General features: G+C 61.4%; 96 protein-coding genes and 2 pseudogenes (2 of these 98 only partly in view). 53 read left to right on the top strand and 45 right to left on the bottom strand.

The window, feature by feature from the left end:
• The 3 genes from ubiG to ACR52_RS03250 form a co-directional block, all read left to right on the top strand.
• On the top strand, window positions 1-255 hold the end of the coding sequence (gene ubiG, locus ACR52_RS03260) for a bifunctional 2-polyprenyl-6-hydroxyphenol methylase/3-demethylubiquinol 3-O-methyltransferase UbiG (protein WP_048720428.1). Its footprint begins 444 nt before the window's first position; 255 of the gene's 699 nt are visible here — the last part of the coding sequence; the start codon falls outside the window, past its left edge; the stop codon is at window positions 253-255.
• Between the two features lie 4 nt (window positions 256-259).
• The gene (mupP, locus tag ACR52_RS03255) at window positions 260-931 is read left to right on the top strand and encodes an N-acetylmuramic acid 6-phosphate phosphatase MupP (protein WP_048720426.1); all 672 of its coding nucleotides are present in this window, start codon (window positions 260-262) and stop codon (window positions 929-931) included.
• A 124-nt stretch (window positions 932-1,055) separates the two neighbouring features.
• Window positions 1,056-1,796 (top strand): YciK family oxidoreductase, encoded by a 741-nt coding sequence (locus ACR52_RS03250; RefSeq protein ID WP_048720423.1) that lies wholly within the window; start codon window positions 1,056-1,058, stop codon window positions 1,794-1,796.
• Between the two features lie 204 nt (window positions 1,797-2,000).
• On the opposite strand, the gene ACR52_RS03245 is transcribed toward ACR52_RS03250, so the two are convergent.
• The 6 genes from ACR52_RS03245 to ACR52_RS03220 are packed head-to-tail and all read right to left on the bottom strand — an operon-like array spanning window position 2,001 to window position 8,175.
• Window positions 2,001-3,515, bottom strand: a complete 1,515-nt coding sequence (locus ACR52_RS03245; protein ID WP_048720421.1) for an ABC transporter substrate-binding protein — start codon at window positions 3,513-3,515, stop codon at window positions 2,001-2,003.
• Window position 3,516: 1 nt separating this feature from the next.
• The gene (locus ACR52_RS03240) at window positions 3,517-4,533 is read right to left on the bottom strand and encodes an ABC transporter ATP-binding protein (protein WP_048720419.1); all 1,017 of its coding nucleotides are present in this window, start codon (window positions 4,531-4,533) and stop codon (window positions 3,517-3,519) included.
• The gene (locus tag ACR52_RS03235; protein ID WP_048720417.1) at window positions 4,530-5,486 is read right to left on the bottom strand and encodes an ABC transporter ATP-binding protein; all 957 of its coding nucleotides are present in this window, start codon (window positions 5,484-5,486) and stop codon (window positions 4,530-4,532) included. Before ACR52_RS03235 ends, ACR52_RS03240 begins: the two co-directional genes overlap by 4 nt.
• Window positions 5,483-6,340 carry an ABC transporter permease gene (locus ACR52_RS03230; protein ID WP_048720414.1) on the bottom strand — a complete coding sequence of 286 codons (858 nt, stop codon included), beginning with the start codon at window positions 6,338-6,340 and terminating at the stop codon, window positions 5,483-5,485. The genes ACR52_RS03235 and ACR52_RS03230 overlap by 4 nt, the downstream gene beginning before the upstream one ends.
• Window positions 6,337-7,284, bottom strand: coding sequence for an ABC transporter permease (locus tag ACR52_RS03225; protein ID WP_048720412.1), 948 nt, complete (start codon window positions 7,282-7,284; stop codon window positions 6,337-6,339). The genes ACR52_RS03230 and ACR52_RS03225 overlap by 4 nt, the downstream gene beginning before the upstream one ends.
• Window positions 7,285-7,287: 3 nt before the next feature.
• On the bottom strand, window positions 7,288-8,175 hold the full coding sequence (locus ACR52_RS03220) for a proline iminopeptidase-family hydrolase (RefSeq protein ID WP_048720410.1): 888 nt from the start codon (window positions 8,173-8,175) through the stop codon (window positions 7,288-7,290).
• 183 nt (window positions 8,176-8,358) lie between these two features.
• On the opposite strand from ACR52_RS03220, the gene ACR52_RS03215 reads away from it, so the two are divergent.
• On the top strand, window positions 8,359-9,123 hold the full coding sequence (locus tag ACR52_RS03215) for a LuxR family transcriptional regulator (protein ID WP_048720408.1): 765 nt from the start codon (window positions 8,359-8,361) through the stop codon (window positions 9,121-9,123).
• A gap of 94 nt (window positions 9,124-9,217) precedes the next feature.
• The gene (locus tag ACR52_RS03210; RefSeq protein WP_048720406.1) at window positions 9,218-10,150 is read left to right on the top strand and encodes a proline iminopeptidase-family hydrolase; all 933 of its coding nucleotides are present in this window, start codon (window positions 9,218-9,220) and stop codon (window positions 10,148-10,150) included.
• 121 nt (window positions 10,151-10,271) lie between these two features.
• On the opposite strand, the gene ACR52_RS03205 is transcribed toward ACR52_RS03210, so the two are convergent.
• The gene (locus ACR52_RS03205) at window positions 10,272-11,774 is read right to left on the bottom strand and encodes a nucleobase:cation symporter-2 family protein (protein WP_048720404.1); all 1,503 of its coding nucleotides are present in this window, start codon (window positions 11,772-11,774) and stop codon (window positions 10,272-10,274) included.
• Between the two features lie 158 nt (window positions 11,775-11,932).
• Here ACR52_RS03205 and ACR52_RS03200 point away from each other — a divergent pair, with 158 nt between their 5' ends.
• Window positions 11,933-12,766, top strand: a complete 834-nt coding sequence (locus tag ACR52_RS03200; protein WP_048720402.1) for a hypothetical protein — start codon at window positions 11,933-11,935, stop codon at window positions 12,764-12,766.
• A 30-nt stretch (window positions 12,767-12,796) separates the two neighbouring features.
• Here the strand turns inward: ACR52_RS03200 and punC are convergent, their stop codons facing one another.
• Complete coding sequence (punC, locus tag ACR52_RS03195; protein ID WP_048720401.1) at window positions 12,797-13,981, bottom strand: purine nucleoside transporter PunC; 1,185 nt, start codon at window positions 13,979-13,981, stop codon at window positions 12,797-12,799.
• A 122-nt stretch (window positions 13,982-14,103) separates the two neighbouring features.
• Here punC and punR point away from each other — a divergent pair, with 122 nt between their 5' ends.
• Window positions 14,104-15,018, top strand: a complete 915-nt coding sequence (gene punR / locus ACR52_RS03190; RefSeq protein ID WP_048720399.1) for a DNA-binding transcriptional activator PunR — start codon at window positions 14,104-14,106, stop codon at window positions 15,016-15,018.
• 131 nt (window positions 15,019-15,149) lie between these two features.
• Here the strand turns inward: punR and ACR52_RS03185 are convergent, their stop codons facing one another.
• The gene (locus ACR52_RS03185) at window positions 15,150-16,319 is read right to left on the bottom strand and encodes an aspartate aminotransferase family protein (RefSeq protein WP_048720398.1); all 1,170 of its coding nucleotides are present in this window, start codon (window positions 16,317-16,319) and stop codon (window positions 15,150-15,152) included.
• Window positions 16,320-16,422: 103 nt separating this feature from the next.
• On the opposite strand from ACR52_RS03185, the gene ACR52_RS03180 reads away from it, so the two are divergent.
• Entirely contained in the window at window positions 16,423-17,328 is a 906-nt protein-coding gene (locus ACR52_RS03180; RefSeq protein WP_048720396.1) for a LysR family transcriptional regulator, read from the top strand.
• Here ACR52_RS03180 and ACR52_RS03175 read toward each other — a convergent pair.
• Entirely contained in the window at window positions 17,325-17,948 is a 624-nt protein-coding gene (locus ACR52_RS03175) for an HAD family hydrolase (RefSeq protein ID WP_048720395.1), read from the bottom strand. The two genes, ACR52_RS03180 and ACR52_RS03175, sit on opposite strands and share 4 nt — an antisense overlap.
• A gap of 175 nt (window positions 17,949-18,123) precedes the next feature.
• Window positions 18,124-19,317 (bottom strand): enoyl-ACP reductase FabV, encoded by a 1,194-nt coding sequence (gene fabV / locus ACR52_RS03170; RefSeq protein ID WP_048720394.1) that lies wholly within the window; start codon window positions 19,315-19,317, stop codon window positions 18,124-18,126.
• 322 nt (window positions 19,318-19,639) lie between these two features.
• Between fabV and ACR52_RS03165 the strand changes: the two genes are divergently transcribed.
• The 4 genes from ACR52_RS03165 to ACR52_RS03150 all read left to right on the top strand — a co-directional run bounded on the left by ACR52_RS03165 (window position 19,640) and on the right by ACR52_RS03150 (window position 22,826).
• Window positions 19,640-20,464: an aspartyl/asparaginyl beta-hydroxylase domain-containing protein gene (locus ACR52_RS03165; protein WP_048720490.1), complete on the top strand. Its 825-nt coding sequence runs from the start codon at window positions 19,640-19,642 to the stop codon at window positions 20,462-20,464.
• Between the two features lie 148 nt (window positions 20,465-20,612).
• Window positions 20,613-21,986: a nucleotide 5'-monophosphate nucleosidase PpnN gene (gene ppnN, locus ACR52_RS03160; protein WP_048720392.1), complete on the top strand. Its 1,374-nt coding sequence runs from the start codon at window positions 20,613-20,615 to the stop codon at window positions 21,984-21,986.
• 190 nt (window positions 21,987-22,176) lie between these two features.
• Window positions 22,177-22,434, top strand: a complete 258-nt coding sequence (locus ACR52_RS03155) for an AbrB/MazE/SpoVT family DNA-binding domain-containing protein (protein ID WP_048720390.1) — start codon at window positions 22,177-22,179, stop codon at window positions 22,432-22,434.
• Window positions 22,431-22,826 (top strand): PIN domain-containing protein, encoded by a 396-nt coding sequence (locus ACR52_RS03150; protein ID WP_048720388.1) that lies wholly within the window; start codon window positions 22,431-22,433, stop codon window positions 22,824-22,826. Before ACR52_RS03155 ends, ACR52_RS03150 begins: the two co-directional genes overlap by 4 nt.
• A gap of 141 nt (window positions 22,827-22,967) precedes the next feature.
• Here the strand turns inward: ACR52_RS03150 and ACR52_RS03145 are convergent, their stop codons facing one another.
• Window positions 22,968-23,297: a YXWGXW repeat-containing protein gene (locus tag ACR52_RS03145; protein ID WP_048720386.1), complete on the bottom strand. Its 330-nt coding sequence runs from the start codon at window positions 23,295-23,297 to the stop codon at window positions 22,968-22,970.
• A gap of 133 nt (window positions 23,298-23,430) precedes the next feature.
• A complete protein-coding gene (locus tag ACR52_RS03140; RefSeq protein WP_048720384.1) occupies window positions 23,431-24,330 on the bottom strand; it encodes a DMT family transporter in 900 nt (299 codons plus the stop codon).
• Window positions 24,331-24,428: 98 nt separating this feature from the next.
• Here ACR52_RS03140 and ACR52_RS03135 point away from each other — a divergent pair, with 98 nt between their 5' ends.
• Entirely contained in the window at window positions 24,429-25,265 is an 837-nt protein-coding gene (locus ACR52_RS03135; RefSeq protein WP_048720382.1) for a LysR substrate-binding domain-containing protein, read from the top strand.
• 71 nt (window positions 25,266-25,336) lie between these two features.
• Here the strand turns inward: ACR52_RS03135 and mqo are convergent, their stop codons facing one another.
• The gene (gene mqo / locus ACR52_RS03130) at window positions 25,337-26,983 is read right to left on the bottom strand and encodes a malate dehydrogenase (quinone) (RefSeq protein WP_048720380.1); all 1,647 of its coding nucleotides are present in this window, start codon (window positions 26,981-26,983) and stop codon (window positions 25,337-25,339) included.
• A gap of 480 nt (window positions 26,984-27,463) precedes the next feature.
• Here mqo and ACR52_RS03125 point away from each other — a divergent pair, with 480 nt between their 5' ends.
• A complete protein-coding gene (locus tag ACR52_RS03125) occupies window positions 27,464-28,651 on the top strand; it encodes an MFS transporter (protein WP_048720378.1) in 1,188 nt (395 codons plus the stop codon).
• Window positions 28,652-28,948: 297 nt separating this feature from the next.
• A complete protein-coding gene (locus ACR52_RS03120) occupies window positions 28,949-30,319 on the top strand; it encodes an MFS transporter (protein WP_048720376.1) in 1,371 nt (456 codons plus the stop codon).
• Window positions 30,320-30,612: 293 nt separating this feature from the next.
• Here ACR52_RS03120 and ACR52_RS03115 read toward each other — a convergent pair whose 3' ends face one another.
• On the bottom strand, window positions 30,613-31,416 hold the full coding sequence (locus ACR52_RS03115; RefSeq protein ID WP_048720374.1) for a SirB1 family protein: 804 nt from the start codon (window positions 31,414-31,416) through the stop codon (window positions 30,613-30,615).
• Window positions 31,417-31,603: 187 nt separating this feature from the next.
• Between ACR52_RS03115 and ACR52_RS03110 the strand changes: the two genes are divergently transcribed.
• Window positions 31,604-32,623 (top strand): Leu/Phe/Val dehydrogenase, encoded by a 1,020-nt coding sequence (locus tag ACR52_RS03110; protein WP_048720372.1) that lies wholly within the window; start codon window positions 31,604-31,606, stop codon window positions 32,621-32,623.
• Window positions 32,624-32,677: 54 nt separating this feature from the next.
• On the opposite strand, the gene ACR52_RS03105 is transcribed toward ACR52_RS03110, so the two are convergent.
• Window positions 32,678-32,938 (bottom strand): YebG family protein, encoded by a 261-nt coding sequence (locus ACR52_RS03105; protein WP_003171979.1) that lies wholly within the window; start codon window positions 32,936-32,938, stop codon window positions 32,678-32,680.
• Window positions 32,939-33,243: 305 nt separating this feature from the next.
• Here ACR52_RS03105 and ACR52_RS03100 point away from each other — a divergent pair, with 305 nt between their 5' ends.
• On the top strand, window positions 33,244-33,732 hold the full coding sequence (locus tag ACR52_RS03100) for a phosphate-starvation-inducible protein PsiE (protein ID WP_048720365.1): 489 nt from the start codon (window positions 33,244-33,246) through the stop codon (window positions 33,730-33,732).
• Here the strand turns inward: ACR52_RS03100 and ACR52_RS03095 are convergent.
• Both ACR52_RS03095 and ACR52_RS29050 read right to left on the bottom strand, forming a co-directional pair.
• Window positions 33,729-34,046, bottom strand: a complete 318-nt coding sequence (locus tag ACR52_RS03095) for a DUF3509 domain-containing protein (protein WP_048720363.1) — start codon at window positions 34,044-34,046, stop codon at window positions 33,729-33,731. The two genes, ACR52_RS03100 and ACR52_RS03095, sit on opposite strands and share 4 nt — an antisense overlap.
• A 255-nt stretch (window positions 34,047-34,301) precedes the next feature.
• Window positions 34,302-34,544 (bottom strand): annotated as a pseudogene (locus ACR52_RS29050) (HAAAP family serine/threonine permease); the annotation flags it as partial.
• Between ACR52_RS29050 and ACR52_RS03085 the strand changes: the two are divergent.
• Window positions 34,532-34,738, top strand: a pseudogene (locus ACR52_RS03085) (LysR substrate-binding domain-containing protein); the annotation flags it as partial. The pseudogenes ACR52_RS29050 and ACR52_RS03085 overlap by 13 nt on opposite strands.
• Before the next feature lie 213 nt (window positions 34,739-34,951).
• On the top strand, window positions 34,952-35,362 hold the full coding sequence (locus tag ACR52_RS03080) for an HPF/RaiA family ribosome-associated protein (protein WP_048720354.1): 411 nt from the start codon (window positions 34,952-34,954) through the stop codon (window positions 35,360-35,362).
• Window positions 35,363-35,416: 54 nt separating this feature from the next.
• Here the strand turns inward: ACR52_RS03080 and ACR52_RS03075 are convergent, their stop codons facing one another.
• The gene (locus tag ACR52_RS03075; RefSeq protein ID WP_048720352.1) at window positions 35,417-36,919 is read right to left on the bottom strand and encodes an MFS transporter; all 1,503 of its coding nucleotides are present in this window, start codon (window positions 36,917-36,919) and stop codon (window positions 35,417-35,419) included.
• Between the two features lie 105 nt (window positions 36,920-37,024).
• On the opposite strand from ACR52_RS03075, the gene ACR52_RS03070 reads away from it, so the two are divergent.
• On the top strand, window positions 37,025-37,936 hold the full coding sequence (locus ACR52_RS03070) for a LysR family transcriptional regulator (protein ID WP_048720350.1): 912 nt from the start codon (window positions 37,025-37,027) through the stop codon (window positions 37,934-37,936).
• 163 nt (window positions 37,937-38,099) lie between these two features.
• Here ACR52_RS03070 and fecA read toward each other — a convergent pair whose 3' ends face one another.
• The 3 genes from fecA to ACR52_RS03055 form a co-directional block, all read right to left on the bottom strand.
• The gene (gene fecA / locus ACR52_RS03065) at window positions 38,100-40,436 is read right to left on the bottom strand and encodes a TonB-dependent Fe(3+) dicitrate receptor FecA (protein ID WP_048720349.1); all 2,337 of its coding nucleotides are present in this window, start codon (window positions 40,434-40,436) and stop codon (window positions 38,100-38,102) included.
• A gap of 102 nt (window positions 40,437-40,538) precedes the next feature.
• Entirely contained in the window at window positions 40,539-41,480 is a 942-nt protein-coding gene (locus tag ACR52_RS03060; protein WP_048720348.1) for a FecR domain-containing protein, read from the bottom strand.
• Window positions 41,477-41,965 carry a sigma-70 family RNA polymerase sigma factor gene (locus ACR52_RS03055; protein ID WP_048720346.1) on the bottom strand — a complete coding sequence of 163 codons (489 nt, stop codon included), beginning with the start codon at window positions 41,963-41,965 and terminating at the stop codon, window positions 41,477-41,479. The genes ACR52_RS03060 and ACR52_RS03055 overlap by 4 nt, the downstream gene beginning before the upstream one ends.
• A 183-nt stretch (window positions 41,966-42,148) precedes the next feature.
• On the opposite strand from ACR52_RS03055, the gene ACR52_RS03050 reads away from it, so the two are divergent.
• The 5 genes from ACR52_RS03050 to ACR52_RS03030 are packed head-to-tail and all read left to right on the top strand — an operon-like array spanning window position 42,149 to window position 45,909.
• Window positions 42,149-42,451 (top strand): DUF3649 domain-containing protein, encoded by a 303-nt coding sequence (locus tag ACR52_RS03050; protein WP_048720344.1) that lies wholly within the window; start codon window positions 42,149-42,151, stop codon window positions 42,449-42,451.
• Window positions 42,448-44,022 carry a PepSY-associated TM helix domain-containing protein gene (locus ACR52_RS03045; protein ID WP_048720342.1) on the top strand — a complete coding sequence of 525 codons (1,575 nt, stop codon included), beginning with the start codon at window positions 42,448-42,450 and terminating at the stop codon, window positions 44,020-44,022. The genes ACR52_RS03050 and ACR52_RS03045 overlap by 4 nt, the downstream gene beginning before the upstream one ends.
• Window positions 44,023-44,349: a DUF3325 domain-containing protein gene (locus ACR52_RS03040; RefSeq protein ID WP_048720340.1), complete on the top strand. Its 327-nt coding sequence runs from the start codon at window positions 44,023-44,025 to the stop codon at window positions 44,347-44,349.
• Between the two features lie 7 nt (window positions 44,350-44,356).
• Window positions 44,357-44,935: an RNA polymerase sigma factor gene (locus ACR52_RS03035; protein ID WP_048720338.1), complete on the top strand. Its 579-nt coding sequence runs from the start codon at window positions 44,357-44,359 to the stop codon at window positions 44,933-44,935.
• Window positions 44,932-45,909 carry a FecR family protein gene (locus ACR52_RS03030; protein ID WP_048720336.1) on the top strand — a complete coding sequence of 326 codons (978 nt, stop codon included), beginning with the start codon at window positions 44,932-44,934 and terminating at the stop codon, window positions 45,907-45,909. The genes ACR52_RS03035 and ACR52_RS03030 overlap by 4 nt, the downstream gene beginning before the upstream one ends.
• Here ACR52_RS03030 and ACR52_RS03025 read toward each other — a convergent pair whose 3' ends face one another.
• Window positions 45,910-46,260 carry a glutaredoxin family protein gene (locus ACR52_RS03025; protein WP_048720334.1) on the bottom strand — a complete coding sequence of 117 codons (351 nt, stop codon included), beginning with the start codon at window positions 46,258-46,260 and terminating at the stop codon, window positions 45,910-45,912. It abuts the gene before it with no gap.
• Window positions 46,260-47,264, bottom strand: coding sequence for a nucleoid-associated protein YejK (gene yejK, locus ACR52_RS03020; protein WP_048720332.1), 1,005 nt, complete (start codon window positions 47,262-47,264; stop codon window positions 46,260-46,262). Before yejK ends, ACR52_RS03025 begins: the two co-directional genes overlap by 1 nt.
• A gap of 396 nt (window positions 47,265-47,660) precedes the next feature.
• Here yejK and ACR52_RS03015 point away from each other — a divergent pair, with 396 nt between their 5' ends.
• Window positions 47,661-47,942 carry an HU family DNA-binding protein gene (locus ACR52_RS03015; RefSeq protein ID WP_003188840.1) on the top strand — a complete coding sequence of 94 codons (282 nt, stop codon included), beginning with the start codon at window positions 47,661-47,663 and terminating at the stop codon, window positions 47,940-47,942.
• Window positions 47,943-48,050: 108 nt separating this feature from the next.
• On the opposite strand, the gene rlmF is transcribed toward ACR52_RS03015, so the two are convergent.
• From rlmF to ACR52_RS02990, 5 genes are all read right to left on the bottom strand, one after another.
• Window positions 48,051-49,073, bottom strand: a complete 1,023-nt coding sequence (rlmF, locus tag ACR52_RS03010) for a 23S rRNA (adenine(1618)-N(6))-methyltransferase RlmF (protein ID WP_048720331.1) — start codon at window positions 49,071-49,073, stop codon at window positions 48,051-48,053.
• 238 nt (window positions 49,074-49,311) lie between these two features.
• Window positions 49,312-52,158, bottom strand: a complete 2,847-nt coding sequence (locus tag ACR52_RS03005; RefSeq protein ID WP_048720330.1) for a valine--tRNA ligase — start codon at window positions 52,156-52,158, stop codon at window positions 49,312-49,314.
• Window positions 52,159-52,370: 212 nt separating this feature from the next.
• Window positions 52,371-52,751: a hypothetical protein gene (locus ACR52_RS03000; protein WP_048720328.1), complete on the bottom strand. Its 381-nt coding sequence runs from the start codon at window positions 52,749-52,751 to the stop codon at window positions 52,371-52,373.
• Window positions 52,752-52,758: 7 nt separating this feature from the next.
• Window positions 52,759-53,187: a DNA polymerase III subunit chi gene (locus ACR52_RS02995; RefSeq protein WP_048720326.1), complete on the bottom strand. Its 429-nt coding sequence runs from the start codon at window positions 53,185-53,187 to the stop codon at window positions 52,759-52,761.
• A 124-nt stretch (window positions 53,188-53,311) separates the two neighbouring features.
• Window positions 53,312-54,802 (bottom strand): leucyl aminopeptidase, encoded by a 1,491-nt coding sequence (locus tag ACR52_RS02990; RefSeq protein WP_048720324.1) that lies wholly within the window; start codon window positions 54,800-54,802, stop codon window positions 53,312-53,314.
• A 283-nt stretch (window positions 54,803-55,085) separates the two neighbouring features.
• Here ACR52_RS02990 and lptF point away from each other — a divergent pair, with 283 nt between their 5' ends.
• The 10 genes from lptF to tadA all read left to right on the top strand — a co-directional run bounded on the left by lptF (window position 55,086) and on the right by tadA (window position 65,477).
• Window positions 55,086-56,204 carry an LPS export ABC transporter permease LptF gene (lptF, locus tag ACR52_RS02985; protein WP_048720322.1) on the top strand — a complete coding sequence of 373 codons (1,119 nt, stop codon included), beginning with the start codon at window positions 55,086-55,088 and terminating at the stop codon, window positions 56,202-56,204.
• Window positions 56,197-57,276 (top strand): LPS export ABC transporter permease LptG, encoded by a 1,080-nt coding sequence (gene lptG / locus ACR52_RS02980; RefSeq protein ID WP_048720320.1) that lies wholly within the window; start codon window positions 56,197-56,199, stop codon window positions 57,274-57,276. Before lptF ends, lptG begins: the two co-directional genes overlap by 8 nt.
• 149 nt (window positions 57,277-57,425) lie before the next feature.
• Window positions 57,426-59,225, top strand: a complete 1,800-nt coding sequence (gene lepA, locus ACR52_RS02975) for a translation elongation factor 4 (RefSeq protein ID WP_048720319.1) — start codon at window positions 57,426-57,428, stop codon at window positions 59,223-59,225.
• Between the two features lie 5 nt (window positions 59,226-59,230).
• Entirely contained in the window at window positions 59,231-60,085 is an 855-nt protein-coding gene (lepB, locus tag ACR52_RS02970; RefSeq protein ID WP_048720317.1) for a signal peptidase I, read from the top strand.
• Window positions 60,086-60,247: 162 nt separating this feature from the next.
• Window positions 60,248-60,937, top strand: coding sequence for a ribonuclease III (rnc, locus tag ACR52_RS02965; RefSeq protein WP_048720315.1), 690 nt, complete (start codon window positions 60,248-60,250; stop codon window positions 60,935-60,937).
• Window positions 60,930-61,832, top strand: a complete 903-nt coding sequence (era, locus tag ACR52_RS02960; RefSeq protein ID WP_048720313.1) for a GTPase Era — start codon at window positions 60,930-60,932, stop codon at window positions 61,830-61,832. Before rnc ends, era begins: the two co-directional genes overlap by 8 nt.
• Before the next feature lie 192 nt (window positions 61,833-62,024).
• Window positions 62,025-62,714 (top strand): DNA repair protein RecO, encoded by a 690-nt coding sequence (gene recO, locus ACR52_RS02955; protein WP_048720312.1) that lies wholly within the window; start codon window positions 62,025-62,027, stop codon window positions 62,712-62,714.
• 51 nt (window positions 62,715-62,765) lie between these two features.
• On the top strand, window positions 62,766-63,509 hold the full coding sequence (pdxJ, locus tag ACR52_RS02950; protein WP_048720311.1) for a pyridoxine 5'-phosphate synthase: 744 nt from the start codon (window positions 62,766-62,768) through the stop codon (window positions 63,507-63,509).
• A 103-nt stretch (window positions 63,510-63,612) separates the two neighbouring features.
• A complete protein-coding gene (locus ACR52_RS02945; protein ID WP_048720310.1) occupies window positions 63,613-64,989 on the top strand; it encodes a multicopper oxidase family protein in 1,377 nt (458 codons plus the stop codon).
• Window positions 64,989-65,477 (top strand): tRNA adenosine(34) deaminase TadA, encoded by a 489-nt coding sequence (gene tadA / locus ACR52_RS02940; RefSeq protein ID WP_048720308.1) that lies wholly within the window; start codon window positions 64,989-64,991, stop codon window positions 65,475-65,477. The genes ACR52_RS02945 and tadA overlap by 1 nt, the downstream gene beginning before the upstream one ends.
• 118 nt (window positions 65,478-65,595) lie before the next feature.
• Here the strand turns inward: tadA and cmoB are convergent, their stop codons facing one another.
• The 6 genes from cmoB to ACR52_RS02910 all read right to left on the bottom strand — a co-directional run bounded on the left by cmoB (window position 65,596) and on the right by ACR52_RS02910 (window position 72,211).
• Entirely contained in the window at window positions 65,596-66,552 is a 957-nt protein-coding gene (gene cmoB, locus ACR52_RS02935; RefSeq protein WP_048720307.1) for a tRNA 5-methoxyuridine(34)/uridine 5-oxyacetic acid(34) synthase CmoB, read from the bottom strand.
• The gene (cmoA, locus tag ACR52_RS02930; RefSeq protein ID WP_048720305.1) at window positions 66,549-67,292 is read right to left on the bottom strand and encodes a carboxy-S-adenosyl-L-methionine synthase CmoA; all 744 of its coding nucleotides are present in this window, start codon (window positions 67,290-67,292) and stop codon (window positions 66,549-66,551) included. The genes cmoB and cmoA overlap by 4 nt, the downstream gene beginning before the upstream one ends.
• Before the next feature lie 35 nt (window positions 67,293-67,327).
• Window positions 67,328-67,984, bottom strand: coding sequence for a lysoplasmalogenase (locus ACR52_RS02925; protein ID WP_048720301.1), 657 nt, complete (start codon window positions 67,982-67,984; stop codon window positions 67,328-67,330).
• A 1-nt stretch (window position 67,985) separates the two neighbouring features.
• A complete protein-coding gene (locus tag ACR52_RS02920; protein ID WP_048720298.1) occupies window positions 67,986-68,375 on the bottom strand; it encodes a protease inhibitor I42 family protein in 390 nt (129 codons plus the stop codon).
• 260 nt (window positions 68,376-68,635) lie between these two features.
• The gene (gene lon / locus ACR52_RS02915) at window positions 68,636-71,059 is read right to left on the bottom strand and encodes an endopeptidase La (RefSeq protein ID WP_048720296.1); all 2,424 of its coding nucleotides are present in this window, start codon (window positions 71,057-71,059) and stop codon (window positions 68,636-68,638) included.
• Between the two features lie 162 nt (window positions 71,060-71,221).
• Entirely contained in the window at window positions 71,222-72,211 is a 990-nt protein-coding gene (locus ACR52_RS02910; protein ID WP_048720294.1) for a GntR family transcriptional regulator, read from the bottom strand.
• Window positions 72,212-72,562: 351 nt separating this feature from the next.
• On the opposite strand from ACR52_RS02910, the gene ACR52_RS02905 reads away from it, so the two are divergent.
• The 9 genes from ACR52_RS02905 (at window position 72,563) to ACR52_RS02865 (ending at window position 83,146) form a co-directional block, all read left to right on the top strand.
• A complete protein-coding gene (locus ACR52_RS02905) occupies window positions 72,563-73,894 on the top strand; it encodes an amidase (protein ID WP_048720292.1) in 1,332 nt (443 codons plus the stop codon).
• A gap of 11 nt (window positions 73,895-73,905) precedes the next feature.
• Window positions 73,906-74,784, top strand: a complete 879-nt coding sequence (locus tag ACR52_RS02900; RefSeq protein ID WP_048720291.1) for a polysaccharide deacetylase family protein — start codon at window positions 73,906-73,908, stop codon at window positions 74,782-74,784.
• A 204-nt stretch (window positions 74,785-74,988) separates the two neighbouring features.
• A complete protein-coding gene (locus tag ACR52_RS02895) occupies window positions 74,989-76,329 on the top strand; it encodes an MFS transporter (protein ID WP_048720289.1) in 1,341 nt (446 codons plus the stop codon).
• Window positions 76,330-76,340: 11 nt separating this feature from the next.
• Window positions 76,341-77,102 (top strand): SDR family NAD(P)-dependent oxidoreductase, encoded by a 762-nt coding sequence (locus ACR52_RS02890; protein WP_048720288.1) that lies wholly within the window; start codon window positions 76,341-76,343, stop codon window positions 77,100-77,102.
• Between the two features lie 122 nt (window positions 77,103-77,224).
• Window positions 77,225-77,974, top strand: a complete 750-nt coding sequence (locus ACR52_RS02885) for an SDR family NAD(P)-dependent oxidoreductase (protein ID WP_048720286.1) — start codon at window positions 77,225-77,227, stop codon at window positions 77,972-77,974.
• 13 nt (window positions 77,975-77,987) lie between these two features.
• Complete coding sequence (locus tag ACR52_RS02880) at window positions 77,988-78,287, top strand: hypothetical protein (RefSeq protein WP_048720284.1); 300 nt, start codon at window positions 77,988-77,990, stop codon at window positions 78,285-78,287.
• A gap of 167 nt (window positions 78,288-78,454) precedes the next feature.
• Window positions 78,455-79,429: a CobW family GTP-binding protein gene (locus ACR52_RS02875; protein WP_048720282.1), complete on the top strand. Its 975-nt coding sequence runs from the start codon at window positions 78,455-78,457 to the stop codon at window positions 79,427-79,429.
• Complete coding sequence (locus ACR52_RS02870; RefSeq protein ID WP_048720280.1) at window positions 79,426-80,601, top strand: ABC transporter substrate-binding protein; 1,176 nt, start codon at window positions 79,426-79,428, stop codon at window positions 80,599-80,601. The genes ACR52_RS02875 and ACR52_RS02870 overlap by 4 nt, the downstream gene beginning before the upstream one ends.
• A gap of 208 nt (window positions 80,602-80,809) precedes the next feature.
• Window positions 80,810-83,146: a putative bifunctional diguanylate cyclase/phosphodiesterase gene (locus tag ACR52_RS02865; RefSeq protein WP_048720278.1), complete on the top strand. Its 2,337-nt coding sequence runs from the start codon at window positions 80,810-80,812 to the stop codon at window positions 83,144-83,146.
• Between the two features lie 191 nt (window positions 83,147-83,337).
• On the opposite strand, the gene ACR52_RS02860 is transcribed toward ACR52_RS02865, so the two are convergent.
• A complete protein-coding gene (locus ACR52_RS02860) occupies window positions 83,338-85,749 on the bottom strand; it encodes a glucose/quinate/shikimate family membrane-bound PQQ-dependent dehydrogenase (RefSeq protein WP_048720277.1) in 2,412 nt (803 codons plus the stop codon).
• Between the two features lie 588 nt (window positions 85,750-86,337).
• Window positions 86,338-88,356 (bottom strand): TonB-dependent receptor, encoded by a 2,019-nt coding sequence (locus ACR52_RS02855; protein WP_048720275.1) that lies wholly within the window; start codon window positions 88,354-88,356, stop codon window positions 86,338-86,340.
• A 308-nt stretch (window positions 88,357-88,664) separates the two neighbouring features.
• Between ACR52_RS02855 and ACR52_RS02850 the strand changes: the two genes are divergently transcribed.
• The gene (locus ACR52_RS02850) at window positions 88,665-88,898 is read left to right on the top strand and encodes a VF530 family protein (protein ID WP_048720273.1); all 234 of its coding nucleotides are present in this window, start codon (window positions 88,665-88,667) and stop codon (window positions 88,896-88,898) included.
• Between the two features lie 4 nt (window positions 88,899-88,902).
• Entirely contained in the window at window positions 88,903-89,526 is a 624-nt protein-coding gene (locus tag ACR52_RS02845) for a Pr6Pr family membrane protein (RefSeq protein WP_048720271.1), read from the top strand.
• Between the two features lie 29 nt (window positions 89,527-89,555).
• On the opposite strand, the gene ACR52_RS02840 is transcribed toward ACR52_RS02845, so the two are convergent.
• Together ACR52_RS02840 and ACR52_RS02835 are read right to left on the bottom strand one after the other, a co-directional pair.
• Entirely contained in the window at window positions 89,556-90,305 is a 750-nt protein-coding gene (locus tag ACR52_RS02840) for a siderophore-interacting protein (RefSeq protein WP_048720270.1), read from the bottom strand.
• Entirely contained in the window at window positions 90,302-90,883 is a 582-nt protein-coding gene (locus tag ACR52_RS02835) for a PadR family transcriptional regulator (protein ID WP_048720268.1), read from the bottom strand. Before ACR52_RS02835 ends, ACR52_RS02840 begins: the two co-directional genes overlap by 4 nt.
• 446 nt (window positions 90,884-91,329) lie before the next feature.
• On the opposite strand from ACR52_RS02835, the gene ACR52_RS02830 reads away from it, so the two are divergent.
• The 5 genes from ACR52_RS02830 (at window position 91,330) to ACR52_RS02810 (ending at window position 97,060) form a co-directional block, all read left to right on the top strand.
• Complete coding sequence (locus ACR52_RS02830) at window positions 91,330-91,812, top strand: CS1 type fimbrial major subunit (RefSeq protein ID WP_048720266.1); 483 nt, start codon at window positions 91,330-91,332, stop codon at window positions 91,810-91,812.
• A gap of 120 nt (window positions 91,813-91,932) precedes the next feature.
• Window positions 91,933-94,458 carry a CS1-pili formation C-terminal domain-containing protein gene (locus ACR52_RS02825; RefSeq protein WP_048720264.1) on the top strand — a complete coding sequence of 842 codons (2,526 nt, stop codon included), beginning with the start codon at window positions 91,933-91,935 and terminating at the stop codon, window positions 94,456-94,458.
• Window positions 94,459-94,552: 94 nt separating this feature from the next.
• Window positions 94,553-95,290: a pilus assembly protein gene (locus ACR52_RS02820; RefSeq protein WP_048720262.1), complete on the top strand. Its 738-nt coding sequence runs from the start codon at window positions 94,553-94,555 to the stop codon at window positions 95,288-95,290.
• Window positions 95,290-95,790 carry a CS1 type fimbrial major subunit gene (locus tag ACR52_RS02815; protein WP_082143086.1) on the top strand — a complete coding sequence of 167 codons (501 nt, stop codon included), beginning with the start codon at window positions 95,290-95,292 and terminating at the stop codon, window positions 95,788-95,790. Before ACR52_RS02820 ends, ACR52_RS02815 begins: the two co-directional genes overlap by 1 nt.
• A gap of 40 nt (window positions 95,791-95,830) precedes the next feature.
• On the top strand, window positions 95,831-97,060 hold the full coding sequence (locus ACR52_RS02810; protein ID WP_048720260.1) for a hypothetical protein: 1,230 nt from the start codon (window positions 95,831-95,833) through the stop codon (window positions 97,058-97,060).
• Here ACR52_RS02810 and ACR52_RS02805 read toward each other — a convergent pair.
• The gene (locus ACR52_RS02805) at window positions 97,032-101,975 is read right to left on the bottom strand and encodes a dermonecrotic toxin domain-containing protein (RefSeq protein ID WP_048720258.1); all 4,944 of its coding nucleotides are present in this window, start codon (window positions 101,973-101,975) and stop codon (window positions 97,032-97,034) included. The genes ACR52_RS02810 and ACR52_RS02805 overlap by 29 nt on opposite strands.
• A gap of 76 nt (window positions 101,976-102,051) precedes the next feature.
• Window positions 102,052-105,153, bottom strand: coding sequence for a transglycosylase domain-containing protein (locus ACR52_RS02800; protein WP_048720256.1), 3,102 nt, complete (start codon window positions 105,151-105,153; stop codon window positions 102,052-102,054).
• 500 nt (window positions 105,154-105,653) lie between these two features.
• Between ACR52_RS02800 and ACR52_RS02795 the strand changes: the two genes are divergently transcribed.
• Window positions 105,654-107,072, top strand: coding sequence for an amino acid permease (locus ACR52_RS02795; protein ID WP_048720254.1), 1,419 nt, complete (start codon window positions 105,654-105,656; stop codon window positions 107,070-107,072).
• 39 nt (window positions 107,073-107,111) lie between these two features.
• On the opposite strand, the gene ACR52_RS02790 is transcribed toward ACR52_RS02795, so the two are convergent.
• The 4 genes from ACR52_RS02790 to ACR52_RS02775 form a co-directional block, all read right to left on the bottom strand.
• Window positions 107,112-113,594 carry an NEL-type E3 ubiquitin ligase domain-containing protein gene (locus tag ACR52_RS02790; RefSeq protein ID WP_236692110.1) on the bottom strand — a complete coding sequence of 2,161 codons (6,483 nt, stop codon included), beginning with the start codon at window positions 113,592-113,594 and terminating at the stop codon, window positions 107,112-107,114.
• A 57-nt stretch (window positions 113,595-113,651) separates the two neighbouring features.
• On the bottom strand, window positions 113,652-114,788 hold the full coding sequence (locus tag ACR52_RS02785) for an OpgC family protein (protein ID WP_048720251.1): 1,137 nt from the start codon (window positions 114,786-114,788) through the stop codon (window positions 113,652-113,654).
• A 132-nt stretch (window positions 114,789-114,920) separates the two neighbouring features.
• Complete coding sequence (locus ACR52_RS02780; RefSeq protein ID WP_048720249.1) at window positions 114,921-115,217, bottom strand: cupin domain-containing protein; 297 nt, start codon at window positions 115,215-115,217, stop codon at window positions 114,921-114,923.
• Between the two features lie 59 nt (window positions 115,218-115,276).
• Window positions 115,277-115,343: the end of a putative quinol monooxygenase gene (locus ACR52_RS02775; protein ID WP_048720247.1), read on the bottom strand. Its footprint extends 218 nt past the window's final position; 67 of the gene's 285 nt are visible here — the last part of the coding sequence; the start codon falls outside the window, past its right edge — the gene reads right to left on this strand; the stop codon is at window positions 115,277-115,279.

Raw genomic sequence — 115,343 nt, 5'->3', positions numbered from 1 at the left:
TCCACCATCAACCGTAATCCGAAGGCCTACCTGTTCGCGATCATCGGCGCCGAATACATCATGAAGCTGCTGCCGCGCGGCACCCATGACTTCAAGAAATTCATCCGCCCGTCCGAGCTGGGCGCCTGGAGCCGTCAGGCCGGGCTGACCGTCAAGGACATCATCGGCCTGACCTACAACCCGCTGACCAAGCACTACAAGCTGGCCAGCGACGTGGACGTCAACTACATGATCCAGACACTGCGCGAGGAGTAAGCCTGTGAAGTTGCGAGCGGTTCTCTTCGATATGGACGGTACCCTGCTGGACACCGCGCCGGACTTTATCGCCATCTGTCAGGCCATGCGTGCCGACCGTGGCTTGGCGCCGATCAACGACCAGCACATTCGCGATGAAATCTCCGGTGGCGCGCGGGCGATGGTCGCCGTGACCTTTTCAATGGACCCGGAATCGCCAGGCTTTGAAGAACTGCGCCAGGAATTCCTGGAGCGTTACCTCAAGGGCTGCGCGATCCACAGCAAGTTATTCGACGGCATGGAAGAACTGCTGGCAGACATCGAGAAGTCCAAACTGATCTGGGGCGTGGTCACCAACAAGCCGCTGCGCTTTGCCGAGCCGATCATGCAGCAGTTGGGTTTGGCCGAGCGTTCGGCATTGCTGATTTGCCCGGACCACGTGAAGAACAGCAAGCCAGACCCGGAGCCGTTGATCCTCGCGTGCAAGATGCTCGACCTGGACCCGGCCAGCGTGCTGTTCGTCGGTGATGACCTGCGCGACATCGAGTCCGGCCGCGACGCCGGCACCCGCACGGCGGCGGTCACCTACGGCTACATCCACCCGGACGACAACCCACGCCATTGGGGCGCGGATGTGGTGGTGGATCACCCGCTGGAATTGCGCAAGGTGCTGGATAACGCACTGTGCAGTTGCTGATTGCTCAGCGATTTTGCTGACCTATGAAGATCCCCTGTGGGAGGGGGCTTGCTCCCTCCCACAGGGGATCCTCGGTGTTTTCAAGTTCGGTGTTGGCAACCTGTTGAATTTTTCGAGGCTATTTATGTTTGATTACTCCGCACGTCCAGAACTGCTCAAAGGCCGGGTCATCCTGGTGACCGGTGCCGGTCGCGGGATTGGCGCGGCAGCGGCGAAAACCTATGCCGCCCATGGCGCTACTGTGCTGTTGCTGGGCAAGACCGAAGCCAACCTGGCTCAGGTCTATGACGAAATCGAAGCCGCCGGCCAGCCACAGCCAGTGGTGATCCCGTTCAACCTGGAGACCGCCCTGCCCCATCAATACGATGAGCTGGCAGCGATGATCGAAAAGGAATTCGGCCACCTCGACGGCCTGCTGCACAACGCGTCGATCATCGGCCCACGCACGCCGATCGAACAATTGTCCGGTGAGAATTTCATGCGGGTGATGCATGTGAACGTCAACGCGATGTTCATGCTGACCAGCACCTTGCTGCCACTGCTCAAGCTGTCCCAGGATGCGTCGGTGGTGTTCACCTCCAGCAGTGTCGGGCGCAAGGGCCGGGCGTATTGGGGGGCTTACGGTGTGTCGAAGTTTGCCACTGAGGGCTTGATGCAGACCCTGGCTGATGAGCTCGAAGACGTGGCAGCGGTTCGCTCAAACAGTATCAACCCGGGCGGCACGCGCACCAGCATGCGAGCCCAGGCGTATCCGGGGGAAAACCCGATGGAAAGGCCTGCGCCGGAAGAGATCATGCCGGTGTACCTGTACCTGATGGGCCCGGACAGTACGGGCATCAGTGGGCAGGCGTTTGATGCGCAGTAAGCCTAAAAGCAAACTGCGCCCTTTTGTGGCGAGCGGGCTTGCCCCGCGTTGGGCTGCGAAGCAGCCCCAAAACCAGCCACCTCGGCCTGCCTGACACACCGCGCAGGCCTTGATGGGGCTGCTGCGCAGCCCAACGCGGGGCAAGCCCGCTCGCCACAGGAAGCCCGCCCGCAAGGCGAGTCCCGTGTTGTTGGGTTAGCGGGTTTAGTTTTTGACCACTTCCTCAAGCGTGAAACGCCCCAACGGGTTTTGCAGGAAGTTGCTCACGTTCTTGCGTGAGATGTTGATGTACGGGCTGTAGTACAGGTCGATCCAGTTCACATCCTGTTTCGCCAGTTTCTGCAGTTCGACGTACATCTGCTCACGCTTGGCCGGGTCGGCCTCGATGCGCGCCGCTGCCACCAGGTCTTTGACCTTGTCGTTCTTGTAGCGGGTCATGTAGTTCTGGTTAGTGTCGTGGCCCAGCACGAAGGTGGTCTTCTGGTCCGGGTCGAGGATGTCGTTGGTCCAGTACATCACCGAAATATCGTACTCACCGTCCACCAGCATCTGCCAGCTTTGAGTCGGGTCGACTTTCTGCAGGTTGGCGGTCACGCCGACCTTGGCCAACTGGTCCTTGATGATCACCGCAATCTGCTCGTCGGCTTCGTTGCCGGCGTTGACCACGTAGTTGAGCTTCAAGTCCTTGGCACCGGCGTCGGCCAGTAGTTTCCTGGCGGCGGTCGGGTCATACGGGCGTTGCAGGTTGTTGGCGTAGTGGAACAACGAGCCTTTCGGGATGTAGGAATAGGCCACAGTGCCTTGACCGTAAGTGGCCGTTTTCACCAGCGACTGTTTGTCGATGGCCATGTCCAGCGCCTCACGCACTTCCTGCTTGGCCAGCAGACCGTGGGCGTGGTTGATCAGCAGGTGATCTTCACGGGTGGACGGGTCGGAGTGGATGACCACGTTCTTGTCTTTTTTCAGCTCTTCAACGCGGGAAAACGGTACGAAGATCGCCGTGTCCAGCTCGTTGTTCTGCACCATGCGCATGCGCGTGTTGTCGTCGGTGACCGACACCCATTCCACGCCATCCAGGCTCACGTTTTTGGCCTGCCAGAAGTTCGGGTTCTTCTTCAGGATCACCCGATCCCCCTTGCGCCACTCGTCTACCGTAAACGCGCCGGACGTCACCGGGTTTTCCGAGTAGGCGTCTTCGCCCATCTTGGTCATGGCCTTTTCCGACAGGATCGACACCGTCGGTGAAGCCAGTTGCGAGAGGAAGGCGACCGCCGGGGTTTTCAGGGTGACGACGAGGGTTCGCGGATCCGCTGCCTTGGCCGTATTGATCAGGCTGAACGGGTCGCTCCACAGCGAAGCCTTGTTGTCGCGAATGCGCAACAGGCTGAACGCCGCGTCCTCAGCGGTGATCGGCGAGCCATCAGAGAACTTCGCATCACGCAGCTTGAAGGTGTAGGTCAGGCCGTCCTTGGAAATCTCCCAGCTTTCTGCCAGCCCCGGCTCCATCTTGGTGCCTAGGTTGTTCACGCGAACCAGGGTGTCGTAGACGTTGGCGAATACCCAGGTGTCGCGGTTTTGCGCGCTTTTGATCGGGTCGAACGTGGTGCTGTCTTCACGGCAACCGATGGTCAGGACGCCGGCGGCCTGGGCGAACCCGGCAGTCAGCGACCAGGCGGTCAACGTAGCAGCGGCGAGCAACTTCAAGTGACTGGATTGCATGTCATAACTCCTTGTTTATGGACGGCAGTTGTTTATAGACGGCAGAAAGGGTCAAAGGCTCTTCAAGCACGCAACTGTATCGATGCTCGTGCAGGAAATGGGTAGGCGGCAACACCATGGAACACATCGTCCGGGCATACCGGCAACGCGGGTGGAAGGCACAGCCTGTGGGCAAATTCAGCGGGCTCGGTGGCTCACCGGGCAAAGGCTCCGCAGGTAACGGCCGATGCGGATCAATCTCGGGGATCGCCTCGATCAGCGCCGCCGTATACGGATGACGCGGCGAGGTAAACACCGCCTCCACCGGCCCCTCCTCGACGATCTTGCCCAGGTACATCACCGCCACGCGGTCGCACAGGCGCCGCACGATGGCCAGGTCATGGGCGATAAACAGGATCGCCAGGTTCATACGTTGCTGCAGCTCCAGCAACAGGTTGATGATCTGCCCCTGGATCGATACATCCAGCGCCGCCACGCATTCATCGGCGATGATCAAGCGCGGCTCCACCGCCAGCGCGCGGGCGATGCCGACACGCTGACACTGGCCGCCGCTGAGGGAGCCGGGCTTGCGGCTGGCCAACTCGGGGCGCAGGCCGACCAGGTCGAGCAGTTCGTTGACGCGGCTGAGGATCTGGTCCGGCGCGACTTTACGCTGCACCCGCAGCACTTCGGCGATGGTTTCACCGATGGTGTGGCGCGGGTTCAGCGCAGCGTACGGGTCCTGGAAAATCATCGCGGTTTCGTGGCGCAGGCGTGCGATGTCGATGGCGCTGCCGTGGGCCATGTCGATGCCGTCGAACAGTACCTGCCCGGCGCTGATGGGGTTGAGGTGCAGAATCGCCCGGCCCAGGGTGCTTTTGCCGCTGCCGGACTCGCCCACCAACCCCAGGGTTTCGCCCGCTGCGAGGTTCAGCGAAACACCGTTCACCGCTCTCACCCACTGCTTGTTCAGGCCCAAAAAACCACTGCCGGACGCGGCGAAGCGCACCTCCAGGTCCTTGATCTGCAACAGGCTCATGGGCGTGCCTCCAAAGGATAGTGACACGCCACCCGCGCGCCTTCCGGCAGCAACTCGGTGCACAACGTGCCGACCTGCGGGCAACGCGGGTTGAAGCGGCAACCGGCGGGCAATGCATCCAGCAACGGCGGCTGGCCGGGAATGGTGCGCAGCAGGGCATGCCCGCTGCTGTGGGCAGGCTGGCAATCAATCAGGCCAGCCGTGTACGGATGCTGCGGGTGAGCCAGCAAGTCGTACTTGCTGCCGTGCTCGCACAGGCGCCCGGCGTACATCACCGCAATCGAATCGCAGGTCTGCGCGACCACGCCGAGGTCGTGGGTGATCATGATGATCGACAGGCCCCGCTGGTCACGCAGGTCCAGCAGCAACCGCAGGATTTGCGCCTGCACGGTCACATCGAGGGCGGTGGTGGGCTCGTCGGCGATCAACACTTTCGGGTTGCAGCCGAGGGCCACGGCGATCATCGCGCGCTGGCGCATGCCGCCGGAAAATTCGTGGGGGTAGTTGTCGACCCGCGCCTGCGGATCAGGGATACCCACCTGGCGCAGCACGTCGATGGCTTGCCAGCGTGCGTCTTTTTTCGACGCGCCTTGATGCAGGCGGATGCCCTCGGCGATCTGCTCGCCGATGCGCATCAACGGGTCGAGGTGGCTGCTGGGGTTCTGGAAAATCATGCCCAGTTGCCCGCCACGCACCGCGCGCATGCCGGCGTCATCCAATGACAACAGGTCGCGACCGGCCAAGCGCACGGCACCGCCCTGCACCCGCAGGTTGGGCGACGGCAACAGGCGCATCAGCCCGCGGCAGGCCATGGTCTTGCCCGAGCCGCTTTCGCCGACCAGACCGAGGATTTCACCTTCGGCCAAGTCGAAGGACACGCGGTCGACCAGGGTCACATCACGCCCGGCGTTGTTGGCGATCACGCTGAGGTCCTGCACCTGCAACAGGCTCATGAGCGATCCCCCAGCACTTGCGCCACGCCATCGGCCAGCAGGCTGAAGCCCATCGCCAAGGTCACGATGGCCAGGCCCGGAAAGGTGCAGATCCACCACGCGGTAGTGATAAAGGCCTGCCCTTCGGCCACCATGGTGCCCCACTCGGCGGTCGGCGGTTGCACGCCCAGGCCCAGGTAGCTCACGGCCGCACCGTTGAGCAGCACGAGCACCGCGTCAGACATCGAAAACACGATCGAGCCAAACATCGCATTGGGCAGCAAATGCCGGAACAGAATGCGCCCATGCCCAAAGCCCAGGCTCTTGGCGGCCAGGGCAAACTCGCTTTCCTTGAGCACCAGGATCTGCGAGCGGATCAGCCGCGCATACGACACCCAGCCCACCAGTGCCATGGCGATATAGAAACTCTTCAAGCCTGGGCCGAGGATGGCCATGATCGCCAGCATCAACACCAGGAACGGGAACGCCAGGATCACATCGATCACGCGCATGCAGAAACTGTCGAAACGCCCGCCGATATACCCGGAAATCGCGCCGACAAAGGTGCCGATCATGAACGGGAAGATCACCCCGACAATCGCCAGTTGCAGGTCGATACGCGCTCCCCAGATCACCCGGGAAAGGATGTCGCGACCGTAGTTATCCGTGCCGAATGGATGGGCAAGGCTCGGTCCCAGCAAACTGATATCGGTGTTTTGCGCGATCGGGTCAAACGGTGCGACCCACGGCGCAAACAGCGCAAGGGCGAACCACACCAGCAGAATCGCCAGCCCCCACGCGGCGGTCAGCCGGCCATTGCGAAAACCAAACCGCAGCCGCAAGCGCCATGGGGCAATCAACGGGCGGCAGCTCATTGCATCTTCACCCGTGGGTCGAGGGCGACAGTCGCCACATCCGCCACAAAGTTGACCACTACCGTCGCGCACGCCAGCACCATCGCCACGCCCTGCACCACCATGTAGTCGCGGGTAAAGATGCCGCGTACCAGCAGTTGGCCGATGCCGGGAATGGCGAACAGGCTTTCGATCACCACTGTGCCGCTGATCAGCCAGCCAATGTTCACCGCCAGCAGGTTGACCGCCGGCACCAGCGAGTTGGGCAACACATGCCGGCGAAACACCGCCGCTTCCGACAAGCCGCGCGCGCGGGCAGCGGTGACATGGTCCGCCTGTAGCTCCATCAACATGCTCGCCCGCAGGTTGCGCACCAGCACCGCCGACAGCGCCAGGGCGATGGTCAGGCACGGCAGGACCATGTGGTGCGCCTTGTCCAGCCAGGTACGGCCGTAGCCCGACACCGGAAACAACCCCCACTGCACACTGAGCAGCAGGATCAGCATCAAGCCCAGCCAGAACGCCGGCATGCCCAGGCCGACCGTAGTGAACACGCGGATCAGGTTGTCCACCCAGCCGCCTTTATTGCGCGCCGCCAACGTCGCCAGCGGCACCGCGATCAGCAGCGCCAGCACCACGCTGCCGAGCACCAGCACCAGGGTCGGTTCGATACGGGTCACGATCAGCTTCAAGGCGTCGACCTTGTACAGCAGCGATTGGCCGAGGTCGCCCTTGAGCAGGTTTTTCAGGAAGTAGAAGTATTGCAGCCACAAGGGCTGGTCGAGGCCGAACTGGGCGCGAATTTTCAGCAAGGCGTCCGGCGTACTGCGCGAGCCCAGCAGCGCCCGCGCGGGGTCGCCGGGAATCGAGCGCACCAGCACAAAGGTGATCAGGCTGATGCCAAACAGCACCGGCAGCAATTGCAGCGGCCGGGACAGTACAAAGCGGTAGCGCGCCAGGTTCATCCGTCAGCCTCGATGGCGAGCGAGGAAGTCCAGCAGCACCGGGAAATACGCTTGGGGCTCTTCATAAAATGGCATATGGCTGCTGTTGGGGAACACGTGCAATTCAGCGTGTCTGGCGGCCAGCTTCATACGCAGGGCGCAGGCCGGGGTGAGTTCGTCGTGCTGGCCAGTGGTGATCAGGATCGGCATCTTGAAATCGGCCATCTCGGGCAGGCGATTCCAGTCCTTGAGGTTGCCGATGTAGAGGAATTCGTTGGGGCCCTGCATGGTTTCGTAGGGGCCCATGTTCCAGTCATCCAGGGAACGTTTGACCGGCGCCGGCCATTCGTCCAGGCGGCACACGTGGCGGTAATTGAGCAGGGTGATTGCGGCCTGGTACTGCGGGTGGTCGAGGGTGCCCATGGCTTCATGGCGCTGCATCATGGCCACGGTTTCGCTGCCGAGGGCGCCGCGCAGGCGTCCCAGCTCTTGAGACAGGTGCGGAATGTCGCCGACGGTGTTTTCGAGGATCAGGCTTTTCAGCGCATCGGGGTAATGAATGGCGTATTCGATACCCAGCCAGCCGCCCCAGGAATGCCCCAGCAAATGCACACGGCCCAGGCCCAAGGTTTGGCGTACGGTCTCGACTTCTTCGACATAACGGCGGATTTCCCACAACGAAACATCGGTCGGTCTGGCTGATGCGCCGGTGCCAAGCTGGTCGAATGCAACCACTCGTAGATTGTGCTCCTTGAGCCAGCCATGGACGTCGCGCAAGTAGTCACACGGCAGGCCCGGGCCGCCGTTGAGGCACAACAGCACCTCATCGCCTTCGCCAAAGCTGTAGGCCACGAGGTTGTGGCCGTCGACTTGCACGGTGTACTGCTGGTCGGGTGCAATTTCACGCCACATGCCTACATTCCTTGTCGTGTTTTGGCCTGGCAGGTAGCGGCCGTTTATCAGGCCAACACTACCGAGGATGCCGTGCGTCCATAACCTAGCATTTCTTATAGGTTTGGCCTGGCAGTCCTTCGCCGGGGCGTGGCATTCTACTTGCCGCATGTCGAGATTCAAATGAATTCGGGAGCAGAACGGATGCTGGCCAAGCTAACTGCCTTCAACAACCGTCTGATGCCGGGCAGGAGCCTGGACGAGCAGATGGACAATACGTTTATTCTCGCCCAGCAGTTGGGCTTCGATGCGTTGGTGTACGACTACACCCCGGTGCCTATCGATCACGACGGCGCCCTTATCACCCCCTCGGTGCTGGAGCTGCGCAACACCCCGCCCGACTGGCACGCACTGTGGTGCAGCGAAGGGTTCTACCAGATAGACCCGGTGCAGCATCTGGCGCTGAGCACGGTATCGCCATTTGTCTGGTCGTATGAGGCCAAAGCCGAGACGGCGCTGCAACAGATCATCGACCCTTGCCACGCCCCCGTGTCCTCTTACCTGCATGAACGGCAACTGACCTGCGGCGTCAGCGTGCCGATCCACCTGCCCCGTGGCGGCTTTGCCTCGCTGACCGGCCTGCGCACCGGCAAAGCCCACACGGTACTGCGGGATGCGCAGCAGACGTTGTCGGATTTCAGCCTGATTACCCATGCCCTGCAGGAAGCGGTCTACCCGCTATTCAGCAAAGAGCTACGCACCTACCCGCATATTCATCTGACCAAACGCGAGCGCGAGTGCCTGAAATGGGCCGCCGACGGCCTGACCGCCGCCGAAATCGCCACGCAACTGAGCCGATCCCTGGCGGTGGTCACCCTGCACCTAGCCTCGGCGATGCATAAACTCGGCGCCAAGAACCGCGTACAAGCGGTGGTCCGCGCTACCCATTACCGCTTGCTCGAAGATTGACCTTTGGGCAAAACCTAGCTGTTTTGCTAGTTACTTAAACATTGCGTGCCGATTATCGTGTCCCTGATCATTTTTTTTCAGAGCAGGGTACGAAATGGAATTCATCGAGAAAATCCGCGAAGGGTATGCGGCCTTTGGCGCCTACCAGACCTGGTACCGCGTTACCGGCGACCTGACCACCGGCCGCACGCCATTGGTCATCATCCACGGCGGCCCCGGCTGCACCCATGACTATGTCGACGCCTTCAAGGACGTCGCCGCCAGCGGTCACGCCGTGATCCACTACGATCAATTGGGCAACGGCCGCTCCACGCACCTGCCCGATAAAGACCCGTCCTTCTGGACCATCAGCCTGTTCCTCGCAGAGCTGGACAACCTGCTGGACCACCTGCAGATCGCCGATAACTACGCGATTCTCGGGCAGTCCTGGGGCGGCATGCTCGGCAGCGAACACGCGATCCTGCAACCCGAGGGCCTGCGCGCGTTTATCCCGGCCAACTCGCCAACATGCATGCGCACCTGGGTCAGCGAAGCCAACCGCCTGCGCAAATTGTTGCCCGAAGGTGTGCATGAAACCCTGCTCAAGCATGAAGCCGCCGGCACCTACCAGGACCCGGAATACCTCGCCGCCTCACGGATTTTCTATGACCAGCACGTGTGCCGGGTCAATCCGTGGCCGGAAGAGGTGGCGCGTACTTTCGCCCAGGTCGATGCAGACCCGACGGTGTACCACGCCATGAGCGGCCCGACCGAGTTTCATGTCATTGGCAGTTTGAAGGACTGGAACGTGATCGGCCGCCTGTCGGCGATCAAGGTGCCGACCCTGGTGATATCCGGCCGGCATGACGAGGCCACGCCGCTGGTGGTCAAGCCGTTCCTGGATGAGATCGCGGATGTGCGCTGGGCGCTGTTTGAAGACTCCAGCCACATGCCCCATGTGGAAGAGCGCCAGGCGTGCATGGGGACGGTGGTGAAGTTTCTGGATGAGGCGTGCTCTCTACCGCACAAAGCCCTCAAGGCTGGCTGAATTCAATGATCGTTCCCACGCTCCGCGTGGGAATGCATCCTGTGACGCTCCGCGTCACGACCTTAGGAGCAGACGCAGAGCGTCCATGGCGGCATTCCCACGCGGAGCGTGGGAACGATCCTTAGACCGCGGTGGTTTCAGGCTTGGCGCTCTTCCTTGGCACCTCCGCCACCAACGGAATCTCCTTGCCCTCGGCATCAAACAGCTTGCCCCCGCGGAAGTAATCACCCTCACGCAATACCGCCACATCGTGGAAGCACAAGCTGCGCTCAGTCCCCGCCACAAACACTGACTGCTGGTCCGAGTTGCCGGCGGTGAAATGGTTGAACGCCAGGTTCAGCAGGATCGCCATGATCGCCGACGAGCTGATGCCCGAGTGGAATATGGTCGCGAACCAGCTGGGGAAATGATCGTAGAAGCTCGGCGCGGCGATGGGGATCATGCCGAAGCCGATGGACGTGGCGACGATGATCAAGTTCATGTTGTTGCGGTAATCCACCTTGGACAGCGTGCGAATACCACTGGCCGCTACCGTACCGAACAGCACGATGCCTGCGCCGCCCAGCACCGAGGTCGGCACCGCCGCGATCACCCGCCCCATGAACGGCAACAGCCCGAGAATCACCAGGAATAACCCGCCCGTCGCCACCACAAAACGACTTTTCACGCCCGTCACCGCGACCAGGCCGACGTTCTGGGCGAACGCACTCTGGGTGAACGAACCGAAGATCGGCGCAAACATGCTCGACAGCATGTCGGCCCGCAAGCCGTTACCGAGACGTTTGGAGTCGACCTTGGTGTCGATGATCTCGCCCACCGCGAGGATGTCCGCCGAGGTTTCCACCAGGGTCACCATCACCACGATGCACATGGAAATAATCGCGGCCACGTGGAAGGTCGGCATGCCGAAATGGAAAGGCGTGGGAAAACCGAACATCGGGCCTTGGGTGACGCTGGAAAAATCGGCCATGCCGAGGAACACCGCGATCACGGTGCCGATCACCATCGCCAGCAGGATCGACAAGCGCGAGATCGTCGCACTGCCGATTTTGCTCAGCAGCAACACCAGCATCAGGGTCAGCGCCGCCAGGCCGATGTTCGGCATGCTGCCGAAATCCGCCGCGCGGCTATTGCCACCCATGGCCCAACGCGCCGCGACGGGCATCAGGGTCAGGCCGATAGTGGTGATCACGATACCGGTCACCAGTGGCGGGAAAAACTTAGTGATCCGCGAGAATATGGGCGTGATCAATAGCCCGATAAACGACGCGGCCATTACCGCCCCGAGAATCGCCGGCACCCCGCCGGCGCCGTCACTGCCGACAATCGCCACCATGGTTGCCACACCGGCAAACGACACACCCTGTACCAGCGGCAACTGGCAGCCGAAGAACGGCAGACCAAGGGTTTGCAACAGGGTGGCCAGGCCGCCGGCAAACAGTGACGCGGCGATCAAGAGCCCGATATCCGCCGGCGACAACCCGGCCGCCTGACCGACGATCAGCGGTACGGCAACAATGCCGCCGTACATGGTGAGCACATGCTGCAGGCCGTAAGCCATGTTGGCGGCGACGCCGAGATTCTCATCTTCTGGCCGCTGCGGTGACGCCTTCGGGATAGTCATGGTGAGGGGTTCTCTGTTTTTGTTGTGCGGCCACTGTATGCAATCTTATGACTGGATGTCCATAGAGTTGTATACAATCAATCGAACAAGATACCCTCCATCGGCGTTACAAAAATAATCCGGCCGTCATGAGCCAGAACGCCAAAGGACCTAGAACAATGAAAAAGGCATTACAGGGCGCAACCGTTGCACTGACCCTTCTCGGCGGCGGGGAGGCTGTGGCGGTGGAATGGATGAACAACAGCGTAGGATTTCGCTACGGCCAGCAGTTCACCAATCCGAATAACCCCGACGAATTCAGCAAACGCATCTACAGCTTTACCCACGCCAGCGGCTACCGGTACGGCAGTAACTTCCTGAACCTGGATGTGTTCCTGTCCGACAGCCGCGACCCGCGCAAAGGCACCGATAACGGTGGCAGTGAGGTGTACGCCGTGTACCGGCATCAACTGTACGCGTCACGGGTGTTCGACACGCCGCTGGGCACCGGGCTGGTCAAGGATTACGCGCTGACCCTGGGCTTCGATGCCAACCGCAACAACAACGTTGCCTCGGCCAAAAAGCGCGCCCTGGTGATTGGCCCGACCTTGAAGTTCAACACCGTCGGCGTGCTGGACCTGAGCCTGATGTACTACAAGGAAAGGAACCACACCGGTATCCCCGGCGCGAAAGAGACCCACCACACGTTCGACGATACCTACCTGCTCAACCTGGCCTGGATGCGCCCGTTCGAGGTCGGTAACCATGCGGCGAAGTTTCAGGGGTTTATCAACCATGTCGGCGACAAGGGCGAGGATTTCCATGGCCGCGACACCGCGCCGGAAACCCTGATGCGCACCGCGCTGATGGTGGCGGTGCGACCGGGTAAAAGCGTGAAACCGAACCTGTATCTCGGCGTCGGCTACGAGTACTGGCATAACAAGTTCGGTGTAGACGGCGGCCGAGGCAGCCGCACGTCGACACCGACGGTGAACATGGAAATCACCTTCTAGAACTGGAGCCCCCAATCCGGCATCTACAGTTCAGGTTCGCGCCAGTTCTGAGCTGTCTGCCTTTGGCCGCGCCAGCCAGTAACCCAACACCGCCAAGGGCGCAGTCGCCAGCATCACGATCACGGTGATCAGCAGCGGTTGGTCGAGCATCGACGACACCAGCAGGCTGCTGAGAAAGCATAGGCCCAGTTGCAGGGTGTTTTGCAGCGCAGCCGCCTTGCCGGAATTTTCCGCAAATGGCATCAGCGCATTCGCGACTACGATGGGGTAGCTGGCGCCGTTAACCAAGGCCATCAGGCAGAAGGGAATCAGCAAGGTGGTCAGCGTCGGCACGGTCAGGGTGGCAACCAGGTACAACGCCACCATGCTGATGCAATAAGCCACCAGCAACCAGGGCAGCAGCGTTTTGCCCTGAAAGCGCTGCAACGCGCTGCGGCAACTGTAGCCACCAACCAAGAAGGCCAGGGTCGGCAGCACGTAACTCAGGCCGATGTCATTCGGGCTGTAGCCCATGTCGCCAAGAATGAACGGCGAAGCGGTCAACCACGCGAAGAAACTGGCGGAGCATGCGGCGAAGATCATCACATTGCCGGTGAACACGCGGGAGCCGAGCAACTGTGCGTAACCGAGGCGCGTCGGTTCGCCTTCTGACGTAGGGCGCTTCGGCACCGCGCGCAGGAATAACGTCGGCAGCAGCAACAACAGCGACACGCCCAGCAACACCCCGAAAATCGCCTGCCAGCCAAAGTGATTCAATACCAAGGCGCCCAACAGCGGCGCCAGGGCGGGTGATAGCGACATCAGCGGCATGATGCTGGCGAACACACGGTGGGCCTTGTCGGCCGGGTAGCGGTCGATCACCAGCGCTTGCCAGCTCACGGCGGCGGAACACACGCCAATCGCCTGCAGAAAGCGCAAGGCCAGTAACTGCGGCGCAGTCTCGACCCAGAACATGCCCACGCAGCCCAGTACAAACAGGCTCAAGCCCGCGAGCAGGATTGGCTTGCGCCCCAGGCGATCGGACAACGGCCCCCACAACAACTGCCCCACCGCAAAACCTGCGAGGAAAATACTCAAGCTCGCGCCAACCGCGCCGGCACCAATGTGCAACTGCTCGCCCATCGCGCCGAACGCGGGCAAGTACATGTCCATGGCGAGGTAACCGAGCATGCTCAGCCCCGCCAGATACCAGGTGAAACCAAAAGAATTTTTCATTGAAGCCTTGTAAGTCCTGCCATCAAACAATTTGCTGACTGGCGCCCATTATGAAGCTGACAAATCGCCTGTGAAGCGATAATAATTGGAAACACCTATCAATAATTTTGAAGGCAACGGCAATGTGGTCCGAATACTCACTGGATGTCGTGGATGCGGTCGCGCGCCATGGCAGCTTCAGCGCAGCGGCCCAGGAACTGCACCGCGTGCCGTCGGCCATCAGCTACACGGTACGTCAGCTTGAAGAATGGCTGGCGGTACCCCTGTTTGTGCGGCGCCATCGTGATGTGGAACTGACGCCCGCCGGCCGTCTATTTATAGACGAAGCCCGGGGCGTGATGAAAAAAATGCTCGGCACCCGGCGTTTGTGCCAGCAGGTCGCCAACGGCTGGAGTGGCCAATTAAAGGTTGCGGTGGATTCCATCGTCAAACCTCAACGCTGCCAGCAGTTGGTGCTGGATTTTTATCGCCGGTTTCCCGAGGTGGAGTTGCTGCTGGAATACGAGGTGTACAACGGCGTGTGGGATGCGCTGGCCGATGAGCGCACCGACATTGTGATCGGCGCCACCAGCGCGGTGCCGGTGGCCAGCCATTTCACCTTTCGCGACATGGGCCTGTTGAACTGGCTGTGCGTGGTCAGCGCCAGGCACCCGCTGGCGGCCGTCGAAGGGTTGCTCAGCGACGACCAACTGCGCCCCTTCGCCTCGCTGTGCATGACCGACACCTCGCGCAACCTGCCCAAGCGCGACACCTGGACCCTGGATAACCAGCGCCGTCTGGTGGTGCCCAACTGGGCCTCGGCGATTGACTGCCTGCGCGACGGCCTGTGCGTCGGCATGGCGCCAGCGCATCAGGTGTTGCCGTGGATCGAACGCGGCGAACTGGTAGCCCTGCAACTGACCCGGCCCTTCCCCGCCAGCCCGTCGTGCGTGGCCTGGGCACAGAACAAACTGTCCCCGGCCATGGCGTGGTTGCTGGAATACCTGGGGGATAAGGAGACCCTGAACCAGGAGTGGTTGAATGGTCCAGACCGCTGAAGACGACGCGTGATCGTTCCCACGCGCAGCAAAGGAATGCCGCCCTGGACGCTCTGCGTCAGCTCTTAAAAGCGTGACGCAGAGCGTCACAGGATGCATTCCCACGCAGAGCGTGGGAACGAGCGTATGAGTTAATCCAGTAACCGGATAATGGCCCGCACGATCATCTCGACCTCCTTGCCATCCAGCGTCAACGGCGGCAGCAGTCGAATGATCTTGCCCCGCGTCACGTTGATCAGCAGCCCGTGCTCCTGGGCTGCGCGCTGGGCCAGGTCGCGATAAGGCCGGGCCAACTCGATCCCGACCATCAAGCCCTGCCCACGAATCGCGAGCACCTGCGAATGCTCGCTCAACTCCACCCGCAGCCGTGCCAGCAAGTGTTCACCCTGTTGCGCGGCATTCTGCAACAGGCCTTGCTCCTCGATAATGTCCAGCACCGTGCACCCCACCCGGCAGGCCAGCGGATTGCCGCCAAACGTGCTGCCGTGACTGCCCGGCGTGAACAACTGGGCGACGCTGTCCCGGGCCAGGCAGGCACCGATGGGCACGCCATTGCCGAGGCCTTTGGCCAGGGTCATCACGTCCGGCACAATGCCTTCGTGCTGGAAGGCAAACCAGGTGCCGGTGCGGCCGATGCCGGTCTGGATCTCGTCGAGCATCATCAGCCAGCCATGGCGCGTGCAATGATCACGCAAGGCTTTGAGATAACCGGGCGGCGCCACCAGCACACCGCTTTCGCCCTGGATCGGTTCCAGCAGAACCGCAGCGATGCGAGCACCGAACTGTTGAGTCATCGCCTCCAGCGCTGCCAAATCACCAAAACCCACCTTGAGAAAATCCCCCGGCAAGCGCTGGAAGCCCAGGCGCACCGACGGCCCATCGCTAGCGGCCATGGTGCCGAGGGTGCGGCCGTGAAAGGCGTTTTCCATCACCACCACCAGCGGCTCTTCGATGCCCTTTTTCCAGCCATGCAGACGGGCCAGTTTCAACGCTGTTTCGTTGGCCTCCGCGCCGGAGTTGTTGAAGAAAGCGCGGTCCAGGCCTGACAACTGCGTCAGGCGCCCGGCCAGGCGTTGCTGCCAATCGATGCTGTAGAGGTTGGAGGTGTGCAACAGCAAGCCGGCCTGTTCACTGATGGCCGTCACCAGTTTCGGGTGGGAATGCCCGACATTGGTCACCGCCACACCCGCCACCGCGTCGAGGTATTCGCGCCCCTGTTGGTCCCACAGGCGCGTGCCCAGGCCGCGTGTGAAGCTCAGGGCCAAGGGTTGGTAAGTGGTCATCAGGCAGGCGGCGGTCATGGTGGCAAGCTCCAGTGCATCGTGGGGATGAGTGAAGTATCGTTAGCCACTCAAGCTGGATAAACTGCGCGTTCCTGCAATAACTTTAAATCAGGGATTGATAATGGATCTGTTCCAGGCGATGTCGGTGTACGTGAAAGTGGTCGAGACCGGCAGCATGACCGCCGCCGCCCAGGCCTGCGGGATGTCGACCACCATGGTCGGCAACCACCTGCGCGCGCTCGAGCAACGGCTGGGCGTCAGCCTGCTCAAGCGCACCACGCGTAAACAAAGCCTCACAGAGTTCGGCGGGCAGTATTACCAACGCTGCCTCGAAGTACTGGGGCTGGTGGCTGACTCCGAGCAATTGGCCGAGCAGGCTAACAGCGACGTGCCCAAAGGCACGCTGCGCATCACCGCCCCACCCGCCTTCGGCACCGAGCGCCTGGCGCCAGCCTTGAGCGAATTCTCCCGACGCTACCCGCTGATCAAGCTGTACGTGGTGCTCAGCAACCAACGCGTGGACATGATCGACAGCGGTTTCGACGCGGCCATCCGCCTGGGCGAACTGGAACCCTCAAGCCTGATCGCCCGGCCGATGCAGGACTACACGATCACCCTCTGCGCATCAAAGGACTACCTGGCGCGACGCGGCACGCCGCAAACGCCCGAAGACCTGCAACAGCATGATTGCCTGGCGTTCGCCTACCCCTCCACTGATGACTGGCGCAACGCCGACAAGCTCTGGCGCATGACCGGGGCAGAGGGCGAAGTAGAGATTCCCGTGTCGGGTTCGCTGACCATCAACAGCTCGCAAGCCTTGCGCCAGGCGGCCGTGCAAGGCATGGGCATCGTCATGTTGCCCGATGCCCTGGTGCAACCCGACCTGCAGACCGGCAAGCTGGTGGCGTTGCTGACTGCCTATCAACTGCCCAGCCGGCCGATGCACTTGATGTACGGCCAGGATCGCTATCGTCTGCCCAAGTTGCGGGCCTTCGTTGATTTCGTCATGGAAAAGTGGGCCCGCTAGAACCCCACCCTCATCTCACGCAAACAAGCGGCAGTGCGCTCGGCAGACACATGGTGGATGCCCTGCCAACCCAGGGCGATGGCGGCCTCGATATTGCCGGCGACATCATCGATAAACACCACTTCGCTTGGCTGGATATCCGGCAGGTGGGCGCGTACCTGGGCGAGGCTGGCATGGTAGATCGCCGGATCGGGCTTGATCAGCTTCATCTTGCCTGAGACCGCGATGTCTTGGAAATGCTTCAGGAACGGGTAGTGGGCGAGCGCATAGGGGAACGTCTCGGCCGACCAGTTGGTGAGCCCGAACAACGGCATATTGGCCTGATGCAGCGCCTTGAGAATCTGCACGCCTTCCGGCAGCGGGCCACGCAGCATTTCATGCCAGCGGTCGTAGTACGCCTGGATCAAGGCTTTGTGATGCGGGTACTCATCGATCAGGCTGCGCGTACCCTCGGCCAGGGAGCGGCCGGCGTCCTGCTCGGTGTTCCAGGCCTGGGTGCAGATGTTGTCGAGAAACCATTGCCGCTCGTGTTCATCAACAATCAGCTTGCGGTACAGGTGGTGCGGGTTCCAGTCGAACAGGACACCGCCGAAATCAAAAACTACTGCACGAATCGTCATCAGATCCTCCGTTAGCGTGGCTTGATAGCCGAAGGAGTCTGGCAGATTGAGCGCGGGGGAGGGAGCGCGATGGCTTGTAGGAGAGTTCCCAAAAGGGAGGATTTACGCAGATTGAATGTGGGAGGGAGCACGTCGAGTCGTCGCACCACCCCTCCCACACTTTTTTCAACCGCGTTTAGGCTTGAACCAAGCCTTTGATCTTCACGGTCGGATTCACATCAGCCTCGTAGTCCACGCCGTCGATCTCAAAGCCGAACAAGCGCAGGAACTCAGCCTTGTAGCCGGTGAAATCACTGATCTCGTTGACGTTGTCATCGGTGACCTGATCCCACAGTGCGGCGACGGCGTCCTGGACTTTCGGCTCCAGCTCGGCGAGGTCGGCACGCAGGCGACCGTCGGCGTCGAGCTTCGGCTCTTTACCGTACAGGCTGTCCTTGAACAGGCCGTAGACCTGCTCGATGCAACCTTCGTGGGTGCCCTGCTCTTTCATCACTTTGAACAGCAGCGACAGGTACAGCGGCATGATCGGGATCGCCGAGCTGGCCTGGGTGACCACGGCCTTGAGCACCGATACACGGGCGTCGCCTTTCAGCGCGGCGAGGTTGTCGCGCAGGGTCAGGACTTTTTTGTCGAGGTCTTTCTTGGCTTCGCCGATGGAACCGTTCCAATAGATGTCCTGGGTCAGCTTTTCACCGAGGTAGGTGAATGCGGTGGTCTTGGCACCTTCGGCCAGCACGTCGGCGTCACGCAGGGCGTCGATCCACAGCTGCCAGTCTTCGCCACCCATGACTTTCACGGTGCCGTCGATTTCTTCCTGGGTTGCAGGCTCAAGCGTGGTGTCGACCACAACGCCCTTGTCGGTGTTGATACCGCGCAGGGTCACGGCTTTGCCGATCGGCTTGAGGGTGGAGGTGTGCACCACGCCTTGCGGGTCGGTACGGCGTGGCGCGGCCAGGCTGTAGACCACCAGGTCGATCTTGCCCAGGTCTTTCTTAATGGTTTCGATGGTCAGGCGCTTGATCTCGTCGGAGAACGCGTCGCCGTTGATGCTCTTGGCGTACAGGCCTTTTTCGACGGCAAACTTCTCGAACGCGGCGCTGTTGTACCAGCCGGCGGAGCTCAGCTTGCCTTCTTCGCCTTCTTTCTCAAAAAACACGCCCAGGGTGTCGGCGTTGCTGCCAAACGCGGCACTGATGCGCGCGGCCAGGCCGTAACCGGTGGAAGCGCCGAGGACCAGCACCTTCTTCGGGCCGCCTTCAATGGCGCCGTGCTCAGTCACGTAGTCGATCTGCTGCTTGACGTTCGCTTCACAGCCAACAGGGTGAGCGGTCACACAGATAAAGCCACGGACCCGCGGTTTGATGATCATAAAATTTCTGCCTCTTCCAAGGTGCCGAAGGCCAATGGTGGCCATTCAACTTCAATCGTACCGGTCTATGACGTCCAAAAAACCGAAGCGTCACGATAGTCGCAAATCTTCTGTTTACAAAATCCAATCGCCAATTCGCCGGATGCGCCAGGCGACCCTTAAAAAATATGTAATTCCTTCACAAAATCGCACTATTTAAAACGCCTATCTGTCGCTGAACGTCTTATCATGACGCAGTTGTTTCAATATGTTTCAAAACCTTTTTCCACTCGCGGCCACGGATCCGGACCTGTCGAATGGCGTCCAGCTGGAGCTGAGTTTCATGAGCAAGTCTGCGTTACGCAAAAAAGCCGTGTCGGTCGCCTGGGTAGTCGGCGTGCTGCTGATTATTTGCCTGTTCCCCCTGACCACTGAAGTGTTCCTCGGGCTGGTGCTGGTCTGCGGTGTCTACGATTTCCTGCGCAATGGCCTTTACGACAGCGACACCTTCAAAAAATATTTCATCGGCAGTGGCCGTAATACCTGGCTACTGGCGCCGTTCAACACCCTGTTCGACCTGCTCAGCAGCCGCAACCGCCACGTCTATACGATGCGCGAACTGCCGCCCGCCTGGCGTGAAGACCTGCAACAGGTGATCGATGACGCCATGGCCCACAAGGACGAAATCATCGGTTACCTGGACGAGCGCATGGCCGAGAAAAAGCGTGGCATGCTGTTTTTCCAGTGGTACGGACGGCCGATTGAAACCACCCTGGATATCCCGGAACTGCGCAAAAAACTGCCGTTCGTGAAGACGATTGGCGTGTCGGTGTTCAACGAAAATCGCTCGACGTCCTTTCATTTCGGCCCGCTGCGCATGATGTTTCGCGTGCTCTACAACATGGCGCCGGCGCCTCACCACGACGGCGTGTACATCCAGGTCGGCAAGCACAAACACTACTGGCACGACGATCCGCTGTTTATTTTCGATGACACGCTGATGCATGCGTCCTTCAACAAAAACGACGCAAAACGTTACTGCCTGTTCATTGATATCGTGCGGCCGACCTTGCTGCCCTCGGTGCTCAACGGCGTGATCGCGGGTTTTGCCGGCCTGGTGTTCACCCTGCGTCGGGTTTTCTACAAAAACTGGAAGCTGATTCAGTAGGTTCTGCGGCATGATGGTACTGGACGGTGTTTGCACTCGGCGTTGCGCCTGAGGAAAATAACCGTCTCGTGCGGCCGGTTTTGGCGCCCATCATTCTCAAGCCATCGCCTCCAAACGGGCGCGGTGGCTGCGCTTTCAAGGAATCAGAATGCCCCAACGTCAAGTCATCAATGCCTCCGTCAGCCCCAAGGGCAGCCTCGAAACCCTCTCCCAGCGTGAAGTCCAGCAACTGAGCGAAGCCGGTACCGGCAGCATCTATACGCTGTTCCGCCAGTGCGCCCTGGCCATCCTCAACACCGGCGCGCACATCGACAACGCCAAGACCATCCTCGACGCCTACAAAGACTTTGAAGTGCGCATCCACCAGCAGGACCGTGGCGTGCGCCTCGAACTGTTGAACGCCCCGGCCGACGCCTTCGTCGATGGCGAAATGATCGCCAGCACCCGCGAAATGCTCTTCAGCGCCCTGCGCGACATCGTCTACACAGAGAACGAACTCGACAGCCAGCGCATCGACCTGAGCAACTCCCAGGGCATTACCGACTACGTGTTCCACCTGTTGCGCAACGCCCGTACGCTGCGCCCGGGTGTCGAGCCGAAGATCGTGGTGTGCTGGGGCGGGCACTCGATCAATACCGAAGAATACAAATACACCAAAAAAGTCGGCCACGAACTGGGCCTGCGCAGCCTCGACGTGTGCACCGGCTGCGGCCCCGGCGTGATGAAAGGCCCGATGAAGGGCGCGACCATTTCCCACGCCAAGCAACGCATTACCGGCGGGCGCTACCTGGGCCTGACCGAGCCGGGCATCATCGCCGCCGAAGCGCCTAACCCGATCGTCAACGAGCTGGTGATTCTGCCGGACATCGAAAAACGCCTGGAAGCCTTCGTGCGTGTCGGCCACGGCATCATCATCTTCCCGGGCGGCGCCGGCACGGCCGAAGAGTTCCTGTACCTGCTCGGTATCCTGATGCACCCGGACAACCGCGAACTGCCGTTCCCGGTCATCCTCACCGGGCCGAAACACACCGCACCGTACCTGCAACAACTGCACGCATTCGTCGGCGCCACCCTCGGCGAAGCGGCGCAGGCGCACTACCAGATCATCATTGACGACCCGGCCGAAGTGGCCCGCCAGATGACCGCCGGCCTCAAGGCGGTGAAACAGTTCCGCCGCGAGCGCAACGACGCGTTCCACTTCAACTGGCTGCTGAAGATCGACGAAGGCTTCCAGCGCCCATTCGACCCGACCCACGAAAACATGGCCAGCCTGCAACTGAGCCACACATTGCCGCCCCATGAACTGGCGGCCAACTTGCGTCGCGCGTTCTCGGGGATCGTGGCGGGCAACGTCAAGGACAAGGGCATTCGCCTGATTGAAGAGCATGGCCCGTACGAAATCCACGGCGACCCGGCCATCATGAAACCGCTGGACGAGCTGTTACAGGCGTTCGTCGCCCAGCACCGCATGAAGCTGCCGGGCGGCGCGGCGTATGTGCCGTGCTATCGCGTCGTGCAATGAATGGCGCGGTGAGTTAGCGCTGCATTGCCACACACATGCGGTATCTCTTTACACGCGTTTTCAGGCGTGTGGATTGGAGAAGTCGGGCTATCTTTTTTGGTGTCCCGACTAACCCACACGAGATGAGCAACCTATGGACCAACGGATCTTGTCCTCCACGATTCCTTACCCTAAGGTAAGGAGTATCACGATGGAAATTTATACTATGGCAACCGCCACACTTACCTCAAAAGGGCAAATCACCATTCCCGTCCAGGTCAGGACTGCCCTGGGCCTGGAAACCGGCGACCGGGTTGAATTTGTCGAAATGGAAGACGGCAAGTTTTCCATTATTGCCGCGAGCAAAACCGTTCACGACCTCAAGGGGTTGATCCAGAAGCCTGCCCTGGCGGTCTCCATTGACGACATGAACCGCGCCATCGCCGCACAGGGAGTGAAAGCGGGATGATCGGACTGGATACCAATGTGCTGGTGCGCTATGTCACCCAGGATGATCCCGTTCAATCCCCCAAGGCTAATGCGCTGATCGAATCCCTCACTACATTTTCGCCAGGTTTTGTCAGCCTGGTGTCCGTGGTGGAGTTGGTATGGGTTTTACAAAGCTGCTACCAGTCCGCCAAGAGCGACGTGGTGACGGTGCTGGAAACACTGCTGCGTACCCGAGAATTGACCATCGAGCATGCCGAGGTCATCTGGCGGGCGCTCCGACGGTTCTCGGCAAACAACGCTGATTTTGCTGACTGCCTGATCGAGCGCTGCGCCCACGCAGCCGGATGCGAGTACACCGCTACCTTCGACCTCAACGCCGTCAAGGCCAGCGGTATGAAGCGACTGGCCTGAGTCGAAGCATTAAGTCCAAGGGCAGGCTTTGGTAAAAACCGCATCTACCCTTGATCCAGAGAAAGCCCCACGTGCGCACGCTTCTCGCATCGTTGCGGCAAGTTCGGCTCCTGGGTACGAAGAAGCCGACCTGGCCAGGGCTCAGCGAACCCAGCCACCCCCCTGCCAGTGGTAACCGTCGTTACGCTGCACCCAGTGCGGATGCACATAGCGATAGCCCTGGCGCACCGGTTCCCAATGGCCGTGAACCGCGACATACCGCCCGCCTTCCCAACGCCAGTAGCCGCGTGACCATACATAACCTTCGCGTATTGCGGGCTCGACTTCGATCACCTGAACCGGCGGCGGTTGTGGTGCGACCACCTCGACATACTCACGTTGCACCGGTCGGCGCTCATGCACCACGCGCTCTTGCACACACCCGGACGCCGCGACGACCATGGCCGCCAATGCTGCATAACGTAGCAACATACAAATACCCTCGGGCGCTATCGCCCAACACGTACACCTATAAAAAAAATCCCCCTTTTTTCAGCCGCACTCCTGTGTGGCTATAGGTACTTTTTAACAGGTGATGTCTGTCAGCTTGCTGAACCTGCGGGCCTCAGGAAGCACACGCGACAGTCGGTCGCTTCAGCCGCACCAGCAGCAGCCCCGCCAACACCACGGCAATGCCGACGTAGGTCGACGGGTAAATCACATCGCCAAACATCCAGGCTGCCCACACCAGCGTGACTGGCGGTTCGAGATAAACCAGCGCCGCCACATGGGTCGCGGTCATGACCCGCAGCAGCATCCACAGGCTCAAGTAGGCGATGAAGGTGGAGAACACCGTCAGCCACACAATTGAGATCAGCACGTCGGGTTCAGTGGGGATACTCAGCGTATCGGTATAAAGCACAGCGCCAGTGAAGCCGATCAAGGTCAGCAGCGATTGAATGAACAGTGGCAGAACCAGGCCGCTGTCTTGGGTTTTCACCGAGCGGCGCTCATACAAGGTCGCCAGCGTGAGCCCCAACGCCGCCGCCAAAGGCAATAGATACATGACCAGGCCGACACCTTGCCCGCTGTTGCCGTACTGCCCGGCGATCACAATCGACACCCCGGCAAAACTGATCATCAGCCCTGCCCACTGCCAGCCACCACTGCGCTCGGCGACGTTGCCCATGGACAGCGCCGCCGTCATCAATGGTTGCAACGCTGCGATGATCGCGGCAATGCCTGGTGGCAAGCCATTCTGGATCGCGATGTAGAGGCAGCTCAGGTACAGGAACTGCGACAGAAAGCCGATGACGGCGTGATGGCGAATCTGCGCCCATGAAACCTTCAACAACCTCACGTTTAAAAACAGCCCCAGGCACACCGACACCAACAGGAATCGCCAGAACAGCAGGTTGAACGCACCACCGCCCTGCGTCCCCAACTTGGCGCCGATGTAGCCGGAGCTCCACGACAGCACAAACGCCGCTTGCAGCAGCAACAGCCCCAGGCTTGAGCGATTCATAAAACCTCCAGTCGACGCGAGTTGACTCAAAGGCTAAGGGCCGCGCATTCTTCTGTATATCGTAATAACCTGCATAACTGATCCGTAAAAATGGAATCATGAGCAAACAACTGAACATCGACCTGTTGCGCACCTTCCACGCCGTGGCGCGCTTTCGCCGCTTCAACGAGGCCGCCGATCACGTGCACCGCAGCGCGTCGACCGTGACCACGCAGATCCAGAAGCTGGAAGATCAAGTCGGCCAACGCCTGTTCAGCCGCAGCAACCAAGGCGTCGAGCTGACCCTCTACGGCCAGAAACTCCTGGGTGAAACCACCGAATTCCTCAAGAGCCACGACCGCCTGCTGATCTCACTGATGCCCCAGCGCATGCAGGGCAAGATCCGCCTCGGCATCCCCGACACGTACGCCCCCACCTTCATGCAGGCATTCCTGCCCCGATTGATCGCCGACAATCCGCTGCTGGAGCTGGAAGTCGAAGCACGCACGAGCGGCGAATTGCTCAACCTGTTCATGGCCAACCAGCTGGACCTGACGATCACGGTCAGCGCACAACCGCTGGCACAGGGCGAACGCCTGGGCGCCGTGCAGCCGCTGTGGGTGGCGGCAAAGCACTTCAACTGCCCGCAGAACGCGCCGCTGCCCATCACCCTACCCATCGACGGCTGCCCGTATCGCGCGGCGGCGTTGCAGACGCTGAAGGACCACGGGATTTACCATCGAGTGCTGCTCGAAAGCCCCAACTCATCCGCCGTTGAAGCCTGTGTTCGCAGCGGCGTAGCGGTGGGCCTGATGGAAGAAAGCCGAATGGGCGAAGGGCTGACGCACATGACAGAACTGCCACCGCTGCCGGTGCAGCATCTGTACCTGTTGTGCGATACCGGTAATGCGCTGGCCTTGCATGTGCATGAGCAGGTCCGGCACTTCACGCTCTGAACACCGGCTACAAAAAAGCCCGCTGACCGTTACCGGTTCAGCGGACTTTTTACATTGGCTTGATCCTTGGCTTACAGCGCTAGGTCAGACGCCGGCTTGCTTGGCGCAGCCGCAGGCTTGGCAGCCTCGGTGGCCGCTGGAGCAGCCCGCTGCGGAATCACAGGCGGGGTAGGCAGTTGCAGGACACCGGCGGTGTAGGCCCATTCCTTGGCAACAGCCTCAGGGCTGTCGTTCAGCTTGGTGCCGTAGCTTGGCACGATCTGGTGCAGTTTTGCCTGCCACTCAGGGGTCGCGACCTTGTCCTTGAACACTTTCTGCAGCACGGTCAGCATGATCGGAGCCGCGGTGGACGCGCCTGGCGATGCACCCAACAGGCCTGCGATGGTGTTGTCGGCGGAGCTCACCACTTCGGTACCGAGTTTCAGCACGCCGCCAAGCTCTTCGTCACGCTTGATGATCTGCACGCGCTGACCGGCTTGCCACAGGCGCCAGTCTTCTTTCTTGGCGTTCGGGAAGTACTCTTTCAGGGCGTTGTAGCGGTCGTCATCCGACAGCATCAGTTGGCCGGCAAGGTACTCGACCAGTGGGTATTCACGAATACCGACTTTGGTCATTGGCCAGATGTTGTGGGTGGTGGTGCTGGTCAGCAGGTCCAGGTACGAGCCTTCTTTGAGGAACTTGGTGGAGAAGGTCGCGAATGGGCCAAACAGGATCACGCGCTTGCCATCCAGCACGCGGGTGTCCAGGTGCGGAACCGACATCGGCGGCGCGCCAACCGAGGCTTTACCGTAGGCCTTGGCCAGGTGTTGCTCGGCGATGGTTGCGTTATCGGTCACCAGGAACGAACCCCCTACCGGGAAGGCAGCGTAGTCCTTGGCTTCAGGAATGCCCGACTTTTGCAGCAGGTGCAGTGCACCGCCGCCCGCGCCGATGAACACGAACTTGGCGTCGGTTTCAGTCTTGGTGCCGTCTTTCAGGTTTTTGTAGCTGACACGCCACGAACCGTCGGCGTTGCGGGTGATGTCCTGCACTTCGCTCGACAGTTTCAGGTCGAACTTGGGCGTGGTTTGCAGGTGAGCGACGAACTGGCGGGTGATCTCGCCGAAGTTCATGTCGGTACCCAGCGGGCTCCAGGTGGCCGCGATTTTCTGGTTCGGGTCACGCCCTTCCATCATCAGCGGAACCCATTTGGCGATCTGCGCCGGGTCTTCGGAGTACTGCATGCCGGCGAACAGCGGGCTCGCTTGCAGGGCTTCGTAGCGCTTCTTGAGGAACTTGATGTTGTCATCGCCCCACACAAAGCTCATGTGCGGAGTGGAGTTGATGAACGAACGTGGGTTCTTCAGCACGCCCTGCTGGACCTGCCAGGACCAGAACTGACGGGAGATCTGGAACGCTTCGTTGATTTCGACCGCTTTCGGGATCTCAACGTTGCCGTTCTTGTCTTCCGGGGTGTAGTTCAGCTCAGCCAGGGCCGAGTGACCGGTACCGGCGTTGTTCCAGCCGTTGGAGCTTTCTTCGGCGACGCCGTCAAGGCGCTCGACCATTTCCATCGACCAGCCCGGCTCCAGCTCATTGAGCCATACACCCAGGGTCGCACTCATGATGCCGCCGCCGATCAGCAGCACATCGACTTTCTTTGCCTCTTCCGCGTGAACGGACGTGATCCCCATCGACAAAGCCAGCCCCAGCAGGGCAGTGTTTAGTTTTTTAAACATCAGTAGCACCTATGATAAAACGCCATCCGCCCCACCGCCCTTGATCATGGGCAACCCTCAATCACGCTGCGCCAGGCAACGCACCGCAGGGTGTGCACATTCACTCAAGGCCGCAGGGTGGGCACACAAGGCCGACGTGTCGACCTCACTTTTATGTCCCTTCTGCGCTGACTTCTTATCATTATTGGCTTCAGCTACCTGGGCGACAGCCAACCACCGGGACGTATACGGGTGTACGTACCGGAGAAAGACTAGACCAAGATGGCGCGCAGAATATCACGGCAAACCGCCGATATGCGCTGTTTGGCCAACTGACAACTCTAAAACACGGGTTTTAGCGCAACCCTGTCAAGCTTGGCTGGCGCGACGTGAGGTCACAGGCTTGGAACTCTCGCGCCACAGGCTGTTCTAGACACCTTCGCCGCTGCTTGCGTAGCATCGGCGGCTCTCCCCGTATCACCCTTCAATACAGAGCGATCCATGTCTATCCACCAAACACCCGGGCACGTACTGCCCGCGCGCAGCGCCGCCAAAATGGAAGCTGCCATGGCCGTGGGCGCTTTCGCTATCGGTACCGGCGAATTCGCCATCATGGGCTTGATGCCCGACATCGCCCAGAACCTGGGTTTAAGCGAACCCCAGGTCGGCCATGCCATCAGCGCCTACGCGCTGGGCGTGATGGTCGGCGCACCACTGCTGGCCATCCTCGGCGCCAAGTTGCTGCGCAAACACATGCTCCTGCTACTGATGGGCCTGTATGCCCTGGGCAACCTCGCCACCGCGTTCACCCCCACCTTCGGCTCGCTGGTAGCGTTCCGCTTTATCAGCGGCCTGCCCCACGGCGCCTACTTCGGCATCGCCGCCGTGGTCGCCTCCAGCATGGTGCCCACCGACAAACGCGCCGGCGCCGTCGCGCGGGTCATGATGGGCCTGACCCTGGCCATGCTGCTCGGCAACCCCATCGCCACCTTCCTCGGCCAACACCTGGGCTGGCGCTCGGCCTTTGCCCTCGTCAGCATGCTCGCCCTGTGCACCATTGCGCTGGTCTGGCAGTTCGTCCCCGACCGCCGCGACGAACCGCGCAGCGACCCGCGCAAAGAACTGCGCGCCTTCACCAAACCCCAGGTGTGGATGGCCCTCGCCATTGGCGCCATCGGCTTTGCCGGCATGTTCTGCGTGTTCAGCTACCTCGCCCCGACCATGCTCGAAGTGACCAAAGTCTCGCCCCAATGGATCCCGTTTGGCCTCGCCGCGTTTGGCGTGGGCGGGATCATCGGCAACATCGCCGGCGGCAAACTGTTTGACCGCATGCAGTTCCGCGCAGTGGGCGTGATATTGGTGTGGTCGATGGCCGTGCTGCTGTTCTTCCCGGTTGCGGCGGGTTCGCTGTGGGGCGTACTGCTGAGCATGGGCCTGGTCGGCACCATGGTCTCGCTGGCCGCACCGTTGCAGATTCGTTTGATGGACATCGCCCACGAAGCGCCGAGCTTGGCGGCGGCGTCGAACCATGCGGCGTTTAACCTGGCGAACGCGCTGGGGCCGTGGTTTGGCGGGATGGCGATTACGTCTGGGTTGGGCTGGACCAGCACCGGCTACATCGGCGCCGCTACAGCACTCGTTGGCCTTGGTGTGTACCTGATCGCCCGCCGCATGAAAGGCGGGAATTAACCACCAATATCAAAGCAAGCCCCCTGTGGCGAGCGGGCTTGCTCCGCGTTGGGCTGCGCAGCGGCCCCAAAGAGGGGACTGCTACGCAGTCCAACGGGAGCAAGCTCCCTCGCCACAGGTTACTTTTTGCGCTTTCTATTTCTTAACTGAACAGGATTGCCCCTGTGGGAGGGGGCTTGCTCCCGATAGCGGTGGGTCAGTCAACTGATTCATGACTGACCCACCGCTATCGGGAGCAAGCCCCCTCCCACAGTTTTATCTGCGTCACCCCAATAAAAACAATACAGGTACCTTGCGATGCACAATCAGATTGCCAGCTTTCGTGCGGCACTCGACGCGCGACCGGTGTCGCGTTATCAGTGGTTGATTCTCGTGTTGCTGGCGCTGCTACTGGTGACCGATGGTTATGACGCCCAGGTGCTGGGCTATGTGGTGCCGGCACTGGCCAAGGACTGGGGCCTGGAAAAGGCCGCGTTCGGGCCGGTGTTCAGCGCCAACCTGCTGGGCCTGACGTTGGGCTCGCTGCTCGTGACGCCGCTGGCGGACCGGTTTGGCGTGCGGCGCATCCTGCTGGGCTGCGTGCTGATCTACGCCAGCCTTACCGTACTGATGGTGTTCGCCAACTCGCTGACCAGCCTGATGGCCGCGCGGTTTATCTGTGGCATCGGCATGGGCGGCGCGATGCCCAGCGCCATGGCGTTGATGTCGGACTATTCTGCGCCACGCCTGCGCACGTTGATGGTGACCTTGGCGGCGTGTGGTTTCTCGTTCGGTGGTGCCGCAGGCGGGTTTGTAGCGGCCGGGTTTATCGACGGTTTCGGTTGGCAGGCGGTGTTTCTCGCCGGTGGCGTAACGCCGTTGCTGCTGTTCCCGTTCCTGGTGTGGCTGCTGCCTGAATCCCTGCCACGCCTGCTGCGTGATGCCCCGCCGTATACGCGGTTGCACACGGTCACCGCGCGCATGCTGCCCAACTGGCAGGCACCCCAGGCGAGCGAGCAGGAAAACCGGCAAGAGCAGGGCAGCAAACTGACGGTGGTGGAGCTGTTTCGAAATGGCTATGCGCGTCCGACCCTGCTGATCTGGGCGACCTTTTTTGTCAGCTTGATTCTGCTGTATTTCATGATCAGCTGGCTGCCGTCGCTGTTGCTCGAAAGCGGCCTGGCGTTGAACGAAGCCAACCTCGTCACGTCGATGTTCCTGTTTGCCGGCACCTTGGGCGCTATCGGCATGGCCTGGTTCGCCGACCGCTTGAAAAGCAAGGTACGACTGTTGTCCTGCGTGCTGATGGCCGCAGCGGTGTGCACCATTTTGCTGGGGTTGAACCACGACGACCCGCGCTACCTGGTGGCCTGCGTGTTTGCCGCCGGGTTCTGCATCATCGGTGGCCAACTGACCCTGAATGCCTTCGCCAGCAACTTCTACCCGGCGCATGTGCGTGCCACCGGTACAGGCTGGGCGCTGGGCGTGGGGCGATTCGGGTCAATCCTGGGGCCGCTGTTTGGCAGCATGCTGCTGGCGATGCATATTCCGGTGGAGCAGATTTTCTTCTTCTGCGCGATACCGGCGGTGATCGCGGCGCTGCTGATTATCCAAGTGCGCTCGCCCGGGGCAGACGTGCCGAAAAGCCCGCTGCATGGGGATATCCTCAAGACGCCGGTCAATCACTGAACAAGGCGTTGCGCAGTCTTTGTAGCGAACAAGACGCCTGTGGCGAGCGGGCTGTTGTGGCGAGTGGGCTTACTGTGGCGAGCGGGCTTGCCCCGCGTTGGGTGGCGAAGCCGCCCTAAAACATGCAGCCGCGGTATGCCTGACACACTGCGGTGGTCTTATTGGGGCGGCTTCGCCACCCAACGCGGGGCAAGCCCGCTCGCCACAACAGCCCCGCTCGCCACAATAAGAAGCCCGTTCATCACAACAAGTCCGCTTGCCACAACAAGCAATGCGCCAAAAATCAGTGGTTTTCAGTGCACCACTGAATTGGGCGGCAGGTGCCCCAGCCTTTCGGTCAGGCGCAGACGCTGGATCGGGTCTTCGCTGAGCATCAGCGCGTGTTCCAGGTCAAACCGCTCGGCGCTTGGGCAATCCAGGCGTTGATACAAACTCGCCCGCGCCAGGTAATCGGCGGCGCTGGCGTTGCCCAGTTCCAGCACGCGTTCGGCGTCGACCAGCGCGGCCAACGGGTTGTCATTGGAGAGGTGCAGCTGACGCAGGTTGCGTGACAGCCGCTGCAGGATCGAACGGGGCTCGGCGGTGTGTAACTGGTCGGCCTGCAACTTGAGGTTGGGGCCGTATTGGCGTTGCAGCAGTTCGCGGCAATCGTTGGGGTACAGGCGTCGACCGCCGCACGGGTCCAGCAGGTGATCAGCGCCGGGCACCCGCAGCAGGAAGTGCCCCGGAAAATTAACGCCGACCATCGGGATATTCAGGCGCCGCGCAAGCTCCAGCGCAATCAGCCCCAGGGCCAAGGGTTGCCCGCGCTTGCGCTGGAGCACCTTGTCCAGCAGGGCGGCGGCGGGGCGCAGCGGGGTGAAGTCGTCCTGTGCAAACCCCAGGTCATTCATGCGCCGCAGCAGTGGCTGGCCGAGTTCATCCGCCGGCAGCATGGGCATGCCCAGGCTGACCTGTTGTTGCAGCAACGTGAAGTCCTGCAGCACCAGCAGCGGTTGCATGGCCGGGTCGTGCTCGGCAGCAATCCACAGCGCAGCTTCAAACAGCGCAGGGGGTGAACGGTCCAGGCAGGCGAAAAAGGCTTTGCGGGGATTCATTGCGTTCTCCGGCGGATGCCCCCGTTTTAGCCTTGCTGTGAATTTTCGTCCAGTGCCTTTGGAAATATCCTGCCTGCTTATGTCGCGACGCCCACGAAACAGCGCGCCTTATTCCAGCTCGCTTCGGCAGTTTTCTACCACAGGCCTATACTTGGGCCACCACCAGAAGTGATTCGGGAGCTCAACGATGTTTGCTCTCATGCACAGCACCCGCCTGGAATCGCTGCACCTGAGCGTCGACCCCGTGACCGGGTTGAAGGCGGTCATCGCCATTCACAACAGCCGCCTTGGCCCTGCCCTGGGCGGCTGTCGTTACCTCTCATACCCCGACGACGAAAGCGCCGTGGCAGATGCCGCGCGGCTGGCCCAAGGCATGAGCTACAAGGCAGCCCTGGCCGGTTTACCAGTGGGTGGCGGCACAGCCGTGATCCTGCGTCCCGCCCATGTGGAAAATCGCGCGGCACTGTTTGAAGCCTTCGGGCGGTGTATCGAGCAGCTCGACGGTCGCTACATCACCGCCACCGACAGCGGCACCTCGGTGGCCGATATGGATTGCATCGCCCAACACACGCGCTTCGTTACCAGCACCACGGCTGCCGGCGACCCCTCGCCCCATGCCGCCATGGGCGTGTTCGCCGGTATCCGCACCACCGCCATGGCCCGTTTGGGCAGCGACAACCTCGAAGGCCTGCGCGTAGCCATCCAGGGCCTGGGCAACGTCGGTTACGCCCTGGCCGAGCAACTGCACGCGGCCGGCGCTGAACTGCTGGTCAGCGACATTGATCACGGCAAGGTGCAACTGGCCATGGAGCAGCTGGGCGCGCACCCCATCGCCAACGATGCCTTGCTCAGCACCCCCTGCGACATCCTCGCGCCCTGCGGCCTCGGCGCGGTGTTCAATCGCACCAGCGTCGGCCAACTGCGCTGCGCTGCCGTGGCCGGTTCCGCCAGTGCGCAACTGACCAACCTGCAAGTGGCCGACCAATTGGAAGGGCGCGGCATCCTCTACGCCCCCGACTACGTGATCAACTCCGGCGGCCTGATCTACGTCGCCCTCAAACACAGCGGCGCCGAACTGCCCACCATCACCGCGCACCTGTCGAACATCGGCACGCGCCTCACGGAAATCTTTGCCCACGCCCAAGCCGAAAAACGCTCACCCGCGCGCGTAGCGGACGAACTGGCCGAGCGCCTGCTCTACAAGTAGCCACCTATTAAAAAGGCCCTGAATCAATGATTCAGGGCCTGTTCAATTCTGGCTTTATTCCGCCGCTGCGTTCAGCAACTCGGACAACGCGTCCGGCTGGCTCTTGAACGCCTTGGCAAATACATCGCGGTTCTTCGCCATGTAGATCCCGGCTTCTTCCACCTGCTGCTCGCTCAACGACGGCACGGCTTTTTGCAACACTTCTGCCAGCAACTCAGCGAGTTCAAGCATCTTGTCATGACGGTCAGCTTCGGCTTTATCCATGAACAAACGCTCCAGATCTCGGCTGCTGCGGTATACCACTTCGACGGCCATTCACCACCTCACATGCCTTCACGATAGTTGTCTTTTGCGACTACTGTATTTATATACAGCGAAAAGGGTAAGCCAAACCACGGGGTTTGGGTAGCAGTTTTTTAATGTAGCCGGAAAATGGACGATTTGTTGGTCGACGGAGGGCTGGAATATCTCGCCACAGGTCAGGCGCACGCCTTGAGCAATCTGTGCCTCATGTCACCCCGCCATCATCTCATGCCTGTGCTGGCCTTTTTTCTGCATGCAGAACAACCGTCACGTCCAACCCGCATTATCCGGTCGAACCGACCTAAGGAAGCATCATCGTGAAAATCAACTGGGCCGAAAAGCTGCGCCAGAATGTGCATGAACTGGCTGAGTCCCTGGGCAATCTGTTTGTCGAAACGTTCCACTACCTGGCGCTGTTCGCCATTGGTGCGGTGACCGCCTGGGCAGCGGTGATGGAGTTTCTGGGGATGCTGGAGAACGGGCACATCAAGATCGATGACATCTTGCTGTTGTTCATCTACCTGGAATTGGGCGCAATGGTCGGGATTTATTTCAAGACCAACCACATGCCGGTACGCTTCCTGATCTACGTGGCAATCACTGCGCTGACGCGTTTGCTGATCTCCAACGTGTCCCACCACAACCCGCCCGACATCGGCATCATCTACCTGTGCGGCGGGATTCTGCTGTTGGCATTCTCGATTCTGGTGGTGCGTTACGCCTCGTCGGCGTTCCCTTCGGTGAAGGTGGACGGCCCGCGTCGCAAGGGCGAGGCGAGCCTGGAAACCGAGAAGGGTGAGCTTTAAAGCCCGGCGTTGAAGGGCAGGGTGCTGGCGGGCGGTCGTTGCAACAGTTTGTGATTGTCGCCGTCCGTCATCACCGCCAGGATCTCCATGGCGCTGTGGCCCTGCTCGATGGCGATGCCGAACTGGATGCTTTGCACCAGGCGTTTGAGCCGTTGTGGATCGTTGCGTTGTTCGGCGCTGATCATGCGTTTGGCGACCACGCCATCTTCATTCGAGAGGGTGAGCATGATGCTGCCGTCCAGCCGCTGAATGCTCAGGTTGACACGGTATTTGGGCGTGAATGTGTCGGTGATGATCTGAAAAGGATTGTCCATGGTGCGTTACCGCCTGATAAGAACATGCATTCATTGACGACCGGTGTCTGAATTAGTTCGCGTTGCCTGACCACCGGCCACTCCGTCGCTGAGGTTTTTACAAAATCCGTTTGCCTCACAGGTTCCACAGCAAGCGCCGTGCCGTGTAGGAGCAAGCTTGCTCGCGAAGGTCGTTAACGCTAACGCAGGAAGGCTGATTTACCGCGGCGCGCTTGAGTTCTTCGCGAGCAAGCTCGCGCCTACAGGTGATCTATTTCAGGGCAGCACGGAAAAAACGATCGCAGACAGCGCAATCAGCCCGATCAACACCACAAACACATTGGACACCTGCCGCGAATACTGGCGCAGAGATGGCACCCTCCGGATCGCTTACATCGGCATCAGGAACAGCAGGCACGCGATGATCGGCCCGCCCATGGTTTCGATCATGCCCAGCATGCTCGGGTTAAAAGTGGCCACGGCCCAGCAGGTCAGCACCACGAACAGCGCGGCGCACCTTGCTCTACGATGAGTTGGAGCGTGGCACCTTGATCGTGCCGTTCGGCCTCGCCGTACCCAACCACAAACGCTACGTGCTGCTGTATGCGCCAGGCGCGCTGAGCCATCCGGGCGTGCGGGCGGTGCATGATTGGCTGGTGGAGGAGGCAGGAATATTTCGCACATTGCACCCGTTGGGAGAGGGGCAATTATGAGGATCGCGGGGCGTAAGAAGATGTAACCAACTCCCCACCCTACCAGCGTTTTTGCTCATAGTCAGAGTTAATTTGTAATGTGGGATTTATCTTTGCAAAGGGCTTGAAATGTTCTTCTGACTGCTCAATTGTGTAATCAAGAGGTCATGGTTTCACCACCCCGGTGTTGCAGTTTGTGACCTCTCGCGAGCTAGCTGAAATAAGGGAAGAACTATGCAAATCCAAGTCAATAGCGACAACCATATTAAAAGCAGCATCCGACTGGAGGAGTGGGTACGTACCACCATTGAGAGCACGCTCGAACGTTATGAAGAAGACCTGACCCGAGTGGAGGTCTACCTGCGGGATGAGAACGGCGACAAGCCCGGTCCCCACGATTTAAGTTGCCGCCTGGAAGCACGGCCAAAAGGTCATCAACCGCTGTCGGTGTCCGACAAGGGCGATACGCTGGAACAGGCGATCGAGGGTGCAGCCGCCAAGCTGGATCACGCGTTGGAACATTTGTTCGGCAAACTGCAAGGCAAGCCCCGCGCTGCCGCGAAAAATGTGCCGGCCAACAAAGTGAATGATGACGCGCTTGAAGAGGAATTTCTGGAAAACGAAAATGCTGCACTTAACGGCTGACAGTTTTTTCACTCCCCACTAAAAACGGGCCTGCATCTGCAGGCCCGTTTTCGTTCAGGCGCCGCGCCGGAAGAAGTACCCGCTCAACAGCGCCAACCCGCCTGCACCCACGCCCGCATAAAGCATCGCCCAGCCGGTACCGTGGCGCAGCGCGGCCTGGGCGATTGCCGGCACTGCCAGCACGTCCAGTTTGCCTGCGGCGATATCCTGGCTGAGCGTGGCCAACGGTGCCGAGTCGGGCAGCCACTCGGCAAGGTGTTGACCGATCCCCAGCAGCAGTACCAGGCCCATCAACGCAATATTGAGCGCCAGGGTGATCAGCCGCGCACTGAGATCAATGCCCGAGGCCATGCCCGCCCGATCAGCCGAGACCGAGCCCGTGGTGGTGTTGGTGGTGGGCGAATTGGTCAGCGCCAATCCCACGCCCGCAATCACGCAACTGATGAGGACCAGCAGGATGCTCGGATGTCCGGCCCCATTGGCCGCAGCCATGGCCAAAAAGCCCGCGCCCATCAAGCCCAGGCCCAGCGGGATGATGCGTTCTGCGCCGTAGCGCAGGGCCAGGCGTTCGGCCAGCGGCGGCACCAGCAAGGTCGGCAGGGTGTAGGCGAGCAGGGCGCCGCCGGTGGTCAGCGTGTCGTAGCCCAGGCCGGCCTGGAAGTAGAGCGGCAGGTAGATCATGAAGGGCCAGAAGCTGAAGTTCATGCCGATTGAACCCATCAAGGCGCCGTTGAAGCGCTGGATGCGGAACACCGAAAAATCGAACATCGGGTGCGCACTGCGGCGCTCGACCACGATGAAGAGCAGCATCCCGGCCAGCGCCAATCCTGCCCAGCCAAGCATGGCCGGGGTGCCGAAGCCGTTCTCGGTGCCCTGAGTGATGAAATACACCAGCGCGAACACCGACAACGTCAACGTGACCATGCCCGCGATGTCGAGGCGATGAGCGGCCGGGTCGCGGGATTCCTGCACGCTGAGCCGCAGCAACACCAGGGTGAGCAGAGTGAGTGGCACATGTACGAGAAATACCCAGCGCCAGTCGGCTACCGCCAGAATCAGCGCCCCCACCATCGGCCCGAAACCCAGGCCCACGCCCGCGATCACGCCCCACACCGCAAATGCCCGCGCCCGCGCCGCCGGCTCGCGGAACTGGTGCGACAGAATCGCGAACTGGCAGATCATCATCGCCCCGGCGCCTACGCCCTGGACAAAACGAGCCGCTATCAGCAGCGACGCATCCTCGGCGAGCCCGCAGGCCAGCGACGCCAGGCCAAACACCCACAGGCACAGCACCAGCATGCGCCGGCGGCCAAATCGATCCGCCAGTGTACCCGCCGCCATCAGCACGCTGGTGCACGCCAGGGTGTAGGCATTCATGATCCATTGGGCATCCTGGAAACCCGTGCCCAGCTCTCGTTCAAGAGTTGGCAGGATGACCGGCACGCTGGAGATCTCCAGGCCAAACATCAGCGCAACGAGACACACGGCGGTGAGGGCCAGGCCGTTCCTGGCAACGCGAGGCGGGCTGACGGCCGATACAACGGCGGCGGGTGGCATGGGGTCTTCCTTTCGATTGGGTAGAACGTCATTCTCGCGGGAACAGGATTCTTTATTCGTGATAAGTTTTCCTTCAATACGGGATTAAAGGGCGACAATAGACTCATGGCCACTCCGCGTTTTGATGGCGTTGAACTCTTCCTGCAAATCGTCGAGAGCGGCAATCTGACGGAGGCCGCCGAACGCTTGAACCTCACACGCTCTGCCGTGGGCAAGGGATTGGCCCGACTGGAGGCGCGTCTTGGCACTTGCTTGTTGCAGCGCTCCACACGCCGTCAGCGTTTGACCGAGGACGGGCAGGCCTACTACGAACATTGCCTGCGGGCACTGGCGGAACTGGAGGCTGCCGAATCGGTGCTGGAAAGCGGCCGGCAACAACCGCGTGGACGCTTGAGGGCGAGCTTGCCGCTGGCGTTCGGTCACCACTATGCGGCGCCGGCGCTGTGGGGCTTGATGGACCGTTTTGCGGAACTGGAGATTGAAATTTCCTTCGCCGACCGACTGATAGACGTGGCCCAGGAAGGCTTCGACCTGGCCGTGCGCATCGGGCCGTTACCCGACACCGACCGCCTGAGCGCGCGCCGCCTCGGCGAACAAGCCATCGGCCTGGCCGCCTCATCGGCCTATTTGCAGCGCATCGGTCGAATAGAGCGTATCGAGGACTTGGCCGGGCACCGGGGCATAGCCTACCGCTGCACTCACCCTCGTCTGGACTGGGAACTGAACGACGCCCAAGGCCGCCCGCACCGCGCGCGGGTGGCCTCGCCCCTGATGATGGATGACCTCCAGGCCGTGGCCGATGCCGCCATCGCGGGTGTCGGCCTGGCCTGGTTGCCGAGTTGGCTGATTGCGCACTACGTGCTGCGCGGGCAACTGGAAGCGGTGTTGCCAAGCTTTCGCGTGCAGCCTTCACCGATCCATGTGATCTGGCCCACGGCTGCGCATATGCCGGCCAAGACCCGTTGCGCCATCGATGCGTTGGTTGCGGCGACTCCCAGTTGCCTGGCGGGCAGTTAGAACCGGAAAATTTGAGGCGCACATTGTCATTGTGGCGAGCGGGCTTGCCCTGCGTTGGGTTGCGAAGCGACCCCAAAAATGGGCCTGCTACGCAGTCCAACGCGGGGCAAGCCCGCTCGCCACGACAAGCCCCTTCGCCACAGTTTGTTTGTTGCTCGGGCAGTTAAAACGCGATGGACGTTTGCACGTACACCGTGCGTGGCTCGCCTACGTATTTACCCTTGTTGTTGTCGTCGAACGAGCGGGTGTAGTACTGCTTGTTGAAGATGTTTTTCACGCCGACCGCCACATTCAAATCCGACAGCTGCGGGCCGAAGTCATAGGCCGCGCGGCTGCTGAACAGCATGTAGCCAGGAATGCGCCCATTGGCGCCGTCGGCGGTTTCGGCCTGGGTGTTGGCGTTGTCGGCGAACTGGCTGCTCTGGTAGCTGCTGTCCACATTGAGTTTCCACGGGCCTTCGGTGTAACCCACGCCCACGGTGCCCTTGTGCTTGGACGAGAAGGGCACGCGGTTGCCTTTGTTCGGGCCGTCTTCGCGGATGGTGGCGTCGACATAGGCGTAAGTGGCGTACACATCAAAGCCGGCCAGCGCAGGGCTCAAACCGTCGAGGGCGTAGTTGATGCTCGACTCGATACCCTGATGGCGCGTTTCGCCACGGGCGATCACCGTGTCGTTGGTCTGGTTGCTGTCGTACTGGTTGTCGAAGTTGATCAGGAACGCACCGATTTCTGCGCGCAGGGTGCCGTTGTCATAGCGCGTACCGAGTTCCCAGGTGCGGGCTTTTTCCGGTTTCACTTCGCCGCTGGTCACGCGGTTGGGCATCTGGCTGTACTGCACGCTGCCGAACGAACCTTCGGTGTTGGCGTAGAGGTTCCAGTCGTCGGTCAGGTGGTAGAGCACGTTCAACGCCGGCAGCGCGGTGTTGTAGTCGCCCTTGTATTTGACGTTGGTCAGGTTGTTGGTCTGCTGGGACTCGATCATCTCGTAGCGGATGCCCGGGGTGATGGTCCACTTGCCGATATCGATCCGGTCGTCGACGAAGAAGGCATTGGCTTCGGTGCCACCGCGAGTGTCGCGGTCGTTGCGGCTGCTGGTGTTGGGGATTTGCTGGTTGGCGGCAATCGGCGTGCGGTAGCGCAGTTCGTGGCCGGCCTCGTTGATGTAGCGGTAGCCGACGCCGACTTCATGACTGGTCGGGCCGAGGTCGAAGCCTTGGGCGAAGCGCGTTTCGAGGCCGCGTACCCAATACTCGCGCGGGGACAGCGAGAGGAACGTGCCCTGGTCCAGGTAACCGCTGCGCAGGGTCTTGGTGAAGAAGCTGTTGACGGTGAATTCGCGGCGGTCCTGCTCATACCGATAGCCGACGTTGAACATCGTACGGCGGCCCCAGAATTTGTCGTAGGGGCGGGTGGACTGATACGGGTCGGCCTTGTAGTCCTTCACGTTCAAACCACCGGGCATATCGGCCTGGCCTTCGTAGTACTGCGCCATGGCGTTGAAGCTGTTGGCGTCGTCCAGCTGGTATTTGCCCTTGAGGATCAAATCGTCGATGCGCGTGTTGCTGTTTTCACGCCAGTCGCCGCCACGGGTGCCGGAGTACAGGAGCGCGCCACCCAGGCCGTTGTCGGCAGTGCCGCCGGCCAGCAGGTTGCCGGTGGTCTTGAAGCCGTCATGGCTGGAAGACGGGCTGGTCTCGGTCTGCAAGCCGCCCTTGACGGTCGGCGCATCCGGGATCGCGCGGGTCACGAAGTTGACGATGCCGCCGACGTTCTGCGGGCCGTAACGCACCGCGCCGCCGCCGCGTACCACGTCTACCGCGTCCATGTTGCCCATGCTGATCGGCGCGAAAGACAGCTGCGGCTGGCCATACGGCGCGAAAGGCACCGGGATGCCGTCCATCAGCACGGTGGAGCGCGATGCCAGGCGCGGGTTGAGGCCGCGAATGCCGAAGTTCAGCGCCATGTCGTGGCTGCCGGTGCCGTTGTTGTCCGGGGCGTTGACGCCGGGGATACGGTTGAGCACGTCCTTGGCCTGGGTGGCGCCCTGGCGTTCGAAGTCTTCGCGGCGGATCACGTCACGCGCGCCGGGGTGTTCGAACACATTGGTCTGCGCCGCGTCGCCGAGCCAGTCACCCACGACGGTGGATGTGCCCAACTCCAACGTGGCCGGCGCTTTGGCCGGCTGCAGGCTGTAGGCGTTGTCACCTTCGGCGCGGGCTTGCAGGCCGGTGCCTTCCAGCAGTTTCTGCAGGCCATCGGCGGCGCTGTAATTACCGGACAAACCACGGCTCTGCATACCGGCCGTCACTTCGGAACCGAACGAAATCAACACGCCGGCTTCACGGCCAAATTGATTCAATGCGGCTTCCAGCGACGCCGGGGCGATGTGATACGGCTTGGCGTCGGCCGCCATCACTTGCGGCAGTACGGCGAAGCTGAGGCTGGCGCCAAGCAGGAGTTGGCGCAGCGTGCGGGCGAGAAGGGTCGGTTGCTGGGGCATGAAGAGCGGTCCTGAGAAGGAAGGATCAAGGTGGCTTTCCTTCTCTGTCACGCGAGGTTTGGAAAACGGCTCACAGGCTTTTAAAAAAGAGCTGGAAATAATTTAAACACGCGCCTGCACGGTCACCCAGTAGCGGGTGAAACGCCGCACTTTCACCGGCAGGCTGACTTCCAGCAGGTCGAGAATCCGTTCGCTGTCGTCCAGCGGGTAGCTGCCGGACAGCAGCAGGTTGGCCACTTGCGGGTCGCAGTTCACCTGGCCACGACGATAGCGCCCCAGCTCGGCGAGGAAATCTTCCAGGCGCATGTGGGCGGCGACCAGCATGCCGTCGGCCCAGGCGCCGCTGTTGGCGTCGGTGGGGCGCGGCGTGTCCCAGCCCTTGCGGGTGAAATTGACCTGGCGCGCGGCCTCGACCGTCAACGGCAGGCCGCTGTAGGTGTTGGGCATTACGTCTACGCGCCCGTCGAAAACGGCCAGTTGGGTGTGGTCGTTGAACTGCCGCACATTCAGGCGCGCGCCTTGGCTGCTGAGCAGGCCCTGGCCGGTCAGCACCTGCAGCGGTGTATTGCCCGCGATGCCGGTCAGCAGGATTTCGCCTTCGAGCAAGCGGATCAGCCGCTGCTGTCCATCGAAATGCACATCCACCGCACTGCCGGTGTTGAGCTGCAATTGGCTGCCATCCGCCAGTTGCACCTTGCGCCGCTGACCGACCGGGCTGCGGTAGTCGGCGGTGAGAGGCGGCAAAATAGGTTGCTGGCGCAGGCTCCAGGCAGCGGCCGAGCCGGCGCCGAGGATCAACAGCAATTTCAGCGCCTGGCGCCGGCTGCTGGATTTCGGCGCGTTCAACGCCGCATGGGCCAGGGGCGAGGGCATGCCGCGCAGGCGTTGGTTGACGCGCTGGATATGGTCCCACGCGCGCTGATGTTCGCTGTGAGCCGTCAGCCATTGCTGCCAGGCCGCTTGCTGGCGCGGGTTGAGCGCGCCTTGCTGCATTTCCATCAGCCAGTGCACGGCTTGCTCGGCAACTTGCGTCGAGAAATTCATAGGGCGAAATAGCAGCGCATGGCCGCTTTATTCAGGTGACGTTTGACTGTGGCGATGGAGATGCCCAGTTCAGCGCCGATTTGCGCGTAGGTCAGGCCGTCGAGTTGGGCCAGCAGGAAGGCGCGTTTGACCAGGGGGGGCAAGCCGTCGAGCAGTTGGTCGAGTTCCAGCAGTGTTTGCAGGATGATCGCGCGTTCTTCTTCGGACGGCGCGACCTGTTCGGGCATCTGTGCCAACGCGTCGAGGTAGGCGCGTTCGAGGTCCTGGCGGCGGTAGAAGTTGAACAGCACGCGCTTGGCGATGGTGGTGAGGAACGCGCGGGGCTCGATCAGCGTCGGGGTTTCCCGTGCGGTGAGCACGCGGATGAAGGTGTCCTGTGCCAGGTCCGCTGCGCTTTCCGGGCAGCCGAGCTTGCGTCGCAACCAGCCGGTGAGCCAGTGGTGATGGTCGTGGTACAGGACTTCGACGGTGTTGGACGGGCTCAACGTGATCTCCCTTCACTACATGGCGGCAAGCATCGGCATGCTTTAGAGAACAAGAATTGTTCGCATTGTAGGGTGCGAGAAGCGCTTCGGCAATCCGGCAAGGCAGGTGATTCATCCGTTCTCTTTTGCTTATGAGAATATTTATCATTAATATTGCGCGCTGATGAACCTGGCGCCTCCCGCATGAAAAGCAAAACCTCACTGCCCGCCTCCTATCGTCTCGCCGTCACCTCGCGCGTGCTGGCTGCTGTCGTCGGCGGTTATCTGATGGCTTCCCTGGCCAGCATTTGCCTGGCGTTGTGGATGCCCTCCTCCCGCGCCGATGCGGTGATCACCGGGATGATGAGTTCGTTTGTGTTCTATCTGTTGGCGGTGCTGTGGTGTTTTGCCTGCCGCACGGCATGGCGTGCCTGGTTTGGCGTGATGCTGCCGAGTGCGCTGTTTGCCACCGTGGCGGGCTTGGGTTTCTGGATGGCACGCACATGAAAGAGGGATTTCGTCAGGCCATGGCCTGGTTGCATACCTGGGCCGGATTGATCTTTGGCTGGCTGCTGTTTGCGATTTTCCTGACGGGCACCTTGGCCTATTTCAAGGATGAGATTACCCACTGGATGCAGCCCGAGGTGCAGGCCCATCCATTGGACGATGCGCGCAGCCTCACGGTAGCCCAAGCCTATTTGCAGCAACAGGCGCCCACCGCTGCGCGCTGGTTTATCACCCTGCCAGACAGCCGCGACCCCGGCCTGTCGGTGATGTGGCAAGACAAGGTCGACCCCGGCAAGCGCGGCAACTTCATCCAGAAAGTCCTCGACCCGGTCAGCGGTCAAGCCGTGCAGGCCCGTGAAAGCATGGGCGGCGACTTCTTCTATCGCTTCCACTTTCAGCTGCAAATGCCCCACCCCTGGGGCCGCTGGCTGTCGACCATCGCTGCGATGGTGATGTTTGTCGCGTTGATCACCGGCATCATCACCCACAAGAAAATCTTCAAGGACTTCTTCACCTTCCGCCCCCGCAAAGGTCAGCGTTCCTGGCTCGACGGGCATAACGCGGTGGGCGTATTGGTGCTGCCCTTCCACTTGATGATCACCTACAGCAGCCTGGTGATTTTCATGAGCATGGTGATGCCGGCGCCGATCCTTGCCTCGTATGGCAACGACACGCGTGCATTCTTCAATGAAGTGTTCCCGGCCACCAACAATGCCCCGGCACTCGGTCAGCCCGGCAAGTTGCTGCCCCTGGTGCCGATGTACGAGCAGGCGCGCACGCAGTGGGACGGCGGGCATGTCGGCCGGTTGGCGGTGAATAACCCGAGTGATGTGAATGCGTCGGTCAACGTGTCGCGCGCCGGTTCCGACCGCGTCGTGCATGATTTTGGCAGCACCGTGTCGTTCAACGGCACCACCGGCGAGCTGTTGCGGGTCAGCGGCGAACAGTCGTTGCCAGCGGCGATCGGCGGCAGTTTCTACGGTTTGCACATGGGCCATTTCGCCGGCCCCGTGCTGCGCTGGTTGTACTTTATCTGCGGCTTGGCGGGCACGGCGATGATCGGCACCGGGCTGGTGATCTGGCTCGGCAAGCGCCAGCTCAAGCACGCTAAAACCTTGGTGATGCCGTTCGAGCTGCGGCTGGTGGAAGTGCTGAACATCGCGAGTATGTCCGGGCTGATGATCGCCATTGCGGCGTTTTTCTGGGCCAACCGTTTGCTGCCGGTGAGTTTCGCCGAGCGCTCCGATTGGGAAGTGCAGACCTTCTTCATTGCCTGGGGATTTAGCCTGTTGCACGCGGTGCTACGTCGAGGTCGGCAGGGCTGGGTCGAGCAATTGAGCGTTGGCGCGTTGCTGTTTATCGCCATTCCTTTGCTCAATGCGCTGACTACCTCGCAGCATTTGGGCGTTTCGCTTGCGACAGGCGACTGGGCGATGGCCGGCTTCGACCTGACGTGCCTGGGCAGCGGTGTGTTCCTGGCCTGGGCCGCCTGGAAGATGCAGCACCGCACGGCGCCCCTGCCCAAGACCGAGCGGGCGCGCCCGCTCAACCTAAAGCAGGAGGCGCACTGAATGCTCCTCGCATTGCTGATGTGCTACGTCGGGTTTACTGCGCTGTGCCTGTCTACCGACCGTCACCACGGCGAACTGCTGAACAGTAAGCCGTCGACCCGTCGACGCCTGGGGTTGCGCATGGTCGGTTGGTTGCTGCTGACGGTTTCGATCTGGCCGGCAGTGGCCGCCACGGGATGGGCCCAGGGCCTGGTGGAATGGTGCGCCGTGTTGATGCTCAGCGCATTGCTGCTGGTGTTGCTGTTGCCGTATCGGCCAAGGCTGGCCTTGATGCTGGCGGGTGTCGGCCTGCTGGCCAGCCCTGTTGCGGCGTTCGCGACCCTTTGAGCCTGCCATGATGATCAGCACGCCACCGGAATCCCAGGACAGCCAACACCGCGATGCGGCGGGTGGGCGTGCGCATTTTTTGCAGGTATTTCTGTCCCAGCGTTCGCAGATGGAAGCCCTGGTCAGCCGGCGCGTCGGCTGCCGCGCCACGGCCGCCGACCTGGTGCAGGACCTGTTCCTGCGCTTCTGGCGCCGACCCTTGGTGCAGGTCGAGGAACTCAGCACCTACCTGCTGCGCTGCGCCGGCAACATCGCCATCGACCACCTGCGCAGCGAAGGCGCCCGTGTGCGCAGCAGCGAAGGCTGGCTGCCGGAACAGCAGGATAATCAGGGCTCCGAACCCCAGGCCGCACTGGAGGCGGGCAACGACCTGCGCCATGTCGAAGCCGCCTTGCGCAGCCTGCCCGAGCGTACCCGGCAGATTTTCCTGCTCAATCGCATCCACGGGCGCAAATACGCAGAAATCGCCAAGGCTATGGGCCTGTCCCAAAGCGCCGTGGAAAAACATATGATGCGTGCCCTCGAAGCCTGCAAAGCCAGCCTTCGCGAACCATCGCCCCCACGCACGCCAGGGAAAGCACCGTGAACGTCACCCCTACGCCCGCCCAGGAACAAGCCGCACTGGCCTGGTTGAGCCTGTTGCACGACCAGCCCAGCAGCGGTGACCAGGCCACCTTCAGCCACTGGCTTCGCGCTGACCCCGCGCACGTCGAGGCCTATTCCCGGGCCCAGGTGCTGTGGGAGTTGAGCGAAGTGCCGGCGCGCGCACTGGCGAACGAGGAAGCGCTGGTGTTGCAGGGTTACCTCAACGCGATGAACACCTCGAAGCGCTCACGCGTGATGCGTTGGTCCGGTGCGCTGGCCATGGCCGCGTGCCTGCTGCTGATGGTGTCCATGGGCGCCGGCTGGCAGCCGTCGCGCTGGGTCGATGACGTTGGCGCGGACTACGTAACCGCGCCGGGGGAAGTCAAAACCGTCACCCTGGCCGATCAATCCCAAGTCACCCTCGACGCCGACAGCGCCATCGCCGTAGATTTCAGCCATGGCGAGCGGCACATCCAGTTGCGTCGCGGAGCGGGGTTTTTCAGCGTGACCCACACGGGCCAATCCTTTGTAGTGGAGGCCGGTAGCGGCGAAGCGCGGGTGCTGGGCACGCAGTTTGAAGTGCGCCTGCAACCGGCGGGGGGCCAAGTGACGGTGTTGTCGGGTCGGGTCGGCGTCACACCGTCGAAGCAGAGCCAGCAGCAAATTCTTACGGCAGGCCAGCAAGTGGCGTACGCCGAGGGTGTGGCCGAGCCGATGCACGCGGTCGACAGCGAATCACGCCTGGCCTGGCGCGATGGCTGGCTCAACTACTACAAGGCGCCGTTGGCTGACGTAGTGAAAGACCTGGGCCGTTACTACCCTGGCCGCATCCTGCTGCTTAATGACGAGATGGGTGCCAAGCGCGTCAGCGGCAGCTTCCCGAGCAAAGACCCGCAGGCGGTACTGAATGCGTTGCAGGCGGTGCTCGGGTTCAAGCAGCACAGCCTGCTGGGGCGGGTGATCGTGGTGCGCTGATTATTTCAGCGCGGCCATGATTTTCTCGGGGTCGTAATCGCGAATCAACGTCCCGTTTACGTCCACGAATGGAATCCCTCCACCGCCCAACGCCTCATACGCCTTGCGCGCCTGGGCGTCCTTCTCGATATCGAGCGCCTGGTACGCAATGCCTTTCTGGTCGAGGAAGCGGCGGATCTGCTTGCAGTACCCACACCACTCGGTGGCGTAGAGCACCACACGCGCTGAAGCCCGTACCTGCTCCGGCGCCACCTGTGAAGGGTTGAACAGCCGCTCGACCTTTCCCCAGTTCTGGATAGCAACGACGACCAGCAACACCAACAGGACTTTTTTAAGGACCCCGCCGAGCATCAGTTGCGGCGCTTGAGCTGGTCGGTCAGTTGGGTCGGCAGGCCCTTGATGATCAAGGTGCCAGCGGCTTCGTCGTACTCGATCTTGTCGCCCAGCAGGTGCGCTTCAAAGCTGATGGACAAGCCCTCGGCGCGCCCGGTGAAGCGACGGAACTGGTTGAGGGTGCGTTTGTCGGCCGGAATTTCCGGCGACAGACCGTAGTCCTTGTTGCGGATGTGGTCGTAGAACGCCTTAGGCCGATCTTCATCGATCAACCCCGACAACTCTTCCAGGCCCATGGGTTCGCCGAGCTTGGCCTGGCTGCTGGCGTAATCGACCAGGGTCTTGGTTTTTTCGCGCGCGGATTCATCCGGCAGGTCTTCGCTTTCAACGAAGTCGCTGAACGCCTTGAGCAGGGTGCGGGTCTCGCCCGGGCCGTCGACGCCTTCCTGGCAGCCGATAAAGTCGCGGAAGTATTCCGAGACCTTCTTGCCGTTCTTGCCTTTGATAAAGGAGATGTACTGCTTGGACTGCTTGTTGTTCTGCCACTCGGACACGTTGATGCGCGCCGCCAGGTGCAGCTGGCCCAGGTCCAGGTGACGGGACGCGGTCACGTCCAGGTCCTCGGTCACCGCCACGCCTTCGCTGTGGTGGAGCAGGGCGATGGCCAGGTAGTCGGTCATGCCTTGTTGGTAGTGGGCAAACAGCACGTGGCCGCCGGTGGAGAGGTTGGATTCTTCCATCAGCTTCTGCAGGTGCTCGACGGCGGTGCGGCTGAAGGTGGTGAAATCCTGGCCACCGTCGAAATACTCCTTCAACCAGCCGCTGAACGGGTGCGCGCCGGACTCGGCATGGAAGAAACCCCAAGCCTTGCCTTGTTTGGCGTTGTAGCTCTCGTTGAGGTCGGCAAGCATGTTCTCGATGGCCGCCGACTCGGCGAGCTCGGAGTCGCGGGCGTGGAGAACTGCAGGTGTGCCGTCGGGTTTTTTGTCGATCAGGTGGACGATGCAATGACGGATCGGCATGGGCTTCTCGGCTGGTTGAAGGGGAGCGTTTGGCCTCCCCGAAAAGTCGCCCAGTGTACCGCACCCATTGGTCAAGACACGCGTCGAAGGTCATTTTGGACGCTCTCCGACGGGGCATATGTCTTTTTTTCACGGTTTAGAGCGATAAAGCTGACCAAATGGGTAGGTAGAAGCGGATATTTCCCCGTCTCTGTGCTAGTTTTGCCCCGTCTTACGCCACGACTCGGCGTTAAGCGTGCATTCAGTATCTGTCAGGTCGAACCAATCCCCGTTTCAAGCATCTATAACCCCGATCTCCGTGGTTATAGCCGGGGGTGCCAGGCCATGACGGTCGGGCTCGATGGCTGACACTGCACTCTGCAATCCATATGAATTTGATAGGGAAGGAACACCACAATGGCTATTACTAAAGACCAACTGATCGCTGACCTGGCTGAAGCAGTAGACGCACCGAAAACCACCGTGCGCGCTCTGCTGGACCAACTGAGCCAAGTTGTTGCAGATCAGCTGGAAAACGGCGGCGAAATCACTCTGCCAGGCGTTGGCAAATTGAAAGTGACCGAGCGTCCAGCCCGTACTGGCCGTAACCCTTCGACTGGCGCTGCCATCGAAATCGCTGCCAAGAAAGTTATCAAGCTGGTTGTGGCCAAAGGCCTGACCGACGCTGTTAACAAGTAAGACGCAGCAAAAAAACCGTGCTCCGGAGCGATCCGGGCACGGTTTTTTGTTGCCTGCGATTTGGCGGGGGCTTTCTGTGGCGAGGGAGCTTGCTCCCTCGCCACAGGGTTAGTCCTTACGCACCCAACGCTGGCGCCACACCTGCTGCTCGGACGGGGTCTGGAAGGTCCAGGCGACGAAACGACTGGTCTTCTGGCCCTGGGACATTTCCACCACCTGGCTCTCCAGTACGCCGGCTTTTCTCAGCGCGGTCTGGATCGCGGGCAAGTTCGATGCTTTTGACACCAGGGTGCTGAACCACAGCACCTTGTGGGCAAAGTGCGCGCTCTCGGCGATCAATTGCGTCACAAACCGCGCTTCGCCGCCTTCACACCACAGCTCGGCCGATTGGCCACCGAAGTTCAGTACCGGCAACTTGCGTTTCGGATCGGCCTTGCCCAAGGCGCGCCACTTGCGCTCGCTGCCCTTGGTGGCTTCGTCCATGGACGCGTGGAACGGCGGGTTGCACATCGTCAGGTCAAAACGCTCGCCCGGCTCAAGCAGGCCCAGCAGGATCTGCTTGGGGTTGCTTTGCAGGCGCAGCTGGATGACCTTGTTCAGCCCGTTGGACTGCACAATCGCCTTGGCCGCGGCGACAGCGGTGGGGTCGACTTCCGAACCGAGGAAATTCCAGCGGTATTCGCTGTAGCCGATCAGCGGGTAGACGCAGTTGGCGCCCATGCCGATGTCCAGCACCTTGACCGGCGCGCCACGCGGAATCTCGCCTTCATTGACGCTGGCCAGCAGGTCGGCGAGGAAGTGCACATAGTCCGCACGCCCCGGCACCGGCGGGCACAGGTAATCCGCAGGGATGTCCCAGTGCTGGATGCCATAGAAGGCTTTCAGCAACGCCCGGTTAAACACCCGTACCGCGTCCGGGCTGGCGAAGTCGATGCTTTCCTTGCCGTAGGGGTTAATGATCACGAACTGCGCCAGTTCTGGCGTGGTTTTGATCAACGCAGGGAAGTCGTAACGGCCCTGGTGGCGGTTGCGCGGGTGCAAGGTGGCTTCTTTGCGCGGCACGACGGGCTTGGCCGGGGCTGCGGTTTTAGGCTTCTTGCGCGGAGGTTTGGGTGTGCTGGGGGCTGTCATGTTGATTCTGGTGTTGGCTCAAAGTGGTGGGCATTGTCACACATCCTGAGCCGAACTCGGGCAAATGTGGGAGGGGGCTTGCCCCCGATAGCGGTGTGGCAGTCAAAAATGTTGTGACTGATACACCGCTATCGGGGGCAAGCCCCCTCCCACATTGACCGTGTTGGCGGCAGTAGATGGGAATCCCCAGGCAAAAAAAAGAGACCCGAAGGTCTCTTTTTTTCACACGGTTTGCCCCTTACAGGCTGGAAATCCGCGCATGTTGCTCCGCCAGCTTGCCCAGTGCCTGTTCGGCCTCGGCCAGTTTGGCGCGTTCCTTGTCGATCACTTCAGCCGGGGCCTTGTCGACGAATGCCGCGTTGGACAGCTTGCCGCCCACCCGCTGCACTTCGCCTTGCAGGCGCAGGATTTCCTTGTCGAGGCGGGCCAGTTCAGCGCCCTTGTCGATCAAGCCGGCCATCGGCACCAGCACTTCCATGTCGCCGACCAGTGCGGTGGCAGACAGCGGTGCTTCGGCGCCAGCGGCCAATACGGTGATCGACTCCAGCTTCGCCAGCTTCTTGAGCAGTGCATCGTTCTCGGTGAGACGGCGCTGGTCCTCGCTACTGGCGTTCTTCACGAACACAGCCAGCGGCTTGCCCGGACCGATGTTCATTTCGGCGCGGATGTTGCGCGTGCCGAGCATCAGGGTCTTGAGCCATTCGATATCGCTTTCGGCGGCCTCATCAATGCGTGCTTCGTTGGCCACCGGCCAAGGTTGCAGCATGATGGTCTTGCCTTCGACACCGGCCAGCGGCGCAAGGCGCTGCCAGATTTCTTCGGTGATAAACGGCATGAACGGGTGCGCCAGGCGCAGCGCTACTTCCAGTACGCGTACCAGGGTGCGGCGGGTGCCGCGCTGGCGTTCGATCGGCGCATTTTCGTCCCACAGCACGGGCTTGGACAGTTCCAGGTACCAGTCGCAATACTGGTTCCAGATGAACTCGTACAAGGCCTGCGCGGCCAGGTCGAAACGGAACTGGTCGAGCTGGCGGGTCACTTCGGCTTCGGTGCGCTGCAGCTGCGAGATGATCCAGCGGTCGGCCAGGGACAGCTCATAGGCTTCGCCGTTCTGACCGCAGTCTTCGCCTTTATCCAGCACGTAGCGCGCCGCGTTCCAGATCTTGTTGCAGAAGTTGCGATAGCCTTCGACGCGGCCCATGTCGAACTTGATGTCGCGACCGGTGGACGCCAGCGAGCAGAAGGTGAAGCGCAGGGCGTCGGTGCCGTAGCTGGCGATGCCGTCGGCGAACTCGTCGCGGGTCTGCTTCTCGATCTTCTTCGCCAGTTTCGGCTGCATCAGGCCCGAGGTGCGTTTTTGCACCAGGGTTTCCAGGTCGATGCCGTCGATGATGTCCAGCGGGTCCAGGACGTTGCCCTTGGACTTGGACATCTTCTGACCCTGGCCATCACGCACCAGGCCGTGCACGTACACGGTCTTGAACGGTACCTGCGGGGTGCCGTCCTCGTTCTTCACCAAATGCATGGTCAGCATGATCATCCGGGCAACCCAGAAGAAAATGATGTCGAAACCGGTGACCAGCACGTCGGTGGAGTGGAATTTCTTCAGGAATTCGGTCTGCTGCGGCCAGCCCAACGTGGAGAAAGTCCACAGGCCCGAGCTGAACCAGGTGTCCAGTACGTCGTTGTCCTGTTGCAGTGCCACGTCCGGGCCGAGGTTGTGCTTTGCACGTACTTCGGCTTCATCGCGGCCCACATAGACCTTGCCCGACTCGTCGTACCAGGCCGGAATGCGGTGGCCCCACCATAGCTGACGGCTGATGCACCAATCCTGGATGTCGCGCATCCACGAGAAGTACATGTTTTCGTACTGCTTGGGCACGAACTGGATACGGCCATCTTCAACGGCAGCAATCGCAGGCTCGGCCAACGGCTTGGTGGACACGTACCACTGGTCGGTCAGCCACGGCTCAATAATGGTACCGGAGCGGTCGCCCTTCGGTACTTTCAGGCCGTGGTCGTCAACGCTGACCAGCAGGCCGGCGGCGTCGAAGGCAGCAACGATCTGCTTGCGCGCTTCAAAACGGTCGAGGCCGGCGTATTCAACCGGGATCTTGCCGTCGACGCTGTCATTCAATGTGCCGTCAAGGTTGAATACCTGGCAGGCCGGCAGCACGGCGGCATTCTTGTCGAAGATGTTCAGCAGCGGCAGGTTGTGGCGCTTGCCGACTTCGTAGTCGTTGAAATCGTGGGCCGGGGTGATTTTCACGCAGCCGGTGCCGAATTCAGGGTCGCAGTAGTCGTCCGCGATGATCGGGATACGGCGGCCGACCAGCGGCAGTTCGACGAACTTGCCGATCAGCGCCTGGTAGCGTTCATCGTTCGGGTTAACGGCCACGGCGGCGTCGCCGAGCATGGTTTCCGGACGGGTGGTAGCGACGATCAGGTAGTCATTGCCTTCAGCGGTCTTGGCGCCGTCGGCCAGCGGGTACTTGAGGTTCCACAGGAAACCTTTCTCGTCGTGGTTTTCCACTTCAAGGTCGGAAATCGCCGTGTGCAACTTGGTGTCCCAGTTCACCAGGCGCTTGCCGCGGTAGATCAGGCCGTCTTCGTGCAGGCGTACGAAAGCTTCTTTCACCGATTCCGACAAGCCGTCATCCATGGTGAAGCGCTCGCGGCTCCAGTCGACGGACGAACCCAGGCGACGGATCTGACGGCTGATATTGCCGCCGGACTGGTCTTTCCATTCCCAGATTTTTTCCAGGAATTTCTCGCGACCCAGGTCATGACGGTTCTGGCCGGTGGCTTCGAGCTGGCGTTCCACCAGCATCTGGGTGGCAATACCGGCGTGGTCGGTACCCGGTTGCCACAGGGTGTTGCGGCCCTGCATGCGGCGGAAACGGATCAACGCATCCATGATCGCATTGTTGAAGCCATGGCCCATGTGCAGGCTGCCAGTGACGTTCGGTGGCGGAATCATGATGGTGTAGGACTCGCCCGCGCCTTGCGGAGCGAAATAATTCTCGGACTCCCAGGTCTGGTACCAGGAAGTTTCAATAGCGTGCGGCTGGTAGGTCTTATCCATGCGCGGCGGGACCCTAGTTGGCATTTATTCAGGAAAGCCGGCAAGTATAACGGGGGATAGGGGAGAGGGCGAGTTGAAGACGGCCTTAAGGTGCATGCGATCAAATGTGGGAGGGGGCTTGCTCCCGATGAGGGGGTGTCAGTCGTTACATGTATTGATTGACCCATCGCTATCGGGAGCAAGCCCCCTCCCACAGGGGGTATGTGTCTGGTTTAAGACTGGTATTGACTGAGCAACCGCTCCATCCGCGCATCCATCCGCCGCTTGATCTCGGTTTCAATATGCGGAGCAAAGTCGTCGATCACGTCTTGCATGATCAGCTGCGCAGCGGCGCGCAGTTCGCTGTCGAGGTGCAGCAGCAGGGCGTCGGGGGTTTTGTCGGCGGCAACGGCAGCGGGTGCAGCGGCTACGACGACGGGCGCTTCGACCGGCTTGCCATCGACCAGGTCGAACAGCAGAGGAATCTGTACGTCGGCATCGATCGAGTCGGTCAGCAGCGGCGGCTGCAAGCCGTCATCACCCAGCAATTGGCGGATCGACTCCAGGTCGTCCAGCAGGTGGTCATCTTTTTTTAGAGGGTTGGGAGTGTCCATCATGTGCTCAAAGTCGTTGTAGCCGGTGATCTTGCAGAGGATAGCCTTGTTCACGATAGAAACGGAAACTCTCCCGCGCGGCCTGACGAATAGCCGGGTCTTCCACCACCACTTCCGCCACACGGGCGAACGCCTTGGCAAAGGCCGGTACTTTCAGGTCGAGGTTGACTAGCAGGTCATGGTGATCGCCGCAGCTGTCACCCACGCCCAGGACAACCTGGCCTTCGGGTTCTGACTCGGCAGGGCCGTGGGGCACGAAGCTTTCGCCCTTGAAGCGCCACAACCGGGCGTCGAGTTCGTCGCGTTGGCCGGCATCGCTGCAATGCAGGTAGATGCGGTGGCCCATGCGCCAGGCTTTTTCGGTGAGCTTGCAGGCAAAGTCCAGGCGCGCAGAGGGATCGGCGCTGGGCAATATATAGAAGTCGACTTGGGTCATTGCGGTTCCTGAATGGCCACACCGTACCCGTAGGAGCCGGCTTGCCGGCGATGAGGCCCTTGAGTCTTGCAGCGATTTCAAGGGCGCCATCGCCGGCAAGCCGGCTCACACAGGAGGGCGGTGTTTAAGCTTTTGCGCGATCCAGCAGGTACTGGGTCAGCAATGGCACCGGACGGCCAGTGGCGCCCTTGTCCTTGCCGCCGCTGGTCCATGCGGTACCGGCGATGTCCAGGTGCGCCCAGTTGAAGTTCTTGGCAAAGCGCGACAGGAAGCAGGCTGCGGTGATGGTGCCGGCTTTCGGGCCACCGATGTTGGCGATGTCGGCGAACGGGCTGTCCAGTTGTTCCTGGTACTCATCGAACAGCGGCAATTGCCAGGCGCGGTCGTCGGCAGCCTTGCCGGCGCTGAGCAGTTGCCCGATGAGCTCGTCGCTGTTGCCCAGCAGTCCCGAGGTGTGGGACCCCAGGGCGACGATGCAGGCACCGGTCAGGGTCGCGATATCGATCACGGCTTGCGGTTTGAAGCGTTCGGCGTAGGTCAGTGCATCGCACAGCACCAGGCGGCCTTCGGCGTCGGTGTTGAGGATTTCGACGGTCTGGCCGCTCAGGGTGGTGACGATGTCGCCCGGACGCGCCGCGCCGCCGCTCGGCATGTTCTCGGCGCAGGCCAGGATGCACACCAGGTTGATCGGCAGCTTGAGCTCCAGCACGGCACGCAGGGTACCGAACACGCTGGCGGCGCCGCCCATGTCGTACTTCATTTCGTCCATGCCCAGGCCCGGCTTGAGGCTGATGCCGCCGGTGTCGAACGTGATGCCTTTACCCACCAGGGCGTAAGGCTTCTCGGACTTCTTGCCGCCGTTGTATTGCATCACGATCAGGCGTGGCGGCTGGTCGCTGCCCTGGCCCACGGCATAGAACGAGCCCATGCCCAGTTCCTTGATCTTCTTCTCATCGAGGACTTCAACCTTGAGGCCCTTGAATTCCTTGCCCAGCGCCTTGGCTTGTTCGCCCAGGTACGTCGGGTGGCAGATGTTCGGCGGCAGGTTGCCCAGGTCGCGGGTGAACGACATGCCGTTGGCGATGGCCTGGGCGTGTGTCACGGCACGCTCGACTTCAGCCTGGGCGGCCTTGATGGTCAGCAGAGTGACTTTCTTCAGGGCGCGCGGTTCGGCTTTCTGGCTCTTGAACTGGTCGAAAATATAGCCGCCGTCCACCAGGGTTTCGGCCAGCAGGCGGGTCTTGCCGTAGCTGTCACGGCCTTTGACGACGATCTCATCGAGTGCCAGCGCAGCATCGCTGCCGCCCAGGCCCTTGAGGGTGTTGAGGATGCCGCTGATGATCTTGCGGAACGGGCGGTCGCCGAGCTCGGCGTCCTTGCCCACGCCCACCAGCAATACGCGGTCGGCCTTGAGGTTGGGCAGGCTATGCAGCAGAAGGCTCTGGCCCACTTTGCCGGCCAGGTCGCCACGCTTGAGGACCGCGCTGATGGCGCCGCCGCTCAGTTCATCGAGTTGCTTGGCGGCGACGCCGAGCGTGCGGCCTTCGCCGATGGCGACCACGAGGGTGGCGGTTTTCAACGTTTCGGGGCTAACGCTTTTTACAACCAATTCCATTTTCGGGTCCCTTATAAAGGTCGGTGAGCCTGGCGTCTGTACGCAGGCTTTAAAGCGAGGCAGCTGTGTAAACCGCCCGCGACAAAGGCCGCAGTTTGAACCTCGCCGGCGGAGCCTGACAACCCTTGCAGCAAGCTTTGTGCGCCCGCACGAGTAAGCTCCGTGACAGGCGCGGTCAATCACAGGATAATGCGCAATCTTTTTAGCCGGCCCCTTTAAACGGGCCGACTCGGTATGCTTGCTTGTTTGGCCGCCTTAGCCTGACAACCCTGGAGTGTCTGGTTTGATCGTCTTCCGTTATCTGTCCCGCGAAGTCCTGTTGACCCTGAGTGCCGTGAGTGCGGTATTGCTGGTCATCACCATGAGTGGTCGTTTCGTCAAATACCTGGCCCAGGCTGCCTCCGGCGCCCTGGACCCGGGCTCGCTGTTCCTGATCATGGGCTTTCGCCTGCCGGGCTTCCTGCAGTTGATCCTGCCGCTGGGCCTGTTCCTCGGGATCCTGCTGGCGTATGGCCGCTTGTACCTCGAAAGCGAAATGACCGTGTTGTCGGCCACCGGCATGAGCCAGCAACGCCTGCTGGGCATGACCATGATCCCGGCCGCCGGCGTTGCGCTGATCGTGGGCTGGTTGAGCCTGAGCCTGGCCCCTCAAGGCGCCATGCAATTCCAGCTGGTGCTCAACAAACAGGACGCCATGACCGAGTTCGACACCCTCGAACCAGGCCGCTTCCAGGCGCTCAATGATGGTTCCCGGGTCACCTATACCGAGACCCTGACGGACGACCGGGCCAACCTCGGCGGGGTATTCATCTCCGAGAAGCGTTTTGGGCAAGACAAGAAAGACCGTGGCATTTCCGTACTGGTCGCCGACTCCGGCCGCCAGGAAGTGCGTCCCGACGGCAGCCGTTACCTGATCCTGGAAAACGGCTATCGCTATGACGGCAGCCCGGGCCAGGCCGATTACCGTGCCATCAAATACGAGACCTACGGCGTAATGCTCGCCCGTCCGGACGTCAGCAACGAAGTGAGCGATCGCGATGCGATCCCGACACAGGATCTCTTCGGCAGCACGGAGCTGCGTTCCATCGCTGAGCTGCAGTGGCGTATTTCCCTACCGTTGCTGGTGTTTATCGTGACCCTGATGGCGGTGCCGCTGTCGCGCGTCAACCCGCGCCAAGGGCGATTCCTCAAGCTGCTGCCAGCGATCCTGCTGTACATGGCTTACCTGACCATCCTGATTTCCGCCCGCGGTTCTCTGGAGAAGGGCAAGCTGTCGCCGACCCTGGGTCTGTGGTGGGTTCACGGCATCTTCCTGGTGATCGGCCTGGGGCTGCTCTACTGGGAACCTATACGTCTGAAAATGAAGAGCCGTCGTGGCCAGAAGGAGTTGGCTCGTGGCTAAGCTCGATCGCTATATTGGTAGCAGCGTACTGATCGCCATCCTGGCGGTATTGGGCATCATCCTGGGTCTGGCGTCGCTGTTCGCTTTCATTGATGAAGTGGGCAACGTCACCGACACCTACACCGTTACCGACGTGTTGAGCTACGTGGCGCTGACTGCTCCGCGTCGCCTTTACGACATGATGCCGATGGCTGCGCTGATCGGTTGCCTGATCGGCCTGGGCAGCTTGGCCAGCAACAGCGAACTGACCATCATGCGCGCCGCCGGTGTTTCCATCGGCCGTATCGTCTGGGCCGTGATGAAGCCCATGCTGCTGCTGATGTTGTGCAGTGTGTTGATCGGTGAGTACGTGGCACCGCCGGCCGAAACCACCGCCCAGGCCAACCGCGCCCTGGCGCAGGGTTCGGGCGATGCGCAGAGCGCCAAGCATGGCTTGTGGCACCGTCAGGGGGATGAATTCATCCACATCAACGCCGTGCAGCCGGGCGGGCTGTTGATTGGCGTCACTCGCTACACGTTCGATAAAGAACGCCACATGTTGTCGTCCAGTTTCGCCAAACGCGCGCAATACAGCGCCGAGCAATGGCAACTGACCGAGGTCACCACCACTTACTTCCGTAATGTGGGCCAGGGCACCAAGGCCAGCACCGAAGTCATCAACGTGCCGACCGAGCAATGGGACATCGCCCTGAAGCCGGAACTGCTCAATACGGTGGTGATGATCCCCGAAAGCCTGCCGATCTCCGGTTTGTGGAGCTATATCCACTACCTCAAGGACCAAGGCCTGAACAATGGCCGTTACTGGCTGGCATTTTGGGTCAAGGTGTTGCAGCCGGTGGTCACCGCCGCGCTGGTGCTGATGGCTATCTCGTTCATCTTCGGTCCGTTGCGTTCCGTGACCCTCGGCCAGCGCGTGTTTACCGGCGTGCTGGTGGGTTTCACCTTCCGCATCGCCCAGGACCTGCTTGGCCCGTCGAGCCTGGTGTTCGGTTTCTCGCCGCTGTTTGCGGTGCTGGTACCGACTGCCATCTGCGCCCTGGCCGGGTTCTGGTTGCTGCGCCGCGCCGGTTAGCCGCGCTTATGCACAAAAAATGCCCCGGTCGAGAGATCGGGGCATTTTTGTTCTGGTCAGCAAAGATGACGTCTGGCCCGAGCATCAGGTACAATTCCCGGCTATTTTTCAGCGGGCAATCTGCCTGCAGCCTTTTTGAGTGTTGATCCGTGAGTGATTTGAGTCATATCCGCAATTTCTCCATCATCGCCCACATTGACCATGGTAAGTCGACGCTGGCCGATCGATTCATCCAGATGTGCGGCGGCCTTGCCGAGCGTGAAATGGAAGCCCAGGTACTGGACTCCATGGACCTCGAACGCGAGCGCGGGATCACCATCAAGGCCCACAGCGTTACCCTGTACTACACCGCCAAAGACGGTATCAAGTACCAGTTGAACTTCATTGACACCCCGGGCCACGTCGACTTCACCTATGAAGTCAGCCGTTCCCTGGCGGCCTGCGAAGGCGCGCTGCTGGTGGTGGATGCGGGGCAGGGCGTTGAAGCCCAGTCAGTAGCCAACTGCTACACCGCCATCGAGCAAGGCCTGGAAGTCATGCCGGTGCTGAACAAGATCGACCTGCCACAGGCCGATCCGGACCGTGTGAAAGAAGAAATCGAAAAAATCATCGGCATTGACGCCACCGACGCCGTCGAGTGCAGCGCCAAGACCGGCCTGGGCGTTGACGAAGTACTCGAGCGCCTGGTCAAGACCATTCCTGCGCCTACCGGCAATTACGAAGATCCGCTGCAAGCGTTGATCATCGACTCCTGGTTCGACAACTACCTGGGTGTTGTTTCCCTGGTACGCGTGCGCCACGGCCGTGTGAAAAAGGGCGACAAGATCCTGGTCAAATCCACCGGTAAGATCCACCTGGTGGACAGCGTCGGTGTATTCAACCCGAAACACACAGCCACCGTTGACCTCAAAGCCGGTGAAGTAGGCTTCATCATCGCCGGTATCAAGGACATTCACGGTGCACCGGTAGGTGACACCCTGACCTTGAGCTCCACCCCTGACGTCGACGTGCTGCCGGGCTTCAAACGCATCCAGCCGCAGGTATACGCCGGTCTGTTCCCGGTCAGCTCCGATGACTTCGAAGACTTCCGCGAAGCCCTGCAGAAGCTGACCCTCAACGATTCGTCGTTGCAGTACACCCCGGAAAGCTCCGACGCCCTGGGCTTCGGCTTCCGTTGCGGCTTCCTCGGCATGCTGCACATGGAGATCATCCAGGAGCGCCTTGAGCGCGAATACGACCTGGACCTGATCACCACCGCCCCCACGGTTATTTTCGAGCTGTTGCTGAAAACCGGTGAAACGATTTACGTCGACAACCCGTCCAAGCTTCCAGACCTGTCTTCCATCGAAGACATGCGCGAACCGATCGTGCGCGCCAATATTCTTGTGCCGCAGGAACACCTGGGCAACGTCATTACCCTGTGTATCGAAAAACGTGGCGTACAGCACGACATGTTGTTCCTCGGTACCCAGGTGCAAGTGACCTACGATTTGCCGATGAACGAAGTGGTCCTGGACTTCTTTGACCGTCTCAAATCCACCAGTCGCGGCTATGCTTCGCTGGATTACCATTTCGACCGTTATCAATCGGCTAATCTGGTGAAACTGGATGTGCTGATCAACGGTGACAAGGTGGATGCGCTTGCACTGATCGTGCACAAGGAAAACGCGCACTACAAAGGTCGCCAGTTGACCGAGAAGATGAAAGAACTGATTCCGCGCCAGATGTTCGACGTCGCGATCCAGGCCGCCATTGGCGGGCAGATCATTGCACGGACCTCCGTCAAGGCTCTCAGAAAGAACGTACTGGCCAAATGCTACGGTGGCGACGTGAGCCGTAAGCGCAAGCTGCTTGAGAAGCAAAAGGCCGGTAAAAAACGCATGAAGCAAGTGGGTAACGTGGAAATTCCACAAGAAGCCTTCCTTGCGGTGCTCAGGTTGGATAGTTAGGTCCTATGTCGCTAAATTTCCCGCTGTTGCTGGTCATCGCCGTTGCCGTTTGCGGTCTCCTGGCGTTGCTCGATCTGGTGTTCTTCGCCCCGCGTCGGCGGGCGGCTATCGCGTCCTATCAGGGCAGCGTCAGCCAGCCCGACGGCGTGGTAATCGAGAAGCTGAACAAAGAGCCTTTGCTGGTTGAATATGGCAAGTCGTTCTTCCCGGTGTTGTTCATCGTGCTGGTGCTGCGTTCGTTCCTGGTGGAGCCGTTTCAGATCCCTTCGGGGTCGATGAAACCTACCCTGGACGTGGGCGACTTCATCCTGGTGAACAAGTTTTCCTACGGGATCCGCCTGCCGGTGATCGACAAGAAGGTCATCGAGATCGGTGACCCGCAGCGCGGCGATGTGATGGTGTTCCGCTACCCGAGTGACCCGAACGTCAACTACATCAAGCGTGTAGTCGGCTTGCCGGGCGATGTGATCCGTTACACCAGCGACAAACGCCTGTTCGTCAATGGCGAATCGGTGGCGGAGAAACTGATCGGTGCCGAGCCAAACACCTTGGGCAGCGCCGAGCTGTACCAGGAAAAACTCGGTACGGTAGAGCACGAAATCCGCAAGGAAATGAGCCGCTACCGCGCGACGCCAGATGGCGAGTGGAAAGTGCCGGCCGGGCACTATTTCATGATGGGCGACAACCGTGACAACTCCAATGACAGCCGCTACTGGGATGATCCCAACATTCCCAAGGACCTGCTGGGCATGGTCCCCGACCAGAATATCGTCGGCAAGGCCTTTGCGGTCTGGATGAGCTGGCCGGAACCCAAACTCAGCCACCTGCCGAACTTCTCGCGGGTCGGGCTGATCAAGTAATACAAGCGGCGCTGTGATCACAGCGCCGAATGCTTTTCTGGGGTCTGGACAAATTCCGGCCTCATGCAGCACCAAACAGGATTTGAATTTGAACACTGCGTCAATTGTCGATGGCCGCCGGTGCCACCCACTAGATATGCATCAACTAGGTATGGATAAACCGTGACCGTTTCTCTGAGTCGTCTCGAAAGCCTGCTCGGCTACACCTTCAAGGATCAGGAGTTGATGATCCTTGCCCTCACACACCGCAGCTTTGCCGGGCGTAACAACGAACGCCTGGAATTCCTCGGGGATGCCATCCTCAATTTCGTCGCCGGTGAGGCGCTGTTCGAGCGTTTCCCGCTTGCTCGTGAAGGCCAGCTGTCGCGCTTGCGTGCCCGCCTGGTAAAAGGCGAGACCCTGGCCGTGCTGGCCCGTGGTTTTGGCCTGGGCGAGTACCTGCGCCTGGGTTCCGGTGAATTGAAGAGCGGCGGTTTCCGTCGCGAGTCGATCCTGGCCGATGCCCTTGAAGCGCTGATCGGTGCGATCTACCTCGATGCAGGCATGGAAGCGGCCAAGGCGCGTGTTACCGCCTGGCTGACTTCGGAAATCGAAAGCCTGACCCTGGTCGACACCAACAAAGATCCAAAGACCCGCCTGCAGGAATTCCTGCAGTCCCGTGGGTGCGAACTGCCACGCTACGAAGTGGTGGATATCCAGGGTGAGCCCCATTGCCGCGTATTTTTCGTGGAATGTGAAATCACCTTACTGAATGAAAAAAGCCGAGGTCAGGGTGTGAGCCGTCGTATTGCCGAACAGGTAGCGGCCGCTGCAGCACTGATTGCCCTGGGCGTGGAGAATGGCCATGACTGATTCAACCGCAACACGCTGTGGCTATGTTGCCATCGTCGGCCGTCCCAACGTGGGCAAGTCCACGCTGCTGAACCACATCCTTGGGCAGAAGCTCGCGATCACCTCGCGCAAGCCGCAGACCACCCGCCACAACATGCTGGGCATCAAGACCGAAGGCACCGTGCAAGCTGTCTACGTTGACACCCCAGGCATGCACAAAGGCGGCGAAAAAGCCCTCAACCGCTACATGAACAAGACTGCTTCGGCCGCGTTGAAAGACGTCGACGTGGTGATTTTCGTGGTTGACCGCACCAAGTGGACCGACGAAGACCAGATGGTCCTCGAGCGCGTGCAGTACGTCACCGGCCCGTTGATCGTCGCCCTGAACAAAACCGACCGTATCGAAGACAAAGCCGAGCTGATGCCACACCTGAGCTGGCTGCAGGAACAACTGCCGAACGCCCAGATCATGCCGATCTCGGCCCAGCACGGTCATAACCTCGAAGCCCTGGAGCGCGTGATCGCCGGCTACCTGCCGGAGAACGAGCACTTCTTCCCGGAAGACCAGATCACCGACCGCAGCAGCCGTTTCCTCGCCGCCGAACTGGTACGCGAGAAAATCATGCGCCAGATGGGCGCCGAGCTGCCGTACCAGATCACCGTCGAAATCGAAGAGTTCAAGCAGCAGGGCAAGACCTTGCACATTCACGCCTTGATCCTCGTTGAACGTGACGGCCAGAAGAAAATCATCATTGGCGACAAGGGCGAACGCATCAAGCGCATCGGCACCGAAGCGCGCAAGGACATGGAGTTGCTGTTCGACTCCAAGATCATGCTCAACCTGTGGGTGAAGGTGAAGGGTGGCTGGTCCGATGATGAGCGCGCGTTGCGCTCCCTGGGTTACGGCGACATGTAAGCAACCGCTTGATGGTTGGCGGGCTTGTTGTGGCGAGGGAGCTTGCTCCCGCTGGGCCGCAAAGCGGCCCCAAAAAGGCCACTGAGTTTTTAGATGTAGCTCGGTGGCAGGTATAGGGCTGCTTCGCAGCCCAGCAGGACCAAGCTCCCTCGCCACAAAAGCGGTCTTCTTTTTTTAGAGATTCCCCGTCTCATGTCCCAATCCCCGCCCCCCAGCCAACTCGCCTACGTCCTGCACAGCCGCGCCTACCGCGAGACCAGCGCCCTGGTCGACTTCCTCACGCCCCAAGGCCGCCTGCGTGCGGTATTGCGCAGCGCACGGGGTAAGGCGGGCACACTGGCGCGGCCGTTCGTGGCCCTGGATGTGGAGTTTCGTGGCAAGGGCGAATTGAAGAACGTCGGGCGCATGGAAAGCGTCGGCACCTCCGCCTGGCTCAACGGCGAGGCGCTGTTCAGCGGCCTCTACCTCAATGAACTGCTGATTCGCCTGCTGCCCGCCGAAGACCCGCACCCTGCGGTGTTCGATCACTACGCCGCCACCTTGTTGGCCCTGGCCGAAGGCCGCCCGCTGGAGCCGCTGTTGCGTGCCTTCGAATGGCGCCTGCTCGACGACCTTGGCTACGGCTTCGAACTGAGCAACGACGTGCACGGCGACCCCATCGCCGCCGATGGCATGTACCGCCTGCAAGTGGACGCCGGTCTTGAGCGCGTCTACCTGCTGCAACCGGGCCTGTTCCAGGGCACTGAGTTGCTGGCCATGAGCGAAGCCGACTGGACGGCCCCAGGCGCCTTGTCCGCCGCCAAGCGTCTGATGCGCCAGGCCCTCGCCGTGCACTTGGGCGGACGGCCGCTGGTCAGCCGCGAGTTGTTTCGAAAGCCCTGACGTCCCCGTGTATGCTGTGCACCGTTTCTTTCCCTTTTCAGGAGCGCTTCCGTGACCACCAGCAATCGCATTCTTCTTGGCGTCAACATCGACCACGTCGCTACCCTGCGCCAGGCCCGGGGCACCCGTTACCCTGACCCGGTCAAGGCCGCGCTGGACGCCGAAGAAGCAGGCGCCGACGGCATCACCGTGCATCTGCGTGAAGACCGCCGCCACATCCAGGAGCGCGACGTGCTGCTGCTCAAGGACGTGCTGCAAACCCGCATGAACTTCGAAATGGGCGTCACCGAAGAAATGATGGCGTTCGCCGAGCGCATCCGCCCGGCGCACATCTGCCTGGTCCCCGAGACCCGCCAGGAATTGACCACCGAAGGCGGCCTCGACGTGGCCGGCCAGGAAGCGCGGATCAAGGCGGCCGTGGAGCGCCTGTCGCAGATCGGCAGCGAAGTCTCGTTGTTTATCGACGCCGACGAGCGCCAGATCGAAGCCTCCCGCCGTGTCGGCGCGCCGGCCATCGAACTGCACACAGGCCGTTACGCCGATGCCACCACGCCAACCGAAGTCGCTGACGAACTGCAGCGCATCATCGACGGCGTTAACTGCGGCCTTAAAGAAGGCCTGATCGTCAACGCCGGCCACGGTCTGCACTACCACAACGTCGAAGCCGTGGCCGCGATCAAGGGCATCAACGAACTGAACATCGGCCATGCGCTGGTGGCTCACGCGCTGTTTGTCGGTTTCAAAGGCGCGGTCGCCGAAATGAAAGCGCTGATTCTGGCGGCTGCCAAGGCCTGAACCACCGACTGCGGCAATGCGAAGCCTTACTGTTTAGCCCTCGCGGGTGTATCGTATCTGCCCTTTGCGGGCCCCTGGCCTGCGGCAGATACGTGAGGTTGTTGTGTCCCGATCCTTTTCCCGTCGACAAATCCTGGGTGGTCTTGCAGGCCTGGCCGTAGTGGGCGTCGGTGCCGGTGGCGCCTACCGCTACTGGCTGGGGAAAGTCGCCGAGTCTGAGGCAGGTCACGATTACGAGTTGATCGCAGCGCCCTTGGACGTGGAGTTGGTGCCGGGGCACAAGACCCAAGCCTGGGCGTTCGGCCCGTCTGCGCCGGGCACCGAGTTGCGTGTGCGCCAGGGTGAGTGGCTGCGGGTGCGGTTTATCAACCACCTGCCGGTCGCGACCACCATCCACTGGCATGGCATCCGCCTGCCGCTGGAAATGGACGGCGTGCCCTACGTCTCGCAATTGCCGGTATTGCCCGGCGAATACTTCGACTACAAATTCCGTGTGCCGGACGCCGGCAGCTACTGGTATCACCCCCATGTGAACAGCAGCGAAGAACTCGGCCGTGGCCTGGTCGGCCCGCTGATCATCGAAGAGCGCGAACCCACCGGCTTCAAGCACGAACGCACCCTCAGCCTGAAAAGCTGGCACGTGGACGAAGAGGGTGCCTTTGTTGCCTTCAGCATTGCGCGTGAAGCGGCGCGTGGCGGGACCGCTGGGCGGCTGTCGACGATCAATGGTGTGTCCCAGGCGGTGATCGACTTGCCCGCTGGGCAGATCACCCGCGTGCGCCTGCTCAACCTCGACAACACCCTGACCTATCGCATCAACATTCCCGACGTCGAAGCGCAGATCTATGCGCTGGATGGCAACCCCGTCGAGCCGCGCCCCCTGGGCAAGGAATACTGGCTGGGCCCCGGCATGCGCATTTGCCTGGCGATCAAGGCACCGCCGGCGGGAGAGGAGCTGTCGATCCGCAACGGCCCTGTGCGCCTGGGTACGTTCCGTTCAGTCGCCAACACCGACACGCCCACCGAATGGCCGCCCGCGTTGCCCGCCAACCCGATCAGCGAGCCCGACCTGGCGAATGCCGAAAAACTCAACTTCAATTTCGAATGGGTCGGCTCAGTGTCGGTGGATGATGGCAAGCCACCGAGCCTGTGGCAGATCAACGGTAAGGCCTGGGACATCACCGACAAGACCTGCGCCGACCGCCCGATTGCCAGGCTCGAGAAAGGTAAAAGCTATATTTTCGAATTGAAGAACATGACCCAGTACCAGCACCCGATCCACCTGCACGGCATGAGCTTCAAGGTGATCGCCTCGAACCGCCACAAGGTGATCCCGTACTTCACCGACACCTACCTGCTGGGCAAGAACGAACGCGCCCGCGTGGCGCTGGTGGCGGATAACCCGGGGGTATGGATGTTCCACTGCCACGTGATAGACCACATGGAAACCGGCCTGATGGCCGCCATCGAGGTGGCGTGATGCGTCAGTTTCGCCCCACAGCGATCATCGACCGCAGCCGCGACCAGGATTTCATGCGCGAAGCCCTGACCCTGGCGGCCCAAGGCGCTGCGCTGGGCGAAGTGCCAGTGGGCGCGGTGCTGGTGCAGGACGGTGAAGTCATCGGCCGAGGCTTCAACTGCCCGATCAGCGGCAACGACCCCAGCGCCCATGCCGAAATGGTTGCAATCCGCGCCGCTGCGCAGGCGGTCAGTAACTACCGGTTACCCGGCAGTACGCTGTATGTAACGTTGGAGCCCTGCAGCATGTGCGCGGGCCTCATCGTGCATTCGCGTATTGCGCGGGTGGTGTACGGCGCGTTGGAGCCCAAGGCGGGGATTGTGCAGAGCCAGGGGCAGTTCTTTACCCAGGGTTTTCTCAACCATCGGGTGCTCTTTGAAGGCGGGGTGCTGGCCGAGGAATGCGGGACAGTCCTGAGCGAGTTCTTCAAGGCGCGAAGAGCCCGCTGATGATCGTTCCCATCTTGTGGCGAGGGCGCTTGCTCCCGCTGGAGTGCGCAGCGCTCCCAAGATTTTGGGCCGCTACGCAGCCCAGCGGGAGCAAGCTCCCTCGCCACAAAAGCAGTGATTATTTCCTGGCGATGATCACCGCACGCATTGGCGCTGGCAGCCCTTCAATTGTCTTGCTGTGATCATCCGGATCCAGGAAATCACTCAGCGACTGAAACTTCATCCACCCCGTCCCGCGCTGTTCCTCAACCGTGGTCACGCTCACATCCACACAACGCACGTCAGTGAACCCGGCCCGGCGCAGCCACAACATCAACGCCGGCACCGACGGCAGGAACCACACGTTACGCATCTGCGCATAACGGTCTTCCGGCACCAACACTTGCTGCTGATCACCCTCCACCACCAACGTTTCCAAGACCAGCTCGCCGCCTTTGACCAGGCAATCCTTCAACGCCAGCAAATGCTCGATCGGCGAACGGCGGTGATAGAACACGCCCATGGAAAACACCGTATCGAAGCCTTCCATGTTCGGTGGCAGGTCTTCAAACGGGAAGGGCAGGTGCCAGGCCTTCGGCGCTGACAGGTAACGCTGCACGGCCTGGAACTGGCAGAAGAACAACCAGTTTGGATCGACCCCAATCACGCTGTCGGCCCCCGCACCGAGCATGCGCCACATGTAGTAGCCGTTGCCGCAGCCGACATCGAGGATGCGTTTGCCCGTAAGGTTCAGATGCGGTGCAACACGCGACCACTTCCAGTCCGAACGCCATTCAGTATCCACATGCACGCCGAACAGGTTGAACGGGCCTTTGCGCCAAGGGCTCAAGCCCATCAACGCGGTGTGCATCTGTGCGCGGGTGGCGTCGTCGCAATCGGTGTCCAGCGTAAGGCCGTTCAACAAATCGACTTCACTGGGCATCACCGCAGGCAATGCATCCAGCGCACTCTGCCAGCGCTCCAGGTCGCCATGACCCTTTTCCATCTTGCTATCGAGTTGCGCTTGCAGGCCCTGGGCCCACACGGCCAAGGGAGTGCCGACCAAATGGCGGGCGAGGGGGGACAGATCAATCATGGCAAGGCAATCAACGAGGCAAAGTTAAGACACTGAAACCACGGCACGACTTTCGAGAACCCGGCCGCCAGCAGGCGTTCGCGGTGTTCTTCGAGGCTGTCGGGCTTCATGACGTTTTCGATGGCGCTGCGCTTCTGGGCGATTTCCAGTTCGCTGTAGCCGTTGGCGCGTTTAAACGCGACATGCAGGTCGGTGAGCAGCGCATGTTCTTCAAGGTCATTGAAGCGCAGCTTTTCCGAGAGGATCAACGCGCCGCCCGGCAGCAGCGACTGGCGGATGCGACCGAGCAACGCCAGGCGTTCATCCGGGGCGATAAATTGCAGGGTGAAGTTCAGCGCCACCACCGAGGCCGGCTGGAAACTCAGCGCGAGGATATCGCCCTCGATCACTTCAACCGGCAGCAGCTCCTGGAACATCGAGTCCTGGCCATTGAGGTATTCACGGCAGCGTTCGACCATTGCTGCCGAGTTATCCACAGCAATCACCCGGCAACCGTCGGTGCGTACGTGACGACGCAAGGCCTGGGTCACTGCGCCGAGGGACGAACCGAGGTCGTAGAGCACGCTGTCAGGCTGGGCAAACTGCGCCGCCAGCACCCCGAGGTTTTCGACGATGGTCGGGTAGCCGGGCACCGAGCGCTTGATCATGTCGGGGAACACCCGCACCACGTCCTCGTTAAAGGCGAAGTCCGGCACCTGGGGCAGGGGCTGGGCGAATAGGCGATCGGGTTCTTTGCTCACGGTTGTTCCGGCGACGAGGGGGAAAGGCCGGCATTTTAGCCAAGTTGTTCCTTGGATGCGCGGGTTGTCTGATGGAAAGCGGACGCCGTGATGCCCCACTGGCCGAGCCAATAGGTAGTGATCAACAAATACGGCGCCGCATCGAACGCCAGCACAAACCGATTGATGCCGATCAGCGTGTCGGAAAACACAAACGACACCGCGCCCGCTGCCGCCAGCCATGCCGAACGCTTCGGCACCTCACTGCCCAATCGGGCCAGTGCCCGCCAGAGCATGGAGCTGATCACCAGCGCGTAAACCACCACCGGAATCAGCAAGTCCCCGAGGCCGTGTGATATCAGGATGCTCAGCAGAACCGCCCCGACGCCCAACGCCAATAACAACGGCAATAGCGCGAAGTGGCGGCAGTCGCTGAAATAGGCCTTCAGGTACGCCAGGTGCGCAAACAGAAACGCACCGAGGCCAAAGATAAACAGGTCGCCCGGCCAGGCGAGCAGCACATCGCCCACCAGTGAAAAAATCAGGCCGAGGCTGATCCAGCGTCGATAGTCCGTAGGCGGCGCATCATGCAGCCAGCCCAGCAGCGCCAGTACCGGCAGCGGTTTGACCAGCAGGCACAGCAACGCCGCATGGGTGGCCAGGCCGTAGATAAAAGTGCCAGCGCCCATCAACGCAAGAATCAGCCATGGCATATCAGTTCACCGTAATGGCGCAGTCGAAGGTTTCAGCAGGTTCGGCTTCCGGTTCCCAGGGTTGCTGGGAGGTCAGGCGCAAACGGCCCTGGCCGGCGCTGAAGGCCTGGAAGCGCCAGGTGGACTGGCCGCCGCCACCGATCACGCCGGATTCTGTGCTGCTGTAGACCTCAGGACTCAGCGCGCGCAGCACGCCGCCGGCCGAATCCTGGATGGCCCAGCGATAGCCGGTGGTGGGATTGCTCGGCAGGGTAAGGATCAGGTTCTGCCCGGTTTTAAGCTGGAGCGGGCAGGTGCTCTGTTTTTCCACGGTGATGTTCTGCTTTGGCGCACTGGCGCAGGCGGCCAGCAGGGCAAGGCTCAGGGGGAGAAGCAGGCGGGCAGCGGTCATGGGGGCTCCGTTGAATCACGACGAAGGGCGAGCATAACCGAAGATGAGACGAGGTGTGACAAGAGGGCAGTGGTCGTTCTCTTGTGGCGAGCGGGCTTAATGTGGCGAGCGGGCTTGCCCCGCTTTGGGCTGCGTAGCAGCCCTGAAAACAAACACCGCGTTTTAACTGAAAAACGCGGTGCTCTTATTGGGGTGGCTTCGCCACCCAACGCGGGGCAAGCCCGCTCGCCACAGGGGACCGCTCAGGCACTAGAGATCTATCAGAAAAGCACCTTCGCCACGTCTGCAAAGCGCTTGGCAAAGTGCACGGTCATGCCTTCCTTCAGGTACTCCGGCAACTCCTCAAAACTGCCACGGTTCGGCTCCGGCAGGATCAGCTCGTGAATCTTCTGACGCCGCGCCGCAATTACTTTCTCACGCACCCCGCCAATCGGCAGCACATGCCCGGTCAACGTCAGCTCACCCGTCATTGCCACGCCTTTTTTCGGCGGCTGGTTACGTGCCAGCGACAGCAGGGCACTGGCCATGGTCACGCCGGCACTCGGGCCGTCCTTGGGTGTGGCGCCTTCCGGTACATGCAAGTGCACGAAAGCTTCGTCGAAGAACTTTGGATCACCGCCAAACGACTGCAGATTCGAGCTGATGTAGCTGTAGGCAATCTCGGCGGATTCCTTCATCACTTCACCCAACTGCCCGGTGAGCTTGAAACCGCGGTTGAGCGTGTGGATGCGCGTCGCTTCGATCGGCAAGGTCGCGCCGCCCATGCTGGTCCAGGCCAGGCCGGTGATCACACCGGTGCCGGACAGCACTTGCTCGTTGCGGAACACCGGCATCCCCAAGGAGCTTTCCAGGTCCTTGTTGCCGATCTTGATCACCGACTTCGGCTCATCCAGCAACTTGACCACCGCCTTGCGCACCAGTTTGCCCAGTTGTTTCTCCAACTGACGCACCCCGGCTTCGCGGGCGTAGCCGTCGATCAACGCGCGCAGGGCACCGTCGGTGATGCTCAGGCTGTCTTTCGACACGCCGGCTTTTGCCAGCTGTTTTGGCCACAGGTGGCGTTTGGCGATGGCGACTTTTTCTTCAGTGATGTAGCCCGACAGGCGAATCACTTCCATGCGGTCCAGCAACGGGCCGGGGATCGAGTCCAGGGTGTTGGCGGTGCACACGAACAGCACTTTCGACAGGTCCAGGCGCAGGTCCAGGTAGTGGTCGAGGAATTCGACGTTCTGCTCGGGGTCGAGGGTTTCCAGCAGTGCCGAGGCCGGGTCGCCCTGGTAGCTTTGGCCCATCTTGTCGATCTCGTCGAGCATGATCACCGGGTTCATCACTTCCACATCTTTCAACGCCTGCACCAGCTTGCCCGGCAGGGCGCCGATGTAGGTGCGGCGATGGCCCTTGATCTCGGCCTCGTCGCGCATGCCGCCGACGCTGAAACGGTAGAACGGCCGCCCGAGGGACTCGGCGATGGATTTGCCGACGCTGGTCTTGCCCACGCCCGGCGGGCCCACCAGCAGCACGATGGAGCCGGCGACTTCGCCTTTGTAAGCGCCCACGGCGAGGAATTCGAGGATGCGGCTCTTGATGTCGTCCAGGCCGGCGTGGTGTTTATCCAGCACCTTGCGCGCGTGTTTCAGGTCGAGTTTGTCTTCGCCGTACACGCCCCACGGTACCGAGGTGGCCCAGTCCAGGTAGTTGCGTGTCACCGCGTATTCCGGCGAGCCGGTTTCGAGGATCGACAGTTTGTTCAGTTCATCATCAATGCGTTTTTGCGCCTGGGTCGGCAGCACTTTGCCTTCCAGGCGCTGCTCGAACTGCTCGACATCCGCGCTGCGGTCGTCCTTGGTCAAACCCAGTTCTTGCTGGATGACCTTGAGTTGTTCCTTAAGAAAGAACTCGCGCTGATGCTCACCGATCTTGCGGTTCACCTCGGCGGAAATTTCCTTTTGCAGGCGCGCGACTTCAACTTCCTTGCGCAGCATCGGCAGCACTTTTTCCATGCGCTTGAGCATGGGCACGCAATCCAGCACTTCCTGCAACTCGTTACCGGTGGCCGAGGTGAGTGCGGCGGCGAAGTCGGTCAGTGGCGACGGGTCGTTGGGGCTGAAGCGGTTGAGGTAGTTCTTCAACTCTTCGCTGTACAGCGGGTTGAGCGGCAGCAGTTCCTTGATCGCATTGATCAGCGCCATGCCGTAGGCCTTGACCTCGTCGGTCGGCTCGGTGGGCTGGTGCGGGTATTCGACTTCCACCAGGTATGGCGGGCGGTGATGCTTGAGCCAGGTTTTGATCCGCACGCGCGTCAGGCCCTGGGCGACGAATTGCAGCTTGCCGTTCTCGCGGCTGGCGTGGTGCACCTTCACCAGGGTGCCGTACAGCGGCAGGGCAGAGGTGTCGAAGTGGCGCGGATCTTCCGGCGGGGTGTCCATGAAAAACAGGGCGAGGGAGTGATGGTCGGATTTGCTTACCAGCTCCAGGGTTTCGGCCCACGGTTCTTCATTGACGATCACCGGCAGCACTTGCGCCGGGAAGAACGGCCGATTATGGATCGGGATGATATAGACCTTGTCCGGCAGGTTTTGCCCAGGCAGCGCCAGGCCGGTGTTGGATGAGGCTTCGTGTTCAGCGTTTTCGGGGTCGGCGTAATCGTTGAGGTCGATATCGGGGAATTCTTGCTGGTCGCTCATGGGGCACCTGCATAAGGAAGTATGCAGGTTAGATGGGGCAGGGCCGCGGTGGTTTCAATGGCGGCGTGTAGTTAGCAACAAATTGCATGACATTAGCCACATCTGTGATCGTTCCCACGCTCTGCGTGGGAATGCATCCTGTGACGCTCAGCGTCACGACCTTCAACTGATTTTGTGGAGGTAGGCGGGGAGGGGTTGTTCGGGGAGCACCGACAACACCTTCAACCGCTGCAACATCCGCTGCCGTGCCCGCTGCAAATGCTCGCGCAGGTTCAGCGCCGCAGCGTCGAACGCCCCGTGCAGCAGCAACTCCAGAATCAATCGGTGCTCGGCCAGCATCGCCGGATCCGCCCCAATTCCCAACAACCGGTAGAAAATCCGGCTGATGATCATCGGGCTCTGCCCCTGGCGAATCAGCGCCGCGATCTTGCGGTTCTGCAGGCCGGCCAGGCAGCGCTGGTGCAAATCCTCTTCAATCTGCTCGATGGCTTCCAGGCTGCACTGGGGGCTGTCCTGGGCGTCCAGCACGCGCTGCAACATGGCTTCGAGCAGCTCGCGGTCGAGGTTGGGCGCGCTCTGGCGCAGGGCTTCGGGTTCGAGGCAGGCGCGCAGTTCGTAGTCTTCAGTGACTTCCCGCGCGGTCAGCGGCCCGGCCAGCCATTGGGAGTAGGGCTCCTTTTCAACCAGGCCACGGTCGCGCAGGCGCATCAGCGCTTCACGTACCACCGCGCGGCTGACGCCGTAGTGGTCGGCGGCGGCCTGTTCATCCAGGCGGTAATGGCCGAAGGCGATGCAGGTGGACAGCGCCGCGCCGATTTCCTCGACGATTCGCTCGCCCAGCGGCCGGGTGTCGACCAGCTCAGCTTCACCGTTGAGGCCCAGTTGCGTATGGCTCAGGTGCAGGCGCAGCGGCTCCATCTCCAGGCCTTCGGGATTGATCAGGTAACCCCGGCCATTGAAGCGGCAGATCAGGCCTTCGGCATGCAGCAGGTCCAGCGCCTTGCGCACCGGCACGCGGCTGGTGCCGAACAGTTCGGCCAGGGGCGCTTCCAGCAGGACCAGCCCGTGGCGCGCAGTGCCGTTGACGATCGCGTCACGCAACACCTGGTGAATCATCGCGTAACGGGAGGCCGAGGCGGAGACTGCTTTCATCACTTCCTCTAAGGTAAAGAGTTCTGAGGTATGTAGGACGGTGGCCGGGGATTCTCTCATAGATGCGCCTGTCACTCTGCGCCACGTAGGCGGCACTTTTTTGGGGCCTTGAATGTAGGAATGTTACTTTTCTGCACCAAAATGTACTTATTAATAAAAGATACATTATTTCATTGAGGTCCCTCTGCAGCGGCCAGGCAAAATTTTTTTCCATGGATCAAATCCATCTATCCCGCAGCTCTGGCCGAAAAACCGAGACCGGGTGAAAACACTCGCACAGAGACTGGCACGAAAGCTGCCTTTATAAAATGTACATTTTATTAATATGTACATTTTGTGAGGGTCATCTTGATGTCAGACGCCACTTCAATGGCCGAGGATTTCGCCAGCGGTCGTAGCGACCCGGTGCAAGCCCTCGAACAGACGCTCGACCAAGCGCGCCAGTCGACGAGCGTCTTCATCTCCCTGTCGGCCGAACGCGCCCGCCGCGAGGCCGAAGCCGCCGCCGCTCGTTGGCGCGCCGGCCAGCCCTTGAGTGTGTTCGACGGCGTGCCGCTGGCCTGGAAAGATTTGTTCGACGTGGCCGGCAGCATCACTACCGCCGGCGCCGCCTATCGGCGCAATGCGCCCGCCGCCTTGCTCGATGCGCCAAGTGTGGGCCTGTTGTGCCGCGCCGGAATGGTCAGCGTCGGCAAAACCAACCTCAGCGAACTGGCCTATTCCGGCCTGGGACTGAACCCGCATTTCGGCACGCCGCACAACCCTCACGGTAGCGACCAGCCCCGCATTCCGGGTGGTTCGTCGTCCGGGTCGGCGGTGGCCGTTGCTGCCGGTTTCGTGCCCATCGCCATGGGCACCGACACCGCCGGTTCGATCCGCATCCCCGCCGCGCTCAACGGCCTGGTGGGCTACCGCAGCAGCAGCCGACGCTACAGCCGCGACGGCGTTTTCCCGCTGGCGCACACCCTCGACAGCCTCGGCCCGCTGACCCGCAGCGTGCGCGACGCGCTGGCCATCGACGACCTGCTCAATGGCCGCACGCAACTCCACACCGCCCGCAGCCTGAAGGGCCAGCATTTCGTGCTTGAGCAAGGCGCACTGGACGACATTGAGCCTGCGGTACGCAACAACCTGCTGCGCGCCGTCGAGCGACTGAAGGCGGCGGGCGCGCTGATCGATGTGCGCCCGTCTGCAACCTTCCAGGCCACCCTGGACCTGATCAAGCACCAAGGCTGGCTCGGTTCCTTCGAAGCCTTCGCCCTGCACCAAGCCCTGCTCGACAGCCCCGACGCCGAACAACTCGACCCCCGCGTGCGCCGCCGCCTCGAAGCCGCGCGTGCGCTGCCGGCCAGCCAGCTGATCGCCCTGACCGATGCGCGCCGCCGCCTGCAACAGCAACTGGTGGCCGAACTGGATGGCGCGATTCTCATCACCCCCACCGTCGCCCATGTCGCACCGGCCCTGGCACCGCTGGAAGCCGACGACGACCTGTTCGTCAACACCAACCTCGCCACCCTGCGCCTGACCATGCCCGGCAGTTTGCTGGACATGCCCGGCGTCAGCTTGCCCAGCGGTCGCGACGCCCTGGGCTTGCCTACCGGCCTGCTGCTCAGCGCCCCCAGTGGCGAAGACGCACGCCTGCTCAGGGCCGCCCTGTCGGTCGAAACAGCACTCAACTTTTAAGGAGACACACCATGGCTAAAGACATTCTCTGTGCATTTGGCGTCGACGTTGACGCCGTCGCCGGCTGGCTCGGTTCCTACGGCGGCGAAGACTCGCCCGACGACATCTCGCGGGGCCTGTTCGCCGGTGAAATCGGCGCGCCACGTTTGCTCAAGCTGTTCGAACGCTACGGCCTGCGCACCACCTGGTTCATCCCCGGCCACTCGATGGAAACCTTTCCCGAGCAGATGAAGGCCGTGGCCGACGCCGGTCACGAAATCGGCGTGCATGGCTACAGCCACGAGAACCCGATCGCGATGACGGCCGAGCAGGAAGAAATCGTCCTCGATAAATCCATCGAGCTGATCACCCAGGTCACCGGAAAACGCCCCACCGGCTACGTCGCGCCGTGGTGGGAGTTCAGCAAAGTCACCAACGAACTGCTGCTGAAAAAAGGCATCAAGTACGACCACAGCCTGATGCACAACGACTTCCACCCGTACTACGTACGCAAGGGCGACACCTGGACCAAGATCGATTACAGCCAGCACCCCGACACCTGGATGAAACCCCTGGTGCGCGGCGAAGAAACCGACCTGGTGGAGATCCCGGCCAACTGGTACCTCGACGACCTGCCACCGATGATGTTCATCAAGAAAGCCCCTAACAGCCACGGCTTCGTCAACCCGCGTCACCTCGAAGAAATGTGGCGCGACCAGTTCGACTGGGTCTACCGCGAACACGAACACGCCGTGTTCACCATGACCATCCACCCCGACGTGTCCGGCCGCCCGCAAGTGCTGCTGATGCTTGAGCGCCTGATCGAACACATCCAGGGCCATGCCGGCGTGCGCTTCGTCACCTTCGACGAAATCGCCGACGACTTTATCCGCCGCCAACCGCGTACCTGAGCCCTTTGCTACTGCCAGTCCGTTAAGAGATAGAGCGGGTAACCCGTCACCTGTGGCGAGGGAGCTTGCTCCCGTTCGACAGGGAAGCTGGAGCTAGCTTTTTGGGGCGGCTTCGCCACCCAGCGAGAGCAAGCTCCCTCGCCACAGGTACAGGTTCACTCTTAGCCAATCGGCATTTGCCCCCAACCCACCGAGGCGCGATTTATGTCCATCTACAACAAGCTTGACCTGACTGGCTGGAAACCCCGGCAACTGACGTCGAAGGAAGTGCGCTTCGCCACCTGGATCGCGTTTTTCGCCTGGGTGTTTGCGGTGTACGACTTCATCCTCTTCGGCACGTTGTTGCCGGAGATCGGCCGGCACTTTGGCTGGGGTGAAGTGGAGCAAGCTGAAATCGCGACGTGGGTGGCGGTGGGTACCGCCGTGGTCGCCCTGGCCATCGGCCCGATAGTCGACAAACTGGGGCGCCGCAAAGGGATTATTTTCACCGTGGCCGGTTCCGCACTCTGCTCGGCGCTGACCGCGATTGGCGGAGCGTGGGGCAAATCGCCGCTGATTCTGATCCGTTCGCTGGGCGGCCTGGGCTATGCCGAGGAAACCGTCAATGCCACGTATCTGAGCGAACTGTACGCGGCCTCGGAAGACCCGAAACTGGCCAAGCGTCGCGGTTTTATCTACAGCCTGGTACAGGGCGGCTGGCCGGTCGGTGCATTGATCGCCGCCGGTTTGACCGCACTGCTGCTGCCCGTCATTGGCTGGCAGGGTTGCTTCATTTTCGCGGCGATCCCGGCGGTGGTGATCGCGATCATGGCGCGCAAGCTCAAGGAGAGCCCGCAGTTCCAGATCCATGAGCGCATCAGCCAACTGCGTAAAAGCGGCGCGGTGACCGAAGCGCAAAACGTCGCCGTGACCTATGGCGTCGACTACGACGAACACAGCAAGGCCGGCCTCAAGGCTGCCTTCCGTGGCCCGGCACGCCGCGCCACCCTGGTGATCGGCGCCGCGCTGTTGCTCAACTGGGCAGCGATTCAAGTGTTCAGCGTATTGGGTACGTCGGTGATCGTCAGCGTGCACCACATCTCGTTCGAGAACTCGCTGATCATCCTCGTGCTGTCGAACCTGGTGGGCTACTGCGGCTACCTGACCCACGGCTGGATGGGCGACAAGATCGGCCGTCGCAACGTGATCGGCCTGGGCTGGATGCTCGGCGGCCTGGCGTTTGCCGGAATGCTGTTTGGCCCGAGCAACATGGCGATGGTGGTCGGGCTGTACAGCCTGGGCTTGTTCTTCCTGATCGGGCCTTACTCGGCCGCGCTGTTCTTCATCAGCGAAAGTTTCCCCACCAGCATCCGCGCCACTGGCGGCGCGATCATCCATGCGATGGGCCCGATTGGCGCAGTCGTCGCAGGGTTTGGCGCCACTCAAGTGTTGTCCGCCGGCAGCGACTGGCAGACCGCCGCCCTGTGGTTCGGCGCTGTGCCGTGCTTTTTGTCCGGTGTGCTGATGTTTGCCGCCCGCCACGTGCGTCCGGAAACCGTTCAGTAAGGAGTGTTTTGATGAGCCGTAAAGTTGCCTTGATTACCGGTGCCGCCAGCGGCATCGGCCAAGCCCTCGCCGTGGCCTATGCGCGTAGCGGCGTGGCGGTGGTGGGCGGGTATTACCCGGCCGATCCCCATGACCCGACGTCCACCGTGTCTCTGGTGGAAGAAGCCGGCGGCGAGTGCCTGATGCTGCCGCTGGACGTGGGCGACACCGCCTCGGTAGACGCGTTGGCGGCGCAAGCGGTGCAGCATTTTGGTCGCCTCGATTATGCGGTGGCCAATGCCGGTTTGCTGCGTCGGGCACCGCTGCTGGAGATGACTGATGAACTGTGGAACGAGATGCTTAATGTCGACCTGACGGGGGTGATGCGCACCTTCCGCGCGGCGACTCGGCATATGAACGAAGGCGGCGCGCTGGTGGCGATTTCGTCGATTGCCGGCGGCGTGTATGGCTGGCAGGAGCACAGCCATTACGCGGCGGCCAAGGCCGGTGTGCCGGGGTTGTGCCGTTCGCTGGCAGTGGAATTGGCGCCGTTGGGGATTCGTTGCAATGCGGTGATTCCGGGGTTGATCGAGACGCCGCAATCGCTGGATGCGAAGAATTCGCTGGGGCCTGAGGGCTTGGCCAAAGCGGCGCGGGCGATTCCGCTGGGGCGGGTAGGGCGCGCGGATGAAGTGGCGTCGCTGGTGCAGTTTCTGACCAGTGATGCGTCGAGTTACCTGACCGGCCAAAGCATCGTGATCGACGGTGGTTTAACCGTGCGCTGGCCTGACTGATGAGTGGGAGGGGGCTTGCTCCCGATAGTGGTGTTTCAGTCACAGTTGTTTTATCGGAACCAGCGCTATCGGGAGCAAGCCCCCTCCCACATGTTGACCGGTGTTTTCCCTGGAGTTTTTGCATGAACCAACTCACTAACCGCCGCGCCGTCATCACCGGCGCGGGCAGCGGCATCGGTGCCGCCATCGCCCGTGCCTACGCGGTCGAAGGCGCACGCCTGCTGCTGGCCGATCGCAATGCCGCCAGCCTCGCCGAGACTGCGATCACCTGTCGCAACCTCGGCGCTGAAGTCGTCGAATGCGTGGCCGATGTCGGCACCGTCGAAGGCGCCCAGGCCAGTGTCGACCGTTGCGTCGAACACTTCGGCGGTATCGATATTCTGGTCAACAACGCCGGCATGCTCACCCAGGCGCGCTGCGTCGACCTGAGCATCGAGATGTGGAACGACATGCTGCGCGTCGACCTCACCAGCGTGTTCGTCGCCAGCCAGCGCGCCCTGCCGCATATGCTCGCGCAACGCTGGGGGCGGATCATCAACGTGGCCTCGCAACTGGGCATCAAGGGCGGCGCCGAACTGACCCACTACGCCGCTGCCAAGGCCGGGGTGATCGGTTTCACCAAGTCCCTCGCGCTGGAAGTGGCCAAGGACAATGTGCTGGTCAACGCCATCGCACCGGGCCCGATTGAAACACCGTTGGTGGGCGGCATCAGCGACGACTGGAAACGCGCCAAGGCCGCCGAACTGCCCTTGGGTCGCTTTGGCCTGGCAGACGAAGTCGCGCCCACCGCCGTGCTGCTGGCCAGCGAGCCGGGCGGCAATCTGTTTGTTGGCCAGACCCTGGGCCCGAACTCCGGCGACGTCATGCCATGAGTGAGGTGTAGCCATGTGCGGACTCTGCGGCTTGCTCGGTGAAGACCTGCACTGGAGCGATCCCCTGGGCGATGAATTGCCCCGGCGCCGCGAACGCCTGCGCCGGATTGCGGCGATCAATCAGGTGCTGGCGGTGTTCCGGCTCAAGGTCGAAGATTTTCAGGGCGCTTCTTATCTGCTGTTGGGCGCTACCGGAAAACAGGCGTTGGCGAGCGGCCTGGATCACCTCTGGCAGGCCGCCGAAACCATGCTCGGCCGCCCGCTGGATCCCCTCGACCCCCAACTGCTCGACCACCTGGAAACCCCTGCGTAAACACAAACCCCTGTGGCGAGGGAGCTTGCTCCCGTTGGGCTGCGAAGCAGCCCCAAAACCAAACGACCGAGGGCCATCAGATGCTTATCGGATAACGATTTTGGGCCGCTTCGCAGCCCAGCGGGAGCAAGCTCCCTCGCCACAGTAAGCAGATTTGAGGTATGACTATGAGCATCGCTCTTAATGTGATCACCGGCTTCCTCGGCAGTGGCAAGACCACCTTGCTCAAGCGCCTGTTGCAAGGCGAAAGCCTCGGCGACACGGCCTTGCTGATCAATGAGTTCGGCGACGTCGGCATCGACCATCTGCTGGTGGAAGAGGTGGCGCCGGATACGGTGCTGCTGCCCAGCGGCTGCGTGTGCTGCTCGATCCGTGGCGAGCTCAAAGACGCACTGCTTACCCTGTTGCAACGCCGCGAGCGCGGTGAAATCCCGGCGTTCAAACGGGTGATCCTGGAAACCACCGGCCTGGCCGACCCGGCGCCGATCCTCGCGACGCTGAACAACGACGTGCAACTGCGCGGGCGTTTTCATATTGGCCTGGTGATTACTCTGGTCGACGCCAGCCACGCCGCCCTGCAAGAACGCCTGCACCCGGAGTGGCTGGCCCAGGTGGCGGCGGCGGATCGATTACTGCTGAGCAAGACCGACCTGGTGCCCGACTGCGACCCACTGCGCGCGCACTTGCAGGCGCTGAACGCCGGCACGCCGATCCTCAATACCGACGACATTCACAGCGGTGATCAACTGCTGCTCGGCGAAGGCCTGCGCAGCGCCGAACCCTCCATCGAAGTCAGCCGCTGGCAACTGCATCAAACGACAACCGCCACCCACGGCGCCGCGCAAGTGTGCTGCCTGACGTTTGATCAGCCGCTGGACTGGGTCGGTTTCGGGGTGTGGTTGTCGATGCTGTTAAGATGCCACGGCGAACGAATCCTTCGCGTCAAAGGACTGCTCAACGTGAATGCAAGCTCGGCCCCCATCGTCATTCATGGCGTGCAGCACTGCCTGCATGCCCCGGTCCACCTGCCTGCGTGGCCGGGCACCGACCGGCAATCGCGCCTGGTCTTCATCCTGCGCGGCCTCGACCCTGCGCAGTTGCGCCGCTCCTTCGAGGTGTTCTCCCGGCGGTTCGCGGCATGATCACACTCCGAGTCCTCGGCACCTCGGTCACCCTGCTCGAATGCCTGCGTGTGCGCGCTGAACAGGAACTGGGCATTCGCCTGGTGTACCAGGTGCACGACGTCGAGCAGGCCCAGCGTATCGCGGTGATGCAGCCCGACAGCTACGACCTGTATGACCAGTGGTTCCACAACGTCGACTTTGTGTGGCCGGCGCGGGCGATCCAGCCGATTGATACGCGGCGCATCGCCTTGTGGCACGAGATCAACGACTTGCCCAAGCGCGGTCGCTTGTCGGCGGACGACCGCCTGGGCAGCGGCAGCGTGCCCAGCGAACGCCTGTTTGTGCAGCACGATGGGAGCCTCGGCAGCACCGTCACCGAGCGCATCAGCATGCTGCCCCTGACCCACAACGCCGACAGTTTCGCCTACCGCCCCGAGCGCCTGCCCGACGGTTTTTGCCACGGCAACGAAAGCTGGGGCTGGCTGCTCGACCCGGCCTGGCGCGCGCGCACCGCATTGCAAAGCGACGCCGCCATCGGCGCGCTGGACGCCGCGTTGGCCGTGCAGGGCGCGGGGCTGGCGACGTTCAAGGACATCGGCAACATGAGCATCGAAGAGATCGATGTGCTGGCCGACATCCTGGTGCGCAAGCAGAAGGAAGGGCATTTCGCGGCGTTCTGGTCGGACGACGAAGAGGCTGCGCAATTGATGCTCAGCCCGAGCATCGACATCCAGAGCCTGTGGTCGCCGACCTTGATGCGCCTGCATCGTGCGGGCGTGAAGTACCGCCTGGCGGTGCCCCGCGAAGGCTATCGCGCCTGGTTCGGCGGCTTGTCGTTGTCGCGCCATGCCCAGGGCCCTGTGCTGGATGCGGCCTACGCCTACCTCAATTGGTGGCTGTCCGGCTGGCCGGGCGCAGTGATGGCGCGCCAGGGGTATTACATCGGCAACCCGGCGCGCAGTCGTGATCACCTGAGCAGCGCTGAATGGGATTACTGGTACGCCGGCAAGCCTGCGAGGGAAGAGTTGCTCGGCAGCGACGGCCTGCCCCTGATCGATATTGGCGAGGTGCGCGATGGTGGCTCATACGAGCAACGCATGGGGCATATCGCGGTGTGGAACTCGGTGATGGATGAGCACAACTACCTGGTGCGTCGTTGGGGCGACTTCATGCGCGCCCGTTCCGCGTGATCACAGGCGAGCCTCTGTCGCCAATAAAATGACAGCTAAATCCCAGGCTTTATTGGGTGCACAACTCCCTACTCCCAGCTAACCTGCTAAAACCAAATATCCATTCAAAATCGATATTTTTTTGACACGCGGTCAGCAGTCGCAGGGAATGCACATGACACAGGGACGCAGTGGCAGGGAACGACGAGCGCTGCCAGAGGGCACTGCCATGACGTGGCGCCACACGTTCCAAACCCGTATCGCCGGGGTGCTGGCGCTGTTGCTGCTGGTCGTCGTCGCAGCCACCTACTTCGCGGTCAAGGCCGCCACCACCCGCGCGGTGGAGAATCAGGCCCAGGTCCAGTTGAAAACCGGTAGCCAGGTGTTCGAACGTCTGTTGGACCTGCGCGGCCAACGCCTGCAATACGGGCTGGGCTGGCTCACCGTCGACGGCCCATTCAAACAGGCCGTGGCCGAGGGCAAGACCGTGCCGATTCTGGCTGCTCTGCGCAGGCATGGCACCGGCATCCGTTCCAGCGAAGTGTTTGTGCTGGGGCTCGATGGCAAGGTGATGGTCAGTACCTTGCCCGTGCTCACACGCGGTCAGCCGTTTCCCTACAGCGACGCCATGCGTCACGCACGGCGCAGTGGCCTGCAAATGTTGATCGTGGCCCTGGACGGTCGCCCGTATTTGTTGGTGCAGGATGAAGTGCTCGACCCGGAGCCCATCGCCCGTATCGTCATGGGGTTTGCGATGGACAAACTGTTCGCCAATGAACTGCGTTCCATGAGCAACCTGGAAGTATCGTTCCTCAGCCTGCAGGACGGCCGAGTTGGCCAGTTGTTCAGCACCCAGCCCGATGGCTACCAGGCCACCATCCTCAACCTGCTGCGTGATACGCACGTCAATCCCGCGGCGCATATCCATCTGTTTTACGGCGAGCGCGTGCTCAGCCAGGTGTTGCCACTGGCCAACACCGGCGATGGCGATGAGGTGCGCGTGCTGCTGCAAAGTCGGCTGGACCATGCGCTGGAATCCTTTGCCCCGCTGGACCGGCAATTCCTCGGGATTGCCTTGGCGGTGTTACTGGTGTCGCTGGCCGGCGCGTTGTTCCTGGCGCGGCGGGTGTCGCGCCCGCTCAATGCGTTGGTGGAGGCGGCCGGGCGTATCGGCGCCGGGGATTACCGCACGCCGGTGCGGGTGCGCAGCCACGATGAGTTCGGCCTGCTGGCCCGCGCCTTTAACGCCATGCAAAGCGGCATCGCTGTGCGTGAGCGGCAACTGGCGCATAACGCGCTGCATGACCCGCTCACCGGCCTGCCCAACCGAGCCCTGGCCATGGAGCGCCTGGGCAGTGCGATCAGTGCGCGGCGGCCGGTGGTGTTGCTGTACCTGGGGATCGAAAACTACCGGGTGATCAACGAAGGCTTCGGCCCGCAGGGTGTCGAGGAAATGCTGCGCGAGGCCAGCCGATGCCTGTCCATGAGCCTGTTGGCCAGTGACACGGCGGCGCGTATCACCGGCAGCGAGTTCCTGCTGTTGCTGGAAAATACCGAGATCGACCGCGCCGTCGCCCGTGCCGACCGCCTTTACGCGCTGCTGACCGAACCCCAGCGCATCGGCAATGACGAAGTGCGCCATGAAGTGAGCATTGGCATCGCCGCGTATCCTGCCGATGGCCAGCAGGTGGAAGAGCTGATCAGCCGCGCCGCCATCGCCCGGCATGATGCGGCGTCGCTGCCGGGCTATCTGCAGATTTACCAACAGGACCGCGACCTCGCGCACCAGCGCCAGATCACCCTGATCCGCGACTTGCGCCGTGCCGCGTTCGAAGGCGAATTATTCCTCTGCTACCAGCCCAAGCTCGACCTCAAGCACGGCCATGTACGCCAGGCCGAAGCCTTGCTGCGCTGGCAGCACCCGAGCCTGGGCCTGGTCTCGCCCGCCGAGTTCATTCCCTTGGCCGAACGCACCGGCAGCATGGGCGGGCTGACCCATTGGGTGATCGAAGAAGCGATCCGCCAGATCGGCGAATGGGCGCAACGCGGCCTGCCTATTCAGCTGTCGGTAAATATCTCGGTGGACGACCTGGCCGACGATGACCTGGCCATTCGCGTGACCACCTTGCTGAGGCAATACGGCGTGTCGGCCCAGCAGTTGATTTTCGAGATCACCGAAAGCGCGATCATGCACAACCCGCAACAGGCCCTCAGCGTGCTGGAGCAACTGCGTGGCTGTGGCATCAGCCTGTCGGTGGATGACTTCGGTACGGGCTATTCGTCGCTGGCGCAATTGCAACGCCTGCCCGTGCAGGAGTTGAAGATCGACCAGTCCTTCGTGCGCAACCTCGACAGCACCAGTGGCGACGGCGTGATCGTGCGCTCGACCATCGAAATGAGCCACAACCTGGGTCTCAAGGTCGTGGCCGAAGGCGTTGAGTTCGAGCCCAGCCTCAAGCTGCTCAAACAGTGGAACTGCGACACCGCCCAGGGTTACCTGATCAGCCGGCCGTTGAATGCGATGGCGTTTGAGCTGTGGATGCGGCGCGAGCGGGTGCTGTTGTGAACCCGATTTTTTGAACACCGCTCATACCCTGTGGGAGGGGGCTTGCTCCCGATAGCGTTGGATAAGCCACAGATACATCGACTGACCCACCGCTATCGGGAGCAAGCCCCCTCCCACATTGAATGTTGCAGTGGGCATGAAAAAGGCGGCTACCTGTTGAGGGTAGCCGCCTTTTTTACCACCGGTTTTGCTTAGTCCGGCAGTTTGAACGCCATCACATAGTCACCCTGCTTGGTGCCCAGGGAGCCGTGACCGCCGGCCATGACCAGCACGTACTGCTTGCCGTCCTTGCCGGTGTAGGTCATCGGTGTGGTTTGCGCGCCGGCTGGCAGGCGGCCTTCCCACAACTGCTTGCCGTTTTTCACGTCGTAGGCACGCAGGTACTGGTCGAGGGTACCGCTGAGGAACGACACGCCGCCTGCAGTGGTGAACGTACCGCCCAGGCTAGGCACGCCCATGCTCAGGGGGATCGGAACCGGCGAGCTGTCACGCACGGTGCCGTTCTTGTGCATCCAAATGGTCTTGTGGGTGGTCAGGTCGACCGCGGCCACATAACCCCACGCCGGTGCCTGGCACGGCAGGCCCATTGGCGACAGCATGGCTTCGAGGATCACGCCGTACGGCGCGCCTTTGTTTGGCTGCACGCCTTCGGTTTCGCTGACGCGTGGGCCTTGCTTGGCGATGTCGGCGGCCGGGATCAGTCTCGATTTGAACGCCATGTAGCTCGGGTTCACGAACGCGATCTGGCGAACCGGGTCGACGGAAATGCCGCCCCAGTCGAACACGCCGAAGTTACCTGGGTAAACGATCGAACCCTGCAGCGATGGCGGCGTGAACGGACCGTCGTAGCGCAGGGATTTGAAGTCAATCCGGCACAGCATCTGGTCGAACGGCGTCACACCCCACATGTCACGTTCCTTGAGAGGAGGCGGCATGAAGTTGAGGTCGGACTTCGGCTGGGTAGGGGAGGTGCGATCGCCTGCCACTGCACCTTGCGGTACAGCCACTTCGTGGACAGGTACGACGGGCTGGCCCGTGGCACGGTCCAGCACGTAGATACTGCCTTGCTTGGTCGACGCCATCACCGCTTGCTTAACGCCGGCGTCGGTCTTGATGTCGATCAGCGAAGGCTGGCCGCCCACGTCCATGTCCCACAGGTCATGGTGGGTGAACTGGAAGGTCCACTTCACGTGGCCGCTGTCGATGTCGAGAGCGGTCAGGCCGGCGCTGTATTTTTCCGAATCTTCGGTACGGTCGCCGCCGTATTGGTCGGGCATCTGGTTGCCCATCGGCAGGTAGAGCATGCCGAGTTTTTCATCCACGGCGAACATGGACCACATGTTCGGCGAGTTGCGGGTGTAGGTCTTGCCCTCGGCCAACGGGGTGGTGTCGTCCGGGTTGCCGCTGTCCCAGTTCCACACCAGCTTGCCGGTGTGCACGTCGAACGCGCGGATCACACCGCTTGGCTCGTCGGTGGAGACGTTGTCGGTGACGTGACCGCCGATCACGACCAGGTTCTTGGTCACGGCCGGTGGCGAGGTGGAGTAGTAACCGCCTGGGGCGAAGGTGCCGATGTTGGCACGCAGGTCGACCTGGCCTTTGTCACCGAAGTCTTCGCACATTTTGCCGGTGTCGGCGTTCAGGGCGATCAGACGGGTGTCGGCAGTCGGTACGAAAATGCGTTTCGGGCAGGCATTCGGCGCAGCAGCCGGGCTGGCGCTGCCGGTGGGGCTCAGCGAAGAAGCGTAGGCGGCGTCATCGTGATACGACACGCCACGGCAGGTCATGTGCGCCCAACCTTTGAAGCTCTCGGCACCCTGGGTAGTGATCTTCGGATCGAAACGCCAGATTTCCTTGCCAGTGTCCGGGTCCAGCGCGATGACCTGGCTGTGCGGCGTGCACACGTAGAGCATGCCGTTGACTTTCAGCGGGGTGTTTTCCGCGGTGGTTTCACCGGGGTCGCCAGCGCCAGGAATGTCGCCGGTACGGAAGGTCCACGCAGGGACCAGCTTGTGGGCGTTTTCCGGAGTGATCTGCGCCAAAGGCGAGTAGCGATCACCGTAGGCCGAACGGCCGTAGGAATTCCAGTCGCCATCGGCCTGGGAAGGCGCAGCGTTGGCCATGCCCGGTACCGCGTCGCGGTCCAGTTGGCCTTTGATCTCACCGGGGTTGGTGAATTGGCTGGCGAGTGCAGCGGCGCCGGCCAGTACCACGGCGACGCTCAGCGCGCCGGTACCCAGCGGGGCAGGTTGGCCACGCAGCAACGGACGGCGAAACCACGGGAGCAGCATGACGATGCCGAGGGCGAACAGCAGAGCCAGGCGCGGCACCAGTTGCCACCAGTCCAGGCCGACTTCCCACAGGGCCCACACGGTACTGGCGAACAGCACCAGCGCGTACAGGCCCAGCGCGGCGCGGCGGGTGGCCAGCAGCAGAATGCCGGTCAAGGTGATGCCGACACCGGCCAGCAGGTAATACAGCGACCCGCCGAGCATGCTCAGCTTGATACCACCGGCCAGCAAGGCCAGGCCCATGATCAGCAGCAAGATCCCCAGCAGCCTGGGCAGCAGGCGGCTTGGGCTTGAAGCACCATCAGTGCTCATAGTGTGTTTCTCCGTGACGTTGGAATTATGTAACCCCGTGCTTCACTGTAGATGACGATTCGGCGCGGGCTTGGTTCAGCAATATTTGGGTTTTTCTGTGGATAACTGAGTTATCCACAGGCGGGCGATTTATTCCCAGGCGCAGGTTGGTGTAAGACAGCGCTGTCTTTATGGCGAGGAAAATTCAGCAAGACGGAGTCGACCGGGGGAGTGAAACGTTTCAGTTTGTTGCTGGCAAGGATAAAGGGACTGTGCGCCGAGAGAAAGCGCAAATCGCAAGATGCATCATTTCAGATTTGGTAACAGTGACAGAACGTCGCTGCAAAAATAACTGAGGGAGCCGGCTTCCGTGGCGAGCGGGCTTGTTGTGGCGAGCGGGCTTGCCCCGCGTTGGGCGGCGAAGCCGCCCCAGTAAGACCACCGCAGTGTGTCAGGCACACCGCAGTTGCAGGTTTTGGGGCGGCTTCGCCACCCAACGCGGGGCAAGCCCGCTCGCCACGAGAAGCCCGCTCGCCAAAAAAAACCGCTCGCTACGACAGGCTCACTTGCCACGACAGGCTCACTCGCCGCAGAAAGCGAGCGATTATTTTAGAACGTGGTGCGCACGCCGACCTGCACGCTGCGCCCCTGTGCCGGTGCAATATCGCGCAGGATCGAGCTCGCATACCTCACGGTCTGGTTGGTCAGGTTTTCACCGTTCACAAACGCCAGCCACTGGCTGCCACCCACGTTGAAGCGATACCCCGCACTCGCGCCGAGAGTGGTGTAGCCGTCGGTGCCACTTTCGTTATCCGGCACACGCCCCTGCCCGCCGGCATGTTCCACATCGATACGCGCCTGCCAGCGGTCCAGTTCCCACAGCAAACCGCTGTTCAAGCGCAATGGCGCAATGCGCGGCAAGGCTTCGCCAGTGTCCAGGTTGGTCGCGCGGGTGTAGTCGCCCGACAGCTCCAGGGCGAACTTGCCGTAGGCGCCTTCGCCCAACTTCCAGTGATCCTGGGCTTCGAAGCCGGCGAAACGCGCACGCACGCCGGAGTATGTGTACTCAGGGATGCCGCCAGCGTCTTCCTCACCGTCGTCATTCAAGGTGCGACCGCTGCCCAGCAGGCCGATGTAATTGGAGAAGTGGCTGTAGAACACGCCGAAGCTGCCTTTGTGCGTGCCATTGTCAAAACGCAGGGCCAGGTCGCTGGACACGGCTTTTTCTTTCTTCAGGTTGGCATCGCCCAGTTCAAAGGTGCCGGTGGCGACGTGCGCACCGTTGGCGTACAGCTCGTAGAAGGTCGGCGCGCGTTCGGTGTAGCCCAGTGTCGCGGCCAGGGACCAGATTGGGGTCAGTGTGTAGACCGCGCCCGACGACAGGCTGCCGGCGGTGAAGTCGTTGGTTTTGTCGGCATTGGCGAAGCGCGCGTTGCCCTTGGCGTCCGGGTCGACGCTGGTGTGTTCCAGGCGCCCGCCGAGGCTGAGTTTCAGGCGCTCGGTGGCCTGCATTTCTTCGAGGATAAACAGCGCGCCGGCGTTGGTGTCGGTCTGTGGCACGAAGGCTTCTTCACCCAGCGCCGAGAACTCGTTGCGGGTCACTTGCGCGCCGACCACACCGTCGAACGGGCCGATAGGCTGATGGCGGGCTTCAACGCGCGCTTCATACCCCTTGTTCTTGAAAATCGTGCCGGTTTCGCCGCCTTCGATTTCGCGGTGTTCGTAGTCGGTGTAGCCCGCGTCGAGTTTCACTGAGGTAAACGGGCCTTGCAGGTTGCGGATCTCTGACGCAAAGGCGTAGTGATCCTGTTGCATGCGGATGCGCACACCCTGTTCGGCGGGCGAGCCGTAGTTGCTGTCGAAGTTGCTGTAGGACAGCCCGGCATACCCGTCGTCCCACGTGTAGGAACCGCCCACCGCACCGCCGTCCTGGCGCCCGTCGCTATTGCCCAGGCGGCCATTTTTGCCGGGGCCGTCTTCGGTCTCTGGCGCGTGGCGGCTACGGGCCTGGCCAGGGATTTTCAGGTCGTTGAATTCCCGCGCGTTGGCGTCCAGGTGCAGGGCGAAGGTGCCGTTGCCGGCTTCCAGTTTGCCCGCGCTGCTGCGGGTGGTGTCGGCGCCGCCGTAGCGCAATTCACCGGCCCCGTGGATGCCTTCGATGGCTTCGGTGGGGATGCGGTTGTCGAAGGTGTTGACCACGCCGCCGATGGCGCTGCCGCCGTACAACAATGCAGCGGGGCCGCGCACGATTTCGATGCGGTCGACGTTGACCGGGTCCAGCGGCACGGCGTGGTCGTAGGACAGCGATGATGCATCCAGCGCGCCGACGCCGTTGCGCAGGATGCGAATGCGGTCGCCATCCTGGCCACGAATGATCGGGCGGCTGGCGCCTGGTCCGAAGTAGGACGACGACACGCCCGGTTGCTTGTTCAGGGTTTCGCCGAGGCTGCCTTTTTGTTGCAGGGTCAGGTCATCGCCTTCCAGCACGGTGGTTGGCGAGGCGAGTTGCGCGCTGCCCAGCGGGTTGCCGGTGATGACTTGGGGTTGCAGTTCAAGGGCGAAGGCTTCGGAGCAGATCAGCAGGGCGGCAGCGAGGGGGGACAAGCGCCACAGAGAAGAGAGGGACATCGGACATTCCTTGGCAAAACGGCGAAAAGATTTGATAATTAAAGTTACAATATAACATCTCATTTTTCACCATAAAGCGGAACTTTTTGCTGAAAATCGTTCCCACGCTCCGCGTGGGAATGCATCCGGTGACGCTCCGCGTCAACTTGCGCAGGACTTGAGACCTTCGCCCACAGCGGGACGCAGAGCGTCCAAGGCGGCATTTCCACGCAGAGCGTGGGAACGATCCGGGAGCGGGAACTTTTTTACCTGGGGAGGCAGGGTGATAAGGTGTGCACCTTCGTGATCACTTTTTTCATAGGCCCGGCATGACCGCGACAAGCAACGACCCGCTCCACGGCGTAACCCTGCAGCACGTCCTCACCACCCTGGTGGAACACTACGAATGGGCAGGCCTCGCCGAACGCATTGATGTGCGCTGCTTCAAGAGTGACCCGAGCATCAAGTCGAGCCTGACCTTTTTGCGCAAGACGCCTTGGGCGCGGGAGAAGGTCGAAGGGTTGTACGTGAAGTTGATGCGCACCAAACGCCCGCTGGATTGAGCGCATGAAGCGGTTCGTTGCAGCGGCGGCGCTGGCCGGCTGGGTCGGCTTGGCGATTCAGCAATACCTGATTTTCTATTCGCGCTGGTCCACCGGCGCCAGCCTGCTGGGTGGGCTGATCAACTTTTTCAGCTTCTTCACGGTGCTGACCAACACCCTGGCGGTAGTGGTGTTGAGCTACGCGTTGGTCAAGCGGGAAAGCGCCGCGAAACGGTTTTTCCTGGCGCCCCCGGTCAGTAGTGCGATTGCCGTCAGCATCGTGGTGGTGGGCTTGGCCTATAACCTGTTGCTACGGCATTTGTGGCAGCCCGAAGGCTTTCAATTTATCGCCGACGAATTACTCCACGACGTGATGCCGGTGCTGTTTGTCATTTATTGGTGGCGGTGCGTGCCCAAGGGCAGCCTGCGGCTCGCACACATTGGCGTGTGGCTGATCTACCCGCTGCTGTACTTCGCGTATGCGCTGCTGCGTGGGGATTTGATCGGGCAGTATCAGTACCCGTTCATTGATGTTGGCACCTTGGGTTATCCACAGGTGTTCGTAAATGCTGGGGGGATCTTGGCCGGGTTTGTGCTGATCGCGTTGACGGTCCTGGGGCTGGACAAGATCGGTAGGAGCAAGGACTAGGCGTCCCCCTCGCTCCTACAGGTCGGGGTTCAGGCTTGCCAGTAGCCGACCGCCTTGAGGAACTCTTCATTTATCTGATGAGTATCCAGCAATATGCGGCGCACCTTGCGCGACAGCTTGGTTTCGGTCGCGACAAAGGTATACAAAGAGCCGCTTGGTGGCGTCAGTTTCTGTACGGTATCGAGCAGGTCATCCTGGCCGCGTATCACCCACATCACCTCCACATCTGCGGCGCTGTGCAGCGTTTGTTGCTCCGCCGCGTTCGCGATTTCAATCACCGCCAGCACCGTGCGCCCGGCCGGCAATTCTTCCAGGCGTCGAGCGATGGCGGGCAGGGCGGTTTCGTCGCCGATCAGCAGGTAGCTGTCGAAGATGTCCGGCACGATCATCGAGCCGCGCGGCCCGCCGATGTGCAGGTGCTGGCCGACTTTCGCCTGTTCCGCCCAGGTCGAGGCAGGGCCGTCGCCGTGCAGCACAAAGTCGATGTCCAGCTCGCCGATGGCCAGGTCAAACCGGCGTGGGGTGTAGTCGCGCATGGCCGGTTGCGGGCCTTCACCCTTGATGTTGAAGGTCGGGCTTTCCAGCGCGGCCTGTTCGGCGGCGTTCTGCGGGAACAGCAGCTTGATGTGGTCGTCGCTGCCCAGGCTGACAAAGCCCGCCAGTTCAGGGCCGCCCAGGGTGATGCGGCGCATGCGCGGGGTGATATCGACCACCCGCAGCACGTCCAGGCGACGGCGTTTGATCTCGTGGGTGACGCGATGGATGGCTTGCGTATTCATTCAGCTTTCCCCTGGACAGGTTGAACGGCCGGGCCGTCGACAATGGCTTGGGCGGTGCCGTTGAGCAGCGCCGCGACGCGGATGATTTCTTCCGGGCTCCAGCGCCCGTGGTGCAGTTGCAAGGCATGGCGCAGGTTATGCACCGCCTCGTGGATTTCGGGCGGGCGGTCATGGCCACGCAACGAACGTTTGCTGACGTCGATGCGCATGCGCACGCCTTCCAGTGCAACCGCCTGCTCTCCTAGAGAAAGACGACCGGCGTCGGTGATTGTGTAGCGTTTTTTTCCGCCTTCGGCGTCGCCGCTGATCAATTCGCTTTCTTCAAGGAACGTCAGGGTCGGGTAGATCACGCCGGGGCTGGGGCTGTAGGCGCCATCGAACATAGCTTCGATCTGGCGGATCAGGTCATAGCCATGGCAGGGCTGCTCGGCGATCAGCGCCAGCAACAGCAGTTTCAGGTCGCCAGGGGCAAAGACCCGGGGGCCACGGCCACCGCGTTCGCGGCCGGGACGTTTTTCGAAGCCATCGCGGCCATCGCCGTGCTCGCGAGGGTGGGAATGGGGGTGATGCTCTCTCATGATTTTCGCCTCTGTGCTTTCTTAAGACATAACTTAAGATATATCTTAATCAGCGTGCAAGCTGACCTGACGAACGGTTCCCGAGGCTTTTCAGGGAGTTGGATGTGTAGGTTTTTTCGATAAAAGATGTAGGCAATAGTCCGTACTACTTGTCTTACAGGTATAGGGTTGCGCGTAAGTAGTCATAACTTAAAGCTGATGTAATTCATGTATTACGGGTAATACCCTGGCTTTTCTTTAATAAGGTTTTTTTCCATCTTGCGTAGTCTTTGTTAACTACATGAGTAAGAGAAACAGCTGGCTTACTTGATTTGAAAATGGGGGGATCCTGTGTCGGCGTTGCACAGCGAGTCGGGTAACAAGAACACGATGTTCTGGCGGCGCCTGAGGAGACAGTTTTTGGCTGTTGACCCAACCACATTTCATATCAAGAAGCAGGTAATAAAATGCTGAATAAAACCACTTTCGTCATTCCCGCTCTGTTGCTGGCGATGGGCACTTCCCACGTGTTTGCCGCTGGCGAGGCAACCACCAACATTAAAATTTCGGCGAGTATTCCGACCAAGCAATTCCATGCTCAACCGCGTAACCCTGATTTTGGTAAAGCCGAAGTCATGTCCTACAACCCGGTCACCAGCACGCTGAGTTCGTTGCGCGAAACCTTCGACGTAAAAAACACTGAAGGCTCGATTCACGCCTACATCGAAGGCGGCCCGGCATCACTGACCAACGGTACCAATTCCATTGCGCTCACCACCACGTTCAACGGCACAGTCTTGAGCGCGATCCCGCAGGAAGTCGTGGACGATGCAGCCTCTACGCCCGGTACCCAGGCTGACATGCTGATCACAGCTGCCAAGCCGGCCGATACTCAAAGTGGCCTGTACAACGCGGACTTCACCGTGGTGTTCGACTCAGTGCCACGCTAAACCTTTGATGTTGCTCGATGCGCGCTGAGCCCAGGTTCTGCGCGGCATCCTTGCAGGCCGATTCACCGTCAAGGCGATCGGCCTGATTCTCGACTTTCGTCTGTTTCAGGTATTTCGTTCATGTTCCCGATGACTCCCATCGCGACAGCGCTCGCCTTGTTTTTACTGTGTTCGGGTGCGCTGGCCGCAACCGATGACGGTACAACACCACGAAGCTTGTTGGCTCAGGCCAAGGGGCTGCCGGCGGACTTTGAAGAACACTTTTTCGATGTGCCCCTCGCCGTTCGGGTTGAGCGTGACCAGTTGTTTGTCGGCGAGGCCATGATTGTGCTGAGCCGCGATGATCGCCTGACCCTGTTGGAGTTCACCGACCATGACGGCAGCCCGATCAAGCTTGACGAGCGTGAGCGCTGGGCGGCCTATCTCAAGCAAGGCGTGCCGCTGGGCGCGTGTGCAAGCGGTTGCCCCGAACAGTTGATGGCAGTGCACTACAACCTCGAACACTCGCTGGTGTCGCTGCTCACCGAAAACGTTGAGCGTGATGCGCAACCCCAGCGCTACCACGAACTGCCGCCAGACGGCAGTCACGGCCTGATCGTGAGCAATCAACTGAATATCAGTGGTGGCCAGGGGCAGGACACCGGCGGCCGTTTTGGCATCGAAGCCAATAGCAGCATGGGGCTCTGGAACCAGACCCTGAACATGCAATTTTCCCGGCTGGGCGGGCCGGACGATGACGGCATCAAGCACTCGGTGTATTCGCTCTACACCCAGCGCGAACTCGAAGGCCGCTTCCTGCGCCTGGGCTACTTCACGCCGAATGCCGAAGGCCTCACCCGGCAATTACGTACCTTCGGCGCCAGCCCGGACACCGCCATCGGCGTGATGTATGGCAGCTCCGACAGCCTCATGGTGAGTAACCCCAAGGCCAGTATTTACCCGATTTTTGTCACCGCCAACCGTCAGGGCTCGGTGGAGATTTATCGCAACGGCTTGCTGATCAACACTCAGATAGTCGGTGCCGGCTTGCAAAGCCTGGATACCCGGACGTTGCCCGGCGGCATCTACGATGTGGAAGTGCGCCTGGTGGAAGATGGCCAGATCACCGCCACCACCCAGGAGTTGGTGTACAAGCCCAACAACTGGCGTAACCACGATGAGCGCTGGCGCTACAACGTGTTTGCCGGCCAGGAAAGCAAGCTGCTCAGTAACTGGGACGAGCAGAACAGCGGCGACATGACCGCCGGTGCGTCGGTCAACTATCTGTTGCACCCCCGTGTGGTCGTGGGCCTGTCGGGGCGCCAGGTCAGAGACCACATGCAGTACGGCACCTCTGTGGACCTGGCCGTGGCCAACAATGCCAGCCTGTACGCCAACGTTTACCAGACCGATAACTACGGCACCGGTGTCGATATCAACGGGCTGTACAGCTATGGCGCGGGCAGCGTGGTGTTCAGCCATAACCGCAGCTGGCTCGACACCCGCAACACCTACGAAACCTTGTCCGACGGCACGCGTATCCGTCAGCGCAACATCTTTACCGGGCAGACCAGCAACTCGTCCGTTTCCCTCAATCATCGTGTGGACGTGAAGAATTCGTTGAATGCCAGGCTCTCCCACAGCGAGGGCTATACCGAAGGCGTGGGCCTGGACCTGGGCTGGACGCAGCGTACGTTTTGGTGGGGCAGCGATGCCAACTGGCGCCTGTCGTTATTCGACCGGCCCGGCAGCGCCAGCACGGGTGACGAGCGCAATCGTGGGGTCGATTTCAGTGTCAGCCTGGCCTTGGGTGGCCCTGGCGAGCATTGGTCCGCTAGCATCGGTACGCGCACCGGCCGTGAGGGCGGGCGCGACAACAATGCGTCCGTGACCTACCGCAAGGACATGCAAAACCATGTGCTGCAAAGCGTCTCGGCCACCGCCAGTACCGACACCTATGGCGTCGGCCTGTCCGGCATGGCCAGCTTCCAGACGGAGCAGGTCGACGGTGATGCATTCATGTTGCGCTCCTCCTACAACAACGAATTCAGTGGTGGCCTGAACCTGTGGAATACCTTCGCGGTGGGCGAGAGCAAGTTGGCGCTGACCAGCCAGTATCACGGCAGCGGCGCGGGCATGATTATCGATGTGGAGAGCGACGTCGACGATATCGCCCTGCGTGCCGACGACATGACGGGGGGCAGCACGGCCTTGCGTGCCGGTCGCAACTTTATCCCCATCACCGCCTACAAGAGCAGCTCGCTGAGCTTCGATTTTGAAGGCAACCATGTACCTGCCGCGAACATTGAGCCGGCGCGTACCCGCTATCACCTGAACAAGGGCGGCGTGCAATACCGCAAGGTCAGCGTGATGAAAACCGTGACGGTGCTCGGTCGCCTGATCGATCCCCAGGGCCAGCCCCTGAAAGGGCATCACGTGATCAACCACGCCAGCCGTGGAGTCAGCGAAGTGGACGGGTTCTTCTCCATGGAAATGAACGCCGCCTCACCCACCCTGGAAGTGCGCCAGGGTAACCAATTGCTCTGCCGTTTCCGCCTCGATACCAGTGCTGCGCGGGTGGAAAACGACATCTTGATGATCGGTGATCTGCGCTGCACGCCGGACACGTTGGCAGACACCGCCAGCACTGCCGCAGCGGCAGGTTGATGAAGGGGAGCGGGTGATGAGCAGCGTGAAACGGTTGTTGGGTGGTTTTTTTCAAGTGTCAGGGTCAGGCGGATTATCCATGAGGTTGAAAGCTATGAAGGTGTTGCTGGCGGTACTGGGGTTGTTGATGTTGTCGTTTAACGCCCACGCCGGGCCGAGTATCAATGTGGGGGTGGTGTACGACTACCTGGACGGTGACAAGAGCAACTACCTCAAGCGGGTGTTCAACGGCGGTGACAGTACCGCCTTTGTCAAAGTCACCGTGCTGGAAATCCTCTACGGCGCCGACGGCACTGCCAGGGAAGTGCCTCTCAAAAGCCTGCCTGACGGTACGCGCGACGGCCTGATGGCCAGCCCCGCCCGGCTGATCGTGCCGCCCAATGGCACCCAGGGCACTCGCCTTTTGCACCGCGGTGATCGCGACAAGGAGCGTTACTTCCGCGTGCGCTACATCCCCGTGGTGCCGGAAAAGGAAGACGAGTTTGCCGTCACTCAAGAGGAGCGTGATGCCTACAAGCAGACGTTGTCGGCCGGTGTGAGTGTGTTGGCGGGCTACGGCACGGTGTTTTTTGTACGGCCGAAAAATACCCGCTTCGATACGCAAATCGACAATGACCCCGGTCAGTACCAACTGCGCAATAACGGCAACAGCGTGGTGTTGGTCGATGAGTTCAAGGACTGCTCGGCCAGTGACGCCCTGGAGTGCAACCCGGTGACCAAGAATCACGTGTTGCCCGGGCGTGTCTTTAGCTTCGAGAAGAAACCGGGCCGGGTGTACCGCTTCCATGTGGTCGAAGGTGGCGAGCACAAGGTGCATGAGGTGAAAGGCTGATGAACAGGGGATTGAATCGCGGTCGGCGCGCCGTGGCTTGGTGGGTGGGCGGCTGCTGGGTACTGCTCTGTCAGTCCACGTTTGCGGCGCGGGAAGAGCACACCTTCGATGTCTCGGTGAGTATTCCGACGGCGGATTTCTACGTGTTGCCGCTCAACTCACAGTTTCTTGAGCGCGAGCAGAAAATGAGCTGGAACCCGGTCACCGAAGCGCTCAGCCCGTTGCGGGAAGACTTCGATGTGAAAAACGTCCTTGGCGGTATTACGGCGCGCCTGGGGTATGAGCCGACGCTGTTCAACGGGGTTGACTCGATCGCGCTGAACGTGACGTTTAACGGCCACCGGCTCGACCTGTCCGACAACCTGGTAGTGCCCGAGGAAGAGGCCAAGGTGGGTAAGCGCGTCGCGCTGACCATTGCCGCGCAGGTGCCGGACGAGGGTTATCGACCCGGCCAGTATTTTGGCAGTGTGCAGATCATCTTCGATGCTTTAAGGCCTTGAAGCGAGTGATGCAATCGCAACAATTATTGAGTGGAAAACAATGATTTTGAATAGAACACTCGGCTTGATGTGCCTGTTGTTCCTGGGCAGCATCCCGACCGCGCAGGCCCTGGTGCAGGACATCGAGGCAAGTTTTCGGCCCGACCCCACCAGCCCGCAAAAAAACGAGTTCAAGAACACCACACCCGAGAGCGGCATCTGCCCTTGGCACATCCCGTCGCAATGCAAGGCGATGGGGATATTTACCATTCGAACCAATGCGCTGAACTTCCATGCGAAAACGCCGATTCTGGCGAACCACACCGACCCTCGTCAGGGCGCCATGTGGAAAGTCCCGTCGGAATGGCGAGACGTACCGGTCATGCATGAGGAGACCGGGGAGTCCAGTACGGTGCAGATGCGCATCGCCGGCATTGGTCATCGTTGGGATATACGGCCCCACGTCGAAGCCTGGGCTCAACCGGGGGTCGCTTGGCAGAGCATGTGGAGGAATGCACCAGCGCCGTGCACGGGGGTTAATTATCTTGCAGCAGGCACCACCTTGGTCCTGTTTTTTTGGATAGTTCCGGAGAATGCAGGTGTGTGTAACCGAATTCCATCGATGGATATCACTGCGTTCTGGTACAGCACCACCGAATACGCCTATGCGCTTAAAACCCCGAACCCTCTGAAGATGGCCTCTGGCAAATACACCGGGACTATCACCTATTCGGTAGGGCCTGGTAAGGATTTCGACATGGGCGATGTGATGATACCTACTGACGAGGTGCTGACTTTCAACTTCACCCTGGACGTGGACCACATCCTCAAGGTCGACATTCCGCCGGGTGGCAACACGGTCGAACTGATCCCGCAGGGTGGCTGGCAGGCGTGGTTGAATCAGGGGCGCAAGCCGGCGAAGCTGTTCCGCGACCAGACCGTCAACCTCTATGCCTCCTCGCGCTTCAAGATGCAGCTCGAATGCCAGTACGCCGAGGGCGACAGCGCGTGTGGGGTGAAGGACAGTGTTTCCGGGCATGCGGTGCCAGTGAATGTCAGTGTGAGCATGCCCTACGGCATCACCGATGCGCTTGGGCGGCCCGTCAATCGTCTGCCATTGCGTCGAGACGGTGTGGGTACAGAGTTGTTCCAGCCCACGCAGTACGTGGACCGCAAGCCCAGTACCTTGCACTTCGAGATTCCCCGCGACGCGGTGGAGCAAATGCTGCAACCCGGCGCGGGGCGGACCTACTCGGGCAGCGTCACCGTGATCTGGGATTCGCAGTTGTAACTGATGGGCGCAGGCCGGCGCGATTGGTCATGCCCGAAGCCTGCGCCAGAGCCTCACGCGTGACCTTGCGCATCCACGCCTTCTCGTCGTAGCCCAGGTCATTGAGCAGCCGGTTGTATTGTTCATCCGGCATGTTCTCGGCGGTTTGCTGGTCATCGAGGGCGTAAAACTTGTCGGCGTACACACGCTCGTTGTCGCGGTATTGGTCGTCATAGCGCTCGCGCAGGTGTTCCTCCCAGTAGGGTTCCAGAAGCATCTGGTTGACCAGCCCGTCGCCCTCGCCCAGTTCCTCGACGGTGGTGTACGCCTGGGCAATCCTGCCCGCGCTGACATTGGCCGTGCGCCGGTAGAGCATGTGGTCCGACAGCCACGGCAGGTCCAGTCTCTCGGCCAGCGAGGTCTGGTAGGCGAGGTAGATGTCCACTTCATCCACCGTACCCGGCAGGCCGTCCTGCATCTGTGAGCGCAAACGCAGGCCCAGGCCACCTTCGGCCACAGGCTTGAGGCGATGGGCGATGTCTTCGCGGATGACCTTGCTCAGCAATTTGAGCCGGGCCGCACCGCGCGCCAGGGTCACCAGCCGGGCTTCACGTTCGAGGCCGCTGATGGCCTGGTTGCGGGCTTCGCTGGCGAGCACCTCTATCCCCATCTCATTGAAAATCTGTGCGCCGCCGTCGGCACACAAGCCGGGAAAGCTCGACAGTCGAAACAGCCGCTCGCGCAAGCCGCTGTCGGTATGCACGGCGCGCAACAGTCGCCAGACCTGTTGCGCCAGTTGTGGTTGATTGGCCGTATAGCGCTGTTCGTCTGCGACGGTTTCGAAGAATTCCGGAGGTTGCAGGTAGCGAATGACTTCGAAGAACCCTTGGGAGCCGTGCTCAAGCTCCACGGCGCTCCATAGCCGGGCGTGGCTTTCGCGCTCGCTGGCGTCGATATCGGTCAGCCAGGGCGTCATTTCGCCCTGCGGTTCATAGGTGCGTTCGGGGTCCAGGCCGGCGCCGAGGCGATAACTCGCCAGGCGTTCGCGGTGCACTGCCGGCAGCCGCAGGCGGTTGATGCGGGCGCGTGCGATGAGCGCCGCACGCTCCGAACCGGGCGTAAGGTCGGGCACGGTGTCTATCCTTGTGCCGCGCAAATCGAGCGTAAATCGCTCACTCCTGGGCTGGGCCAGCAGGCCGGCGGGCCAATCGCTGATCTGCGTCTCGGACAGGTCAAGGTAGCGCAGGTTAGGCATCAGGCTGATGTCGGGTGCCCATTCCAATGGGTTGTTGCTGAGGTTCAAGGCTTCCATGCGGCGCAAACTTTTCAGCAGGGCGATGTCCGACGGCCTCAGTTGCAGGTTGTTGTGGGCCATGCTCAAGTGCTTCAGAAACCGCAGCTTGCCGAGTTCGGCCGGCAGTTGCTCAACGTCGTTGTAGTTCAGGTCCAGTGAACGCAGGGATGGAAACCATTCGAGCAAAGCCCCATGGTTCGATTTCATCCCTGAGTCGCCGATGGCCAGGGACGTAACATGTTCAAAGCGAGTGGTGAGCCTGGGCAGTGTCTCGGGCAGTTGCAGGCCGTGCGTGTCCAGCCGGGCGCCACTTTGTACTTGGTCAAACCCGTCGAGGTGTTCGGCGAACCGGTCTTCCCAGCAGCGTCTCAGCACCAGCGCCCATTGGCCTCGTCGACGCTTTTCCCGGCGATCCTCACGGCTGTCTTTTGTGCGGCCGGTGGGGGCTGACTCCCAGGCATTCAGGTCGGCCAGCAATTGGTGTTGTTCGACAATCAGGTCGTTGAGGACGATGCGTAATGGGCCGGGTTCAAACTCTGTCAGGAAGCGCTCCAGACGCGCGTCGTTGAGGCTTGGAAACAGCTGTTGCAAGGCTTCCCGGGCGTGGGTTGCCGGTGTCATGGCGGGCTCGCGTCCACAGCGGCTGATGACTGGCCCGCCCAGCAGCTGCAGGGTCTCGCGAGCCGCCACGTTGGCCACGGGCGGCTCGGCCAGCAGGGTGCGGCGTTCGGCGAGGGGGGCGAGGGTTTCCATCAGCCAGTGCTTGAGCCCCGCACCCTGGCCCAGCCGATAGCCCAGGGCGTCACGCTGCGGTTCGGGCAGGGCGCGCAGCACAGCGTCGTAAAGGCTGACGGCGCTGGTTGTTGACGGGCCCGGTAACGTGTAGCCCTGGGGGCCGCGAATCAGAATGCGTTGGTGTGTGGCGTGGGGCGGGCCTACGTCGCAATGCACCGCACCGTCGACACGCTGCTCGCGAATCTCCACGTGCAGGTCGGTGAACACGTCGCTGTGGGTTTTCAGGGTGTTGAGCACCAGGTGTTCGGTGTCCAGCGGAGCCGGCACCTGATCAAATCCTTCAAAGGCCCTTACGGTGCGCGCGGCAAAGCCTACTTCCCGCGCAAGATTTTGTAGCCGCAGGGGCACACGTTGGTGCTGATCCATCACGGCCAGTTCCGCCGCTGTGGCGCGGCCAATGACCGCCCGTGCGGCGCTGGTGTCCAGGTCGGGGGCGGCGTGGCGCAACAACTGCATCCGGGGTTCGCGGATCGATTCCCAGGTCTGGTAAACGCGCTGGGCAATATCGCCGGTCTGGCTCTCCACGTAATCCGCCAATTGGTTGCGCAAGTGCTGCACACGCTGCGGCGGTGCAACGTCGGCGCCGAGCAGGGTGTGGATGGCGGGTTCGTCGAGAAAGCCCAATACCCGCTCTGGCAGGTTGCCGGACATCACCTGGGCCACGCTTAACCGCAAGGTATCGGCCGGCCCGGCGTGCGGGTGGCCGAACGTGTGCGAGACACCGCTGAAGTCGGACTTTTGAAACACCTCGATGGCCTTGTCCTGCGGCCAGCCCTGGAGTTCAGTGACCATTTGCTCGAACCAGTCGGAGGACGGATCTTGTGCCAGGGCCTGGCCGCTGCGGATCTTGCTGCTGACAATCTGCGGGTAGCGCTGCGCTTCGGCCCGGGCGAGGGTGCCGGCCAGCAGCGGCGGCGTACCTTGGTTGTGCACATACACGCTGCGCAATACGCCCTCGTCGGTGGCGCTGGCGACGCGCATCTGCTCAAGTTCGGTGTCACTGAAACCGTGCATGCGATGGCCGAGGCGGCGCATCAGGGTGCTGCTGTCCCAACTACGCGGTTGCTCGCCTTCATGCACAAACGCGCCTTCGCCGTTGAAGGTCACCCGCGGGCGATACGCATCGGGCCGGGTCGGGTGCACCACGTGGTGCTTTTCGGTGACAGGCTCTTGCCGCACTTCATAGTGACGGCCATCCAGTGCCAGCAAGGTTTTGTCACCTATTGGGTGAAGGCCCGACGCCTTGGGGGGCGAGCCGGCGGGCGGCGCGACGGTCTGCGCGTAGGGTGCAAGGTCGGGGTGCCACAGGCGCGCCTGGCCGTCGGCACGCTTGACCGGCACCAGGCCTTCGACAAACGCCGAGAGCTTGGGACGCAGGATTCCACCCACCTTGACCGCCCCGGCAAACAGCGCGAACTGCAGCGCACTCTGGGCCACGCCGATAGCCTGTTCGAACGCCTCGGCGCCTCTACCTTCAGCCCAATCGACAATGCCTTCGAAGACTTGGTCGGTGATTTGATAGGCGCTGTACGCCAGCATCAGCTCGCCAAGCCCCGGCACAAACGGGGTGATCACCAGCAGTGCGGCGTTGAGGATATCGCCGAGGATTTTTTCCAGGTTGTCCCACCAGGCCCAGCGGTCGTGGCGGTCGACATCGGCGGTGGACACGGCAATGTCACGGGCGTCGTTGACGATTTTGTTCAGCATGATGCGGTAGCGGTAGCGCCACAGGGTGTCCTGCTCGGGCGTGGCCGAGCGGTTCTGATAATCGCTGGCGATGTCCTGGAGGTTCAAGCGCAACGGCGCGTTGAGCTGGCTGAAAAAAGCACCGCGCTCGGAATGCGCCACGAACTGGCTGAAAAAGCCTTGATAGCCCTGAGTGGCGCGCAACTGGCGGGTCAGCTCCTGCTGGAACGCCTGGGGCGAGGGGTACTCCTTGAGTGGGTGCTCCGGGTCTTGGGGTACGTAGACGATCAGGCGTCGCGCGGCGGTTGACTGCTCGGTGGCGAAAATCACGATGCCGGCCAGTGCCATGTCCATGAGGCTCAAGCTATAGCAGCCGATGGTTTTGCCATCGAGCGCCAGGTTAGCCTGGCCCTGGCTGACGCTGAGCATCAGCCCATGCGCGTCGGCCTGGATGTCGCCCTTGAGTAATGCCAGGTGCGCGGCGGTGCGCAGGCCCTGTTGCTGGCTGCCTATGACCTGGTCACGCAGGGCACGTGCCCGCGCCGGGTCGTTGAACCCCAGGCGTCGGGTGAGGCTTGCCTGGTAGCGCGCGCCGATGTCCAGCGCGCGGCAGATCGCCTTGAACGCCACGGCGGTCAGCGGGGTGCCGTGGGTTTGATGACGCAGCGTGAGGATGTCCTGTTGGCCACGGGCATCGGCCGGGCCGAGGAAGGCGGCGTCGACAAACTGGTCGTTGGCGGCGAAGTTGTGCAGCGCCGCGTCCAGCAGTGAAACGGTACGGCTGTAGACGCCAGGCTTGACGTTGATCGTCCACCACGCTTGGTCAGCGTTGACGTAGGTGCGCAGGAACGTCGTGCGCACATCTATATCGCCGTACTGTGCTTGCAAGGCGCCTTTGAGCAGCGGTTCGGCGAAGGCTTTTACATCGCTCAGGTCGGCAAAGGCCTGGTCCAGTGCGTTCTGCGATTGCCACTGTTGCGAAACCGCGCCTTGCAGGTGCAGGTGTTGCTGGCGGGACGCCTGGGGATAGGGGGCCGTACCAGAAAGCCCGGTGCGTTTCAGCGCGCGCAAACGCGTCAGTGAAGCCTGTTTGACCCAGTCGGGCAGGGCGGTCTTGATGAACTCAAAGTGAGCTCCATGAAACTCGGGGGCGTCAGGCATTGGATCGACTTCTGAATGGCTTATCGGAGGGATAAACCTATCCACTGATCCGGTTGGCAGGCCTGTACTTATGTAGCTATCGATTGCGCGCCAGGCATTGGCTCGCGCTGCCGGGTTGCAGGTACGGCGTGAGGATCGGCGCCATGCCCTTGAGCACCTGCACCGGCAACGCCGAGGTAAAGGTGAAATGCTCGGCCGAGGCGCCGGGGACGAACGCGGTGAGCGTGCCAAAGTGATGCTCGCCGATGTAGAACACAAAGGTCGCGGTGCGGTTGATCGACTTGGAACTGAGAATGCGTCCGCCGGCACCCATGGCCTCGATGCGGTTATCACCGGTGCCGGTCTTGCCGCCCATGGCCAGTGGCGTGCCGTCCGCCAGTTTGAAACTGCCGGCCACGCGCTTGGCCGTGCCCGCGTCCACCACTTGTGACAGTGCCCCGCGCAAGGCGGTGGCCACTTCGCTGGGCATGACGCGTTTGCCGCGGTTCGGGTCGTTGATCACGTGTGTTTCATAAGGTGTGCCGTTGGCAAATTGCAGGCTGTCGATGCGCAGCACCGGAATGCGTACGCCGTCGTTGAGGATGATCCCCATCAGCTCGGCAAGGGCGCCGGGGCGGTCGCCGGAGCTGCCGATGGCAGTGGCCAGCGACGGCACCAGGTGGTCGAACGGATAGCCCACGGCTTGCCAGCGCTGGTGGATATCGAGAAAGGCTTCGATCTCCAGCATCGTGCGAATGCGGCTGTCGCGGGCGCTTTGGTGGCGGCTTTTGAACAGCCAGCTATAGACTTCCTGGCGTTCGAATTCGCTGGCCTTGACGATCTCGCCGTAGGTTGCGTCCGGGTGGTTGAGCAGGTAACCCAGTAGCCACAGGTCCAGCGGGTGAACCTTGGCGATGTAGCCTTGGTCCGGCAGGTTGTAGGCGCCGGGGCCGTAGCTTTGGTAGAGCTTGTCGAGGCGTTCGTCAGTGAGCTTGTCGGTGGTTTTGATAGTCTTCAGGTGCGAACGCACAAAGCGGTTGAAACTCTCCTGGCTGGCCTGGGGCAGCAAGTAACGGTGCACGGCGGCCAGGCGAATGGCGGTGGGGTGCAGGCTGTCCATGAAGGTGTCTAGGCGCGCCTGGGTGTCCTTGTTGCGGTATTTTTTCCAGAACTTGAGCAGGAACGCGCTGCCTTCGTGGTCGGCGAATTTGGCCAGGTATTCCTGGCGGCGCGGGTCGTTGTCGTCCTTGAGCAGGCGGGCGCTGTTGTCTTCGCCGGAATAGGTGGTGTAGCGCACTACATCGCGCATCAGGCGAATAAAGGGCAGGTTGATCGACTCGCGCAGGGCATCGCGCAGCGTCGGGCTGCGGCCGTTGTCTTCGTTGCGAAAGTTATGGAAACGATGCAGGCCGCCACCGGTGAAAAATGCCTCGCCGGGGCTGGCCGAATAGGTGCGGTTGAGGGCTGCGTCGAGCATCTTCGACAGGTCGCGGTCGGTGTTCTGCATCAGGTAATCCAGCGCCCAGCGTGAGAGCAGGTCCTGCTCGGGCACCTCGACTTTTTTCAGCGCGGCAGGGGGTTGTGCGCTGTAGCGGTCGTGCAACTCGGTGATGATTTGCAGGTAAGTGGTGAGCACCCGCAGCTTGGCGGTGGAGCCCAGTTCGAGCTTGCTGCCTTCGTTGATATCGAACGGTTGGTCGGTGTTGTCGGTTTGCACCCGCACGCGCGCGCCATCGGGCGTCAGTTCGAACAGGGTGAAGCTGTAGCGAACCTGAGGCGTGCTTTGTGGGGTGAGCAAGCGCGGGCCGAGCAGGCCCATTTGCCCGGCGAATGCCGGGTCGGCCAGGTGCTTGAGGTAATCGGTGGCCTGGGTTTGCAGCTCGTATTGCAAGGTGCTGGTGGCGGACAAGTCGAGGCGGTCGAGGTCATACAGCGGGCGATTGAGCAGGCTGGCGAGGCGGTTGCGGGCGACGTTGATCGCCTTGTTGGACTCCACCGGCTGGATCGTCGGTTGCTGCTGCCAGTCGCGGTAGCTGACGTGGCCGGCGAGGGCAGCAGACGACAAGGTCGCCGGGATCACGTTGTTCTGGGCCAGCAGGCGGATATGACTGTCGGTCAATTGCGCCAGCTCATCGCGGCCCTTGTTCAGGTAATGCGAGGGGCGCCGCTGGGCAATCATCAGCGACAGCACCTGACGCAGGGCCAGGCCGCGTTTGGCCAGGCTCGCCGGGTCTTGGGCGTCATCGCTCAAGGCCAGGTTGACCTGGTTGAAATCGGCGCCGTACCACACGCGCAACCCTTCGGCCATGCCATGCACTTCGCCGTGGCCGGGCACCGCCGACAGCGGCACGCTATTGAGGTAGTCGCGCACGATGTTCTGCCGGCTGCCCAGGGTCTGTTGCCCCGGTTGATACGCCCTGACGCTGGCGGACAGCATTTGGCGGATCTTCTCGCCACCCGACAGCGTGAGGCCGTCGGGCGAATGGCGATATTTTTCCAGCTGGGTGGCCAGGGTGCTGCCGCCAGCGGTCTGCCCTGGCAAATGCACGAGTTTGGCCACCTGCGACCACGCGGCCCTGGCAAAGCGCGGCCAGTCCACCGCCGGGTTGGCCAGGGGGTGTTTGGGGTCGAGCAGGTCGCGGTCTTCGATAAACAGCAGGCTCTGCACCACCAGCGGCGGGATCGTGGCGAAGCTTGCGTAGAGCTGTTGCGGGTACGTGAAGGTGTACAGCGGCGCAGCGCGGCAATCGGTGATGGTCAGGCCGGCCTGGACTTTCTCCGTGTAGGGCACGAACAGCCCATGCCCGGCGTAGTCCATCAGCGCCGGGGAGAAGCGTGCCTGTGTCTGGATCAGGTAGTTGCGCTTGAGCAGGCGCGGCAAAAACTCATCGAGGGCGCTGTAACCCAGGCGCCGGTCAAATGGCCCGTCGCCCGGATACACCATGGCGTCGCTGGCGCCGGGTTCCACGCGATAACTCAGCGACGCGGCAAACGGGCTCAGGTGTTTGGCCTGCAGGCGCGAGGTGCGCATTTCCTGGCTGGCGGCCCATCCCAGAGCCACCAACGCGATCAGCAGTACCAGCCACACCAGCCGCCACCACAACCTTCGCGAGCGGGGCTTTTGTGGCAATGGCGGTTGATCCACGCTGTCGGTTGGCACCGCAGCCTGCTTCGAATCGGTTTGCCATAAAGCGCCCATAGTCGATTGATCCATTCACGCAGATTGATCGGACTTGGTTGAAGCTTAGTCGCTGGTGGCGCCGCATGAAAAAATTGTCGGGTCAGGGGCTACTGCCGATCAGTCAAGAAACAGAAAGGGCGAAAAATAACCTGTGGCGAGGGAGCTTGTCGGATCGCCGCAGGTACAGTGCCCGCCCTTAACTGATCGGCATTAGGTCAGGGGCGCGAGTGTTTCTGCACCATCACTGTGCAATAATCGGCCGCCTCGCGGTAACCTGATAAACGCCTCAATGCAGGTAAGGGTTTCTCGTAAAAGGCCCATTTACCCAGAGTTATCGCTGAAATTAGTCGCTTATAAAGTGAAAGCCCCCTCGTTCGGGTTTTTATACTGCACGCCCCACCGATCCTGTAGGACGGGTCTGTTTACCCTGCAGGCCCGGTCACGCCGCCCCAGACCTATCAGCCTGGAGATGGCACGCTCGGTGGTTTAATCCAATAACAAGACGAGGTTGTACCCTTATGCCTGTTGGCAATCACCTGCCCCATGGCGAGACCGCTCAGGGCGGTCCGCTGAAACGTGAACTGGGCGAGCGGCATATTCGCTTGATGGCGCTCGGCGCCTGTATCGGAGTCGGCCTGTTTCTCGGCTCGGCCAAGGCCATTGAAATGGCCGGCCCGGCGATCATGCTCTCTTACATCATTGGCGGCCTGGCGATCCTTGTGATCATGCGCGCCCTCGGTGAAATGGCGGTGCACAACCCCGTCGCCGGCTCGTTCAGCCGTTACGCACAAGACTACCTTGGCCCGTTGGCGGGCTTTCTCACCGGCTGGAACTACTGGTTCCTGTGGCTGGTGACCTGTGTCGCGGAAATCACCGCCGTCGCCGTGTACATGGGCGTCTGGTTCCCCGATGTACCGCGCTGGATCTGGGCCCTGGCGGCCTTGATCAGCATGGGCAGCATCAACCTGATCGCGGTCAAGGCCTTCGGCGAGTTCGAGTTCTGGTTCGCGCTGATCAAGATCGTCACGATCATCGCCATGGTGATCGGCGGCGTCGGCATCATTGCGTTCGGCTTTGGCAATGACGGCGTGGCGCTGGGCATTTCCAACCTGTGGGCCCATGGCGGCTTCCTGCCCAACGGCGTGCAGGGTGTGTTGATGTCACTGCAAATGGTGATGTTTGCCTACCTGGGCGTGGAGATGATCGGCCTCACTGCCGGTGAAGCGAAGAACCCGCAGAAGACCATCCCGAGTGCGATTGGCTCGGTGTTCTGGCGCATCCTGCTGTTCTACGTCGGCGCGTTGTTTGTGATTCTGTCGATCTACCCGTGGAACGAAATCGGCACCCAGGGCAGCCCGTTCGTGATGACCTTCGAGCGACTGGGCATCAAGACCGCCGCCGGTATCATCAACTTCGTGGTGATTACTGCAGCGCTGTCGTCGTGCAACGGCGGCATCTTCAGCACCGGGCGCATGCTCTACAGCCTGGCGCAAAACGGCCAGGCCCCGGCGACCTTCGGCACCACCTCCAGCAATGGCGTACCGCGCCGGGCACTGCTGCTGTCGATCGGCGCGTTGCTGCTGGGTGTGTTGCTCAACTACCTGGTACCGGAAAAAGTCTTCGTGTGGGTCACCTCGATTGCCACCTTCGGTGCGATCTGGACCTGGGTGATGATCCTGCTGGCGCAGCTCAAGTTTCGCCAGGGCCTGAGCCCGGCTGAACGCGCCGCGCTCAAGTACCGCATGTGGCTGTACCCGGTCAGCTCGTACCTTGCACTGGCGTTCCTGGTGCTGGTGGTGGGCCTGATGGCGTACTTCCCGGACACGCGTATTGCGCTGTACGTGGGCCCGGTGTTCCTGGTGCTGCTGACGGTGTTGTTCTACGTGTTCAAGTTGCAGCCGACCCAAGCCAGCCAGGGCGCAGCCCGCTCGGCCTGATAGACAAAGCCCCGGAGCCGCCGGCTCCGGGGCGATGGCTCACGCGTGTTGCAAGACCGCCTGTGTGGCGACGGTCAATTGCTGCACCAGACGGTTATGTTCCTCCTTCTCCAGGTCAATCAGTGACTGACGCCGTTCCAGGTATTCGTCCGACTGCTTGTTTGGCACTTCCTTGTCCAGCAGGCTCACCTTGTAGTGGAGGGTGTCCTTGATTGTCGAAAAGGGCTCCGGGTGACTCCTGGCCAGATACTCGATCCAGAACGCTTCCATTAGCAGCCACTCCTGCAGGGCCGGGCTTTTGCCCAGTCGACGCAGTTTGGCGCGTGCGTCATCCAATACTGTTTTGGTCACGTAGCCCTCAACGGTGTACAGCAACTCCAATGGGTGAAAGGGCAGGTTGAACTCTGTGGCCAATCGGTCGCGAAAGAAAATGGTGACTTCCGCTGGATCGACTTGGAGGTTGGCCACTTCCCGATCACGAATGAACCTGTCGGAAATATGGTCCAGCTGGTTCAGGTAGAAGCGTCCGGTGGACAAGGCAATCAGCGCGCGGTCGCTTTCGTAGGTGCGGCTTTTTGATTTGGCCAGGTGAATCCGGTGTTCAAGCTCCATCTTGGTAAAGGCCAGCAGCACACTGTCGCCGCAATCGCCGGAGCCATAGGTGTTGAGGAACACGGTATTGCGCAGTTGCGTCGACTCGCCCATGGCCAGCAGCAAGGTCCAGACGCGTTCGGTCAGCGCCGCCCTGGATGCCGTTGAAGCGCCGTAGGCATAGGTCTGGGTCAAGTCCCGCAGGACCTGGAACACGTCGTCCGGGCGCGCCTCTTGATTGGCAAGCAAGCGCTCCCAGAGCAATTTGCGCTCGGCATAATCGCGACTGTGCACGCCCTCCAGCCAGAAGTTGAGGGGGTCACCCGTGGCGGGTACATGGCGTATGCCGCGCACGGTGCCTCCCAGGTCAACCCCTGTGCTGCGTCGGTAGATGGCAATCCGTTGGCGTGTCGCCGCCGACAGCGGGTTGCCATGCAGGAAGGTATTGCGGTTGGCCATGGCCATTCGTGTGTCTGTAAACAGGTGCTCGGGCAGTGCACTGATCTGGTTGTCCTGCAGGTTGAGTGTTGCCAGGCTGGTCAGTTGCGAAGCCCCGGTGGGCCAGCGGTTAATGCCGGTGCCGCGCAGTTCCAGGGTGGTCAATTGAGTGAGCCGTGTGACGTCTGGTGGCATGCTCAGCGGGTTGCCGCTCAGGTTCAGTCTCGTCAGGCCGACCATGTTGGCCAGGCGGGCTGATGACGATGCGGTCAGGATCAGGTTGTTGTAGGACAGGTCCAGTTGAGTGAGCTGCGTCATGTCGGTGATCGTCATGGGCAGTTCGTTTAAATTGCAGTCGATTTGCAGGGCGCTCAGCCCTGGGAACTTCTTCAGGAAAGCACCGCCGGTGGCCGGGAACGCGTCCCCTGAAAGTTTAAGGTGCTCGATGTGTTCGAACCCGGTCAAACCCGTGATGAACGACTCCGGTGGCAGGTCGTTGCCATCCAACTGCAGCTCCAGCGAGTGCACATGGAACAGCCCTGCGACATAGCGCTGCGGCTCCTCGCGCCGCCACGCCCGGCGCAACTGGTTGGCCAGGTATTGGCGGCGATTCAGGTTGTGGCCCGGCGGGTCGGTGGCGATGTCGTCCGCCGCCTGGTGCGTATCTGACCAGCGTGTCAGTTCAGTGTCCATGGCCCGGTATTCGGCCTGGCGTCGGTCCAGTTCGATCAGCGCGGCGGGCTCGCTCAGGTTCAGCGTGCGAATGAATTGTCGGGCGTCGCTGTCGCTGAAGCTGGGGTAAAGCGCCTGCACCTTGGAGGTCAGGTCGAGTGGGCGATTGCCGCCGAAAGGCCAGAGCCATTGCCAGACCGGATAGGCCAGGAATGAGCGCTCGACCCCCATCGGGGGCAACAGCCAGGGTTGCAGGTGGGGCAGGTCGAGCAGGCCTTTGATTTCAACCCGGCGCCCGAGTGCCAGGGCGACTATCTGCTCGCGAAAGGACGACAGGTCTTCGCTGTCGTTGATGCCCAGGGCCGTCTGTTCGCTGGCAGACAGGTGCTTTGCCAGCGCGTTGAGCAGTCGGTTCGATTCGCCTCCTTGCGGCATACCCGAGGCGTCGTAGGCTTGATAGCCCGTGTTGGTTCTGGCGAGCCGGCCGCGCACCGAGCCGTCCAGGTGCCCCGCGCTTTCGAGCAACGGCCCCTGGAGGTTGCCTTGATGAATATCGATGCGCAGGTTTTTTGGCCAGTCGGGCAAAGACTTGAGCAGGTACAGGGTGATTTTGTCGCTGTCCGGGTTGGCGCAGGACGGCAGGTATAGCCCTTCATAGGCCCGGTTCAAACGCAGGTTGTGGCCCGACAGGCGCGCCTGTTCCGAGAGGCGCAGGTCGACCTGGTTTTTTTCATTCAGCAACCTCAGCTCGCGTCGTGTGGCATGGCCGAGGATGGCCTTGACGGTGCTGGTGGGCAGATTTGGATGTTTGCTCTTGAAGCGTTTCTCCAGCACGGCGCCACCGACTTCACTGCGTGCGTAGAGTGAATTGAACACCTGCACGCGTTCCTGCTCAGTGAAGTCGAGAATTTTTTTAATCAGCTTGGACAGACGTTCCTCGCCGGAAGTGGGGGTCTCGGCGAGCAGGCCCTGGCAAACGCGATCATTGCTGATGACGGTCGCGAGCAGTTTGGCGTCTTTGTATTCCTGCTCGGTTACCTGCACGACCTGGGCGTCGGTTGCGTTGTGGACGGGGTATTGCTGCTGCACACGCTGCTGGCTGTCGACAATGCGCAGCACATGGTCGGCGGGCCAGCCGGGTAGCCCGGAGAGCATCAGCAATTGCAAATCCGGGCGGGCATTGATCGAGGTGGGATCGGCACGCATCGCCTGGATAAACAGCTGGATTTCCTCGTCGATCTTGAAGCGCTTGCAGGTGTCGGCCAGCAGCGGCGGTGCGGCTTGTCCCGAGCTGTGAACCTGACGCAGGGATTGTGCCGACGTATCGGTCAGGGCGAGGATTTTGCCGGCCATGTCCTGGGTGAAGGCGTAGGTGTGGTTACCCAGGCGGTAGAGCAGGCGGTGGTTGTCCCAGGTCATGGGGTTTTCGCTGGAGAGTCGCCACGCGCCTTCGCGGTTGTGCTCGAGGGTGGGGGTGTCGACCCCGATTTTATCCGGGTGGAGCAGGCGCCACTTGAGCAGGTTTTTATCGTAGAGGATGCGATACAGCGAGCCCAGCAGTGGCAGGTATTGCCGGGCGTTGTACTCGAACACGCCGTTGGCCGTTGGCCTCAGGTCAGGCGGCAATACCAGCTGTTGTTCGTACTGCACCAGGGAGCCGTTGACCAGGCTAACGAACCCTTCGGGGCTGCGCTGGGTGCTCATGTAGTCGCCCAGGGTTTTGCGCAAGCCCTTGGCATCGCGGGCACTGCTCATGCCCAGCAATTGGCGCTCGTGGGGGTGCAGCACCGAACCGATTGCCAGGTAGAAACTGTCGACGGCGGGTGACACGGGGATCTCGCCGCCGTTGCGCATATCGTAGGCCCTGTAGTGCCCGCCGCCGTAGTGACGCAACTCCACGGTGAGATCGTCCGGCCCGGTGGGCGTGTAGGTTTGCGCGGACGCCACCTCAGTGACGACGAACGGGCGCTTGAGGGTATTGCGCACCAGCGCCGAGGCAAATTCCCGGGCCCATAAATCGATGTCTTGATTGAACTCTCGCGGGTAGTACAAGCCATCGATCACCGCGTCAATCCGCAGCGCGGTGCGGTGATGGTCCAGCAAATCGCGAAGCTCCAGCGGCAGCGTGCCCTGCGTCAAGTAGGCCTGTTCCTGGCGCGGTGTCAGCGGCTGTTGCGCGAGTAGTCGCTCGAGGTTGGCGGGGGATAACGGCCGGTTCAGGTCGCGCAGTTTTTTCAGCAACGGCGTGACTGCGACCAGCGGTGGCGTGGCTTTTACCGGCAAATAGGGCCGGGCACTGGCGGCGGGAATGAGCTCGGTCTTTTCGTAGCCCGCGTAGTTGACTACTGCGTCAAACAACGCAGTTTGCTCGCTGGCGGCCAGCTCCGCGACCTGTCGGCGAATGGCGCTGATGCGTTGGTCTTCGGCCCGCGTGTTTGCGCCATCCTTGCCCAGGGCTGAGGTGGCGGGCTGTTGCCGAATGATCAAACGCATCAACGGATCAAGCGTGCCGGGTGGCAGGCGCTGGTTATCCGCGTCGGCATAGCGTCCGTCTTCCTGGCGAGTGAGGTTCACGCTAGTCGAGCGGGTCGCTGGCTGGGCAGAGGGGCTGTAGGTTTCAATCAACACGCCGTGCTCGTCGTGCACGTTCAGCACGGTGTTGGCAGGCCAGTCGGGCAATTGGGTCAACAGGCAAAAAATGATGCTGTCACCGTGGGGCGGCAGGTAGCCCGGCTCGTTGAAGCGCTCAATGATGTGCTGGATCGTCTGGTCGGCTTGCAGGCGCCGGACACCTTCGATCAGGTTCAACGGCGCCGGCTGCGAACTCCAGACCGCGTCCAGGGTGGTGCGCGTGGTGGAAGTGCTGTGCAGCATCTGTTCCAGATCAGTCTCCAGGGTGACTGAAGAACCGTTGGGCAGCATGCGTTGCAGCAGCTGGATGTCGGACAGCATGTGGGCATTTTTCAGGTCGAAAATCCACGCCTGCGACGCCGGTTCGAAAATGATCGGTGGTGTGTAGCTGCCGCCGTTGGTGTGCTTGAGAACGTAGCGCATGCTTTGCAGGTCGTGGCTGACCTCGACCACCAGCGCCTGGTCGTCATGGCGCAGGTTGACGTAGCTCTTGCCTTGCACCGTGTAGATGCCCAGTGCGTCGGGGGTGCGTCCATCAAGCAGGTTCTGGCGTGCGTGGGCATAGGGCTTTGCGTCAGGTTTCCATAACTCACTGACCCCGTCGGGGCGTGTCACCTTGTGCGGGTGACCGAGGCGCTCCAGGTGGTTCAGTGTGCGGCGACGGTGAGCGCGGCCGGCGACGCTCATCAAGCGGCCGCTGATGGCCAGGTCGGCAACGTCCGCGAGGCTGGCGGCGAAGCTGTTGGCCTGGCCCTTGGCGGCATCGTCCAGGCCTTGGGCAAGGCTGTAGGTCATGCTGCCCATAACGGCCAGTTGCATCACCCGGTTCATTCCGGTGACGCCGCCGGGCATGGGGGTCAGCAGCAATTGCAGGACTTCCCCGGCAATGGCCGCCACCCCATCCTTGAGGGCCTGCCAGTCGGCTGCGGAACGGCTGGTGGCGAGGGTGGCGAGGTCGGCCTGGTAACGCTGGATATGGCGGTAGGTAAGTGCTTCCACCAGGGAGTGCGGGCGGCCGGTCTTGCGGTCGGTGGTAAAGCGCACGTTGCCCAGGGTGCGTGCCGGAAATACCGTGTGGAAGCCGTCATATAAAGGCCCTGCCAGCCAGTTCATCCCTTGCGGCCGAGGCTCCGGGTTCATCAGCGTGGTGAGCACTGACAGACCGATCAGTGGCAGTTGCCTGGCAAACCAGCCCAAATCCTGTTGCTGCCGGCTGTCTGTTAATTGTTGGTGCAGGGCTGCGTCTGCAGTCTGGGCATCCGCGTGGTAACGGAAAGCGCCATTGGGACGGAACGGGAAATACGTCACTACGCCGAGGCTCGCGACCTGAACCCGCAGCAGTGGCAGCGGGATGGATGTTTCCCACGGCACAAACGGCACTGACACGATGGGGGTTTTGCCCGAGGTCAGGCTCAGGGTCTCGAATGGCAGTGGCGTGCCGGTGGCCGTCAGGGTCTTGAGCAACGCGTCATACATCGGTCGGGTGAGGCCTGTGGTCGCACGGGTGCGCCAGGACTCCAGCAGGTCGAACTGCAACGTGGCTTTGGTGGCGACGGCGAACAGACCGCGCAACTTGCCCTGTACGGCCAGCGCCGATTCGGTGCGTTGCTGCAACTGGTCGCCCAGGTTCAATTCGCGCACGACATTGATAAAAGTCAACGTGTCGATGCGACTGCCAGGGCCGACGATTTCGCTGGCTTCCACCAGGCTGAAGCCGGAGTCCTGAATAATCGAGTGGGTAAAACCGAAGTTCAGGCAGGCGGCTTCCCAGAGCGTCATGCTTTTGGTGTGTTCCTTGAACTGCCAGTCGTCATAGGCGCGGCGCGATCGATACCCTGGCCCGCTGGGGCGCGGGTCCCAGGGAAACGGTTGCTCACGTTTCTCCAGGTAGGTGGTGTAGATCCGGTACTGTTCCGGGTCCCGGCCGCCAAGCTTGCTGCGCAATTGCGCGAGCCCTTCGGTTTTGAAGGACTGGATCAGCGCATTCTTTTCTGTTTCGAGGGTGGTGAGCGCCTGCAGGGCCTCGCGCTGCAGCCTGAGGTAGCGGGCCTGTTCCTCAGCGTCCAGGCTGCGCATGGCGAGCGTCACAGTGCGCTGGATCTGTTCCAGCGCCTGTTGCTGAGCCCAGGTGGTACTGGATTGCAGGTTGCCGGACAGGCCATTGAGGAGTTGCTGGGTCGGCATGTGCATAAGCCTTTCACGATGAGTGGAAGGCCAATGGGAACATGCCGCTTTTGCGCGTCGGGGCTAACTATTTAAGTGCTGGGTAGGTGCTGGCGCCGGCTGATTCAAGCGCTTGTTGAACTCCAGCCAGGCGGCCAGTGCGGCCATCAGCGCGGCGCCCACCAGCGCGGTGAAAATCTGTATCGCGAAGGCATCGCCGGCCAGGGCGTTGACCATATCCGCCAACGGCGCCAGCAGCACGCCCAGGCAGAACACTTCCAGCGAGTAACGCCCCATTCGGCAGGTTTGCTGTGCCAGCCAGTTTTGCGTCCAGGCGCGCCCCGGCAGCAGTTTGGCGGTGACGTAGGCCAGGGCCAGGAAGTGCAGGAGGCGCACGGGCGACAGGTCGGTCTTGCTGATCGGGTAGAGCAGGTCGCTGATGGCGGACGGCATCAACGCGTCGTGCACCTCGGGCCAGCGCCAACTGATCGTGAGCACGCCGGCGACCAGTGTGTAGATCGCCGCCGCCACAAACAACGGTTGGCGCGCCAGCGGCCGGGTTTCCAGCGGGCGCGGTTGTTGCCCGTGAATCGCCGCCGCGCCACCGAGCACAAACAGCAACTGCCAGGTGACCGGGTTGAAGTACCACACACCGTCGGCAATCGCCCTCAGGTTCCAGCCCAGATGGGGCGCCAGCAGGTACACCGTCAGCGACACCGCGACCACCACCCAGGGTTTACGCACCAGTAAAGGCAACACCACCGAGAGGCCCGCAAGCAGCACGATATACAACGGCAAGGGGTCCATCAGGTTGGGTTTGAAGCGCAGCAGTAACTCGTCTGTCAGCGCTTGCTGTGGGTGAGTGACGAAGTGCGTCAGGCCCATTTCCTCGACCAGGTCGCGGGTTTCCACATGGCTGTTGGCGAAGAACACGATGCCCATCAACATCGCCAGCAGGAAGATATGCACCACGTACAACACCCAGGTGCGCCGCAGGATCTTCAAGCAGGCCATCCAGTAACCTTCACGCTGCAGCACCTTGCCGTAGGCCAGTACCGAGGCATAGCCGGCCAGAAACACGAACACTTCTGCCGCATCGCTGAAGCCGATATTGCGCAGGGTAATCTGGCCGAGAGGGTTGTGGGGGACGTGATCCCAGAAAATGAAGATCAACGCCAGGCCCCGAAAAAAATCGATGCGCGGGTCGCGTCCGTTCAGCATGGCAGCGGGCTCTTGAACTGGTGGTTGAGTAATGACAGGCAAGCGGCGTCGATGTCGTACGCCGTGCGTCGGGCGGGCGCAGGTTGGCGGTATTTGTAAGCAATTGCAAAGGCTGGGTATTACTGAATGTCTCTAGATATCAATGATCACCAACGTGCCGTGGCTACCGGCTAGCACGCCATGCGCGGTGCCGGCTTGCACAAGGTACATCTGACCGGTTTTCACGTTGATTCGCTCAGTGCCGATGCTCAGGTGCAAGTGTCCGTCGATCACTAACAGACCCTCGTTGTAATCATGGGTCGCTTCTTCATATGCCTGCTCATCCATGCGCAACACCTTGATCCTCGCCGGCCCTACCTGGCCCAGGCGTGTGGATGTCCAGCTGTGAGGCAGTTGCGCGGCGATTGCAGCGAAGTCCAGAAACGGCATGTGAATCTCCTTGTTTCAACGATGCCGTCGGTGGTCCGGTTCAGCGGGAAAAGTTGGGGTTAAAACGCATCCATCAACAACACCCGGCACTGCTTGGCCTGATGCGCATTGATCTGTGGCACCAGC

The sequence above is a fragment of the Pseudomonas fildesensis genome (assembly GCF_001050345.1).
Lineage (GTDB): Bacteria > Pseudomonadota > Gammaproteobacteria > Pseudomonadales > Pseudomonadaceae > Aquipseudomonas > Aquipseudomonas fildesensis.
The sequence above is the reverse complement of the archived record's forward strand: the minus strand, read 5'-3'. Positions and strand labels throughout refer to the sequence as shown.

Bases quoted from the DNA above. Each gene is read 5' to 3' on its own strand.
- ACR52_RS03250 (WP_048720423.1), top strand. From the start codon at position 1,056: ATGTTTGATTACTCCGCACGTCCAGAACTGCTCAAAGGCCGGGTCATC.
- ACR52_RS03245 (WP_048720421.1), bottom strand. From the start codon at position 3,515: ATGCAATCCAGTCACTTGAAGTTGCTCGCCGCTGCTACGTTGACCGCC.
- ACR52_RS03240 (WP_048720419.1), bottom strand. From the start codon at position 4,533: ATGAGCCTGTTGCAGATCAAGGACCTGGAGGTGCGCTTCGCCGCGTCC.
- ACR52_RS03235 (WP_048720417.1), bottom strand. From the start codon at position 5,486: ATGAGCCTGTTGCAGGTGCAGGACCTCAGCGTGATCGCCAACAACGCC.
- ACR52_RS03230 (WP_048720414.1), bottom strand. From the start codon at position 6,340: ATGAGCTGCCGCCCGTTGATTGCCCCATGGCGCTTGCGGCTGCGGTTT.
- ACR52_RS03225 (WP_048720412.1), bottom strand. From the start codon at position 7,284: ATGAACCTGGCGCGCTACCGCTTTGTACTGTCCCGGCCGCTGCAATTG.
- ACR52_RS03220 (WP_048720410.1), bottom strand. From the start codon at position 8,175: ATGTGGCGTGAAATTGCACCCGACCAGCAGTACACCGTGCAAGTCGAC.
- ACR52_RS03215 (WP_048720408.1), top strand. From the start codon at position 8,359: ATGCTGGCCAAGCTAACTGCCTTCAACAACCGTCTGATGCCGGGCAGG.
- ACR52_RS03210 (WP_048720406.1), top strand. From the start codon at position 9,218: ATGGAATTCATCGAGAAAATCCGCGAAGGGTATGCGGCCTTTGGCGCC.
- ACR52_RS03205 (WP_048720404.1), bottom strand. From the start codon at position 11,774: ATGACTATCCCGAAGGCGTCACCGCAGCGGCCAGAAGATGAGAATCTC.
- ACR52_RS03200 (WP_048720402.1), top strand. From the start codon at position 11,933: ATGAAAAAGGCATTACAGGGCGCAACCGTTGCACTGACCCTTCTCGGC.
- punC (WP_048720401.1), bottom strand. From the start codon at position 13,981: ATGAAAAATTCTTTTGGTTTCACCTGGTATCTGGCGGGGCTGAGCATG.
- punR (WP_048720399.1), top strand. From the start codon at position 14,104: ATGTGGTCCGAATACTCACTGGATGTCGTGGATGCGGTCGCGCGCCAT.
- ACR52_RS03185 (WP_048720398.1), bottom strand. From the start codon at position 16,319: ATGACCGCCGCCTGCCTGATGACCACTTACCAACCCTTGGCCCTGAGC.
- ACR52_RS03180 (WP_048720396.1), top strand. From the start codon at position 16,423: ATGGATCTGTTCCAGGCGATGTCGGTGTACGTGAAAGTGGTCGAGACC.
- ACR52_RS03175 (WP_048720395.1), bottom strand. From the start codon at position 17,948: ATGACGATTCGTGCAGTAGTTTTTGATTTCGGCGGTGTCCTGTTCGAC.
- fabV (WP_048720394.1), bottom strand. From the start codon at position 19,317: ATGATCATCAAACCGCGGGTCCGTGGCTTTATCTGTGTGACCGCTCAC.
- ACR52_RS03165 (WP_048720490.1), top strand. From the start codon at position 19,640: ATGAGCAAGTCTGCGTTACGCAAAAAAGCCGTGTCGGTCGCCTGGGTA.
- ppnN (WP_048720392.1), top strand. From the start codon at position 20,613: ATGCCCCAACGTCAAGTCATCAATGCCTCCGTCAGCCCCAAGGGCAGC.
- ACR52_RS03155 (WP_048720390.1), top strand. From the start codon at position 22,177: ATGGAAATTTATACTATGGCAACCGCCACACTTACCTCAAAAGGGCAA.
- ACR52_RS03150 (WP_048720388.1), top strand. From the start codon at position 22,431: ATGATCGGACTGGATACCAATGTGCTGGTGCGCTATGTCACCCAGGAT.
- ACR52_RS03145 (WP_048720386.1), bottom strand. From the start codon at position 23,297: ATGTTGCTACGTTATGCAGCATTGGCGGCCATGGTCGTCGCGGCGTCC.
- ACR52_RS03140 (WP_048720384.1), bottom strand. From the start codon at position 24,330: ATGAATCGCTCAAGCCTGGGGCTGTTGCTGCTGCAAGCGGCGTTTGTG.
- ACR52_RS03135 (WP_048720382.1), top strand. From the start codon at position 24,429: ATGAGCAAACAACTGAACATCGACCTGTTGCGCACCTTCCACGCCGTG.
- mqo (WP_048720380.1), bottom strand. From the start codon at position 26,983: ATGTTTAAAAAACTAAACACTGCCCTGCTGGGGCTGGCTTTGTCGATG.
- ACR52_RS03125 (WP_048720378.1), top strand. From the start codon at position 27,464: ATGTCTATCCACCAAACACCCGGGCACGTACTGCCCGCGCGCAGCGCC.
- ACR52_RS03120 (WP_048720376.1), top strand. From the start codon at position 28,949: ATGCACAATCAGATTGCCAGCTTTCGTGCGGCACTCGACGCGCGACCG.
- ACR52_RS03115 (WP_048720374.1), bottom strand. From the start codon at position 31,416: ATGAATCCCCGCAAAGCCTTTTTCGCCTGCCTGGACCGTTCACCCCCT.
- ACR52_RS03110 (WP_048720372.1), top strand. From the start codon at position 31,604: ATGTTTGCTCTCATGCACAGCACCCGCCTGGAATCGCTGCACCTGAGC.
- ACR52_RS03105 (WP_003171979.1), bottom strand. From the start codon at position 32,938: ATGGCCGTCGAAGTGGTATACCGCAGCAGCCGAGATCTGGAGCGTTTG.
- ACR52_RS03095 (WP_048720363.1), bottom strand. From the start codon at position 34,046: ATGGACAATCCTTTTCAGATCATCACCGACACATTCACGCCCAAATAC.
- ACR52_RS03080 (WP_048720354.1), top strand. From the start codon at position 34,952: ATGCAAATCCAAGTCAATAGCGACAACCATATTAAAAGCAGCATCCGA.
- ACR52_RS03075 (WP_048720352.1), bottom strand. From the start codon at position 36,919: ATGCCACCCGCCGCCGTTGTATCGGCCGTCAGCCCGCCTCGCGTTGCC.
- ACR52_RS03070 (WP_048720350.1), top strand. From the start codon at position 37,025: ATGGCCACTCCGCGTTTTGATGGCGTTGAACTCTTCCTGCAAATCGTC.
- fecA (WP_048720349.1), bottom strand. From the start codon at position 40,436: ATGCCCCAGCAACCGACCCTTCTCGCCCGCACGCTGCGCCAACTCCTG.
- ACR52_RS03060 (WP_048720348.1), bottom strand. From the start codon at position 41,480: ATGAATTTCTCGACGCAAGTTGCCGAGCAAGCCGTGCACTGGCTGATG.
- ACR52_RS03050 (WP_048720344.1), top strand. From the start codon at position 42,149: ATGAAAAGCAAAACCTCACTGCCCGCCTCCTATCGTCTCGCCGTCACC.
- ACR52_RS03045 (WP_048720342.1), top strand. From the start codon at position 42,448: ATGAAAGAGGGATTTCGTCAGGCCATGGCCTGGTTGCATACCTGGGCC.
- ACR52_RS03040 (WP_048720340.1), top strand. From the start codon at position 44,023: ATGCTCCTCGCATTGCTGATGTGCTACGTCGGGTTTACTGCGCTGTGC.
- ACR52_RS03035 (WP_048720338.1), top strand. From the start codon at position 44,357: ATGATGATCAGCACGCCACCGGAATCCCAGGACAGCCAACACCGCGAT.
- ACR52_RS03025 (WP_048720334.1), bottom strand. From the start codon at position 46,260: ATGCTCGGCGGGGTCCTTAAAAAAGTCCTGTTGGTGTTGCTGGTCGTC.
- yejK (WP_048720332.1), bottom strand. From the start codon at position 47,264: ATGCCGATCCGTCATTGCATCGTCCACCTGATCGACAAAAAACCCGAC.
- ACR52_RS03015 (WP_003188840.1), top strand. From the start codon at position 47,661: ATGGCTATTACTAAAGACCAACTGATCGCTGACCTGGCTGAAGCAGTA.
- rlmF (WP_048720331.1), bottom strand. From the start codon at position 49,073: ATGACAGCCCCCAGCACACCCAAACCTCCGCGCAAGAAGCCTAAAACC.
- ACR52_RS03005 (WP_048720330.1), bottom strand. From the start codon at position 52,158: ATGGATAAGACCTACCAGCCGCACGCTATTGAAACTTCCTGGTACCAG.
- ACR52_RS03000 (WP_048720328.1), bottom strand. From the start codon at position 52,751: ATGGACACTCCCAACCCTCTAAAAAAAGATGACCACCTGCTGGACGAC.
- ACR52_RS02995 (WP_048720326.1), bottom strand. From the start codon at position 53,187: ATGACCCAAGTCGACTTCTATATATTGCCCAGCGCCGATCCCTCTGCG.
- ACR52_RS02990 (WP_048720324.1), bottom strand. From the start codon at position 54,802: ATGGAATTGGTTGTAAAAAGCGTTAGCCCCGAAACGTTGAAAACCGCC.
- lepB (WP_048720317.1), top strand. From the start codon at position 59,231: ATGTCGCTAAATTTCCCGCTGTTGCTGGTCATCGCCGTTGCCGTTTGC.
- era (WP_048720313.1), top strand. From the start codon at position 60,930: ATGACTGATTCAACCGCAACACGCTGTGGCTATGTTGCCATCGTCGGC.
- recO (WP_048720312.1), top strand. From the start codon at position 62,025: ATGTCCCAATCCCCGCCCCCCAGCCAACTCGCCTACGTCCTGCACAGC.
- tadA (WP_048720308.1), top strand. From the start codon at position 64,989: ATGCGTCAGTTTCGCCCCACAGCGATCATCGACCGCAGCCGCGACCAG.
- cmoB (WP_048720307.1), bottom strand. From the start codon at position 66,552: ATGATTGATCTGTCCCCCCTCGCCCGCCATTTGGTCGGCACTCCCTTG.
- ACR52_RS02925 (WP_048720301.1), bottom strand. From the start codon at position 67,984: ATGCCATGGCTGATTCTTGCGTTGATGGGCGCTGGCACTTTTATCTAC.
- ACR52_RS02920 (WP_048720298.1), bottom strand. From the start codon at position 68,375: ATGACCGCTGCCCGCCTGCTTCTCCCCCTGAGCCTTGCCCTGCTGGCC.
- lon (WP_048720296.1), bottom strand. From the start codon at position 71,059: ATGAGCGACCAGCAAGAATTCCCCGATATCGACCTCAACGATTACGCC.
- ACR52_RS02910 (WP_048720294.1), bottom strand. From the start codon at position 72,211: ATGAAAGCAGTCTCCGCCTCGGCCTCCCGTTACGCGATGATTCACCAG.
- ACR52_RS02905 (WP_048720292.1), top strand. From the start codon at position 72,563: ATGTCAGACGCCACTTCAATGGCCGAGGATTTCGCCAGCGGTCGTAGC.
- ACR52_RS02900 (WP_048720291.1), top strand. From the start codon at position 73,906: ATGGCTAAAGACATTCTCTGTGCATTTGGCGTCGACGTTGACGCCGTC.
- ACR52_RS02895 (WP_048720289.1), top strand. From the start codon at position 74,989: ATGTCCATCTACAACAAGCTTGACCTGACTGGCTGGAAACCCCGGCAA.
- ACR52_RS02890 (WP_048720288.1), top strand. From the start codon at position 76,341: ATGAGCCGTAAAGTTGCCTTGATTACCGGTGCCGCCAGCGGCATCGGC.
- ACR52_RS02885 (WP_048720286.1), top strand. From the start codon at position 77,225: ATGAACCAACTCACTAACCGCCGCGCCGTCATCACCGGCGCGGGCAGC.
- ACR52_RS02880 (WP_048720284.1), top strand. From the start codon at position 77,988: ATGTGCGGACTCTGCGGCTTGCTCGGTGAAGACCTGCACTGGAGCGAT.
- ACR52_RS02875 (WP_048720282.1), top strand. From the start codon at position 78,455: ATGAGCATCGCTCTTAATGTGATCACCGGCTTCCTCGGCAGTGGCAAG.
- ACR52_RS02870 (WP_048720280.1), top strand. From the start codon at position 79,426: ATGATCACACTCCGAGTCCTCGGCACCTCGGTCACCCTGCTCGAATGC.
- ACR52_RS02865 (WP_048720278.1), top strand. From the start codon at position 80,810: ATGACGTGGCGCCACACGTTCCAAACCCGTATCGCCGGGGTGCTGGCG.
- ACR52_RS02860 (WP_048720277.1), bottom strand. From the start codon at position 85,749: ATGAGCACTGATGGTGCTTCAAGCCCAAGCCGCCTGCTGCCCAGGCTG.
- ACR52_RS02855 (WP_048720275.1), bottom strand. From the start codon at position 88,356: ATGTCCCTCTCTTCTCTGTGGCGCTTGTCCCCCCTCGCTGCCGCCCTG.
- ACR52_RS02850 (WP_048720273.1), top strand. From the start codon at position 88,665: ATGACCGCGACAAGCAACGACCCGCTCCACGGCGTAACCCTGCAGCAC.
- ACR52_RS02845 (WP_048720271.1), top strand. From the start codon at position 88,903: ATGAAGCGGTTCGTTGCAGCGGCGGCGCTGGCCGGCTGGGTCGGCTTG.
- ACR52_RS02840 (WP_048720270.1), bottom strand. From the start codon at position 90,305: ATGAATACGCAAGCCATCCATCGCGTCACCCACGAGATCAAACGCCGT.
- ACR52_RS02835 (WP_048720268.1), bottom strand. From the start codon at position 90,883: ATGAGAGAGCATCACCCCCATTCCCACCCTCGCGAGCACGGCGATGGC.
- ACR52_RS02830 (WP_048720266.1), top strand. From the start codon at position 91,330: ATGCTGAATAAAACCACTTTCGTCATTCCCGCTCTGTTGCTGGCGATG.
- ACR52_RS02825 (WP_048720264.1), top strand. From the start codon at position 91,933: ATGTTCCCGATGACTCCCATCGCGACAGCGCTCGCCTTGTTTTTACTG.
- ACR52_RS02820 (WP_048720262.1), top strand. From the start codon at position 94,553: ATGAAGGTGTTGCTGGCGGTACTGGGGTTGTTGATGTTGTCGTTTAAC.
- ACR52_RS02815 (WP_082143086.1), top strand. From the start codon at position 95,290: ATGAACAGGGGATTGAATCGCGGTCGGCGCGCCGTGGCTTGGTGGGTG.
- ACR52_RS02810 (WP_048720260.1), top strand. From the start codon at position 95,831: ATGATTTTGAATAGAACACTCGGCTTGATGTGCCTGTTGTTCCTGGGC.
- ACR52_RS02805 (WP_048720258.1), bottom strand. From the start codon at position 101,975: ATGCCTGACGCCCCCGAGTTTCATGGAGCTCACTTTGAGTTCATCAAG.
- ACR52_RS02800 (WP_048720256.1), bottom strand. From the start codon at position 105,153: ATGGGCGCTTTATGGCAAACCGATTCGAAGCAGGCTGCGGTGCCAACC.
- ACR52_RS02795 (WP_048720254.1), top strand. From the start codon at position 105,654: ATGCCTGTTGGCAATCACCTGCCCCATGGCGAGACCGCTCAGGGCGGT.
- ACR52_RS02790 (WP_236692110.1), bottom strand. From the start codon at position 113,594: ATGCACATGCCGACCCAGCAACTCCTCAATGGCCTGTCCGGCAACCTG.
- ACR52_RS02785 (WP_048720251.1), bottom strand. From the start codon at position 114,788: ATGCTGAACGGACGCGACCCGCGCATCGATTTTTTTCGGGGCCTGGCG.
- ACR52_RS02780 (WP_048720249.1), bottom strand. From the start codon at position 115,217: ATGCCGTTTCTGGACTTCGCTGCAATCGCCGCGCAACTGCCTCACAGC.